At 72.6% G+C, this 105,814-nt stretch carries 91 protein-coding genes and 1 pseudogene; 66 read left to right on the forward strand and 26 right to left on the reverse strand.

Translation table 11 applies throughout. The annotated features are described in order from the left end of the window. Positions 1–580: 580 nt before the first annotated feature. From ACFUK0_RS06760 to ACFUK0_RS06805, 10 genes are all read left to right on the forward strand, one after another. On the forward strand, positions 581–1,855 hold the full coding sequence (locus ACFUK0_RS06760; protein ID WP_380246987.1) for a condensation domain-containing protein: 1,275 nt from the start codon (positions 581–583) through the stop codon (positions 1,853–1,855). Positions 1,856–1,936: 81 nt separating this feature from the next. Continuing rightward, entirely contained in the window at positions 1,937–4,408 is a 2,472-nt protein-coding gene (locus ACFUK0_RS06765) for an ATP-grasp domain-containing protein (RefSeq protein WP_380246988.1), read from the forward strand. After that, positions 4,405–5,700, forward strand: a complete 1,296-nt coding sequence (locus ACFUK0_RS06770; protein ID WP_380246989.1) for an MFS transporter — start codon at positions 4,405–4,407, stop codon at positions 5,698–5,700. Before ACFUK0_RS06765 ends, ACFUK0_RS06770 begins: the two co-directional genes overlap by 4 nt. A gap of 138 nt (positions 5,701–5,838) precedes the next feature. Then, a complete protein-coding gene (locus tag ACFUK0_RS06775; RefSeq protein WP_380246990.1) occupies positions 5,839–6,174 on the forward strand; it encodes a hypothetical protein in 336 nt (111 codons plus the stop codon). A gap of 3 nt (positions 6,175–6,177) precedes the next feature. Beyond that, positions 6,178–6,876, forward strand: a complete 699-nt coding sequence (locus ACFUK0_RS06780; RefSeq protein ID WP_380246991.1) for an SDR family NAD(P)-dependent oxidoreductase — start codon at positions 6,178–6,180, stop codon at positions 6,874–6,876. After that, the gene (locus ACFUK0_RS06785) at positions 6,877–8,241 is read left to right on the forward strand and encodes an AMP-binding protein (protein WP_380246992.1); all 1,365 of its coding nucleotides are present in this window, start codon (positions 6,877–6,879) and stop codon (positions 8,239–8,241) included. It begins immediately after the preceding gene. Further along, entirely contained in the window at positions 8,238–8,876 is a 639-nt protein-coding gene (locus ACFUK0_RS06790; RefSeq protein WP_380246993.1) for a hypothetical protein, read from the forward strand. The genes ACFUK0_RS06785 and ACFUK0_RS06790 overlap by 4 nt, the downstream gene beginning before the upstream one ends. 11 nt (positions 8,877–8,887) lie before the next feature. Then, on the forward strand, positions 8,888–10,603 hold the full coding sequence (cmlS, locus tag ACFUK0_RS06795) for a chloramphenicol-biosynthetic FADH2-dependent halogenase CmlS (protein WP_380246994.1): 1,716 nt from the start codon (positions 8,888–8,890) through the stop codon (positions 10,601–10,603). A gap of 2 nt (positions 10,604–10,605) precedes the next feature. Then, positions 10,606–11,148 carry an RBBP9/YdeN family alpha/beta hydrolase gene (locus ACFUK0_RS06800; RefSeq protein WP_380246995.1) on the forward strand — a complete coding sequence of 181 codons (543 nt, stop codon included), beginning with the start codon at positions 10,606–10,608 and terminating at the stop codon, positions 11,146–11,148. A gap of 263 nt (positions 11,149–11,411) precedes the next feature. After that, the gene (locus ACFUK0_RS06805; RefSeq protein WP_380246996.1) at positions 11,412–12,689 is read left to right on the forward strand and encodes a cation:proton antiporter; all 1,278 of its coding nucleotides are present in this window, start codon (positions 11,412–11,414) and stop codon (positions 12,687–12,689) included. 99 nt (positions 12,690–12,788) lie between these two features. Here ACFUK0_RS06805 and ACFUK0_RS06810 read toward each other — a convergent pair whose 3' ends face one another. Further along, positions 12,789–14,123, reverse strand: coding sequence for an MFS transporter (locus tag ACFUK0_RS06810; protein WP_380246997.1), 1,335 nt, complete (start codon positions 14,121–14,123; stop codon positions 12,789–12,791). Between the two features lie 72 nt (positions 14,124–14,195). Between ACFUK0_RS06810 and ACFUK0_RS06815 the strand changes: the two genes are divergently transcribed. Together ACFUK0_RS06815 and ACFUK0_RS06820 are read left to right on the forward strand one after the other, a co-directional pair. Next, on the forward strand, positions 14,196–15,185 hold the full coding sequence (locus ACFUK0_RS06815; RefSeq protein WP_380246998.1) for a helix-turn-helix domain-containing protein: 990 nt from the start codon (positions 14,196–14,198) through the stop codon (positions 15,183–15,185). A gap of 306 nt (positions 15,186–15,491) precedes the next feature. Next, positions 15,492–16,688, forward strand: a complete 1,197-nt coding sequence (locus tag ACFUK0_RS06820; RefSeq protein WP_380246999.1) for a CopD family protein — start codon at positions 15,492–15,494, stop codon at positions 16,686–16,688. A gap of 277 nt (positions 16,689–16,965) precedes the next feature. Here the strand turns inward: ACFUK0_RS06820 and ACFUK0_RS06825 are convergent, their stop codons facing one another. The 3 genes from ACFUK0_RS06825 to ACFUK0_RS06835 all read right to left on the reverse strand — a co-directional run bounded on the left by ACFUK0_RS06825 (position 16,966) and on the right by ACFUK0_RS06835 (position 20,077). After that, complete coding sequence (locus tag ACFUK0_RS06825; protein ID WP_380247000.1) at positions 16,966–17,691, reverse strand: HAD family hydrolase; 726 nt, start codon at positions 17,689–17,691, stop codon at positions 16,966–16,968. A gap of 106 nt (positions 17,692–17,797) precedes the next feature. Beyond that, positions 17,798–18,745: an aldo/keto reductase gene (locus tag ACFUK0_RS06830; protein ID WP_380247001.1), complete on the reverse strand. Its 948-nt coding sequence runs from the start codon at positions 18,743–18,745 to the stop codon at positions 17,798–17,800. Positions 18,746–18,748: 3 nt separating this feature from the next. Next, positions 18,749–20,077: an ATP-grasp domain-containing protein gene (locus ACFUK0_RS06835; protein ID WP_380247002.1), complete on the reverse strand. Its 1,329-nt coding sequence runs from the start codon at positions 20,075–20,077 to the stop codon at positions 18,749–18,751. Between the two features lie 483 nt (positions 20,078–20,560). Here ACFUK0_RS06835 and ACFUK0_RS06840 point away from each other — a divergent pair, with 483 nt between their 5' ends. Continuing rightward, on the forward strand, positions 20,561–21,436 hold the full coding sequence (locus ACFUK0_RS06840; RefSeq protein WP_380247003.1) for a 2-hydroxyacid dehydrogenase: 876 nt from the start codon (positions 20,561–20,563) through the stop codon (positions 21,434–21,436). 50 nt (positions 21,437–21,486) lie between these two features. Here ACFUK0_RS06840 and ACFUK0_RS06845 read toward each other — a convergent pair whose 3' ends face one another. From ACFUK0_RS06845 to ACFUK0_RS06860, 4 genes are all read right to left on the reverse strand, one after another. Beyond that, positions 21,487–22,050: a hypothetical protein gene (locus ACFUK0_RS06845; RefSeq protein WP_380247004.1), complete on the reverse strand. Its 564-nt coding sequence runs from the start codon at positions 22,048–22,050 to the stop codon at positions 21,487–21,489. Positions 22,051–22,125: 75 nt separating this feature from the next. Further along, positions 22,126–23,406 (reverse strand): MFS transporter, encoded by a 1,281-nt coding sequence (locus tag ACFUK0_RS06850; RefSeq protein WP_380247005.1) that lies wholly within the window; start codon positions 23,404–23,406, stop codon positions 22,126–22,128. 106 nt (positions 23,407–23,512) lie between these two features. Beyond that, entirely contained in the window at positions 23,513–24,046 is a 534-nt protein-coding gene (cpt, locus tag ACFUK0_RS06855) for a chloramphenicol phosphotransferase CPT (RefSeq protein ID WP_380247006.1), read from the reverse strand. An 82-nt stretch (positions 24,047–24,128) separates the two neighbouring features. After that, on the reverse strand, positions 24,129–27,257 hold the full coding sequence (locus tag ACFUK0_RS06860) for an amino acid adenylation domain-containing protein (RefSeq protein WP_380247007.1): 3,129 nt from the start codon (positions 27,255–27,257) through the stop codon (positions 24,129–24,131). Positions 27,258–28,177: 920 nt separating this feature from the next. Here ACFUK0_RS06860 and ACFUK0_RS06865 point away from each other — a divergent pair. The 19 genes from ACFUK0_RS06865 to ACFUK0_RS06955 all read left to right on the forward strand — a co-directional run bounded on the left by ACFUK0_RS06865 (position 28,178) and on the right by ACFUK0_RS06955 (position 53,855). Next, positions 28,178–29,209, forward strand: coding sequence for a TauD/TfdA family dioxygenase (locus ACFUK0_RS06865; protein WP_380247008.1), 1,032 nt, complete (start codon positions 28,178–28,180; stop codon positions 29,207–29,209). Then, the gene (locus ACFUK0_RS06870) at positions 29,206–30,423 is read left to right on the forward strand and encodes an argininosuccinate synthase domain-containing protein (RefSeq protein WP_380247009.1); all 1,218 of its coding nucleotides are present in this window, start codon (positions 29,206–29,208) and stop codon (positions 30,421–30,423) included. The genes ACFUK0_RS06865 and ACFUK0_RS06870 overlap by 4 nt, the downstream gene beginning before the upstream one ends. Beyond that, positions 30,420–31,115, forward strand: a complete 696-nt coding sequence (locus ACFUK0_RS06875) for a cyclase family protein (protein WP_380247010.1) — start codon at positions 30,420–30,422, stop codon at positions 31,113–31,115. The genes ACFUK0_RS06870 and ACFUK0_RS06875 overlap by 4 nt, the downstream gene beginning before the upstream one ends. A 48-nt stretch (positions 31,116–31,163) precedes the next feature. Beyond that, on the forward strand, positions 31,164–32,189 hold the full coding sequence (gntD, locus tag ACFUK0_RS06880) for a guanitoxin biosynthesis L-enduracididine beta-hydroxylase GntD (protein ID WP_380247011.1): 1,026 nt from the start codon (positions 31,164–31,166) through the stop codon (positions 32,187–32,189). Between the two features lie 69 nt (positions 32,190–32,258). Next, a complete protein-coding gene (locus ACFUK0_RS06885) occupies positions 32,259–35,093 on the forward strand; it encodes an AMP-binding protein (RefSeq protein WP_380247012.1) in 2,835 nt (944 codons plus the stop codon). A 1-nt stretch (position 35,094) separates the two neighbouring features. After that, complete coding sequence (locus ACFUK0_RS06890) at positions 35,095–36,705, forward strand: MBL fold metallo-hydrolase (RefSeq protein WP_380247013.1); 1,611 nt, start codon at positions 35,095–35,097, stop codon at positions 36,703–36,705. Continuing rightward, the gene (locus ACFUK0_RS06895) at positions 36,702–38,039 is read left to right on the forward strand and encodes an acetyl-CoA carboxylase biotin carboxylase subunit family protein (protein WP_380247014.1); all 1,338 of its coding nucleotides are present in this window, start codon (positions 36,702–36,704) and stop codon (positions 38,037–38,039) included. The genes ACFUK0_RS06890 and ACFUK0_RS06895 overlap by 4 nt, the downstream gene beginning before the upstream one ends. 53 nt (positions 38,040–38,092) lie before the next feature. After that, positions 38,093–39,079 carry a cysteine synthase A gene (gene cysK, locus ACFUK0_RS06900; RefSeq protein ID WP_380247015.1) on the forward strand — a complete coding sequence of 329 codons (987 nt, stop codon included), beginning with the start codon at positions 38,093–38,095 and terminating at the stop codon, positions 39,077–39,079. Positions 39,080–39,093: 14 nt separating this feature from the next. Beyond that, entirely contained in the window at positions 39,094–40,212 is a 1,119-nt protein-coding gene (locus ACFUK0_RS06905; RefSeq protein WP_380247016.1) for a homoserine O-acetyltransferase, read from the forward strand. A 132-nt stretch (positions 40,213–40,344) separates the two neighbouring features. Further along, on the forward strand, positions 40,345–40,929 hold the full coding sequence (locus tag ACFUK0_RS06910; protein ID WP_380247017.1) for a TerD family protein: 585 nt from the start codon (positions 40,345–40,347) through the stop codon (positions 40,927–40,929). A 275-nt stretch (positions 40,930–41,204) separates the two neighbouring features. Further along, positions 41,205–43,745, forward strand: a complete 2,541-nt coding sequence (locus ACFUK0_RS06915; RefSeq protein ID WP_380247018.1) for a hypothetical protein — start codon at positions 41,205–41,207, stop codon at positions 43,743–43,745. A 124-nt stretch (positions 43,746–43,869) separates the two neighbouring features. Beyond that, positions 43,870–44,703, forward strand: a complete 834-nt coding sequence (locus tag ACFUK0_RS06920) for a S1 RNA-binding domain-containing protein (RefSeq protein WP_380247019.1) — start codon at positions 43,870–43,872, stop codon at positions 44,701–44,703. 428 nt (positions 44,704–45,131) lie between these two features. Next, positions 45,132–46,238, forward strand: a complete 1,107-nt coding sequence (locus ACFUK0_RS06925) for a hypothetical protein (RefSeq protein ID WP_380247020.1) — start codon at positions 45,132–45,134, stop codon at positions 46,236–46,238. A 164-nt stretch (positions 46,239–46,402) separates the two neighbouring features. Then, positions 46,403–47,146: an IclR family transcriptional regulator gene (locus tag ACFUK0_RS06930; RefSeq protein WP_380247021.1), complete on the forward strand. Its 744-nt coding sequence runs from the start codon at positions 46,403–46,405 to the stop codon at positions 47,144–47,146. A 162-nt stretch (positions 47,147–47,308) separates the two neighbouring features. Continuing rightward, a complete protein-coding gene (locus tag ACFUK0_RS06935) occupies positions 47,309–47,641 on the forward strand; it encodes a putative quinol monooxygenase (protein WP_380247022.1) in 333 nt (110 codons plus the stop codon). Positions 47,642–47,860: 219 nt separating this feature from the next. Next, positions 47,861–48,346 carry a hypothetical protein gene (locus ACFUK0_RS06940; protein ID WP_380247023.1) on the forward strand — a complete coding sequence of 162 codons (486 nt, stop codon included), beginning with the start codon at positions 47,861–47,863 and terminating at the stop codon, positions 48,344–48,346. 602 nt (positions 48,347–48,948) lie between these two features. Next, the gene (lanKC, locus tag ACFUK0_RS06945) at positions 48,949–51,621 is read left to right on the forward strand and encodes a class III lanthionine synthetase LanKC (RefSeq protein WP_380247024.1); all 2,673 of its coding nucleotides are present in this window, start codon (positions 48,949–48,951) and stop codon (positions 51,619–51,621) included. A gap of 105 nt (positions 51,622–51,726) precedes the next feature. Further along, positions 51,727–51,864 (forward strand): SapB/AmfS family lanthipeptide, encoded by a 138-nt coding sequence (locus ACFUK0_RS06950; RefSeq protein WP_176189324.1) that lies wholly within the window; start codon positions 51,727–51,729, stop codon positions 51,862–51,864. Between the two features lie 230 nt (positions 51,865–52,094). Further along, positions 52,095–53,855 carry an ABC transporter ATP-binding protein gene (locus ACFUK0_RS06955; RefSeq protein ID WP_380247025.1) on the forward strand — a complete coding sequence of 587 codons (1,761 nt, stop codon included), beginning with the start codon at positions 52,095–52,097 and terminating at the stop codon, positions 53,853–53,855. 6 nt (positions 53,856–53,861) lie between these two features. On the opposite strand, the gene ACFUK0_RS06960 is transcribed toward ACFUK0_RS06955, so the two are convergent. After that, complete coding sequence (locus tag ACFUK0_RS06960; RefSeq protein WP_380247026.1) at positions 53,862–54,431, reverse strand: TetR/AcrR family transcriptional regulator; 570 nt, start codon at positions 54,429–54,431, stop codon at positions 53,862–53,864. A 63-nt stretch (positions 54,432–54,494) separates the two neighbouring features. Between ACFUK0_RS06960 and ACFUK0_RS06965 the strand changes: the two genes are divergently transcribed. Next, entirely contained in the window at positions 54,495–55,694 is a 1,200-nt protein-coding gene (locus ACFUK0_RS06965) for an FAD-dependent monooxygenase (protein WP_380247027.1), read from the forward strand. Positions 55,695–55,835: 141 nt separating this feature from the next. Here ACFUK0_RS06965 and ACFUK0_RS06970 read toward each other — a convergent pair whose 3' ends face one another. Further along, positions 55,836–56,474 carry a TetR/AcrR family transcriptional regulator gene (locus ACFUK0_RS06970; protein ID WP_380247028.1) on the reverse strand — a complete coding sequence of 213 codons (639 nt, stop codon included), beginning with the start codon at positions 56,472–56,474 and terminating at the stop codon, positions 55,836–55,838. 393 nt (positions 56,475–56,867) lie between these two features. Between ACFUK0_RS06970 and ACFUK0_RS06975 the strand changes: the two genes are divergently transcribed. From ACFUK0_RS06975 to ACFUK0_RS06985, 3 genes are all read left to right on the forward strand, one after another. Then, positions 56,868–58,295: a lipase family protein gene (locus tag ACFUK0_RS06975; RefSeq protein WP_380247029.1), complete on the forward strand. Its 1,428-nt coding sequence runs from the start codon at positions 56,868–56,870 to the stop codon at positions 58,293–58,295. A 386-nt stretch (positions 58,296–58,681) separates the two neighbouring features. Beyond that, the gene (locus ACFUK0_RS06980; RefSeq protein WP_380247030.1) at positions 58,682–60,079 is read left to right on the forward strand and encodes a condensation domain-containing protein; all 1,398 of its coding nucleotides are present in this window, start codon (positions 58,682–58,684) and stop codon (positions 60,077–60,079) included. A 176-nt stretch (positions 60,080–60,255) separates the two neighbouring features. Beyond that, complete coding sequence (locus ACFUK0_RS06985; protein ID WP_380247031.1) at positions 60,256–61,593, forward strand: condensation domain-containing protein; 1,338 nt, start codon at positions 60,256–60,258, stop codon at positions 61,591–61,593. A gap of 9 nt (positions 61,594–61,602) precedes the next feature. On the opposite strand, the gene ACFUK0_RS06990 is transcribed toward ACFUK0_RS06985, so the two are convergent. From ACFUK0_RS06990 to ACFUK0_RS07020, 7 genes are all read right to left on the reverse strand, one after another. Beyond that, a complete protein-coding gene (locus tag ACFUK0_RS06990) occupies positions 61,603–62,913 on the reverse strand; it encodes a glycoside hydrolase family 27 protein (protein WP_380247032.1) in 1,311 nt (436 codons plus the stop codon). Positions 62,914–63,399: 486 nt separating this feature from the next. Then, the gene (locus ACFUK0_RS06995) at positions 63,400–64,392 is read right to left on the reverse strand and encodes an NAD-dependent epimerase/dehydratase family protein (RefSeq protein WP_380247033.1); all 993 of its coding nucleotides are present in this window, start codon (positions 64,390–64,392) and stop codon (positions 63,400–63,402) included. A 35-nt stretch (positions 64,393–64,427) separates the two neighbouring features. Continuing rightward, positions 64,428–65,390 (reverse strand): ATP-binding cassette domain-containing protein, encoded by a 963-nt coding sequence (locus ACFUK0_RS07000; protein ID WP_380247034.1) that lies wholly within the window; start codon positions 65,388–65,390, stop codon positions 64,428–64,430. 75 nt (positions 65,391–65,465) lie between these two features. Further along, positions 65,466–66,230 (reverse strand): ABC transporter permease, encoded by a 765-nt coding sequence (locus tag ACFUK0_RS07005; RefSeq protein ID WP_380247035.1) that lies wholly within the window; start codon positions 66,228–66,230, stop codon positions 65,466–65,468. Continuing rightward, positions 66,227–67,441 (reverse strand): glycosyltransferase, encoded by a 1,215-nt coding sequence (locus ACFUK0_RS07010; protein WP_380247036.1) that lies wholly within the window; start codon positions 67,439–67,441, stop codon positions 66,227–66,229. The genes ACFUK0_RS07005 and ACFUK0_RS07010 overlap by 4 nt, the downstream gene beginning before the upstream one ends. Further along, positions 67,441–67,779, reverse strand: coding sequence for a hypothetical protein (locus ACFUK0_RS07015; RefSeq protein WP_380247037.1), 339 nt, complete (start codon positions 67,777–67,779; stop codon positions 67,441–67,443). Before ACFUK0_RS07015 ends, ACFUK0_RS07010 begins: the two co-directional genes overlap by 1 nt. After that, positions 67,776–68,690 (reverse strand): methyltransferase domain-containing protein, encoded by a 915-nt coding sequence (locus ACFUK0_RS07020; RefSeq protein WP_380247038.1) that lies wholly within the window; start codon positions 68,688–68,690, stop codon positions 67,776–67,778. The genes ACFUK0_RS07015 and ACFUK0_RS07020 overlap by 4 nt, the downstream gene beginning before the upstream one ends. A 486-nt stretch (positions 68,691–69,176) precedes the next feature. On the opposite strand from ACFUK0_RS07020, the gene ACFUK0_RS07025 reads away from it, so the two are divergent. The 20 genes from ACFUK0_RS07025 to ACFUK0_RS07120 all read left to right on the forward strand — a co-directional run bounded on the left by ACFUK0_RS07025 (position 69,177) and on the right by ACFUK0_RS07120 (position 88,474). Further along, positions 69,177–70,631, forward strand: coding sequence for a class I adenylate-forming enzyme family protein (locus tag ACFUK0_RS07025; RefSeq protein WP_380247039.1), 1,455 nt, complete (start codon positions 69,177–69,179; stop codon positions 70,629–70,631). 103 nt (positions 70,632–70,734) lie between these two features. After that, positions 70,735–71,019, forward strand: a complete 285-nt coding sequence (locus ACFUK0_RS07030) for an acyl carrier protein (protein WP_380247040.1) — start codon at positions 70,735–70,737, stop codon at positions 71,017–71,019. Between the two features lie 2 nt (positions 71,020–71,021). Continuing rightward, positions 71,022–71,258, forward strand: coding sequence for a phosphopantetheine-binding protein (locus tag ACFUK0_RS07035; RefSeq protein ID WP_380247041.1), 237 nt, complete (start codon positions 71,022–71,024; stop codon positions 71,256–71,258). A 104-nt stretch (positions 71,259–71,362) separates the two neighbouring features. Next, positions 71,363–72,520 carry a beta-ketoacyl synthase N-terminal-like domain-containing protein gene (locus tag ACFUK0_RS07040; RefSeq protein WP_380247042.1) on the forward strand — a complete coding sequence of 386 codons (1,158 nt, stop codon included), beginning with the start codon at positions 71,363–71,365 and terminating at the stop codon, positions 72,518–72,520. Next, positions 72,517–73,164 carry a hypothetical protein gene (locus ACFUK0_RS07045; RefSeq protein ID WP_380247043.1) on the forward strand — a complete coding sequence of 216 codons (648 nt, stop codon included), beginning with the start codon at positions 72,517–72,519 and terminating at the stop codon, positions 73,162–73,164. The genes ACFUK0_RS07040 and ACFUK0_RS07045 overlap by 4 nt, the downstream gene beginning before the upstream one ends. Then, on the forward strand, positions 73,161–74,447 hold the full coding sequence (locus ACFUK0_RS07050; protein ID WP_380247044.1) for a beta-ketoacyl-[acyl-carrier-protein] synthase family protein: 1,287 nt from the start codon (positions 73,161–73,163) through the stop codon (positions 74,445–74,447). Before ACFUK0_RS07045 ends, ACFUK0_RS07050 begins: the two co-directional genes overlap by 4 nt. Before the next feature lie 36 nt (positions 74,448–74,483). Then, positions 74,484–75,593 carry a 4-hydroxyphenylpyruvate dioxygenase gene (gene hppD / locus ACFUK0_RS07055; protein ID WP_380247045.1) on the forward strand — a complete coding sequence of 370 codons (1,110 nt, stop codon included), beginning with the start codon at positions 74,484–74,486 and terminating at the stop codon, positions 75,591–75,593. Further along, on the forward strand, positions 75,590–76,528 hold the full coding sequence (locus ACFUK0_RS07060) for a phytanoyl-CoA dioxygenase family protein (RefSeq protein WP_380247046.1): 939 nt from the start codon (positions 75,590–75,592) through the stop codon (positions 76,526–76,528). The genes hppD and ACFUK0_RS07060 overlap by 4 nt, the downstream gene beginning before the upstream one ends. Further along, on the forward strand, positions 76,521–77,498 hold the full coding sequence (locus ACFUK0_RS07065) for a thiamine pyrophosphate-dependent dehydrogenase E1 component subunit alpha (RefSeq protein WP_380247047.1): 978 nt from the start codon (positions 76,521–76,523) through the stop codon (positions 77,496–77,498). Before ACFUK0_RS07060 ends, ACFUK0_RS07065 begins: the two co-directional genes overlap by 8 nt. Then, positions 77,498–78,469 (forward strand): alpha-ketoacid dehydrogenase subunit beta, encoded by a 972-nt coding sequence (locus ACFUK0_RS07070; protein ID WP_380247048.1) that lies wholly within the window; start codon positions 77,498–77,500, stop codon positions 78,467–78,469. The genes ACFUK0_RS07065 and ACFUK0_RS07070 overlap by 1 nt, the downstream gene beginning before the upstream one ends. 62 nt (positions 78,470–78,531) lie before the next feature. Continuing rightward, positions 78,532–80,163, forward strand: coding sequence for a class I adenylate-forming enzyme family protein (locus tag ACFUK0_RS07075; protein ID WP_380247049.1), 1,632 nt, complete (start codon positions 78,532–78,534; stop codon positions 80,161–80,163). After that, positions 80,160–81,680 carry a condensation domain-containing protein gene (locus ACFUK0_RS07080; RefSeq protein WP_380247050.1) on the forward strand — a complete coding sequence of 507 codons (1,521 nt, stop codon included), beginning with the start codon at positions 80,160–80,162 and terminating at the stop codon, positions 81,678–81,680. The genes ACFUK0_RS07075 and ACFUK0_RS07080 overlap by 4 nt, the downstream gene beginning before the upstream one ends. Then, complete coding sequence (locus ACFUK0_RS07085; RefSeq protein ID WP_380247051.1) at positions 81,677–82,606, forward strand: 3-oxoacyl-[acyl-carrier-protein] synthase III C-terminal domain-containing protein; 930 nt, start codon at positions 81,677–81,679, stop codon at positions 82,604–82,606. The genes ACFUK0_RS07080 and ACFUK0_RS07085 overlap by 4 nt, the downstream gene beginning before the upstream one ends. 40 nt (positions 82,607–82,646) lie before the next feature. Then, positions 82,647–82,943 carry a phosphopantetheine-binding protein gene (locus ACFUK0_RS07090; protein WP_380247054.1) on the forward strand — a complete coding sequence of 99 codons (297 nt, stop codon included), beginning with the start codon at positions 82,647–82,649 and terminating at the stop codon, positions 82,941–82,943. A gap of 2 nt (positions 82,944–82,945) precedes the next feature. Next, entirely contained in the window at positions 82,946–83,884 is a 939-nt protein-coding gene (locus tag ACFUK0_RS07095; RefSeq protein WP_380247055.1) for a hypothetical protein, read from the forward strand. An 8-nt stretch (positions 83,885–83,892) separates the two neighbouring features. Next, positions 83,893–85,041 carry an alpha-hydroxy acid oxidase gene (locus ACFUK0_RS07100; RefSeq protein ID WP_380247057.1) on the forward strand — a complete coding sequence of 383 codons (1,149 nt, stop codon included), beginning with the start codon at positions 83,893–83,895 and terminating at the stop codon, positions 85,039–85,041. 23 nt (positions 85,042–85,064) lie between these two features. Continuing rightward, complete coding sequence (locus ACFUK0_RS07105; RefSeq protein WP_380247061.1) at positions 85,065–86,402, forward strand: PLP-dependent aminotransferase family protein; 1,338 nt, start codon at positions 85,065–85,067, stop codon at positions 86,400–86,402. Beyond that, positions 86,399–87,145, forward strand: a complete 747-nt coding sequence (locus ACFUK0_RS07110) for a 4'-phosphopantetheinyl transferase family protein (RefSeq protein ID WP_380247062.1) — start codon at positions 86,399–86,401, stop codon at positions 87,143–87,145. The genes ACFUK0_RS07105 and ACFUK0_RS07110 overlap by 4 nt, the downstream gene beginning before the upstream one ends. 41 nt (positions 87,146–87,186) lie before the next feature. Beyond that, positions 87,187–88,167, forward strand: a complete 981-nt coding sequence (locus ACFUK0_RS07115; RefSeq protein ID WP_380247064.1) for an alpha/beta hydrolase — start codon at positions 87,187–87,189, stop codon at positions 88,165–88,167. 7 nt (positions 88,168–88,174) lie between these two features. Further along, positions 88,175–88,474 carry a hypothetical protein gene (locus ACFUK0_RS07120; protein WP_380247066.1) on the forward strand — a complete coding sequence of 100 codons (300 nt, stop codon included), beginning with the start codon at positions 88,175–88,177 and terminating at the stop codon, positions 88,472–88,474. Between the two features lie 48 nt (positions 88,475–88,522). On the opposite strand, the pseudogene ACFUK0_RS07125 reads toward ACFUK0_RS07120, so the two are convergent. Beyond that, positions 88,523–88,795: pseudogene (locus ACFUK0_RS07125) on the reverse strand (VOC family protein); the annotation flags it as partial. A gap of 140 nt (positions 88,796–88,935) precedes the next feature. Between ACFUK0_RS07125 and ACFUK0_RS07130 the strand changes: the two are divergent. Then, on the forward strand, positions 88,936–89,256 hold the full coding sequence (locus ACFUK0_RS07130; protein ID WP_380247068.1) for a hypothetical protein: 321 nt from the start codon (positions 88,936–88,938) through the stop codon (positions 89,254–89,256). 6 nt (positions 89,257–89,262) lie between these two features. Here the strand turns inward: ACFUK0_RS07130 and ACFUK0_RS07135 are convergent, their stop codons facing one another. Further along, entirely contained in the window at positions 89,263–89,787 is a 525-nt protein-coding gene (locus ACFUK0_RS07135; protein ID WP_380247070.1) for a hypothetical protein, read from the reverse strand. A 284-nt stretch (positions 89,788–90,071) separates the two neighbouring features. Between ACFUK0_RS07135 and ACFUK0_RS07140 the strand changes: the two genes are divergently transcribed. The 5 genes from ACFUK0_RS07140 to ACFUK0_RS07160 all read left to right on the forward strand — a co-directional run bounded on the left by ACFUK0_RS07140 (position 90,072) and on the right by ACFUK0_RS07160 (position 94,372). Beyond that, on the forward strand, positions 90,072–90,572 hold the full coding sequence (locus ACFUK0_RS07140; protein ID WP_380247072.1) for a VOC family protein: 501 nt from the start codon (positions 90,072–90,074) through the stop codon (positions 90,570–90,572). A 166-nt stretch (positions 90,573–90,738) separates the two neighbouring features. Then, the gene (locus tag ACFUK0_RS07145; protein WP_380247073.1) at positions 90,739–91,332 is read left to right on the forward strand and encodes a choice-of-anchor C family protein; all 594 of its coding nucleotides are present in this window, start codon (positions 90,739–90,741) and stop codon (positions 91,330–91,332) included. A gap of 50 nt (positions 91,333–91,382) precedes the next feature. Beyond that, complete coding sequence (gene bla, locus ACFUK0_RS07150; RefSeq protein ID WP_380247075.1) at positions 91,383–92,303, forward strand: class A beta-lactamase; 921 nt, start codon at positions 91,383–91,385, stop codon at positions 92,301–92,303. A 411-nt stretch (positions 92,304–92,714) separates the two neighbouring features. After that, complete coding sequence (pnuC, locus tag ACFUK0_RS07155; protein WP_380247077.1) at positions 92,715–93,293, forward strand: nicotinamide riboside transporter PnuC; 579 nt, start codon at positions 92,715–92,717, stop codon at positions 93,291–93,293. Further along, complete coding sequence (locus tag ACFUK0_RS07160) at positions 93,290–94,372, forward strand: AAA family ATPase (protein ID WP_380247079.1); 1,083 nt, start codon at positions 93,290–93,292, stop codon at positions 94,370–94,372. Before pnuC ends, ACFUK0_RS07160 begins: the two co-directional genes overlap by 4 nt. Before the next feature lie 37 nt (positions 94,373–94,409). Here the strand turns inward: ACFUK0_RS07160 and ACFUK0_RS07165 are convergent, their stop codons facing one another. Then, entirely contained in the window at positions 94,410–94,751 is a 342-nt protein-coding gene (locus ACFUK0_RS07165) for a DUF5713 family protein (RefSeq protein ID WP_380247081.1), read from the reverse strand. A 286-nt stretch (positions 94,752–95,037) separates the two neighbouring features. Next, on the reverse strand, positions 95,038–95,733 hold the full coding sequence (locus ACFUK0_RS07170) for an alpha/beta fold hydrolase (RefSeq protein ID WP_380247082.1): 696 nt from the start codon (positions 95,731–95,733) through the stop codon (positions 95,038–95,040). Between the two features lie 86 nt (positions 95,734–95,819). On the opposite strand from ACFUK0_RS07170, the gene ACFUK0_RS07175 reads away from it, so the two are divergent. Both ACFUK0_RS07175 and ACFUK0_RS07180 read left to right on the forward strand, forming a co-directional pair. Next, positions 95,820–96,395: a TetR/AcrR family transcriptional regulator gene (locus ACFUK0_RS07175; protein WP_380247084.1), complete on the forward strand. Its 576-nt coding sequence runs from the start codon at positions 95,820–95,822 to the stop codon at positions 96,393–96,395. A 78-nt stretch (positions 96,396–96,473) separates the two neighbouring features. Continuing rightward, positions 96,474–96,962 (forward strand): MarR family winged helix-turn-helix transcriptional regulator, encoded by a 489-nt coding sequence (locus ACFUK0_RS07180; protein WP_380247086.1) that lies wholly within the window; start codon positions 96,474–96,476, stop codon positions 96,960–96,962. Positions 96,963–97,097: 135 nt separating this feature from the next. On the opposite strand, the gene ACFUK0_RS07185 is transcribed toward ACFUK0_RS07180, so the two are convergent. The 5 genes from ACFUK0_RS07185 to ACFUK0_RS07205 form a co-directional block, all read right to left on the reverse strand. Next, positions 97,098–97,706: a TlpA family protein disulfide reductase gene (locus ACFUK0_RS07185; protein ID WP_380247088.1), complete on the reverse strand. Its 609-nt coding sequence runs from the start codon at positions 97,704–97,706 to the stop codon at positions 97,098–97,100. Positions 97,707–97,839: 133 nt separating this feature from the next. Next, positions 97,840–98,817, reverse strand: coding sequence for an anti-sigma factor RsbA family regulatory protein (locus ACFUK0_RS07190; protein ID WP_380247090.1), 978 nt, complete (start codon positions 98,815–98,817; stop codon positions 97,840–97,842). Then, positions 98,814–99,710, reverse strand: a complete 897-nt coding sequence (locus tag ACFUK0_RS07195; RefSeq protein WP_380247092.1) for an MEDS domain-containing protein — start codon at positions 99,708–99,710, stop codon at positions 98,814–98,816. Before ACFUK0_RS07195 ends, ACFUK0_RS07190 begins: the two co-directional genes overlap by 4 nt. A gap of 238 nt (positions 99,711–99,948) precedes the next feature. Beyond that, a complete protein-coding gene (locus ACFUK0_RS07200; RefSeq protein WP_380247094.1) occupies positions 99,949–102,300 on the reverse strand; it encodes a chitobiase/beta-hexosaminidase C-terminal domain-containing protein in 2,352 nt (783 codons plus the stop codon). Between the two features lie 967 nt (positions 102,301–103,267). After that, entirely contained in the window at positions 103,268–103,642 is a 375-nt protein-coding gene (locus ACFUK0_RS07205) for a hypothetical protein (protein WP_380247095.1), read from the reverse strand. A 182-nt stretch (positions 103,643–103,824) separates the two neighbouring features. Here ACFUK0_RS07205 and ACFUK0_RS07210 point away from each other — a divergent pair, with 182 nt between their 5' ends. Next, on the forward strand, positions 103,825–104,355 hold the full coding sequence (locus ACFUK0_RS07210) for a GNAT family N-acetyltransferase (protein WP_380247097.1): 531 nt from the start codon (positions 103,825–103,827) through the stop codon (positions 104,353–104,355). A gap of 534 nt (positions 104,356–104,889) precedes the next feature. Further along, on the forward strand, positions 104,890–105,672 hold the full coding sequence (locus ACFUK0_RS07215) for a glucosamine-6-phosphate deaminase (RefSeq protein WP_380247099.1): 783 nt from the start codon (positions 104,890–104,892) through the stop codon (positions 105,670–105,672). Positions 105,673–105,814: the final 142 nt, after the last annotated feature.

The raw sequence follows: 105,814 nt of genomic DNA on the forward strand, positions 1-105,814 counted from the left end.
GGGCGCCGGCCTTTCCGGCTGCCGAGCGGATTCCCCGCCGGCTCGCGCCGACCCTCCGGACGATCCGTCAGGGCGGCAAGCACCCGGCCGGACGTGCTGACTGTCGCCCCCTCAGCTCCCATCGCCCCACCGGCGCGTTTCCGTCAGGTTTCGTGCGCGGCACGGTCTTGACGACAAGTCAGTCGGCCGTGCTCACGGCGCGTGCACGCCCGGTGACCGGTCTGTCCGTAATTCTAGGGAATAGCCCCTGTCTGGGCGTCACAACTTGAAGTCGGACGATCGCCCGAACTGTCTTTTTCCCGGGCGAATCACCCATCTCAGCAACTGAGAAGCGTATCGGCTTCCGACGGGTGCATGCGCTAGCCTTTCAGCAGCTCAATGGGCTTTGGTCATGCCAATCCACGTCGGTTCATCGGTGCCTGCCAGTCCGCCTGAAGGGATCAACGGACGACATCCGCTTCAGTGGATTCCCCCCCTCGCTTGAGGTGTAATTCCCCTTCCGAAGGATTTCGGGTGTGCGCTCTGCCGCACCCATGCGCTCTTCGGAATATCAAAAATTATTTCTGTGAGGTTTCGGATCGTGCAGAAGTCGGTAGTTAACCGGGCGCCGTTCACCTTCGGCCAGTTGTCCCTGTGGCGGTCGATCGCAGGGCTGCCGCCCGAGGTCTGCAATCTGCCGCAGATCTGGATTCTGCCGGCGACGGCCACGACCGCTTCGGTGGAAAGCGCTCTGGAAGCCATCGAGGAGCGGCACGAATCACTTCGCACTCGTTACGAACCGGACGGTGAGCACGGTCTGACCCAGGCGGTGTGGGAGACCGCCGCGGTGTCCCTCGACGCGGTCGAAGCGGGCGACGAGCCGGGCGACGCCGCCGCGGCCGCGGCCGAGAGACTGGCCGCCGACGCCTTCGACCTCACGGTGGACCGGCCGTGGCGCGCACGTCTCGTCACCTCCCACGGGGTCCCCTCCCGGCTGGTGATCTGCTTCCACCACATCGCCGTCGACGCCTGGGCCATCAACCAGCTGAACGAGGAGCTGCTGGCCCTCCTGGCAGGCGGCGACCTGGCCGATACGGCCCCGAACAGCCGGGAGCTCGCCGCCGAGCAGTGGTCCGCAGCCAGGCAGAACCGCCGGAAGTCGGCGCGGAAGTACTGGCAGCAGATCTTCGAGGCGGCTCCCCCCATGTACAGGGAGAGCGACCCGGAGGCGATCTCCAGCCGGTGGGCGAGGCTCGGCTCCGAGGCGGCCGCGGAGGCCGCCGGCGAGATCGCGACCCGCCTCAACGTATCCGTGCCCACGGTGGTGCTGGCGGCCTTCGCCCTGGCGCTGGGCCGGCGCGCCGGGCGTGACGAGCTGTTGATCGCGATCTACACCAACAATCGCAGCGACCCCCGCTGGGAAACCCTGGTGGCCGCCCAGAACCAGATCATTCCCCTGCTCGTGAAGCTCGTTCCGGGGGAGTCTTTCGACGAGCTCGTGAGCCGCCTCCACTGGGAGACGCTGAGGTCCTACCGGCACGGTTCCTACAATGTCGACGACATGCTCGAACTGGGCAGGGAGTACGGCTACACCGGATCCGTGAACGGCTGCTTCGACGGATCGGTGAGCGGGTTCTTCCGCTATTTCTTCAACTACCTGGGCCAGTACCAGCAGGAGCAGACGTCTCCCGAGAAGGAGATCGAGACCGGTACGGCCGGACGCAATATCGGGGCGCCGCTCTACCTCCAGGTCCAGGACGGGAAGGCACTCACCTGCACGTTGCGCGAGAATTCCGCCTCCCGCGGATTCGACGAGGTGACCGGGCTGCTCGTCCTGCTCCAGGAAATCATTCTCGCCGCTGTGGAAAAGGATTAGACCGCAGTCTGCCCCCTTCTTATTTCCGGGCCGCTCCGTCCGGCTCGTTCATTCGTAGTCCCATAGTCCCTGGGAGGGGCAGTGCCAGACCACTTCACGGTCATTCACCGGTGGAGCGACAGATACGCGGACTACGGCTCCTACGTGGACCACGACACCCATCAGGTCAGCTACATCACCACCCGACGGGCAGTCGGCTCGCTCCCCGAGGGCGCCGCGGCGGTCAGGATCGTCAGCAGCACCGAGGACGGCAAGGAGGTGCGGGCCGCCGTCGCGGCACTCACCGAGGAGCTGGGAAAGCCCGCCCGCATCATCGCCCTGCATGAGGTCGACCTGGACACGGCTGCGGAGCTGCGGGAGGAACTCGGCCTTCCCGGTGAGCAGTTGGAGGCGCTGGCCCCCTTCCGCGACAAGCTCGTGATGGCCCGCCGACTGGCTGCGGCGGGTATTCCGATCCCGGCCACGGAGCCCGCCCCCGACCACGCGGCCGTGCGTTCCTTCGCCGCGGCCCACGGCTGGCCGGTCCTGGTGAAGCCGGTGCGCGGCACCGCGAGCGCGGGAGTGGCGCGGATCGATTCGGGTGCGGACCTCGACGCCTACGAGTTCCAGCCGGACGTGCCGATGCTGGTCCAGCCGTATCTGCCGCACGACATTCTGCACGTCGACGGTGTGGCCACGGACGACGGTCTCGGAGTCTGGCGGGCCTCGCGTTATCTGAACACCTGCCTCGAATTCACCGAAGGAGCCGCACTCGGCTCCGTCGAGTTGGACGATCCGCAACTGCTCGGCCCGATCGGCGCGTTCACGGCCCGGGTGGCCAAGGCCCTGTCGGCCGGTCCGTGGGTGTTCCACCTCGAGCTGTTCCTCTCGGGGCCCCCCGGGGCACCCGAGTTGCAGGTCCTGGAGGTGGGCGCGCGCCCGGGAGGCGCCGAAGTCCCCTTCCTGTGGAAGGAGGTGCACGGCGTCGACCTGATGGCGAGCGCGTTCGCGCTGCAGACCGGTGCCCCGCTGCCCGAGTCCGCACGCGTCACCGCCGGCCCGGAGCCGGTGGAGCGCGGTGGCTGGCTGCTCGTACCGACACCGGCGGTCCGGCCCTGCCGGGTGGTGGCGTCCGGCTCGCAACTGGGCCGGGACGGCGGCCCCTACGCCGAGCGCATACCCGTGGTCGGCCAGACCCTGGCCGCCGTTCCCGGCTACGAGCACTCCGGTGCCCGGTTCCGGTTCCGCGGCGCCGGCACGGCCGAGGTCGAGGCGGCGATCCTCCGCACGGTCGAGGAGTTCGACTTCCGTTGCACGACCGTCGATCCGTCGGCCCCCGAGCGGGTCGTCATCGTCGGCAGCGGTGGCCGGGCGTACCGCGAGTACGCCTTCGCCGCCGCGGCGGCCCGCTCCGGCGTCGCCCTGGTCACGCCCACCGAGCCCACCTGGCAGGCCCGCTACCTGGCCGGACACCGAAGCGTGCCGGACACGACGGTGGACGCGCTGACCCGGGCGGTCACCGAGGCACTCGGCGAAACCCCCGGCGCGGCCGGTGTGTTCACCTGGGACGAGACCCTTCTGGAGGCGACGGCCGAGGTCGCGCAGCGTCTCGCCCTGTCCCACATGTCGCCGGAGGCCGTGCGCAACTGCCGCGACAAGCTGTCCACCCGTCAGCTGCTGCAGAACGCGGGCCTGCCCGGCGTGAGGTTCGCTCATGTACGGGGACAGGAAGAGGCTCTGGGCGCGGCGGAGGCCATCGGATATCCGGTGGTGGTGAAGCCGCGTTCGCTGGCCGGAAGCGTGGGCGTGGTAATCGCCCAGGACGCCGGGGAATTGCGCGCGCTCTACCACCACGCGTCCGGTGCGGCCTATCCCGGGCTCGACCCGCTCGACGGTCTGGTGCTGGAGGAATTCCTCGACGGGCCGGAGATCAGCATCGACTCCGTCGTGCAGGACGGCCACGTACAACTTGTGAACGTGGCCCGGAAGCGGCTCGGCTTCGATCCGTTCTTCGAGGAGATCGGCCACCTCGTCTCGCCCTGGCGCCAGGAGCCGTGGACGGAGGACCTCACCGAACTGGTCGTCGAGGCGCACCGGGAGCTGGGTGTCCGGACCGGAGTCACCCATGCCGAGGTGCGGCTGACGCCGGCCGGCCCGCGACTCGTGGAGCTGAACGGCCGTCTCGGCGGCGACTTCATCCCGCACCTGGGCCACCTGGCGACCGGTATCGACCTGACGGCCGCCGCGGTGGACCTCGCGCTGGGCAAGGCGCCGGACCTCCGCGCCGTCCGGGACGTCTGCGCCGAGGTGCGGTTCCTGTACCCCGCCGAGGACAGCGTGGTCCGCTCGCTGGACGTGTCCGCGGCCGAGGCCGTCCCCGGCGTGGCGGAGGTCGTCCGACTGGCGGAGCCCGGTACGACGCTGCTGCTCCCGCCGCGCGGCGTGGTGCCGCGCCTCGCCGCCGTCATCGTCACCGGTGAGACGCCCGAGGCCTGCCGCGACATCCTGGACCGGGCGTCGTCGCTGGTGCGGGCGGAGACCGAGCCGGCCGCCACCGGCGGGGGCGAGTCATGAGCGCCCGGGAGAACGTGCTGCAACGGCTGCTGAACAGCTACGCGCTGCCGTCCCGGGGCGGACGGATCATCGCTGCCGCCGTCGTGGTCTACGCCACCGGCAGTGGTCTCTACCTGGCCGGCGGTACGGTCTACTTCGTCCGGGGCATCGGCCTGAGCGTGGCCCAGGTCGGCACCGGTCTGACCATCGCGGGCCTGGTCGGATTCCTCACCACGGTGCCCGTGAGCATGCTGGCCACCCGCTTCGGGCCGCTGCGGCTGCTGCGGATGGTCCAGGTCTGGCGGGCGGGCTGGTTCGCCGCGCTCGCCTTCGCCGACAACGTCTACACCTTCACGCTCTTCGCGTCGCTCTTCGCGATGTCGCAGGGCCCGGTGTTCCCGATGGTGCAGCTGGTGGTCAACGCCGTCGTGGGCGAGCGGGACCGGACCAGGGCCCTGGCCGTCGTCAGCTCGGTCTCCAACGTGGGCATGTCGGTGGGCGCACTGGCCGCCGCACCGTTCCTCACCATCGGCAGCGGCTGGCTGTTCAAGGCGATCCCGCTGCTCGGCGGGCTGTGCTGCCTCGCGTCGGCCGGAGTGTTCGGCCTGCTGAAGGTGGGGAAGACGGCTCCGGAGGAGCGGCCGGCCCGCTGGCACAGCGGGTTGCTGTCGGTCTGCCGCGACCGCCGCTACGTCGGGCTGACGCTCGCCAACGGCGTGCTGTTCCTGCACACCGTCCTGCTCGGCATCGGCGTGCCGCTGTGGCTCGTCCAGTCCACGGACGCCCCGGCGGGCCTGGTCAGCGCACTGATCACGGTGAACACCGTGCTGGCGATCGTGCTGCAGGTGCACTTCGCGAAGAGCGTCGCCACCTCACGGGACGCCACCCGGGCGATGCGCAACGCCGGGTTCGCCCTGGCGGCGTTCAGCCTGCTGCTGATCGCCTCGATGTACTCGCGCGACTGGCTCACGATCGGCATTCTGGTGGCGGCCACCGTCCTGCTGACCTGTGGTGAGATGCTGCAGGCGGTCGGCGGCTGGGAGCTCTCGTACCGCCACGCGCCCGAGGCCCAGCGCACCGAGTACCTCTCGGTGTTCAGCCTCGGCGGCGCGGCCGTGGGCATCGTCGGTCCCGCGCTGCTCGCCCTGATGCTGAGCTGGGAGACCGTCGGACTGCTCGGCCTCTGCGCCCTGTTCCTGGTCACCTCGGTGGCGGTCACGGTGATCGGCGCCCGGCTGGCGAAGGCCGAGCAGGCGCAGACCGCGCAGGCGGCGGAGCCCGCGGACTCCGTGGGCGCCGGCCTGCTTCCGTAGCACCGCCCCGTCACCGGCCCCTGGCCCGCGGCCGGGTGCCCGGCCCGCCGGCCGACCGCTGCCGCACCGACCGCTGCCGCACCTGGCGGTGGCCGTCGGAGCAATCGTTCGTAACCCCCCCCATCGGAAGGTTCTGTCATGCAGGCTCAACTGCTCGCGCTGATAGCGAATGTCGTCGAGGAACTCAATGAACGCAGGAGCGAGAAGATCCCGACCGGGAACCTGCTCGAAGTCGGCCTGTACGGCGACGCCGGCGTGTTCGACTCGATGCACCTGGTCAACTTCCTGGTGCTGGTCGAGGAGTCCCTGGAGGACGAGTTCGACGTGGAGATCTCGTTGACCTCGGAGAAGGCCGTGTCCAGACGAGTGAGCCCCTTCGCCAGCGTCGGCCGGCTGATCGAGTTCATCGAGGAGGAGATCGGGCTCGCCAGGGGCACCGAGCAGAGCGCGGACGGCGAACTGGTACGGCACTGATCGATGATCATCCTTATTACGGGCACCCGGACGGGCATCGGCAAGGCGCTGGCCACGCACTTCCTGGACGGCGGCCACCAGGTGGTGGGGTGCAGCAGGAGGCGGCCGACCATCGACCACCCGAACTACCGCCACCACGAAGTGGACCTCACCGATTCCAAGGGGATCAAGTCCATGTGCCGCGCGATAAGGGCCGAGTACGGCCACCTCGACGCGGTGGTGAACAACGCCGGCATCTCGAACATGAACCACTTCATGATGACGCCCGAAGAGGTCGCCCGCCGGATCTTCGACGTCAACTTCTTCGCGGTGCTGAACTGCTGCCGGGAGACCGTCAAGCTGTTGCAGAAGAGCAAGGAACCCGCCCCGGCCATTCTGAACGTCTCGACGGTCGCCGTGCCGTGGGCGCTGGAGGGCCAGCTGATCTACTCCGCCAGCAAGAGCGCCGTGGACCAGCTCACCCGGGTCATGAGCAAGGAACTCGCCGATTTCAACGTGCGGGTCAACGGAATCGGTCTTCCGCCGGTGCACACCGTCCTCACCCGGACGGTTGCCAAGGAGAAGATCGACGAAGTGATCGCGCGGCAGACGATCAGGCGCATGTGCACGATGGAAGACATTGTCGGCCCCGTCGAATTCCTGGTGTCCCGGCAGTCCGGGTTCGTCACAGGAGAGACGCTATTTCTTGGAGGTGTTAACTGAATGAGAACCGAACTTCTCGACAGGCTCGACGAGCTGGACATCCGGACGGCCGTCGTCGACGGTGACGTGCCGTACACCTACCGTGACCTCGCGGACCAGATCCGGCGGCTCGGCCAGGACCTGGAGTCGCACGGGGTGAGGCCCCATGACGTCGTCGTCCTGAACGGGGACTTCTCGTTCCTGTCGATCGCGGCGCTGTTCGCGCTGTACCTCAACCGGAACACCGTCATCCCCGTCGTCACCCTCACCGAGGCGACGCTGGGCACGATCACGGAGTCCTGCTCCCCCCAGCACATCGTCAGGGTGACCGAGGACGTCAACATCGAAGCCGTCGCCGGGGCGGCGTCGGCGTCCGCCGGCTCCTACGACCGCCTGGTGGAGGCCGGGGCGTCCGGACTCGTCCTGCTCAGCAGCGGCAGCACCGGAGTCCCCAAGGCGATCCTGCACAACCTCGACGCCCTGGTGGAGGAGAAGCTCGGGAAGCGGGTGAGGCCGGGGGCGAAGGCCCCCAACATCCTGATGTTCCTGCTCTTCGACCACATCGGCGGCCTCAACTCGCTGCTGGGCGCGATGCGCCTCGGTGGCACCGCGATCGTGCCCCGGCGCCGGACGCCGGACGAGATCTGCGCGCTGATCGAGAAGCACGGGATCCGGCTGCTGCCCACCAGCCCCACCTTCCTGAACCTCATCCTGATCGGCAACTACCACGAGGAACACGACCTCGGCAGCCTGCGCCTGATCACCTACGGCACCGAACCGATGCCGGAGGAGCTGCTGAAGCGCGTCAACGCGGCCTTCCCCCGGGTGCGGCTGCTGCAGACCTTCGGCACCAGTGAGACGGGGATCTCGACCACCACGAGCGAGTCGTCGAGGAGCACCTTCTTCAAGATCGCCGACGACAACGTCCAGTACCGGATCGTCGACGGGGAGCTGCAGCTGAAGAGCAGCACCCAGTTCCTCGGCTACCTCAACTACCCGAGCGACTCCCTCACCGAGGACGCCTGGTTCAGGACCGGCGATCTGGTCGAGGAGAACGCGGACGGCTTCATCAAGATCAAGGGCCGCTCCAAGGAGATCATCAACGTCGGCGGGGAGAAGGTGCTGCCGCTGGAGCTGGAGTCGATCCTGCTCTCCAGCCCGCTCGTCGACGACTGCATGGTCTACGGCAAGCCGAACTCGATCACGGGCCAGTCGGTCTGCGTGGACATCATGCCGCGCGGTGAGGTGACCCGGGCCGAGCTGCGCAAGCACGTCGTCGAGTTCCTGACCGGGAAGGTCGACCAGTTCAAGATCCCCTCGAAGGTCAACCTGGTCGACGCGGTCACCGTGTCGGAGCGGTTCAAGAAGAAGCGGATCCTGCCGTGACGGGCCTCGTCGTGATCGGGGCCGGGAAGTTCGCCGTCGAGGTGACCCGCTACATCGGCGACCTCACGGCCGCCGGGCTGGACGGCTACCGCATCGAGCGCTACCTGAGCGTCGAGGGGGAGGAGACCCACGCGCCGGCCGACCTCTGCACGGCGCTGGAGGAATTCGAGCCGCCGGCCGGGACCCGGGTGGTGCTGGCCCTTTCGGACACGGCGCGGCGGCGCGCGGTGATCGACGGATTCATCGAGAAGCACGGCCTGTCCGCCGTGAACATCGTCCACCCGGCCTCCCGGATCGATGCGGAGCAGATCGACGGGGTCGGGAACATCATCGGGCCGAACTGCTATTTCGGTGCCAACGTGAAAATCGGCAGTTTCAACGTGGTGAACTACTACTGCACCGTCGGTCACCACTCGCGCATCGGCTCGAACAATTTCATCGCGCCGAACTTCAACTGCGGGAACAGTGTCGAGATCGGGGACGACAATTTCTTCGGCCTGAGCTGCACGATCGCTCCCGAGGTGGCCACCGGGAGCGACAGCAGATTCCAGGCGGGGATCACCCTGTTCGAGGACACGGCAAGCGGGCATTCGTACCTGGCGCCGAACCGAATCAAGTCGATCAAGTCATTCTAAGGAAAGCAACAATGAAGCGATCAAAGGTTGCCATCATCGGTGCCGGCCCCGCGGGCTGCGTGGCCGCTCTGACCCTGAACAAGCTCGGTCACGAGGTGGAGATCTTCGAGAAGGGCCAGTTCCCCCGGTACCGCGTCGGCGAGTCGTTCCTGCCCGGCACGCTGTCGATCCTCAACCGGCTCGGCCTCCAGGACAAGATCGACGCCGCGGACTTCGTGAAGAAGCCCTCCGCGACCTTCCTCTGGGGCCAGGACCAGGCACCGTGGACCTTCTCCTTCGCGACCCCCAAGACGGCGCCCTGGGTCTTCGGCCACGCCATCCAGGTCAAGCGCGAGGAGTTCGACAAGCTGCTGCTCGACGAGGTCCGCGAGCGCGGGGTCACCGTCCACGAGGGTGCCGCGGTGACCAACGTCGACATCTCCGCCGCCGACCGGGTGTCGCTGACGGTGCGCCAGGACGACATCTCCCGGGTGATCGAGAGCGACTTCGTCATCGACGCCGGCGGCGCCGGCAGCCCGCTCGCCCGGCAGCTCAAGGCCCGCCGCTACGACGAGTTCTACAAGAACTTCGCCGTGTGGTCGTACTTCAAGCGCAAGGAGCCGTTCGAGGGCGACCTGAAGGGCACCACCTACTCGATCACCTTCGAGGACGGCTGGGTCTGGATGATCCCGCTGAAGGGCGACATCTACAGCGTCGGGCTGGTCGTCGACCGCTCCAAGTCCAGTGAGGTCAAGGAGCTCGGCCCGGAGGAGTTCTACCGCCAGACGCTGGCGAAGGCCACCCGGGCCACCGAGATCCTCGGTGAGGCCGAGATCATCGACGAGGTCCGCATCGTCCACGACTGGTCGTACGACTCCGACCACTTCTCGGCCGACCGCTACTTCCTGTGCGGCGACTCCGCCTGCTTCACCGACCCGCTGTTCTCCCAGGGCGTGCACCTCGCCACCCAGTCGGGCGTGTCCGCCGCTTCGGCGATCGACCGGATCACGCAGAACGAGGACGAGTTCGAAGCGGTCCACCAGTGGTACAACCGCAGCTACCGCGAGACCTACGAGCAGTACCACGAGTTCCTCGCGTCGTTCTACACCTTCGCGTCCTTCACCGAGCCGGAGTCCGAGTTCTGGCTGAAGCGCAGGATCAGCGAGTCGGACGACGCCCGGCTGAGCCGCAAGCAGTGGTTCGACAAGCTGGTCCAGGACGACCCGGAGAACCCGACCGCCTCCGTGGCCGACTTCCGGGACCGCGCCTCGACGATGATCGCCATCGGCCGGCACCAGCGGAAGGACCTGAGCGACGAGTTCTCCGAGGAGGAGCTCAACATCGCGCGGGTGCGCTGGATCAGCGACCTCACCAAGCAGCTGAACCGCATCACGCGGCTGGAGTGGACGGGTGAGGAGGTCCTGCTCAAGCCCTACTACAAGGTCGAGCCGCTGAGCTTCCGGCTGGAGCAGAAGCAGGTGCTGACCAACGAGAACGGCCTTGACATGATCAAGTTCCCGGTGGAGGAGGAGCACCGCGAGATCTTCCAGATCGTCACCAAGGAGCAGGTCGGCTACAAGACCCTGATCAAGCAGCTCAACGACTCCGGCAAGCAGGAGGTGAGCTCGCAGATCGTCATCCGCCTGATGGAGGCGGGCCTGCTGACCGGCTACGACAAGAACGACAACCGTGTCGTCGTCCAGGACCGCCTGCGCTTCGACGGCGTCGGCACCGAGTACGAGGTCTGAGCATGGACTCCACTGCAACGCTGGTGTTCGTCGCCGGCATCGAGAACTCCGGGCCTACGCACTGGCAGGCCATCTGGCACGACCGGGTGCCGAACGGCGTCTGGGTGGAGCACGAGTCCTGGGACAACCCCGTTCGTGACCTGTGGGTGAAGGACCTCGACGACGCCCTCAGGGCGATCGACGGCCCCAAGATCATCGTGGCCCACAGCCTGGGCTGCACGGTGGTGGCCGAATGGGCGTCGGAGCACCAGGACGACACCGTCGTCGGTGCCTTCCTGGCCGCGCTGCCGGACGTCCACGGCGACAACTTCCCCACCCAGGCGCTGGGTTTCGGCTCTCCCCGGCTCGCCCCGCTGCCGTTCCGGACGGTCGTGCTGGCCAGCGAGGACGACCCCTACGGCTCCCTGGAGTCCGCCACGGCCGGGGCCGGGCACCTCGGTGCACGCCTGGTGAACGTCGGCCCGAAGGGGCACATCAACGCGGACTCGGGGCTGGGGGACTGGCCCGAGGGCTGGGCCGTCCTCGATGACGAGTTCACGGGCTGACCACCCGTCCCAGGAGCCCCCGGCACGGGTGGCTCCCGCGAGTCACGACGGTTGAGGTGGCCTCCCCCGGGCAGTGCCCGGGGGAGGCCACCTGCTCGTGCGGGTGCCCCTCGCCCCGCTTCCGCCCGCCCGCCCGTTCGCCCGTCCGCCCGCTCGCCTGTTCGCCGCCCCGTCCGTCGAGCCGAGTTCGCCGGTCACCGTCCCCGCCGACATGCCGGCAGCACCGCGCCGCACTCATGACTCCGACCACAGAGGAGAACGCTGTGCCCCACGCTGAGTGGATCACCGTCACGGCGATCGGAGGCATCGCCCTGACCTTCGTCATCGGGACCGCCTTCACCGTACTGTTCCGCCGCATCGGGCAGCCCGCCGTGATCGGTGAGATCACCGCCGGCATCTGCCTGGGACCGAGCGTGCTCGGGCTGCTCCCCGGCGACCTGCCCGCCCGGATCTTCCCGGTCGAGGTACGCCCGCACCTGGGTGTCGTCGCCCAGGTCGGCCTGCTGTTCTTCATGTTCATCATCGGCTGCGAGTTCGAGAGCAAGGTCCTCAGGGGCCGCTTCGGCTCGACCGGGACGATCTGGGTCAGCTCGCTCGCGGTACCCATGCTGCTCGGCCTCGGACTCGCCTGGATGATCTACGGCTCGCACGACGTGGTCAACGGCCACACCGTGCCGTTCGCCGAGTTCGCCCTCTACCTCAGCGTCGCGATGTCGATCACGGCCTTCCCGGTGCTCGCCCGGATCATCGCCGAGCAGAACCTGCAGTCCACCCGCGCGGGCATGCTGGCCCTCGGCCTCGCGGCGGCCGACGACCTGCTCGCCTGGTGCATGCTGGCCGTCGTCGTCGCCATGACGACCGCCACCGGCGCGTTCGGGTTCCTCACCGTGATGGCCTGGTCGGCGGTGTACCTCGTCGTGATGCTGTGGCTGGTGCGGCCCGCGCTCGCCGCGGCCGCCCGGCGGCTGCGGCCCGAGCACGGCCCGTACGCCGCGGTGCTCGTCGCCGCCGGGGTGTTCGCGTCGGCGTTCGCCACCTCGCACATCGGCATCCACGCCATCTTCGGTGCCTTCATGTTCGGCATGGTGATGCCCCGTCAGCGTGAGGGACTGCTGCACCAGATGGCGCTCGTCCCGATCGAGACGGTGGGCAAGGTGCTGATGCCGATCTTCTTCGTCGTCACCGGCCTGTCGGTCGACCTGACCTCGCTGACCGCGGGCGGCGTCGTGCAGACGGTGGCGATCATCCTGGTGGCCTGTGTCGGCAAGCTCGGCGGCGTCGCCGTGTCGGCCCGCCTGACCGGGATGGGCTGGAAGGACGCCACCGTGCTCGGTGTGCTGATGAACACCCGCGGACTCACCGAACTGGTGCTGCTGAACGTCGGGTTGAGCATGGGGCTGCTCACCGTGCAGCTGTTCTCGGCGATGGTGCTGATGGCCCTGGTGACCACCGGCATCGCGGCGCCCATCCTCAACGCCCTGCTGCGGGACCGCTCCGGGGCGCCCAGCGCCCCGTCGAAGGGCGTGCTCAACCCCGTCTGAACCGAGGGGCCGTCCGACCGGGCGGCGCGGGCGTCCAGGATCCGTCCTCCGCAGGCGGACTCCTGGACGCCCGCAGCGGGTTGCGGCGACCACGGGTGCCTACGGCCTGCCGCCGTCGGTGGGAGCGGCACGGCGCAGCGTGCGGATCGCCGGGATCGCGGACAGCGCCAGGCAGCCGGCCAGGCAGGCGCCCGCCGACACCAGCAGCAGCCGCCCGGGGGACACCAGTGCGACGGCCGGGCCCGCCAGTATCTGGCCGAGCGCGATGCCGGAGACCGAGCCGCCCAGCTCGTACGCGGAGACCCGGTTGAGTACCGCGGGCGGGGTGTGCGTCTGCACGCTGGTCGCCCACATCACCGACCAGAACGCCAGGGCGCCGCCGCCGAGGACGTGGCCCGCCAGCAGGACCGGCAGGCCGGTGTCCAGTGCCACGCAGAGCGGCAGCACGGTGTACAGCGCCATCGCCACCGTGCCGGCGGCCAGCGGCCGGGCCGGGCGCAGCCGCAGTGCCAGCAGGCCGCCGAGCACCGTTCCGGCGCCGAGGAAGGAGACCGCCAGGCCGTAGGCGTCCGGGCCCAGCCGTGCGCCGACCAGTGCGGAGCTGAGGGGTACCAGCGGGCCGAAGACCAGCACGCCGTAGCCCATCCAGATCAGGATCACGGCCCACATCCAGGTGCGCGCGCGGAACTCCTGCCAGCCCTGGCGCAGGTCGCGGCGGAGGGAACTGCCGTTGCGGGCGGGGGCGTCGGCACCGGCCGGGGTGTCCCCGGTCGTGGCGGTCGGGGCGAACCGGACGAGCGCCAGGCAGAGGGCACTGAGCAGGAAGGTGCCGGCGTCGATGGCGTACACCGTCCCGGCGCTGGTCAGTGCGATCAACAGGCCGGCGAGGGCCGGGCCGAGCAGCTGGGCGAGTGCGTCGGCGACCTTGAGCGTGGCGTTGGCCCGCTGCGGCTCGCGGGCGACCAGCGGGACCATCCCGTTCGCGCCCGGCAGGAACATCGCGACGGCCGCACCGGCCAGCGCCGCCATGGTCACCAGCAGCCAGAACGGCGGCGGTCCGGCGAAGAACGCGGCCGCCAGCACACCCTGGGTGAGCACCCGGACGAGGTCGGCGCCGACCATCATCCGGCGCGCGCCGAACCGGTCGGCGAACACTCCGCCGAACAGCACCAGGAGGACGAACGTCCCGGTCCAGACGCCGAGGACGTAGCCGACCCCGGAGATCCCGTACAGCGCGCCGACGGCGAGCGCGGCGGCCACCGGCATCATCGCGTCGCCGAACAGCGAGACCGTGCGGGCGGTGAAGAAGAGCGTGAAGCGCCGGTCCCACAACGGGGGGCGGCCGGCGGGCCGGCCGGTCGGTGCAGCGGCGGGCCGGTCGCCGGGCGGATCGCCGATCGGTGAGGACTTTTCCCGAGAATGCGTAGTGGTCACAGCACGTCATTGTGGTCTGGACCAATCGGCCCTCCCAGTGTCCCGAACGACATGATGGGGTACTTTCCCGCCATGACGCTTCGTCCGCTGCCGAAGCCCCCGGTCCCGCACCGGGTGGTGGCCCTGCTCCAGGTTCCCCAGCCGACCTTCCCGCTGGCCTGCGCGGCCGAGGTGTTCGGTGACCACAGCCCGGCGGTCCCCGCCCGCTACGCGTTCGAGGTCTGCACCGAGCACCCCGGCCCGGTGCGCACCGAGGCCGGCTACGACCTGCTGGTCACCGCGGGCCTGGACACGCTGGAGCGCGCGGACACCGTGCTCGTCCCCGGCTGGCAGCAGTCGCCCGGCGCCGAGGTCCCCCCGGCGGTGGTCGAGGCCGTCCGCCGGGCGCACGGGCGCGGCGCACGGATCGTCAGCATCTGCTCGGGCGCCTTCGTGCTCGCCGCCGCCGGGCTGCTGGACGGCCGGCGGGCCGCCACCCACTGGGCCCGGACCGCCGAGCTGGCAGCCCGGTTCCCGCAGGCCCGGGTGGACCCGGGGGTGCTCTACGTGGACCACGGCGACGTCGCGACCAGCGCCGGATCGGCGGCCGGCGTGGACCTCTGCCTGCACCTGGTGCGCGCCGACCACGGCGCCGCGTACGCGATGCGGATCGCCCGGCAGATGGTGATGCCGCCGCACCGCGAGGGCTGCCAGCTGCAGTACGCCGAACTGCCCACCTCGGGGCCGGTCGCCGACACGCTGGCCCCGCTGCTGGAGTGGCTGGCCGGACGGCTGGACCAGCCGGTCAGCGTCGCCGAGATGGCGGCCCGCTCCCAGGTCTCGACCCGCACGCTGACCCGTCGCTTCACCGAGCAGCTGGGCATCAGCCCCGGACGCTGGCTGCTGGACCGGAGGATCGCCGCCACCCGGGCGCTGCTGGAGGAGACCGACCTGCCGGTGGAGACCATCGCGCACCGGGTCGGCCTCTCCTCGGCCGTCAACCTGCGCCGGCGCTTCCACGAGGCCCTGCGCACCACGCCCGCCGCCTACCGGCGCACCTTCCGCGCCGCCGGGAGCGGGTGACCCGTCCGACTCCGGCCCGGCCGTCCGCCACCTCTCCGGGCCCGGGAGCAGCACCGCTGCGGACCAGGAGATGCGGTCTGACCTCGCACGTTGCGTTCGTGGCCCCGGGCATACGAACGAGCGCCGCCCCCGTTGGCCGCCGCTGCCGCAGGGTGGGCGGGTGCCGCAGACGCCACCGGGCCGCCCGTCGCACGGATAGTTGCAGCATCAATTAGGTATGGCTAACCTAAGCGCCCGTCCCCCACTCTCTGTGCCTGAGGAAGTCCACCCGTGCCCTCGCCTTCGATACCCCCTGCCCTGACGTCCTTGGCGGCGGCAGCACCCTCCACGCCGCTCGGGCCCTTCGTCGACAGCGCCGTCACCTGGACCACCTGGGTCACCCTCATGGGCCTGGTCGGCCTGATCGCCCTCGCGCTGGTGTCCGCCGGCCCGGCCGCCGTGCGCACCGCGCCGAGCGCGCTTCCCGTGGTGACCACCCGGCTCGCCGTGGCCGCCGCGGTCCTCGGACTCCTCGCGGTGCCGGCCGTGCTCACCGACCTCGCGCACGGCGCCTCGGACAGTGACGGCTACGACTACTCGGCGGCGTGGGCGTCCCTCTTCGACGGCAGCAACGCCGGCCGGCTGTCCGGCCTGGAGGTCACCCTCCCGCTGGTCGCCGCCGTTCTGCTCGCCCCGTTGGCGGTCCGCTCCGTCGCGGCGGGCCGGGCGCGCAAGTGGCTGCTCGGCGCCGGCCTGGCCGCAAGCTCCGTCGCGCTCGGTGCGACCAAGTTCCCCACCAAGGCGCCCGCGAACTGGGGCCGCACCAGCTTCGACACCCTGATGTGGATGCTGCACCTGCTCGGCGGCGGCGTCTGGTTCGGCGGCCTGGCAGGCCTGTTGCTGCTCGCGGCCCCCGGCGCCGTCCCCGGGGCCGAACGGCGCGCGTTCTGGTCGGCGGCCATCCGCCGCTTCTCCCTCGCCGCCATGAGCTGCGTCGCGGCCATCACCCTGTCCGGCCTGTTCCTGTACTGGGAGCACGTCGACGGACCGACGCAGCTGTTCACCACCATGTACGGGCGCGTGCTCGGCGTGAAGATCCTGATCTTCGGCGGCCTGCTGCTGCTCGGCACGTTCAACCAGTTCTGGCTGCACCCCCGGATCGACGCGCTGCGCGACGAGGGTGACCAGCGTCCGCTGGTCACCGTGCTGCTGCGCCGGTTCCCGCTCGTGGTCGCCGTCGAGGTCGTGCTCGCGCTCGCGCTGCTCTTCGTGGCCCCGTTCCTGCACGGCTCCGCCCGCAACCAGGCCTTCCAGGCGCAGGCCGCCGAGCAGTCCGCCACCCCGATCCCGGCGAAGAAGCTGCCGAAGCTCGCCGCCAAGCAGGCCGAGGCCTCCACCTGGATCTGGGGTACGGCCGAGACGGTCGCCGTGGTCGTCCTGATGGGCGCCGGCTACCGGCTCTCCGGCCGGCTCGCCCGCCGCCGCCCGGCCGCCGTCACGACGGCGGCGCCCCTGCCGGCCTGAGCCCACGACGCCGGCCCCGGAGAGTGCTCTCCGGGGCCGGCCGGCCGACGGCCACCAGGGGTGGTGGTGTCAGGACTGGGGCCGACGGCCGTGGTTGGCCGCGTGCTTACGACGTGCCTTCTTCTTACGGCGTCGCTTGGAAGACATGACCGCTCCTTCGTCCGGGTGCTCGCTCCGCTCGGTACCAGGGCCCTCTCGCCATGGTCCACCTCCGGGGCGGGAAGCGAAAACCGGGACGCGGGACGGTCGCTTTCCGCAGCCGGCCGGGGTCGCACCGTCATGTGTCGGCCGGGGCGGTGGTGACCGCAGGTGCCCGGACGGGCCCCGGGGGATGCCCGCCCCGTTCGGTCCGCCCGGCCGCCCGCCCCCGCAGCATGACCGGGAACGCTTCGGCGACGCACCGCACCGTCGCGTCCGGAACCGGGCCCCCCGTCGCCGTCGCCGCACCGCCGGACACCCAGATCGTCGACATGCCCACGGCTGCGGCACCCGCGACGTCGTACTCCAGCGAGTCGCCGATCATCCACCCGCCGTCGAGCCGGGAGCCGGCCCGGTGCGCGACGAGCCGGAAGATCTCCGGGGCCGGCTTGCGGACCGCCTCGTCGTCGGCGAAGCACAGGACGTCGAAGAGGTCGTGCAGGCCGTCGCGCAGCTTCGGCCGTTGCTGGATCTCCGTGCCGTTGGTCAGCAGCGCCGTCCGCCACCCCTGCTCGCGCAGCGACCGCAGGTTCTCCAGTACGCCGTCGAACACCCGGACCAGGAGCGGCATCCCCTCCGCGAAGACCTCCCGGAGCTCGTCCGCCGACTCCGGGAACCCGAAGTGGTCGACGATGGCGCGGAACGACTCCTCGGGCGGTACCGGCCGGGTCTGCTCCGCCCGCAGGAACTCCAGCCCGTCCGGTCCCAGGCCCCGCCGCTGCGCCAGTTCGACGAACCAGCGGTCGATGGCACCGGTGCTGTCCACCAGGGTGTCGTCGAGATCGAAGATGGCGAACTTCCGCACGGGCGACCACGCATTCTCGCGGCGGCGACGGCGTCCGCGGGGGACGGTGCCGCCAGGGGACGACGGGGACAGGGCAGGGATCACGGGGACGGGGAGGGGCCGACGGTCACTCACGGGCGCCCAGTGGCGGGGGGAGGGCGTCGAGCTCGCCGAGTTCCGCCGCGGACAGGGTGAGTGCGGCGGCCGCGACGTTCTGTTCCAGGTAGCGCGCGGTCTTGGTGCCCGGGATGGGCACCACGTGCTCGCCCTGGGCCAGCAGCCAGGCCAGCGCGACCTGGGCCGAGGTGGCGCCGTGGCGTTCGCCGATCGAGCGGACGGTGCCGACCAGCCGCGCGTTCGCGGCCAGGGACTCCGTGGTGAAGCGCGGCATGTCGGCGCGGAAGTCGTCCTCGCCGAGATCGGACGGCGAGGAGTAGCGCCCGCTCAACAGGCCGCTGCCGAGCGGGGAGTGGCACAGGAAGGCGATCCCGTGCTCCCGGCAGAACGGGACCACGTCCCCCTGGAACTCCCGCGTGAAGAGGGAGAACTCCGACTGCACGGCGGTCACCGGGTGGATCCGCCCGGCCCGGCGCAGCTCGTCGAGCGACATCTCGGACAGCCCGATGCCGCGCGCCTTCCCCTCGGCCACCAGCTCCGCCAGCGCGCCCCAGCTCTCCTCGACCGGCACCTGCGGGTCGACGCGGTGGAGGAAGTAGAGGTCCACGTGGTCGGTGCGCAGGCGCCGCAGGCTGGCCTCCAGCGCGGAACGGAGGTACTCGGGCCGGCCGTTCAGGGTGAACTCCCGGCCGTCGTAACGGACTCCGCCCTTGGTCGACAGCACGGCCCGGTCCCGTCGCCCGGCCAGGGCGCGGCCGACCAGTTCCTCGTTGCTGAACGGTCCGTACACGTCCGCCGTGTCGATGAGGTTCGACCCGAGATCGAGCGCCCGGTGCAGCACGGCCAGGGACGAACCGTCGTCCCGGTGCCGGGGATCGTAGGCGAAGGACATGCCCATCGTGCCCAGGCCGATCCGGCCGACGACCGGCCCCCCGTGACCCAGCACCGTGGTACGCACGAATCAGTCCCCTTCCGGGAAGTCGGTCGGTCGGTGTCGCCCGGGCAGCGCACGGGCGCGTAGTTCGACCAGTCGTTCGGGTTTCTCGAGATCGGTCAGGACCTGCTCCCGGTCCTCGCCCGCGGCGATCACGTGGCCGTAGCGGGTCAGGAACTCGGCGGGCGGGCGGGCGAGCCGGTCGCCGGGCGCGGCGGTGACGCCCGTCCCGTGGACGGTCGGGCCGAAGCGGTCCTCGTGCACGACGACCTCGACGGTCTCGCAGTCCTCCTCGGGCAGCAGGAACCGGATGCCGGCCGCCCCGCGGAACCTCGGAGCCGTCGCGGGTGCCCGGCCGGCCGCGACGTCCGCGGCGGCGAGGGCGGGGTCGACGCCGGTGGCCAGCAGGCCGAGGTAGGGGATGAGGTCCCCGCCCAGCCGGGCGTTCACCTCCACCAGGCGCGGCCCGTCGGGCGTGAGCCGGAACTCGGAGTGGGTCGCGCCGTGGACGAAGCCCAGGGTGCGGTGGATCTGCCGGAGCTGGCCCAGGAGTTCCTCGTCGGCGAGCAGCGGGTCGTTCGCGTCCACGTCGTGCCCGGTCTCCTCGAAGTACGGTTCGAGGCCGAGCCGTTTGCGGGCCAGGACGGTCGGCGTGACCTCCCCGTCGCGGATGACCGCGTCGATGCTGATCTCCGGTCCGGTCAGGAACTCCTCGACCAGCACGTTCGCCGGGTGGCGCGGCAGGTTCGGGAACTCCGCGCCGTCCGCGGCGGAGAAGGCCTCGGTGACGTCCTCGGGGCGGTCGGCGCGCACCACGCCGAAACTGCCCGCCAGGGCGCGCGCCTTGACGACGACCGGGTAGCCGATCCGCTCGGCCGCGGCGCGGGCCTGCTCGGCGGTGCTGACGGGGAACGAGGCCGGCTGGGGCACCCCGGCGGCGGTGAGCGCGGCGCGGGTGGCCGCCTTGTCGCGGCACGCCTCGATGGTCTCCGGCGGGCTGCCGGGCAGGCCGAGGCGCTCGGCGAGCCGCGCGCAGAGGACGACCTGCGTCTCGTCGTAGGTGAAGACGCCCGCGACCGGCAGGGAGCCGACGACGTGCAGTGCCGCCCGGTGCACCGCCGTCGCGTCCCGGGTGTCGACCCTGGTGGCGCCCGCACAGTACGCGAGCTGCCAGGTCGCCTCGGACGCGTCGAGCAGCCACAGCCGGTAGCGCTGCGCGAGGGCGGCCAGGATGTACTCGCGATAGGGCCGGTACCCGCTGCCGACGAGGAGGAGGACCGGCGCGTCCTCCGGCGCGGCGGCGGTGCGGAGTACCCGGTCGTGGACTGCCTGCTCGTGGACTGCCTGCTCGCTCATGGGGTTCCTTAGCCGTTCACCTGAGGCCGCGCACGCGGGGCCGAGAGAAATTCGTCCACGATGTGGAAAGGCGGGGGGAGTGGTACGAAGGCGCGGAACTTCCGAATGGAGAAGGCTTCTCGGAAATCCCGCAAGAGCCCGGCAGGATGCCAACCGATCGTCATTCTCACCGGCTCGCCGGGAGATGTCAACGGAATCCGGGCCGAGCGCCCGACGGGTGCTGTCAGGTGTGCCGACATGTCCGTTCTAAACTCCAACTACCCTGTCTGTAAGCCGTGTTGGCCGAAAGTGTCAGGCAATGGTGCAGTGCGGCTCGGGGCGATAATGTGCCGCCATGGAACTTCACGCGGAGAACTACCGGCGGATCCGGACGATCCCTGTCGTCCGCGACATCGAGCAGTGCCGGCCCAGCGGCACTGCGGTACGGAAGGAATCGGACTCGTGATCACGGTTTGGCTGCCCGAGAAGGAATCGGAATCACTCATGGGCGGACTCCCGGAGGGATTCCGCGCCGATGTGTGGACCGGCGGCCCCGACTTCCCGGAGTCGGCGGACACGGTGGAGGTCATCGTCCCGCCTTTCGACGTCGCCGACGAGGAACTGGCCCGGCTCGCCGGACTGCCCCGGCTGAAGCTGGTGCAGCTGGAGTCCGTGGGCGTGGGGTGGATCAGTCCCTTCGTGCCGGAGGGGGTCACCCTGTGCAACGCACGGGGTGCGTACGACGGGGCAGTCGCCGAGTGGGTGGTCGGTGTCGTGCTGGCCCACCTGCGGCAACTGCCGAGGTTCGAGCAGGCCAGGCGCGAAGGACGGTGGGACTACGCCCGGACCGACACCCTGGAGGGCAAGTCCGTGCTGATCGTCGGGCACGGTTCGATCGGCTCGGCGCTGGCCCGGATGCTGGCCGGGTTCGACGTGCAGGTCGTCGGGGTGGCCCGCCGCGCCCGGCCGGGCGTGCACGGCGTCGACGAGCTGCCCGAACTGCTCCCCGAGGCGGACATCGTGGTGCTGCTGCTGCCGCTGACCCCCGCCACCTCCGGCCTGGTGGACGCCGCGTTCCTGGGCCGGATGCGCGACGGCGCCCTGCTCGTGAACGCCGGCCGCGGCGGCCTCGTGGACACCGGGGCACTGATCGAGGAGCTGCGCGACGGCCGCCTGTACGCGGCGCTCGACGTGACCGAGCCGGAGCCGCTGCCCGCCGGCCACCCGCTCTGGTCCGCCCCCGGACTGCTGCTGACACCGCATGTCGCGGGGTCGAACGGCACGCCCGCCGTCCGGGCCATGGCTCTCGCCAGGGCCCAGCTGGAGCGCTACGCGACCGGCGCGGACCTGGCCAACGTGATCGGCGCGGAGGGCTACTGACGGGCCGTGGGTGCCCGCTGCCCGGGCCGGGGCACCGGGCACCCACGGAGTCAGAGCCAGCCCGAGCGGACCAGCGCCTGCAGCTGCCCCTCGGCGGGAGCCGGCGGGTCCCCCTCCGGCGGGTTGCCGAGCTCACCCGCCCGGACCCGGTCGAGCAGCCTGCGGGTCGCGTCCACGATCTCGGGTGCGGCCCGGCGGAGTTCCGCCGCGTCGAGCGGACCGGCGGTGCCGGGGGCGACACCGCCCGCGCTCAGCAGTCCGTCCAGATCGGCCAGCCGGTCGCCGAGCCACCCCAGCGGGTCGGCGGAGAGCTCGCGGACGAACACCCGCTCACCCGGGTCCCAGCCGGTGAACACCGGGTGGTGGTGCGTGCGGTCGAAGCTGCCCGGCTTCCCGTCGACCGACTCCAGGAAGTCGGCACGCCAGAACGGCCGGTCCACCGCGACCGGGTAGGCCGCGTAGACGGAGTCCACCAGCGTGCCCTGTTCGACCGCCCGCAGCTCCAGGCGGACCCCGTGCTCGGGGCTCTCCTGCCCCTTGATCGGTTCGGGGTCGACGAAGTACAGATCCCCCACCACGACGCCCACCCTGTCGAAGGCAAACACGTACAGCATCCGCATTCCTCTCGCGTCATCATCCGACCCCGCGGGGCGAGCCGCCCGGCAGGGTCCCGCGTACCTGTGTCCGGCCTAGGCCGGTGAGCGCTCCGGGCCGTCCCGGGCCGCGGTCGCCGCGGGTGCCCTGCGCAGGCCGAACCACAGCAGGACCGCCACCGCCGAGGTCAGCAACGCCGGGGAGAAGCGCAGCAGGTGGTCGGGCAGCGAGACCGACCAGCCCAGCAGGAGGGACGACAACGCCGCCCCGCCCAGGATGAAGGCGCGCATCACCGCGTTGACCCGCCCCGCGAGTTCCTCCGGGATCGCGCGGAAGCGGTACTCGTTGGTGGTGACGTTCATCCCGCCCTCGCCCGCCATCAGGACGAAGAACCCGAGGACCACCACGGCCGGCCACGGGGCCAGCAGCACCGCGCAGGAGGCCGCGCAGACGGTGAACCAGAGGCCGATGCGGCGTTCCCGGGGCGCGGCGGTCCAGATCCGGCCGCCCAGCCACGCACCGAGCGCGCTGCCCCCGGCCCCCGCCGCGAGCACCGTGCCCGCCCAGCCGCTGGACCAGCCCCAGGTGCGGCTCGCGAGGACCAGGACGACGGTCGGCACCGCGCCCGCACCGAGGTTGTAGACCGAGAGCACCAGGGTGAGCCGCGGGACGCCGCGGATCCGCCGGAAGCTGCGCAGGCCCTCGCGCTGCTGGTGCAGGAAGCCGCGTTCGAGGGACGGTTTCGCGCCGCGCGGCAGGGCCAGCGCGACCAGCGCGGTGACCAGGAAGGTCGCCGCGTCGATCCACAGCGCCCAGTAGCCGCCGACGGCCGCCAGCACCCCGCCGGCGATCGCCGGTCCGGCGCAGCGGGCCAGCTGCGTGGTCGCCCCGTACCTGCTGTACGCCTCGGTCATCCGGTCGGCCGGCGCGAGGGCCGGCAGCAGGCCGAAGTCGCTGGTCAGGTTGGACGCCACGGTGGCGCACCCGGCCACGAGCAGGACCACCAGGACGAGCCCGACCTGGTGCGCCATCAGCAGCAGTGGCGTCAGCGCGACCAGCGCGCCCTGCACGAGCTCCGCGACGATGAAGACCCGGCGCCGCTCGTAGCCGTCGATCAGCGTGCCCACCAGCGGCGACGCGACGAAGGGCAGGTACTGCACGCCGAGGCTCAGGGTGGCCAGGACGGGTGAGCCCGTGCCGGCCAGGATCGTCCACGGCATCGCGAGCTGCAGGAAGGTGTCGCCGAGTTCGGACACCGACGCGGCGGAGGTCAGCAGCCAGAACCTGCGCCAGGACGTCTCCCGCGCGGGCGGCGGGTCCGGCGCCGCCGCCGTGCCCCGGGCCGCCCCGGCCTTCTCGGGCCCCGTGGTGCTCATTCGCTCTCTCCGTTCGTCACCGCCCGGCGCGGTCGCGCATCGGGGGTTCGTGCGGGCCCCGCCGCGTGGGTGGGTGCGCCCGCCCACGGACGCACCCACCGGCAGGTCAGCGCACGTGCTCGGCGATCGCGCGGGCGCAGTGCAGGGACTCGCTGTGGGTGGTGTCGACCTCGACGTCGTAGACGACGCCCTTGTGCACGGTCTCGGCCTGCCCGGCCGCCATCCCGGGCACCCGGTCGCCCCGGGCCGTCTCGCGGGCCGCGGCGGTCTCCGGATCGCAGTGCACCCCCACCCAGAGCACCTCCAGGCCGTCGAGGTGGGCGCGCAGGCGCTCCTGGTCGGTCCGGCCGCCCAGGAAGACGTCGTCGATGATGATCCGGGCGCCCGCCCGGGCCATCGCGGCCACGCCCGTGGTCCAGGCGGTCTCGATCTCGCGCCAGCCCTCGCCGAGGATGACCTCGCCCTGCTGCCCGAACGCGACGCCGGAGCCCGAGTCGGTCAACGACGGGGGCAGCCGGTCGATCAGGTCGTCCACGCCGAGGTTGATCCAGGGCAGCGGCAGGATCACCTTGAGGCAGCGGGAGATCCCGGACTTCCCGGAGCTGGATCCACCGTTCAACACAATCACTTGAGTACTCACGTGACGAACTCGCCTTTCAGGGTTGTGCGTTTCATCGTCGGACGGGCCGGCCCGCTCGGCGGCGCCGGGCGGCGGCCATGGGTCACAGTGCCAGGCTCTGCCCGGGGGCGTCCGTCAACTCACCCAGGATCGCCAGGTATTCGGTGAGAAGCCGGTCCGCGGTCGGCTGTTCCAGGACATCGGTGCTGTACGGGAGCACCACCAGCAGTTCGTCCGCGACCTCGTTGACCTCGATCGTCAGGTCGGCCTTGGCGGTTCCGTTGTCCACCAGCCATGGCACGGCCCTGGTCCCGGTGAGCCGGGCGTGCGGGCGCAGCGGCCCTTGGTAGGCCAGCACCACCTGGACCAGGGGCTGGCCGGAGGCACCGGCCCTGGCGCCGAGGGCCCGCACCACGTCGTTGAACGCGACGTGCTGGTGCTCCAGCGCCTCCTGGACCTGGCCGTCGAGGGCCGCCAGCAGCCGCAGCGGGACGAGGTCGCCGTCGAGGGTCACCCGGACGGCCACGGTGTTGGTGAAGAAGCCGACGACCTCCTCGGACCCCTGGTTCGGACGCCCGGAGATGGGCGACCCGATGAGCACGTCACGCTGCCCGGTGTGCCGGGACACCAGGGCGGCCAGCGCGAGCAGGCAGACGGCGTACGGTGTGCTGCCCGAACGGCCGGCCAACTCCTCCACGGCCCGGCGCAGTTCCGGGCCGGTGCGCCGGCTCGGCCGGGCGCCGAGGTAGCTGAACGCGGGTGGCCGGGGCAGGTCGGCGGGTAGCCGGAGTTCGGTCGGCGCGCCGGTGAGCAGCTCGCGCCAGTGGCGCAGCCCCGCGGTGAGCGCGGGGTGCCCGGCGGTGGCGCGCTGCCAGAGCGCGTGGTCGCGCGGCCGCAGCGCCGTGTCCGGCAGCGGGGGAGGGGCGCCGCCCTCCCGGCGGGCGGCGTAGCAGCGGGCCAGGTCCTGGTCCAGCACGTCCTGGGAGAGGCCGTCGGCCACGGTGTGGTGGGTGACGAGCACCAGCACCCGTTCGTCGGGCGCCGTGCTGTACAGGACGGCCCTGAGCAGGGGAGCCCGGTCCAGGTCGAAGGGCTCGGCCCCCCGGGCCGCGGCGCGCCGGGCCGCCTCCGCGAGCGGGTCGGCCGACCCGGTGAGGTCCTCCTCGACGAGTTCGACGCGGACCTGCGGCGCGATGTCGACCCGCAGGTCGGCGCCGTCCAGGTGCAGGCTGCTGCGGAAGGCCTCGTGACGGTCGGTCAGGTCCTGGACGGCCTGCCGGAGGGCGGGCAGGTCGAGCGGGCCGCTCAGATGGAGGGCCGACGTCTCGTTGTAGGCGACGGAGGCGGCCGGTCTCAACCGGGCCTGCGTCCACACCCGCCGCTGGTGCAGCGAGGCGGGGTGGGAGGGCCCGGCGTCCGTCCGGGTGAGCGGGGGGAGCGCCGGCCGCGGCGAAGCGTCGGCGGACAGCAGGGCGGCGGTGCCGGCCAGCGTGCGCGTACCCAGCACCTCGCGCACGGTCAGGGCGACGCCGAGCTGCTCACGGATCCGGTGCTGCACGCGGATCGCCTGCAGCGAGGTGCCGCCCAGGGCGCGGAACCCGTCGTCCCGGCCCACCGGGGCGACGGACAGCACGTCCTCCCAGATCCGGGCGAGTTCCGTCTCGGCCCCGGCTGCCGGCGCCGTGAACCCGGCGCGGGCCCCGGCCCCCGGCAGGGGGCGGGTGCGCAGCGCGGCCAGGTCCACCTTGCCGTGCTGGTTGAGCGGGAGGCTGTCCAGCCGGACGACGAACGACGGGACCATGAGCGGCGGCAGCTCCCGGGCGAGCCGCGCGGGGAGTTCCTCCTCGATCCCCGGAGGGCCGACCACGAAGGCGACGAGCCGGGCGTCCGGTCCGTCCCCCTGGACGACCACCGCGCACGACCGCAGGCCGGGGTGGGCGGCCAGCACCGCCTCGACCTCGCCGCGTTCCACCCGGTGCCCGCGGACGTTCAACTGGCCGTCCACCCGGCCGAGGAAGTCCAGGTTGCCGTCGGGCAGCAGCCGCACCCGGTCACCGGTGCGGTAGAGCCGGGCGCCGGGGCGGTCGCTGAACGGATCGGGCGGGAACTGCCGCTCCGTCAGTTCCGGCAGCCCCCAGTAGCCGCGGGCCAGTCCGCGGCCGCCGACGTAGAGTTCGCCGGGTTGTCCCTCCGGTACCGGCCGCATCCGCTCGTCGAGGACGTGCAGCTCCCGGCCCGGCAGCGCCCGGCCGATCGGGGGTGCCTCGCCGGGGCGCCGCTCGTCCGAGGCGCTGGCCGCGACGGTCACCTCGGTGGGGCCGTAGAGGTTGACCAGCCGCCGGCCGCTGCCCCAGCGTTCGGCCGCCTGCGGCTGGCAGCGTTCGCCGATGTAGGCCAGGGTGTGCAGGTCGGGCAGGGGCGGTTCCTCCGCCAGTTCGGCGAGCAGGGCCGGTGGCAGCATCGCCCCGGTGACCCGCGCCTCGTGCAGGAACTTCACCAGGTCGGGCCCGGCGGTCTCGACCGTGGCGGGCGGGACGACGACGGTGCCGCCCGCGGCGAGTACCGCGTAGATGTCGAGCGCCTGGGTCTCCCAGGTCAGCGGGTAGAACTGCAGGAAGCGGGTGCCGGGGCCGAGCCGCAGGTAGGGGGCGATCATTCCCATGAACCAGGAGACGGACCCGTGTTCCGCCATGACGCCCTTCGGGCGGCCGGTGGTGCCCGAGGTGTAGGTGAGGAAGGCGAGGCGCCCCGGGTCGCCGGGGGGTAAGTCCGCGGCATCGTTGGGTAACTCGGTCTCGGCGCCGACGGGTTCGGGTCCGCGCGGGTCGTGCGGTACGGGCAGGCGGGCCAGGTCCTCGGCGGTCAGCAGCGGCGGGCCGCCCGAGGGCACGGCGGAGCGCGTCGCCCGGCTGGCCACCGCGAGCCGGGGGCGGACGTCGTCGAGGATCCAGCGCAGCCGGGCCTCGGGGTGCGCCGGATCCAGGGCCACGTAACTGCCGCCGGCCTTCAGGATGCCCAGCAGGACCACCACCATGGCGACGGAGCGCTCCAGGCACACCGCGACGACGGCGCCCGGTTCCACGCCCTGGGCGCGCAGCCGCCGCGCCGCGGCGTCGGACCGGTGCTCCAGCTCGGCGAAGTCGAGGTGGTCGGTGCCGTCCTCGACGGCGGGGAGGCCGGGATTCGCCCTGGCCCGTTCGGTTATCAGGCCGTGAATGGTTCGGCGGCTCATTTGCGAGATTCCACGGTTGGTTCTTTCCTCTGCAATGTGCGCGGACTGCACCACGGATCGCGAGACATCGGGCGCATCGGAAGAAATGACGAAAGGACGCATGACCGGCCCGTAACGGCGGAATCAGTCGGAACCGGACACGGCCGGCAGGAGGCGAAGGACCACGGTGGTGAATAGTCCACGGCGCTGCGGCAGGTGCACGCACGGTGTGGGCGGCCGAAGGCCTGCGCCACGCACCTTCACGCGCCGGCGGGGGTCACACCGACACGGGACAGGGAATAACCGGACAGGATCGGGCGGCAACGGACAGTCCGGGTGAATTCGTTCCGGCCTTCACAGAACATCCTCCGTTCGATGCCATTGATAGCCCTGTCCACTGCCTACCGGACGGAGTGTAGATTGGGCCCGTGCGGGTGGCAAGCATTGGCCGGTGGCATGGTCGCCCGGCCTGGCCGGGTGAGGAAGTCCCTTGCGCCGTCGCTGGATTGTCTGCTTTGATGTTGAACATCGGGAGCAGGCCCTTGACGCTTGGGAGTCATTGTGCACGGCAGTTGTCGAGCTTGACTCGGATTGTGCCGTTCGCACTCGCGCTGTCGCGCACCCCGGTATCCCAGTAACGCCGCCGCCTCGTCGGGCCGGCGGTCGGTTCCGGCCATCCTGAGCTGCGGAAACCCGTTCACGTCGTCCCGGGGAGAGAGCCGTCCGGATTCGGTGCACGCCGCCGGATTCCCGTCGGCCGCCGCCCGCCGGCCCGGCCGTCCCGAATTCGGACGGCCGCCCCTCGGACGCAGTTGTGGAGCCAAAGGAGGAGCCTGGTGAATCAGGTACGAGAACTGCCGTTACCTCAGGACACATTACCGTTACCTCAGGACACATTAGGGGAAGGCGACCCGGGCGGGGGTATCGGGTCCCTCCGCGCCGTGACGGTCACCCTGACGGACGCGGAAAGGGCCGCGGCCCACGAGGAATTCGCCGCGAGCGCCCGGGCGGTGAAGTCCCGGGAACTGGACGACGAGGAGCTGCTCACCGCAGCCGAACTCGCCGGGAACATCCTGCCGAACCGGGTGTTGCAGGCCCTGCGCCAGTTCCGCCGGCACGGGAACGAGGCGGGGGTCGTTCTCCTGCGGAACATGCCGACCGACATCGCCATTCCGGGCACTCCGGTCGACGGCTTCCTGCCGCACTGGGACGGGCTCCCGGTGGTGACCTTCGCCCAGCTCGCGGTCGCCTCGGTCGTGGGCGATGTCATCGCCTACGCCGACGAGAAGGCGGGGCGGATCGTGCAGGACGTCGTCCCGGTCGAGGGCGCCGAGGGGCGGCAGGAGAATTCGGGAACGGTGTATCTCGAACTCCACACCGAGGACGGATTCCACCCGTACAAACCGGACTTCATCACGCTGGTGTGCCTGCGCCCCGACATCGAGGGCCGGGCCCGCACCGTCGTCGGGGCAGCGGCCCAGGCCCTCCCGCTGCTCTCGGAGCGGACCACGGCGCTGCTGCGCGAACCGCTCTTCCGCCTCCGGGTGAGCAGCTCGTTCGGGGACGGCAGCACCGAACTCCGGACCGACCCGCTGCCGGTGCTGTCGGGTGCGGCCACCGCCCCGGAACTGCTCGCCGACTTCCACGCCATGGAGCCCCTGAACGACGAGGCCCGGACGGCACTGGACGCGCTGAAGTCGGCGTTCCTCGCCACGCTGCGGGGCGCCGTCCTGGACGTCGGCGACATCCTGGTCGTCGACAACCGCGCCGCCATCCACGGACGTTCGCCGTTCGCCGCCCGCTTCGACGGGACGGACCGGTGGCTCAGACGCTGTTTCGCCGTCCTGGACATCCGCCGCTCGCGGGCCGCCCGCGCCCCGGGCTCGCGGGTCTGCGCACCGCTGGCGACCATCGGGCTCTCCGCCGCTCCGGCCGGCTTCACCCCCACGACCCGAATCGAGGACCAGCCGTGACCCGGTTCATCACCAGTCTGGAGGAGCTCGCCGAGCACCCGCCGCGCCATCTGATCCTGCTCTACTCCGGTGGGGTGGACGGCACCTACCTGCTGCAGAAGCTGCAGGAACTGGGCACCACCGTGACGGCGTTGAACGTCCGGATCGGGGACCGGGAGCCCTCGGCCGCGGCCGCCGCGCAGGCCCGCCTGTTCGGTGCGCGGTTCGTCGAGGTGGACGTGACGGACCGGTTCTTCGCCGAGTTCGCCCCCGCGGCCGTGCACGCGGACGCCCTGTACCAGGACCAGTTCCCGGTCGGGTCCACGCTCACCCGGCCGCTGATGGCGCAGACCGCGGTGCGGGTGGCCCGCGAGCACGGCGGTGACGTGATCGGCCACACCGCCACCTACATGCAGAACAGCGCGATCCGGCTCAGCGGGTCCGTCGCCGCGCTCGACCCGGGGATCGGCGTCGCCGCGCCGTTCCTGGGGTCCGACCTGCCGAGGGAGGTGAAGCTCGCCGCCCTGCGGGGCGTCGGCATCTCGTTCCCCGAGGGCATCCACAGCATCGACGCCAATCCCTGGGCCCGCGTCATCGAGTGCGGGTCACTGGAGAGTCCGGAGAACCTCCTGGACGAGAGCGTGTTCCGCTGGACCCGCAGCGTGGACGAGGCGCCCGACGAGCCGGTGGAGATCGTCCTCACCTTCGAGGCCGGCCTGCCGGTCGCCCTCGACGGCGAGCCCGTCGCCTTCGGCGACCTGGTGGACCGGTTGAACACGCTCGCCGGGGAGCACGGGGTCGGCCGGTCCTCGGGCCTGGAGGACACACCGTTCGGCGTGAAGAACCACGAGGTCCGCGAGGCCCCCGCCGCCACCGTCGTCATCAAGGCGCACCAGGTCCTGGCCAACGCGGTGTACACGGCCCCGGAGCACGCCGTGCGCGCCGGCATCGCCCGGGAGTGGACCGGCACGGTGGTCCAGGGCGGGTGGTTCAGCCTGCTCGGGGAGAGCCTGGCGAAGTGCCTGGCCGACCTGGACCGGCCGCTCGGCGGAACGGTGCGGCTGCGGCTGCACAAGGGGACGGTCACCGTGCTCAGCGTCTCCGCGCCGAACGGGCTCTACTACACGCGGCTCGGCAAGGGCTTCCACGAGTCGATGCACGCGTACTCCTACACACCGTGGTTGACACTGACCACCCTGCCCAGCCGACTGCGGCGGTTCGGAGACCCGGAATGAGCGACGGCAAGAGGGACTTGGTCGACCTTTCGCACGTGGTGCGGGAGGGCATGACCACCTACCCCGGGCTGCCCGGGCCGGTGATCGAGGACCACCTGTCGCGGGCGGACTCCCGCGGGAGGTACGCCCCGGGGACGGAGTTCCAGATCGGGCGCATCACCCTGGTGGCGAACACCGGGACGTACGTCGACGTCCCGTTCCACCGTTTCGACGGCGGGGCCGACCTCTCCGAGGTGCCGCTGGCGCGGTTCGTCGACCTGGAGGGCCTGGGGCTCTCCGTCCCCGCCGGGAGCCCGAGGGGCATCGGCCCGGAGGCCTTCGAGGGGTTCGAGGTCACCGACCGCGCCGTGCTCGTGCACACCGGATGGGACCGGCACTGGGGCAGCCCGTCGTACGGCGGGGCCGACCACCCGTTCCTGACCGCGGAGGCCGTCGACTGGCTGGTGGCGCGCCGCCCCGCGGTGGTGGGCATCGACTCGGTCAACATCGACGACCTCGCCGACCTGACGCGGCCCGCGCACACCGGCCTGCTCGCCGCCGGCATCCCCGTGGTCGAGCACCTGAGCGGGCTCGGCCAGGTGACCGGCCGCCGGTTCAGGTTCCACGCCGCCCCGCTCGCCGTCGCCGGCATGGGCACCTTCTCGGTGCGGGCGTACGCACTCGTCGACGCCCCCGTCGACGGACAGGGCTGAGGTGCCGACCGCGAGCGCAGGAATTCCCCTTCTACGGAGGTCGTGGACATGGAGAAGTACCACCTGGACGCCCAGGCCAACAACGAGATCGACGACCTCGTACGGGAGTTGACCCGCGAGGTGGCGAGCGTCCACGACGCGGACTTCCACCGGAAGGCCGCCGTGGCCGCGCACGAGCTTCCCCGGGAGCTCCGGGAGACGCTCGTCGAGTTCCGGCTGACCGAGCCGTCGGGGGCCTTCCTGCTGTCCGGCATCCGGGTCGGCGACGACCTGGGCCCCACCCCCGCGCACTGGTACCCGCCGGAGGGGGAGGTGTCGGCCGCGCTCCGGGAGGAGGTCGTCTTCGCCCTGTGCGCGCAGCTCCTCGGCGACCCCTTCGGCTACGCGACCCTGCACGGCGGGCTGCTGATGCACAACATCGTGCCCATCAAGGGCCACGAGAAGGAGCAGATCTCCTCCGGGTCGGCGGAACTGCTGGAGTGGCACACCGAGGAGGCCTTCCACGCCCACCGCGCGGACTACACCGCGCTGATGTGCCTGCGCAATCCCCACGAAGGCCCCACCACGTACGCCGAGATCGCCGATCTCCGGATCGACGAGGCGGACCGGGAGATCCTCCGGCAGCCGCTGTTCGCCACCCGGCCGAGCGGCTCGCACTCCGCCGAGCGCAACGCCCATGACGGCAACCCGCCGGGCGGGCAGCACGACCGCGCGCGGAAGGCCTTCGACGGCATCGAGCAGATCCACCGCGAACCGGTGGTCCAGAGCGTGCTGTCCGGTGACGAGGCCGAGCCCTACCTGTGCCTGGACCCCGACTGCATGACGCCCCTCAACGAGGAGGCCGCCGGAGCCCTGGAACGGCTGTGCGGCGAGGTCAACCGCACGATCCGGGACGTCCCCCTGGCGCCCGGCGACATCCTGTTCCTCGACAACAGCAAGGCGATCCACGGCCGGAAGGCCTTCCGGGCCGACTTCGACGGCGGCGACCGCTGGCTCAAGCGCATGAACATCACCCGTGACCTGCGCCGCTCGCGCTCCCGCCGGCTCTCGGCCAACGGTCGGATCATCTACTAGCCCCGGTCCGGCGCCGGCCCACTGACACCTCCGGTGCACACGTTCGGCAAGTCGAAAGAGGGTTTCTTCGTGAAAGTGCCTGCCTTCGTCACCCAACTCCTCGGGCGGCGCGGCGACCTGGTGGCGCTGGAGTCGGGAACGCAGAGCTGGTCGTATGCGGAACTCGACGAGGCCACCCGGGAGCGCGCGGCGCAACTGCGCCGGATCTGCCCGGACGGCGGCCGGGTCGTCCTGGTGGGGGAGCACACCGCCGAGGCCGTGATCTGGGCGCTGGCGGTGCTCCGCTCGGGGCTCGTCCACACCCCGCTCAACCCCAACCTGCCGGTGGAGCGCCTCCGGGAGGCGATCCGCGTCGCGGCCCCCCGCCTCGTCCTCTGCTGCACTGCGGACTCGCTCGGAGCACTCCGGGCGGCCGGCCGGGAGGACGGCCTCGCGGTCCGCGTGCTGGGCGCCGAGGAGATCGCGTCCGCTGCCGCGGCGGCTGGCGGCGCCACCGGCGGCACGCCCTCCTCGGAGGTGGCGTACTCGATCTTCACCTCGGGCTCCACCGGCCTGCCCAAGCTCGTGAACGTGGGCCATGCCGGTGTCGAGAACCTGTGCCGGGACCAGAGCCGCCTGTTCGGGGTGAAGCCCGGCAGCCGGGTGCTCCAGTTCTCCTCCCTGTCCTTCGACGCCTCCATCGCCGAGATCCTGGTGGCCCTGTACGCGGGCGCGCGACTGGTGGTGCCGCCCCGTGAGAACGGCTCCTGGCTCAGCGCGGTCGGCCGGTACCTGCGGGACCACGGCTGCGACGTCATCACGCTGCCGCCGTCCGTCTACGCCCGGCTGGACGACGAGGCGCGCAAGGCGATCGGCACGGTCGTCTTCGCCGGGGAGGCGCTGTACGAGGGGGAGTTCCGCGCCGCATCCCGCTACAGCCGGGTGCTGAACGCCTACGGCCCCACCGAGGGCACCGTGTGCTTCAGCGTCGCGGAACTCTCCCGCTTCTCCGCCTCGGTCGGCCGCCCGATCGAGGGCTGGACGGCCCGGGTGTACGACACCGACACCGCACCGGGCGGCTACGCGGCCTCGGGGCGGGGCGAACTCGTCCTCGTCGGTCCGGGGGTGGCACTCGGCTACGAGGGGTCGTCCGCAGCGTCCCCCGACGGCGCGGGCCCGTTCACCACCGTCGACGGTGCACCGGCCTACCACACCGGTGACGAGGTCGAACTCCGGGACGGCGAGGTGTTCTACCTGGGCAGACTCGACGAACAGGTCAAGCGGCTCGGCCACCGGATCGGCCTGGGCGAACTGGCCGGCCGGATCGCCGGGCTGCTGGACACCTCGGCCGTGCTCCTGGAGGACGGCACCTCGCTGGTACTCGCGCACACCGCCACCGCCGAGCACGAGGGCGGACCGAAGGCGTACCTGCGCCGGCAGCTGCCGCCCTGGGAGGTGCCGGACGTCCTGTTCGCCCTCCCCGAACTGCCGCTCACGGACAACGGCAAGACGGACCGGGCGGCCGTGCTGGCCCTCGTACGGCAGGCGGCGGAGCGCGCGTCGGCCGGTGCCGACGGGCCGACCCCGGGCGCGGGAGCGGACCCCGACGACCTGGCCGTCGTCCACGCCGTCGTGGCCGGCGTCCTGGGCACCGCGATCGAGCCCGCCACCTCGGTCTTCGACGCGGGCGGGGACTCGCTCGCGCTCGTGCGGATCCAGGTCGAGCTGAGCAGGATCTACGGCAAGGACACCGTCCAGGCCGTCTTCGACCTGCTCAACTACGACTTCAGCGTCGCCGACTTCATCACCGGCCTGCGCGGCCGGTCCGGGGCCGCCGGCGGCACGGGGCCGGCCGCGCCGCCGGCGCACGACCCCGTCCCGGGCGTGTTCGCCGCCGTCGCCGCGGAGCTGGCCGGACTCCCGGCGGAGCTCGACGCCCTGCGCCCGGCCCCCGCGGGCGACGGCGAGCAGCCCCGGGGCGTCACCCTCACCGGTGCGGGCGGCTTCATCGGCGGCCACGTCCTGGACCGCCTCCTGGGCGCGGGGCGCCACCTCACCGTCCTCACCACCAGCGACCCGGCGGAGCTGGTGTCCCGGCACCGTGCCCGCTTCGGGCGCGCCGCCGCCGACTACGCCGACGTCGAGTTCCTCGGCTACGGGGACGCCGACCTGCTCGCCCGGGACGCCGCCGGCGGGGCCGGCCGGCGCTGGGGCCCGGTGGTGCACTGCGGCTTCGAGGTCAACCACCTGCTGCCGCTGGAGCGTCAGCTGAACGGGAGCATCGCCTCCACCCGCACCCTGCTGCGCGCGGCCGCCGCGCTGGACTCGCCACGGTTCGTGTTCCTGTCCGCCGCCTCCGTCGGCGCCCGGTTCCTGCCGTTCACCGAGGACGCGCTGGCCGCCGTCGGGGACCCGTACTCGCAGGCGAAGTTCGTCGCCGAGGGGTATCTCGGGGCGCTCGGGGGCGAACGCTGCACGGTCGACCTGGTACGCGCCGGCCTGGTCTACGGGCACACCGGCGGCGACCACGCCTTCCTGGAACGGGACGTGTTCGCCCAGCTGCTGCGACTGTCGCTGCGCCACGGCGTGCTTCCCCGGCTGGAGGGCCTGGTGCCGGTCTGCCACGTCGCCGACGTGGTGACGGCGCTGCTGACGGCGGCCGGCTCGCAGGGCGCGGCCGAGACCTCCGTGCTGGTGCAGCGCACCTACGGCGTCGAGGAGCTGCGCGCCGAGCTGGGCCTCGCGCCGGACCGGGTGGTCGGCCCGCAGGAGTGGCTGGCGACCGTCACGGAGGCGGGCGGCGCGGACCTGCCCCTGCTGGCGGCGCTCCGCCAGTGGCTCGGCCCGGCGGGCTGGAGCGAAGAGGTCCGCAGCACGGACCGGCCGATCGTCCGGGAACTCCGGCAGAACCACCTTGGGAGCTGACATGGCCTTACCGCCGCTGGTGTCCTTGAAGCGCAACGTCATCGCGGAGCCCGCCGTGGCCGGGTGGTACGCCTGGTCCTACCTGCTGCCCCCGTTCACCCTCGCGAAGTACCTCAAGGGCCACTACCGGAACATCGTCGAGTCCTACCTGGAGGAGCCCGAGGCCCATCGCACGGCGCTCGAACAGGCCCGCTTCCAGGGCGGCCCCTTCGTGCACGGTCGCGAGGGCTCCTACGAGCGGATCCGCGACTGGTACGAGTCGGTCTCCGGGCAGTACGCCCGGCTCTACGAACTCGCGGACGCCATCGACGAGTTGGAGCAGAAGATCCTGCCGGGTCTGGACGGCGCCTCGATGGAGCCGGTGTACCGCGAGCTGCCCGAGCCGCTCGCAGGGCGGGTGGAGCTGTTCTACAACCGGGACAACCGCACCCCCGACTACCGTTTCATCGAGCCGCTGTTCTACGCGTCCCCGTACTTCGATCCGGGGCTGCAGCAGGTCCGGTTCTCCACCATCGAGCAGGACGCCAGGGAGTTCGCCCTCACGACACCGGTCCTGGAGTACACCCCCGAGCAGGTGCTGGTGACCGTTCCGCTGGCCTCGCCGCTGCTCGACCGGGTGTTCGCCGGCGGGCTCAGCCCCCAGGAACTGGACGGGCTCACCGCGGACCTCGGCCTCGCCGGGGAGCGCGCGGAGACCTTCAAGGGCTTCTTCGAGGAGACGCCGGAACCGGCGGCCGCCGCCCCGCAGGACGCGCCGGACACCGTCGAGTACGTCGGCCACGCCTGCGTGTTCGTGCGCCACCGCGGCACCACCTTCCTGGTCGACCCGGTGGTCAGCTACAGCGGGTACTCGCACGAGAGCGACGGGCGGTTCACCCTCGACGACCTGCCCGAGCGGATCGACCACGTGCTGATCACCCACAATCACCAGGACCACATGCTCCTGGAGACACTGCTCAGGATCCGGCACCGGGTGGGCCGGGTCGTCGTCGCGAAGTCCGCCGGCGCCAGCCTCGTCGACCCGGGCCTCACCCGGATCCTCGGCGCGCTCGGGTTCCGGGACGTCGTGGAACTCGACGACCTGGACACCCTGGAGACCCCCGGCGGCACCATCACCGCCCTGCCCTTCCTCGGCGAGCACGGCGACATCCGGATCCGCACCAAGTGCGGCTGGCTGCTCGACCTGGACGGCACCCGCATCCTGTTCGCCGCGGACTCCACCAACATCTCCCCCCAGCTGTACGCGCAGGTCACCGCGACCGTGGGCCAGGTGGACACGGTGTTCATCGGGATGGAGAGCGTGGGGGCCCCGGTCAGCTGGCTCTACGGGCCGCTCTTCCCGGAGCGGCTGGAGCGCAGGCTCGACGCGGGCCGCCGCCTCAAGGGCAGCAACTTCGAGCAGGCGGCGGCGATCGTCGACACGCTCCGGGCCCGCACGGTCTACGTGTACGCGATGGGGCAGGAACCCTGGCTGGGCGCGGTGATGTGCGTCGAGTACGACGAGAAGCACCCGGCCATGATCGACAGCGACAGGCTGGTGGCCTACGTGCGGGAGCGCGGAGGCACGTCCAAGCGGCTGTTCCTCCAGGAGTCGATCGCGGTCCGCCCGTGAGCCCCGGCCCCGGTCCGGCCGCCCCGGCGCGCACCGGGCAGCACATCGTCCACGTCGGCTTCCACGCCTCCGACGCGCACGCGGTCGACTTCGACGCCGACCTCGTGACCGCCGTCATGCCGCGTGCGAGCGCCGCCCGGCTGCCCGGGGAACTCGCCGCCCGTTTCGCCCGGATCGCGCTGCTCGACCTCCCGGACACCGACGACCTGGACACCTACGACCACGCCTTCGAGCGCATCCGCGAGCTCGTCGACGCGCTGGCCGCCGAATTCGGACCGCCGGCCGCGGTCGTCGGGATGTACGAGCACACCACGCTGCCGGCCGCGCGGCTGCGCGAGCACCTCGGGATCCGCGGTACGACCGTGCGCACGGCGCTGCTGTGCCGGGACAAGGTGCCGATGAAGGAGGCGGTGGCCGCCGCCGGCGTGCCCGTACCGCGCTTCCTGCCCGTCGGCCCCCGGACGGGGCAGGCCGAACTGGCGGACTTCGCGGCCCGGACCGAGGGCCGGATCGTGCTCAAACCGCGCAGCCAGGCCGCCAGCAGGGGCGTGCGCGTCCTCGACGACGCCGCCGCCCTGCTGGAGCTCGCAGCCGCGGGCGCGCTGGAGGCGGGCTACCAGGCCGAGGAGTTCGTCGCGGGCTCCATCCACCACATCGACGCCGTCGTCCGGGACGGCGCCATGCGCTGGTTCTGCGCCTCGCGCTACCTCGACAGCTGCTTCGACTTCCAGTACGGGGACGCACCGCTGGCCGCCGTCACCGCGGACGACCCGGCCCTGGTGTCTCGCATCCGCGCCTTCACCGCGTCGGTGCTGGAGCCCCTGGGGCTGCGGGACAGCGTGATCCACCTCGAACTGTTCCACACCCCCGACGACGAGCTGGTCTTCCTGGAGATCGGCAACCGCTTCGGCGGCGCCGGCGTCCCCTGGCACCAGCGCACCGCCTTCGGCGTCGACCTGGTCCGGGAGGCGGTGCTCGCCTGCCTGGGCAGGCCCTCGGAGCTGCGTACCCCCACCACCATGCTCGACCACCCGGACTCCTCCGGCTGGCTGTACGTACCGCTGGCCGTGAAGGAGCCCCAGGTGGTCACCCGGGTCACCGGGCTCGGTGAACTCCCCGGTTCGATCCTGGACAGCAGCACCCCCGCCGTCGGCGACGTACTGCGGGCCGGCGAGGACGTCTGGCCCAACGCCGGCCGGTTCCTGGTCGGCGGCCGGAGCTCGGCCGAGGTCGAGCAGGCCATGACGCAGATCATCGCCACCTACGCCGTCACCACCGCTCCCGTGGCCGCCGCCCCACTCCCGGCGACCGCACCCGCCACCCGACCGAACTGACGGGCCCGCCGTTCGACCCGCGCCCGTGTCCGCCTACGAAGGGCAACTCCGTCATGCCGCTCCTTGACAGCATCCTCGACACCATCGGCCGCACACCCATCGTCAGGCTGAACCGCATCGCGCCCGAACACGTCACGATCTACGCGAAGGTCGAGTCCTTCAACCCCAGCGGCTCCGTGAAGGACCGCCTCGCGATCTCGGTCGTCCTCGACGCCGAGGCGCGGGGAGAGCTCAAACCCGGTGACACGATCGTGGAGTGCACCTCGGGCAACGTCGGCGTCGCGCTGGCGATGGTCGCGGCGGCCCGTGGCTACCGGTTCGTGGCGGTCATGGGCGACGACTTCTCGGTGGAGCGGCGCAAGCTCATCCGGGCGTACGGCGGCAAGGTCATCCTCTTCCCCGCCGTCGCCGAGGGCAGCGCCGGCGGCCGGGCCAGGGCGGACGAACTGGCCGAGAAGTACGGCTGGTTCCGCTCCCACCAGTTCGACAACCCCGCCAACCCGGCCTACCACCGGGAGACCACGGCCTCCGAGATCCTCGGCGACTTCGCCGGGAAGCGGCTGGACTACTTCGTCTCGGGGTTCGGCACCAGCGGGACCCTCACGGGCGTCGGCCAGATGCTCAAGCGCGCCCGGCCCCAGGTCCGCGTCGTGGCCTTCGAGCCGGACCGGGCCGCCGTGCTGGCCGGCCAGGAGTGGAAGCACCACCAGATCCAGGGGCTGGCCCCCAACTTCGTGCCCGGCGTGCTCGACCGGAGCGTGATCGACGAACTGCTCACCGTGGACGAGGTGGTGGCCCGCGACACGGCACGCCGGCTCGCGGCCGAGGAGGGGATCTTCACCGGGATCTCGGCCGGAGCCACCATGGCGACGGCCCTGCGCGTCGCGGAGACCGCCCCCGAGGGCTCGGTCCTGCTCGCCATGCTGCCGGACACCGGCGAACGCTACCTGTCCACCTTCCTGTTCGACGGAATGAACGAGGGGTCGGACGACGAATGGCTCGCCTCGCTGGACGAGGGCCACGGCGACGCCCGAACCTGAGGGGGAGCAGGCGCATGAGCGAATTCATCCCCCCCGCCACGCGCTTCGTCGACCTGCCCGACGGATTCCCGCTGAAGCGGGGCGGCGCACTGCACGGCGCCCGGATCGGCTACGAGGCCTACGGGCCGCTGGACGCCGCACACGACGTGATCCTGATCCTGACCGGCCTCTCGGCCGACGCACACCCCGCCTCGCACCCGGGCGACCCGCGCCCGGGGTGGTGGGAGGCGATGCTGGGGCCGGGCAGGCCCGTCGACACGGACCGGTGGTCCGTGATCTGCGTCAACTCGTTGGGGAGCTGCAAGGGATCCACCGGGCCGGCCTCCGTCGACCCGGGCACCGGTGAGCCCTACCGGCTGGAGTTCCCCGACCTGACCGTCGAGGACATCGCGGACGCCGCCGCGTACACGGTGCGCGCCCTGGGCGTCGAGCGCCTGGCCTGCGTGCTGGGCGCCTCCATGGGAGGGATGAGCTCGCTCGCCCTGCTCGCCCGCCACCCCGGGATCGCGCGGACCCACATCAACATCTCCGGGGCGGTGCACTCACTCCCGTTCTCCATCGCCATCCGCTCGTTGCAGCGCGAGGCGATCCGGCACGATCCGCACTGGAACCGGGGCCGGTACCACGGGGACCGGTTCCCGCTGCGCGGCATGCTCACCGCGCGCAAACTGGGCCTGGCCACCTACCGGTCGGCCCAGGAGTGGGACGACCGCTTCGGCCGGGCCCGGCTGACCGCCGGCCGCCGCCCGGGGACGGAACCGTTCGGCATGGAGTTCGAGGTGGAGAGCTACCTGGAGTTCCACGCCCGCCGCTTCGTGCACGAATTCGACCCCAACAGCTACCTCTACCTCAGCCACTCCATCGACCAGTTCGACCTCGGCGAGTCCTGTGGCAGCACCCCGGACGCCGTCCTGTCCGCGGTGCAGCTCGACAGCGCGCTGGTGATGGGAGTGGAGACGGACATCCTGTTCCCCCTGAAACAGCAGCGGCAGATCGCCGAGGGGCTGCGCGCCGGTGGCACCGACGTGCACTTCACCGCCCTGGAGTCGGCGCAGGGCCACGACGCGTTCCTCGTCGACACCGACCGTTTCGGCCCGCCCATCGCCAAGTTCCTCTCAGCGGGATGCGACTAGCCGGCGTGTCCGGGCCCGGCCGGCGCGTCCGGCCGGGCCGCCGTCGGCGGGAACACGCTGCCCTGGTGGCCGGAAAGCACCGGACACCAGGCAGACTCGTGTGGAGCAGTTCCGTTCCTGAGAGGACCACGCATGATCACGTTGACGAAGGAAGACGGCCCGGCGGACCTGGACGGGGTGACCCACCTCTCCATCGGCGCGTCCTGGGACCCGACGGCCGGGAGCAGCGGCGGGCTGATGGGCAAGCTCCGGCAGAAGACCGGCACCGACCTCGACCTGATCGCCATCGCGATGCAGGGCTCGGAGCCGGTGCGGCTGGCCGGCCTCGACTCGCTGGACCCGCTGGGCAACGGCTCGCTGGTGCACAGCGGTGACAACCAGACCGGGCACGGGGACGGCGACGACGAGACGGTCACCGTCGAGTTCTCCCGGGTGCCCGCCAACATCACGGCCATCGTGTTCGTCGCGGCCGCGTACAAGAAGCGCAGCGCGTTCCAGAACGCGCGGAACATCAGCTTCAAGGTGTACGACGCGACGGGCGGGAGCGTCCAGCAGGTCGCCGACATCTGGCCGAGCCTGCTCACCAACGACAACGGCTGCGCCGTGGCGAAGGCGGTCCGGGTCGGCGCGGGCTGGAAGCTCCAGGTGATCAACGAGACCGGGAAGATCAAGCAGGGCGACGAGCGGGACCTGATGCGCTTCGCCGTCAGCAAGTAGCGCTCGCGGAGCAGGGCTCCCCAGGAGAGCGGTGCCGAGCCCGGTCCGGCGGGGTGACTGTCCGGCAGTCACCCCGCCGAGCGGCGCTGCCGGGCCTCGGGGGCGGCCGCGGACGGGCGCGGAGCAACTTCAAATGACGTTGGTTTTGTCAGATTCGAGCACTGGTCGACTAATAGGCAAAACGGACTGACCGCTTCTTCCCGCGCTCCCTACCGTGGTGAGCGGCGCAGGCTGACCTTCTGTCAGCCTGCCTGTCGCCTTGAGGTGGAGAACCAGTGCTGAAAAGCCTCCGTCCGCCCGTTCCGACCCGCCTGCTGCGCGCCGTCACGGCCGCCGCCCTGACCGCCACCCTCCTCTCGGGCCTGGGAGATCTGGCCCCCGGAGCCGCCGCCGCCCCCGCGGACACCACGACCGCCCCGAGCGGGACGTCCACGCTGGCGAAGAGCGCCCAGAACGTCACCCACCCCGGCGCGAGCCCGGCGGACCACGGGGACACCGTCAACTGGGTCGTCCGGTACGACAACGCCGCCACCGGTGGCGCCGCCGCGCCGGCGGTGCTCACCGACCCGGTCACCGGCGCCGGAAGCGCCCAGAGCTACCTGCCCGGATCGCTGCACGCCCCACCCGGCTGGACCCCGTCCTGGTCGACCGACGGGACGTCCTTCGGCGCCGTCGACCCGGGCGCGGCGACCAAGGCCGTCCGGGCCGAGAACCCGGTCGCGCGGCCCGGCGGCACCGGTCTCTCCGCGCCGCTGCTCGCACCCGTCCGCCCCACCGCGCAGTCCACCGGCGGTGACGGGTTCACCCCGGTCCTGTACCGGACGGCCTCCGGCGAGGTCGAGTCGTGGAACATCTACCACCACGCGGGGACGACCGCCCGCCAGGTCGTCTGCAGCAGCCTCTCGGCCGGGCAGCCCTGTACCGGCGGCCCCTGGCCCCGCCCGCTGAACACCACCCCCGGCCCGCTCGGCGCGGGCAACACCGGTGACATCGGCAGCCCGCTCACCCCCCAGTACGTGCTGGATCCCGGACGGCCGGGCGTGGTCTACTACCCCGCCGTCACCGCCGGCTCCGTCGGCGTCGGATGCCTCGACCTCGGGGCCCGCGCCAACTGCGGGTACTTCGCCCTGGCGAGCACCGCGGCCGCGCCCAGCACCGCCAACAACCTGGCCGGTCTCGTCGCCGTCGGCGGCAACCTCTACGGGGTGGCCAACACCGGGCAGGTGCTCTGCCTCGCCATCACCACCCGCACCCCCTGCGCCGGGCAGCCGTACGCCCCGGTCGTCACCCCCAACCACGACCTGCCCAACACGCCCGGCGCCCTCTACCTCGGCGCCCTGACCACCATCGGGGACAAGGTCTTCGCGTCCTCCTCCCCGCAGAACGGCTCCACCACCGCCGGCCCGCCGACCCTCGGCTGCTTCGACACCGCGACCCTGGCCGCCTGCACCGGCTGGAGCACCCCGCTCCCGGCCGGTCCCAACGCCGGCTACTACACCTACAACGCCTACACCTCGTACGACACCGCCGGACACCCCGACGGCGTCTGTACCACCACCGTCGGCGGGTCCACCCTGCTGACCACCTGCTATCGCCCGGACGGCTCGGCGCTCCCGGCCCCCGCCACCCTGGCGACGCTGGCCGGCGGCGTGCTGACCTTCAACCCGGAGACGGTCACCGACGGTGGCGGGACCCGCAGCTACTTCCCGGTCTGGGGCGGCGGAGTGCCCGGCGCGACCGTCTGCCACGACTGGACGCACGCCGCGCCGTGCGCCGGATTCCCCACCCCCGCCCTCCACCCCGGGGTCAACGGCGGCAACACCCGCGACTACGGCTACAGCTACGACGCCACCACCCGCTGCCTGATCGGCCTCGGCGACGCCGGCGTCCTGTTCTCCCTCGACCCGGCGAGCGGCGCCACGCCGTGCGTGCACAGCGGCGCCGCCGTCACCCTCAAGCCCGCCGACTTCTACTGCGACGGCGCGCCCGGTCACGTGCAGGGCTACACCCAGGCGCGACTGACCGACATCGACCTCGCCAACGTCGACCTCGCGGCCTCCCGGGTCATCGTCACCGACCCCGACGGCAGCACCGTCGCCACGCCCGCGCTCAGCCCGGCCGGGACGGTGGACCTGTCGGCCGTCTCCGTCACGGCACACCCCGCCATCACCGTCACCGCCCAGCTGGTGCTCAACGGCGCCGGTGACTTCACCCCGGACAACCACCCCACCCTGGTGGTCGAGTACCGGGGCGACGCACCGCAGCTGTGCTTCCGGACCACCGTCACCACCGACTGCGCGACCGCCCAGATCTCCAACACCGCCACCGGCACGGACGCGACCGGCGCCCTCACCTCCAACACCGTCACCGTCCCCGTCGCACCCGGCGCCGGCTGCCGGCCCCAGGTGACCGTCAACAAGGAGATCTGCGCCTCCGACAACCCGCACAACTGCGGCCCCGGCGGCCCCGGCCCCTGGGCCAAGACCAGCCCGGTCGGGCTGCTGCGCCTGCTCGGCACCGCGTACTGGCGGATCACCGTCAGCAACGCCGGCCCGGTGGACGCGGCGGCGGTGAGCGTCAACGACGCCGTCACCCCGTCCTGCCGCAGCGCCGCCGGCACCTTCACGCTGGCGTCCGGGAGCAGCCGCCAGGTCTACTGCAACTCCTTCCTGCTGGCCCTGCCCATGAAGAACACCGCGTCGGCGAGCTTCGTCGCCGCGAACTCCCCGGCCGGCACCGCACCGACCACGAGCACGCCGTCCTCCGCGGTGGCCTGCTCCCTGCTGTGCATCCTGGCGGCGCCCGGCCGGGACTGACCCCTCGGCGCCCCTGACGCGGCCGGACCCGGGAACACCCCGGGCCCGGCCGTCCTGCTGCTGCGGCCCCGCACCGCACGGCCGCAGCCCGGCAGGCACGCGTTCCCATGAGAGGCTGGACGCCATGGGTGGGGCGACGAACGACCGGGCCGCACGGGACTTCCTGGCGACACTTCGCGTCGGTGACCTGTGCAGCGGAACCGCGGCGGAGGTCGACGGAGTCCGAGGAGTGGCGGTGACCCTGGACGGGTTCCCCGCGCGCCCGCTGGGCGCGGTCGGCCCCCTGGACCTGTCCCGGCGCCGGTATCCGGCCGAGGCCGTTCAGGCCGGCCGACGGATCACCGCGCAGGTGACCGCCGTTGATCTGAACGAGGGTCGGGTGCAACTGTCGATGGCGGCTGCCGAGAACCCGGAGCTCTGGGCGTTTCTCGAACCCCTGTGGCGCGGCGCGATCCTTTCCGGCAGGGTCGCGGCGATCGAGCGCTTCGGCGTGTTCGTGGCGCTGGACGAGGGCCCCGCTCACCCGGTCTTCCCCGGCGTCGGGTTCATCACCTACCCCGAGCTCTCGTGGCGGCGTTTCGAGGCGGCAACGGACGTCGTCCGGGTCGGACGGCGTGTCACCTGCGAGTTCCTCCAGTTCGACACGTGGAACGGCGAGGCCAGGCTGTCCCTGCGAGCGATGCAGCCCGATCCCTTCCAGGCCTTCGCGGACGGCGTCCAGGCCGGGCAGATCCTGCACGGGCAGGTCACCACGTTGGCGCCCTTCGGCGCCTTCGTCCAGGTCGCCGACGGGGTGGAGGGGTTGGTCCGCCTTCGGGAGCTCGCCGCGCACCCCGTGCGGTCACCGGCGGAAGCCGTCCGGGCGGGCGATGCGGTCTCGGTCGCCGTCATCGACGTTGACCGACAGCGACGCAGGCTGCTCCTCTCCCGGCGACTGGCCCTGCCCGAATCCGGTTGAGGCCCGGTGGCGGCCCCGCACCGCACGGTTCCGGCCAGCGGGGTGGCCGCCGTCGGCTGTGGCCGGACGGGCGGGGGGCCAGTGGTGGGGTGTGCGGCCACTGCCCGGGGGGACGGCGTGGCCGGGCGGTGGGGGAGGAGCGGCGGGCGGGAAGTGGTGGGGTGGGTGGGACGAGCCCGTGAACGGCCGACAACGGGTCTCCGGTTCATGCCGGGGGTCTGGGCCACGAGGTGGCGCACTCCTACGATGTGAGGCGCGGTCGGGCCTGACCCCCGACAGTGCCGGCCGACGCCGGACCGCACCGGACGCTCCGCGCGAACCGGTCCGTCCCGTCGGCCGCGGGCCGCCCGGGCACCGGGCGCGGGCCCGCAGCGCAGGCTGTACAGCACAGGCCGCACACCCGTCCTCACCACCCAGGGGGTACGCCCATGCACGCCCGCACCGTCGCACCGCAGATCAGACCCGTCCGCGCCGTTCTGCTCGTCCTGACCATGCTGGCCGCCCTGGTGGCCGTGGCACTGCCGGCCGCGGGCACCGCCCGTGCCGCCGTGCCGGACCGCTGGGGCTTCGCGTTCCTCGACAACCCGACCCCGCCGTCCGGGTACGTCCCCGATCTCACCCGGCAGTGGGGCAGTTGGCCGTCGCCGGCCGCCAATCCGGTGAAGGTCGACCAGCTCGCGCTCGGCTCGTACCTCGTGCACTTCCCGCTGATCGCCGGCCCCGGCGGCATCGCCCACGCCACCGCCGTGGGCCGGACGGGCAACTGGTGCCAGATCAAGGGCTGGTCCACGGCGGGCACCGGGCAGGACGTCGCGGTGAACTGCTACAAGCCCGGGGGCGCGCCCGACAACACCCTGTTCACCGTGCTCTACACCACGAGCAGCGGCACGCCCTCGCCCGCCGGGGGCAGCTACGGCTACACGTACTCGGCCGTCTCCGGGGCGGTGCTCGCCCAGTACAACTCCGCCGGCGCGGTCAACACGGTGAGCCACGGCTCGACCGGCATCTGGAAGGCCTGGCTGCCCGGCCTGGGGCTGTCCACCGCCGCCGGGAACATCGAGGTGACGGCGGTCGACGCCGTCCAGGGTGCGCGCTGCAAGGTGGCCGACTGGGTGCCCGGCGCGACCGGCCAGACCGTCGTGGTCGCCTGCTTCGACGCGGCCAACGCCCCGTACGACACGCAGTGGACGCTGAGCTACTCACTGAAGCGGGCCGTGCACGGGCCGGCCTTCCCGCCGAAGTCGTTCGGCTACCTGTGGTTCAACGGCGGGGTCCCGGCGGGGACCAACTACAACTCCAGCGGCGCGACCAACACGCTCGCCGTGTCGGTCCCGTCGACCATCACGCTGCCCGGCGTGGCCGTCCCCTCGGACACCGCGCACGCCACGGCGTACGGAACCGGCCCGAACTGGTGCGGCCTGGCGCTGCCCTGGGCCCGCAGCGCGGGGACGGTGAAGCTCTACACGATCTGCTTCAACGCCGCCGGTTCGCCGGTCTCGTCCCCCTTCCTGACCGCCTACACCTCGGCGTTCTGACCCCGCGTGGGCCGGGTACGGGGTACCCCGTACCCGGCCCACGCCCGGACGACGGCCTGCCCCGGCAACCCGTCGTCCGGGTCGGGCCGGGGACGGGGCGCCGACGCGGGCGCGGCGGCGCGTACGGTGGCCGTACCGTTCGCCCGCCCGGAAGGACTCCCCGCATGCCCGCCGCCGCACCCGGCCCGCAGTCGGTCGACCGCGCGCTGGAGATCCTGGACGCCGTCGCCGACGCCGCGCGCCCGGTCAGCGCGAAGGCGCTCGCCCGGCAGCTGGGCTGCTCGCTGTCCACCGTCTACCACCTGCTCGGCCCGCTGACCGCCCGAGGCCACCTGCTGCGCACCGCCGGCGGCTACACGCTCGGTCCACGGGTGCCCGCGCTGTACCGGGCCTTCCAGCGGCACCTGGAGATCGGTCCCGGCACCGGCGAGCTGCTGCGGCGGGTGCAGCGGGCCGCCGGCGTCCCGGCGTACCTCACCGCGCACCGGGACGGCGTCATCACGGTGGTCGACTCGGCCGGCCCGGCCGGGGCCCCGGAGCACCCCTTCGTGCCCGGCCCCGAGCTGCGGGCGCACGCGACCGCGCACGGCAAGGTCCTGCTGGCCCCACTGTCCCGGGCGGCCCGCCGCCGCTACCTGGCGGCACACGGGATGGCCCGGCTGACGGACCGGACGATCACCGGTGCGGACCGCTTCGAGGCGGAGCTCGACCGGGTCCGCGACGCGGGCGTGGCCGTGTCGGTGGGCGAGGCCGATCCCGCGTACACCTGTCTCGCCGTGCCGCTGCCGGCGCCCCACCCGGACGGCGTCACCCATGCCCTCTCGGTGTCGCTGCCGACGAGCGGGTTCCGCAGGCGGCAGGCGGTCCTGCGCGAAGTGGTGACCCGGGCGGCGACGGGCCGGCTCTGATTACCCCGGGCCACGGGGACGGCGGGAGCGCCGTTTTCCGACGCTGACGGAATCCGGCACGCGCGGGTGTGCGGCGGGCCGCCCCTGCCCGCACGATGAGGGGGCGGGGCAGCCTCCCGGCCCCCCGCCCGCCGCACTCCCCGCTCACGAAGGCAAAACCCCATGATCTTCATCGCCGTCAGGTTCACCGCCCACCCCGGCCGGGGCGACGACTGGCTCGCGCTGGTCGACGACTTCACCCGCGCCACCCGCCAGGAGCCGGGCAACCTGTTCTTCGAGTGGTCCCGCAGCGTCGACGACCCCGACCGGTTCGTCCTGCTGGAGGCCTTCGTGGACGCGGAGGCGGGTGCGGCCCACGTACGGACCGAGCACTTCAGGGCCGCCATGGAGACGATGGCCGGCGCGGTCGCCGTCACCCCGGAGATCATCAACGTGGACGTGCCGGGCCAGGGCTGGAACGAGATGGCCGAACTCGCCCCGCGCCACCGGGCCTGATCCGGCGCCGCTCCGCCCGCTGCCCGGGCCGCCTGCGGGGATATCCGGTCGGCGGCGGCACCTCGGGGCACTAGCATGGCGGCCGGCCCGGCGGCGCCCTGCTGCCGCCCCTGCAGACGGGACCAGATCTTCAGCCGTAGCTCCGGACACCGCATCGAGCCCGGCCAGGTGTACCGGGAGGCCCGGACCCGGGACGGCGCCCTGCCCAGGGTGATTCAGGTGCAGGACCACCTGCCGGACGGCCGGCTGGTCGTGATCGATGCCCGAACGGGGCGATGGCGCCGCCCGGTTTCCCCCGCCGTCCTGCACCCGTACGCCCGTACCCGGGCCGGCGTCCTGCGGCACGCCGGCTGGGTCTTCACGAGCCCGGGCGATCACCTCGCCGAGTACCTGGACCACGCGCTGCCCGGCCCGGGCCGGGTCTCCCACGGTTGGACCGGAGTGCGCGAACACAGCGTCAGTACCTCGGCCGTCTGCGGCGGTACCGTCACGCTCTGGGACCCCGAGGACATCGCGCCCGCCATCACCGCCCTCGCCGTCATCGACTGGCACGGCGACGACATCACCGGCTCCGACGGCCGTCCCGAACTGCGGGTCCGCCACCGGGGCGCCGCGTTGTGCCCGGAAGCCGTACTGGACGGGGCCGCCTGCCTGTGGTGCACCCAGCCGCGCGGACATTCCGGTGAGCACTTCAGGTGGTCCTGAGGTACGGGTGGGCGGATCCGGGATCCCCCGATCGCGTATACCGGCATTCTCTTCCGATGGTCAGATTGTCGGAGTCATTCACAGGGGAACGTTTGAGCGAGTACAGATGATCTGTTCACGTATATCTGGTGATTGTCTGCCTGTATGGCTGTAAATATGAGTCGCCCCGCGCGTGGTGCTGTGGGTGAAACCCCTGTCGCCCGCCCTCCGCAGAGGCTGTGCCGCCCGTCCGCCGGATGAGTATATGACCAGTTCAGAGGGCTCTTCGGGCGGAGGGGTGAGGTGACGTCGGCCACCGTGGGGGCCACTCGCCGGCCCGCGGTGGTGGACGGGGCGCACGCGTTCGCATCGGGCTCACTTTGCGCCCCGGCGGCTGCGCCGGGAGCTGATATTCATTCGAAAATACAGCGTTGCGCCGTTGTCAAACAACTCTGCCTTTCCTGATACTTCGACTAGTCGCATCGTATTCAGGGTGTTCACCTGCTCGGCTGTCCGCCCTGTCCGCATGAATGCGCCCCCGACTCCTGCCGTTCCGGACGCCGTCGGCAGATCCCTGTTCCGTTCTGCCCCGTCGTGCACGCTCCGCCCCGAGGAGGATCCCCGTGGACAACCGGTACGAGGCCTACGCCTACGCCGATCCGCTCTTCTACGACTCGCCCCGGCGCTGGGGCGCCGCCGACGAGTTCGCGGCCGTCAGCCGGCCGCTGCCCTCCGGGTGGGAGCACGGCGACCTGGAGATCTGGGCCGTCGTACGCCCCCAGGACGTACAGCTGCCCTCGCAGGGCTGGAAGATCCACGTCTCCTCGTGCGCGGAGGATGCCGAGGAGGTGCTCGCGGAGGTCTGGGACTACTGCCTCCGGGAACGGATCACCTTCAAGTTCCTGCGCGGACTGCCCATCCTCCAGGTGCAGAACTCCAAGTACGCCCCGCGCGGTGCGAGCGGGAAGTTCTGCACGCTCTACCCGGTGGACGACGCCGAGCTGGAGCGATGTCTCGGCGGGCTCGGCAGCCGACTGGCCGGCCGCCGCGGACCGTACATCCTGAGCGACCTGCGATGGGGTGAGGGGCCGCTGTACCTGCGGTACGGGGGATTCGCCGAACGCCACTGCCGCAACGAGGCCGGTGAACGGGTGCTCGCCCTGGAGGAACCGGGCGGCCGACTGGTGCCCGACGTCCGCGGCGCCGGGTTCTCGGTACCGGACTGGGCTCCGGTGCCCGCCTTCCTCGCACCGGTGCTGGCCGCCAGAGCGCAGCAGCAGGACACCGGTCTGCCGTACACCGTGGAGCGCGTGCTGCACTTCTCCAACGCCGGCGGCGTCTACCTGGCGCGCGACCAGGCCGACGGGCGGCAGGTGGTGCTCAAGGAGGCCCGGCCGTACGCGGGCCTCGACCAGCGCGGGACCGACGCCGTCGCCCGGCTGCAGCAGGAGCACGACATGCTCGCCCTGCTGGCCGGCCTGCCCGGCGTACCCGTCGTGCACGGACTGCTGACCGTCTGGGAACACCGCTTCCTGGTGCAGGAGTTCGTCGAGGGGGAGTCCCTCAGCCAGTGGCTGACCGCGCACTACCCGCTGATCCACCCGGACGCCGACGACGCGTCCGTCGCCGAGTACACCCGTGAGGCGCTCGGCATCGTGCAGCGGATCGAGGTCGCACTCGACGCGATCCACGCCCGCGGCGTCGTCTTCGGCGATCTCCACCCCCGCAACCTGATCATCCGGCCGGACGGCGAGATCTGCTTCATCGACTTCGAACTGGCCAGCACAGCAGCGGACTTCGTCCGCCCCGCGCTCGGCGCCGCCGGCTTCACCGCCCCACCGGGCCACACCGGAGCCCAGGTGGACCGGTACGGTCTGGCCGCAATCCGGCTCTGGCTGTTCCTCCCGCTGGCCCAGTTGCCGGCACTCGACGCGGGCAAGGCCGTCGAACTCGCCGAGGCCGTCGAGCGGCGCTTCCCGGTGCCGTCCGGCTACACCGACGAGATCCGCCGCCTGCTGGCCCCCTCGCGGTCGGACGGCAGGACTCCCCGCCCCGAGCTGGGGCAGCGCCGCAGCGAGGCCAACGCGCTGCTCACCGCGTCGCAGGCCGACTGGCCGGTCATCAGGGACTCGCTCGCCGCGGGGATCAGGGCGATGGCCACCCCCGGCCGGCCGGACCGGCTCTTCCCCGGCGACGTCGCCCAGTTCACCCACGGCGGCCTGGGCCTCGCACACGGCGCGGCCGGGGTGCTGTACGCCCTCCACGCCACCGGCGCCGCGATCGACCCCGAGCACGTCCAGTGGCTGGTGCACGCCGCGCGGACCCGCCCCACCGCACCGGGCCTCTACTTCGGCGGGCACGGCGTGGCCTACACGCTCGACCTGCTCGGGGAACGCGAGGCGGCCCTGGACCTGCTGCGGCGGCTGAGCGCGGCACCGGCCGGCGAGCCGGGGCCGGGCCTTGCGGCGGGAAGCGCAGGTGTCGCCCTGACCCTGCTGCACTTCGCCACTGCCACCTCGAATGCCAAGGCCACCTCTCATGCCGATGCCGCCGACCGCTGCCTGCTGGACGAGGCAGTGGCCCTCGGACGGGCGGCGGCCGAGGAGGCCGAGAAGGCCGGCCCGGACGACGGCCGCCGGAAGGCAGGCCTGCTGGCGGGAGCCTCCGGCGCCGCCCTCGCGCTGATCCGGCTCTACGAGCACACCGGTGAGGACGCGCTGCTGGCGCAGGCCGAGAGCCTGGTGGAACGGGACCTCGACCGCTGCGTCACGGTGACGGACGGGACCCTCCAGGTGGTGGACGGGCGCCGCGTCCTGCCGTACGTCGAGACCGGCAGTGCCGGCATCGGGCTGGTCCTCGACGCCCTGCTCGCGCACCGCCCCGACAGTCCGTCAGCCGTCCACGCGCAGGCGATCCGCCGGGCGGCCGAGCCGGAGTTCATCATCCAGCCCGGTCTGTTCAACGGACGTGCGGGGCTGCTCGGCTACCTGGCCCTCAGCGGCCGGGGCGCGTGCGGCGCGGACGACGCCGGGGCGCACCGGGCCGTCGTGGACCGGGAGCGGGCCGTGCTGGACCGGCAGCGGGCGCTGCTGGCACTGCACCAGATCTCCTACCAGGGGCATCTCGCCTTCCCCGGGGACCAGTTGCTGCGGCTCTCGGCGGATCTGGCCACCGGCTCCGCCGGGGTGCTGCTGGCCCTGGGCACGGCACTGGCCGGCACCCCGTTCCTCCCCTTCCTCCCCTGGACGGGCGGCCCGGTCGTTGCACGGCCGGCCGCCGCCCTCACCTCCGGCTGACGCGGCCCGGAAACGGCCCGTCACGCCCCGGGCGCACCGGCGCCCCCACCGACTCCCGGCCGCCGGCCGGGCGATCAACACCGTCAGTAGTGAAGGAGAACAGTCATGGCGATCCTCGACCTCCAGACCATGGAGCTGCCCGAGACCGAGGCGGCCCCGATCGACGACACCCTCGCCAGCACGAGCTCGCTGAGCGTGCTCAACTGCGGCACCAGCACGGTCAGCACGCTCCTCTGCCTCTGACCGGCACCACCGTCCGGTAGGGGCGGACCGTAGTACCCAGTAGTACCCAGCAGGACAGCAGTATCCAGCGGGAGCCGCCCGGGCCGTCACCGGCCCGGCCGGTCGCCCGGGCCGGAGCAGCACCCAGTTGCTCCGGCCCGGCCCGCGTACACGTGGACGATCCACCACTCGCGTCCGCCGGCCCGGTCGGCGCGAACCGGCGACACCACCGCAGCACCGGGAGGTTCCCCGTGGCCGACCAGCCCCTCCGCACCGCCCGCCGCACTCCGGGCCCCCTCCGGCTCCGCCGTGAACTCACCGCCGAGCCGGGCCGGCTCGTCTGCGCCCTCCTGCTCGCGCTGGTCGCCACCGTCGCGGCCCTCGCCCTCCCGTTGCTCGTCCGCGAGATCGTCACCGACTTCTCCGCGCACCGGCCGCTCGGCCCGGACCTGCTGCTGATGTGCGCGGCGGCCGTGGGAGGCGCCCTCACCCAGGCCCTCTCCGGCTTCCTGCTGGCCCGGGTCGGCGAGCGGATGACCTACCGCCTGCGGATCCGCATCATGGAGCACGCCCTGCGGCTACCGCTCGCCACCGTCCGGACGCAGGGCACCGGCGACCTCGCCGCCCGGATCACCTCGGACGCCCTGCTGCTGCGGCAGGTCATCGACGTGGCCACCCAACTGCCGCTGGCGGCACTGACCGTGTCGGCGACCCTGGCCGTGATGGTCTGGATCGACTGGACGCTCACGGTGGTGACCGTCGTCTCGCTCACCGTGCTGGCAGCCCTGGTGTTGCTGGTGCTGCGCCGGATGAGAGCCAACGTGTCCGGCCAGCAGGCCGCCGTCGGGCTGATCGCCCAGCGTTTCACGGCCAACCTCGAAGCCCTCACCACGATCAAGGCCTACCGGGCGGAGCCGGTGGCGGCCCGCGCCCTCGCGGCGGACGCCGAGCAGCTCCGGGCCGTCTCCCTGGAGGGCGCCCGCCTCGCCGTCCTGATTCCCGCGGTGCTGACGCTCGGCAACCAGTTCGCGATGATCGCCGTGATTCTCACCGGCGGCGCCCGGATCGCCACCGGCGAGCTCGCGACGGCCGACTTCGCGGCGTTCCTGCTCTACCTGCTGCAGACCGTCCCCTCGATCAACACCCTGGCCGGCGGGTTCGGCCGGCTGCAGGCGGGCCTGGCCGCCCGGGACCGCTGCAACGACCTGCTGCTGCTCCCGCCGGAGGCCGACCCGCACGAGGCCGGCGGGGAGGCCCCGCTGCCGCTGCCCGACGTACCGTCCGTGGTCTTCCGGTCGGTGTCCTACACCCATGCCGGAGCGGGCGGCGCCGCGCTGAACGGCATCTCCTTCGCCGCGGCGCGCACCGGGCTGACCGCGGTGGTGGGCCCGTCGGGAGCCGGCAAGAGCACCACCCTCTCGCTGATCGACCGGTTCATCCGGCCGTCCTCCGGCTCGATCACCGTCCTCGGGCACGACACCCGGCACTGGCCGCTGGACGCCCTGCGGGCCCGGATCGCCTATGTGGACCAGGCGTTCACCCTGGTGGAGGCCACCGCCCGGGACAACCTCCAGCTCGGTCGCACCGGCAGTGCCGACGACGCCGAACTGGCGGCCGCGCTGGCCGCCGTCGGGCTCACCGAGGACATCGCGCGTCTCCCACTGGGCCTCGACACACTGCTCGGCAGGGAGTCGGACCTGTCCGGCGGCCAGCGCCAGCGCATGGCGCTCGCGCGAGCGCTGCTGTCCGACGCCGAGATCGTCCTCCTCGACGAACCCACCAGCCAGCTGGACGGCCTCAACGAGCAGCGGTTCCGCGCCATCGTGGAGGAGCTCGCGGCGACCCGCGCGGTGATCGTGGTCGCGCACCGGCTCTCCACCGTCCAGAACGCCCATCACGTCATCATGATGAGCGAGGGTACCGTCCTCGACGCGGGCGACCATCCCACGCTGTTGGAGCGCTGCACGCCCTACCGGGAGCTGGTCGCGAGCCAGGAGGTGCCGGGTCGTTGACGCGGCCTACCGACCGGGCGGGCGCAGCCCGTCCATGAGCACGGTGAGGTAGTTCGCGGCCAGTTCCGGTGAGTTCGCCCGCGACTTGGCGATCGCGAACGTGCACTCGCCGATCAGCGTCATGGTGGCGACCGGATCGAGGTCGGCGCGGATCACGCCGGCCTCGCGGGCCCGGGTGACCATGTCCTGGAGGGCGCTCCTGAGGGCGGCCTCCTGCGCCTCGGTGGCGGGCAGCTTCAGCGCTTCGATCTGCGCGTTCATCGTGTGGTGGGCGGCCTGGAAGACGAGCAGTTCGCCGAGGAAGGCCCGCAGGGCCTCCTCGGGGCCGGCGCCGGCGAGCAGGTCGTGCGCCCGCCGGACGAGCGGGGCGAGCAGGCCGGACGCGGCGGCGTCGACGAGCGCGTCCTTGCCGCCGAAGGAGCGGACCACGGTGGCCGGGCTCACTCCCGCCCGCCTGGCGATGACCTCGACGGTGATGACGGCGTCGGGGTCGGCGAGCAGCGCCCGGGTGGCGTCCAGCGTCCGCTGCCGGTTGCGGGCCGCGTCCGCACGAGGCGGTGGAGCGGGTGTTGACATGGCGAGCGGCCTCTCTCTACGGTCTAAGTGAAATGAGTATTTCACTTATGCCGGGGAGAAGCCATGCCGACGGACAACCGGATCCTGATCTCGGGGTCGAGCATCGCCGGCCTCACCCTCGCCCACTGGCTGGCGCGGTACGGTTTCCGGCCCACCGTGGTCGAGCGCGCACCCGCGCTGCGCAGCGGCGGCAACGGCGTCGACCTGCGGGGCCGGGCGATCGAGGTGGCCGAACGGATGGGCATCATGGAACACGTCCGGGCAGCGGCGACGGACGTCCTGGGAATCAGGTTCGTGGACGCCGGGGACCGCGACGTGGTGCGCGTCGGCACCCGAGTCGACGACAGCGTGGAGATCATGCGCGGTGACCTGGTCGCGTTGCTGCGCGCGGCGGCCGGGGACGGCGTCGAGTACGTCCTCGGCGACTCGGTCACGGCCCTGCGCCAGGACGAGGACGGCGTCGACGTGACCTTCGAGCACGGCCCCGACCGCCGGTTCGGCCTGGTGATCGGCGCCGACGGGATGCACTCCAACGTCCGACGCCTCGCCTTCGGCCCCGAATCGCGGTTCCTGCGGTTCAAGGGCCACTACTTCGCCTTCGCCGACGCCGACCCCGCGCTCGGCGAGAACCGCTGGGTGACGATGTACAACCTGCCCGGCCGGATGGCCGGGATCTACCGCTCCGGCAACCACGACCGAGCGAAGGCGTACTTCATCTTCCGCAGCGAGGAGCGGGTCGCCTTCGACCACCGCGACGTCGGACAGCAGAAGCGGCTGATCAGCGACGCCTTCGCGGCCGACTCGTCGTGGCGGACCGCCGACCTGCTGGCCACGGCGCTCGCCGACCCCGACTTCTACTTCGACGCGCTCAGCCAGGTGCGGATGGAATCGTGGTCGACGGGCCGGGTGGCGCTCGTGGGTGACGCCGCCCACTGCGCCTCGCCGGCGTCCGGCGCGGGCGCCGAACTCGCCCTGGTCGGCGCCTACCGGCTGGCCGTCGAACTCGCCGCCGCCGACGGCGACCACGCACTCGCCTTCGGCCGCTACCGGCAGGGCCACCGCGCGCTGGTCGAGCAGAAGCAGCGGATCGGCTTCAACATCGGCCTGATGGTGCCGAGGAGCCGCTCCGCCCGCTGGCTGCGCAACGCCCTGTTCCGGCTCCCGCTGATGCGGATCGCGGCGGCCGCGGAGCGTCTCGCCGACCGGGGCGGCGCCCGCGAACCCCTGCCCGGCCACCCGGACGCCCCCGCGCAGGCGGCCTGACGACCGGGTACGGGGCCGGCGCGAGGGGGTGACGGACGGTGTGACGGACGCCGCCGCCGGGTGAGCGGTGCGCGTACGGCCCGATGGGGCTGCGCACAGCACGGGCGCGGTCGACGCCGCTCGGGCGGCCGCCCGGCGCGGTCAGTAGGGCAGGCCCTCCGCCGCCGCGAGCAGGGCGGCGAGCAGGCAGGTGGCGATCTCGTTGTGCGAGGCCTGCGGATCGTCGCCGAAGCGCAGGGCGAAGTCCTCGGCCGCCGCGCGCAGGGCGCCGTTGATGGTGGCCGCGTGCACCTTGACCCGCAGGTCGTCGGGGTCGCTGCCGGTGCGCCGGGCGAGGAGTTCGCCGAGGACGGGCAGGGCGTCGTCGTGGGCCTGGAGCCAGACGGTGCGCAGCGCGGGCTCGGTGAGGGTCATCCGGATCAGGTCCAGGACGGCGGGGTCGGTCGGTGGCATCTCCCCGGGCCGGCAGGAGTCGGTGAAGAAGTCCAGCAGGCTCGTCTGCGGTGGCCAGTGCCGCAGTTGCTCGATCGCCGATTCGAGGCCCGCCGAGAGCAGGGGCAGCACGCAGCTCTCCTTGGTGGGGAAGTGGCGCCACAGCGTGCGGGTCGAGACGCCGACGGCCCGGGCGATCTGCTCGCCGGTGGTGCCGGTGACGCCCTGTGCGGTGAACAGCCGGACGGCCTCGCGGGCGATCTCCAGCCGGAGGGTCGCCCTGCGCCGCTGTGTGAGCGACGGCCGGGGGGCCGCTGCCGCTGTCGGCGCCTGCTCTGCGGATGCCACCTTGAGCACCGTTGCCCCACCGCCCTCTGCGTCCCGGTCACCGCAGCATAGCGAGCCGATTTGAATTGACGCTTGTAGACATCTTGTCACTGAGTGACATGTCCCCCTAGTCTCCCGATGTGACCAGCGAGTAACTACCGGGTCCCGAGGCGGACTTCGGCAGTTCCGGCCGGTGACGACCAGGCAGCGGAGCCACCGCCACGAGCACCGGAACCTGCGCCTGCCGCACCGGCACCGGCAGCAGGCCCTCGCCCCCACGGCCGCCCGGTCGGGGCCCGAAGCCGTCATGTCGTCATGTCGTCATGCCATCGACCCCGCACACCCTGCGCGCGCTGTGCATCCCGCGCGCCCCGCACGTCCCGCACCTTCCGACGAAACAGAGGAGTGGACACCATGGAACGACGCCGCAGCACCCACCGGATCCTTCCGGCATCCGCACAGGAGCCCGGCGCGGGCCGGATCGTGCCTCCCGCGCGGCGCAGATCCCTTGCGCCGACCCGGAGCCGGCTCCTCGGCGCCACGCTCGCGGCCGTCAGCTGCGCAGCGGTGCAGGCGTTCCCGGCCACCGCCGCCGACGGCGCGGGCGAGGTGGTCTCCCGGGGCGTGACCATTCCCGCCTTCTACACCCCGCCGGCCGAGCTGCCCGCCGCCAACGGCACGGTGATCCGTCAGGAGCCGCTGCCGCTCGGGCTGAGCCTGCCCGGTCTGGACGGCCGCCCGATGCCGGGCACGGCCACCAGGCTGATGTACAGGTCCACCGACTCGGCCGGGCAGCCCGTCGCGGTGACCGGCGCCTACATCGAACCCTCGGCGGCCTGGAAGGGCAGTGGCCCGCGTCCGCTGGTGGCGCTGGCCTCCGGCACCATGGGCCAGGGCGACCAGTGCGCGCCCTCGTTCGCCCTGCAGAACCCGCTCACGCTGACCGGTGACACCGTGTCGGTCGGCTACGAGGACCTGGCGATCTACCGCCTGCTGTCCACGGGGGCGGCGGTCGTCGTCACCGACTACGTCGGGCTCGGTACGACCGACCGCCTCCACACCTACGTGAACCGCCTCGACCAGGGGCACGCGCTGCTGGACGCGGCCCGCGCGGCGCGCGCGCTTCCCGGCGCCTCCGTCACCGCCGAATCGCGGGTCGGCCTGTACGGCTACAGCCAGGGCGGCGGCGCCAGCGCCTCGGCGGCCGAGCTGCAGCCCTCGTACGCACCCGACGTCAAGGTCGCCGGCACCTACGTCGGCGCACCGCCCGCCGACCTCGCCTCCGTGCTGAAGGGCATCGACGGCAGTGCCCTGGCCGGCGCCCTGGCCTGGTCGATCAACGGCTTCGCCCAGGCCGACCCCGATCTGCGCCGCATCGTCGAGACGAACATCAACGCCACCGGCAGGGCCGCACTGAACGACGCGTCGACCATGTGCGTGGGCGACGCGATCTTCGGCTACGGCTTCACCAGGAGCAGCAAGTGGACCACCAGCGGCAGGTCCATCGGCGAGGTCATCGCGGCCGACCCCGCGGCCCGGGCCGCGCTGGACCGGCAGCGCATCGGCACGCTCAAGCCCGCCGGCCCGGTGCGCCTGGCGACCGGCATCCAGGACGACATCGTCCCCCACGCGCAGGCCCGCCAACTGGCCGTGGACTGGTGCCGCAAGGGTGGCAACGTCACCTACGACGCCATCGCCCTGCCGAACCTGGGCGACAAGCTCCTCACCAACCACCTCGTGCCGCTCATCACCGACCAGGGCGACGCCGTCTCCTGGCTGACCGACCGCCTCGCCGGCAGGTCGGCCCTCTCCAACTGCTGGACGATGCCGCTCCAGCTCTGATCCGTCGCCGCACTGCGCCGCACCGTGCAGCACCGCGCAGCCCCGCCCGTTCCGTCCGTTCCGCCGTGGGCCGCAGCCCACGGCGGAACGCGCCCTTCAGCGGCACGGTGCGGGAGCCGCGTGCCTTCCTCGTGCGGATCACCACGCGCCAGGCACTGAGCCGGCTTCGTACGCCCAGCCGCCGCAGGGCTCTGCGCCGTGCGCAATCCCGAGAAGCGGCCGCACATGTGCAAGCCGGGGCCCGGCCCGCCGTCACCGTGCGCCGGTCCGGCTCGTTAGTCATGAGTCCCTCGCGACCGCGAGGGACGACGAACAAGCGGATGAGGTTCCTGGCCGCCCGGCGGCCGGGCGCGCTGAACCACAACCGAACAGGAAGGGCCGTCCCCGTGCTGCAGGTACCCGTCGAAGAACTGGAGATCGAACCCGGATACGCCGTCGAATGGACGCTGTCCTTCGCCGGGGCGATCCGGCCGGACGATGCGGCGGGGACGCAGCCGGCCGGGTCGTACAACCAGGAGGACCACTTCGGTGTCGCCCGGACCCTGCGGCAGGCGGACTTCCCCTACAGCTCCTACATCGGTGGATCGTTCGAGATCCCGGGTGCACTCGACCGCGAGGCCCTGGAGGCCGCGCTGCTGCACTTCGTGCGGCGCCATGAGGTGCTGCGCTGCGTGTTCCGGGAGTCGGACGGCGCGCTGGCCCTCGACGTGGTGGGGCCTCAGGACGTCAAGCTCGAAGCGGCCGACGTCGGGCAGCTGGGCACCCGGGAGGAGGCCCGCTCCTACGTGCAGGGCTTCCTGCGGGGGACGAGTACGCTCCGCGGCCCGTGGCTCGTGATGGGTGCCGTGATCAGGGACGACTCCACGACCGTGTACTTCGCCTGTGACCACCTGGTGACCGACGGGGTGTCGACGCCGGTGGCCGTCAGCGACATCGCCACCGCCTACCAGGCGATCAGGGACGGCCGCCGGGTGATGCTCCCCGAGGCGGCCGGCTACCTCGGCCACGCCGGGAGGGAGCGCCGTCGCGGCAGGTCGATGGACGCCGACGACGCCCGGCTCGACCACTGGAAGGCGTTCACCGCCCGCAACAACGGCCTGTTCCCGCCCTTCCCGCTGGACCTGGGCATGCACCCGGGCGGCCGGTACGGGGCCGTCAACGAAACGGACACCCTGCTTGCCGCGGGCCCGGCCGCCGCGATGGAGGCGCACTGCCGGGCGGCGGGCGGCCGGCTGTCCACCGGCGTCCTGGCGGCGGTCGCGGTGAGCCTGCACCGGGAGGGCGGACCGGAGGTCTACCGGGCGCTGCTGCCCGTCAGCACGCGGGACCGGGGCCCCGAGGCCCACAGCATGGGATGGTTCGTCAACACCCTCCCGGTGGAGTTCTCGGTGGCGCAGGGGAGGGGCTTCGCCGAGGTCATCGGGGCCGCCCAGGGCGCGCTGGCCGACATGCGCAGGTCCGCCGACGCGCCGTTCGTGCGGGCCTACGAGCTGCTGACGGCCCAGCAGTCCGGCCCCCGGGTGTGGCCGCTGGCCGTCAACTTCTTCTCCTACCTGGACTTCAGGAGGACGCCGGGGGCTCAGCACCACGTCGCGTGGAAGGCCCGCAAGTACGTCTGGGCGTCGCACAGCAACGGGATCTTCTTCTGGTTCCACCGCAACGACACCGGAGTGCACCTGAACACCATCCACGTCGACACCCCGCAGGCCCGGCGCACCAAGGCCGGCTTCGTACGGACCCTCACCCGGACGATGGACCACATCGCGGGCCACGGAACATTCTGACCGCCCCCGCCGCCGGTCCCGGCCCCCAATCCCGGCCGCCACCTGTCGCCCTGCCCGCGCGCCCTGCGCGCCGGGGCGAGCCACGAACACGAAAGCGAAGTCGATCGGTGCTCCAACTCCCCAGCTCAGAGATGATCGTGGCGCCAGGGCACGCAGTGGAGTGGAGACTGCAGTTCGTGACCGCCGGTGGAGCCTCGGGGGCGGGCGACCGCGGGCACCGGCAGGGCCGGCCGCTGTCGTACAACCAGGAGTTCCACTACCGCGCGGCCCGGCCGTCCGCACCGGCGAGCCCGGCCGTGAGCGACTGCTTCGCCGTGGCCTTCGAGATCCCGGGCGTGCTCGACCGCGAGGCCCTGGAGGCCGCGCTGCTGCACTTCGTGCGGCGGCACGAGGTGCTGCGCTGCGTGTTCCGGGAGTCGGCCGGCACACCGGCCCTCGACGTCCTCGCCCCCCGGGACGTCAAGCTCGAACCGGTCGAGGTGGGCCTGATCGGCACCCGGGAGGAGGCCCGCGCCTACGTACGGGGCTTCCTGCGGCAGACCGACACCCGCCGTGGCCCCTGGACCGTGATGGGAGCCATGATCAGGGACGACTCCACGACCGTCTACGTCGCCTTCGACCACATCGTCACGGACGGCATGTCGATGATGATCGCCGTCAACGACATCGCCACCGCCTACGCGGCGATCGCGGACGGGCGCAGGATCCCCCTCCCCGAGCCGGCCGGCTACCTCGACCACGCGGACCGGGAACGCCACAGCAGCCGGACGCTGACCGCCGACGACGGCCGGCTCGACCACTGGCGGGAGTTCACCGCCCGCAACGGCGGCTTCTTCCCGCCGTTCCCACTCGCCCTGGGGACCAGGCCCGGCATCGCCTACCGGGCCGTGAACGAGACACACACGCTGCTGCCGCCGGACCGGGCGGACGCCATGGAGGCGCGCTGCCGGGAGGCGGGCGCCAGGCTCTCCACCGGCCTGCTGGCCGCGGTCGCGGTCAGCCAGCGGCGGGAGGGCGGCCCGGACGTCTACCGCGGCCTGCTGCCCATCAGCACCCGCGGCCGGGGCTTCCACCCGCCCGGCATGGGGTGGTTCATCAACATCCTCCCGATCGAGTTCTCCGTCGCCGCCGAGCACGACTTCGACGGCGTGATGGCCGGAGCGCAGGCCGCCTCCACCAGGATGGCCAGGAGCATCCACGTGCCCTTCACCGTCGCGCTGCGGCTGCTGGCCCCCCGGTACCACTCGGCGCCCTGGCCCTGCGCCGTCAACTTCTTCTCGTACATGGACTTCAGGGAGGCCCCCGGCGCGGGGAACCACGCCGCGTGGAGGGCCGGCTGCTACACCTCGGTGCCGTTCACGAACGGCGTGCTCCTCTGGCTGCACAGGACCGACGCGGGGCTCCACGTGAACTGCGCGTTCGCCGACACGCCGCAGGCCCGGCGCACCACGGCGGGGCTGGTGCGGACGCTGGCCCGGACGATGGACAACATCGCGACCCGCGGTCAGTTCTGACCGACCGGGCTACCGGTCGTCCGGGCCGCCCGGGGTGACGCGGTACATGGCGGTCTCGTGGGCGGCCAGACCGGCGGCGAGGGTGCCGGTCGTGCTGCCGGCGGCCCCGGTCCACAGGTTCCTGACGGTGTAGGAGGGCGCCTCGGCGATGCCGAGTCCGGCGGCGGTGGTGGACACGGTGGCCGCGGTGTCGCCGGTGTTGGTGAGGGTCACCGACCGGTCTCCGCCCGCGAGTTCGCGGACGGTCACCAGTTCGGTGTCCGAGTCCACGGCGATCCGGGCGGGCCGCCCGAGACCGTCCTGGTCGACACCGATCACGGCCTGGTTGGTGAGGATGTCCCTGACGGCGGGGGTCATCGCCGGGAGCCGGTTGCCCGCGATCAGGGGTGCGGCCATCTGGGCCCACAGGCTGAAGTGCGAGCGGTACTCGGTCTCGTTCATCCCGGGCACGCCGACTTCGAGCATGTCGGGGTCGTTCCAGTGCCCCGGGCCGGCCTGGTGTCCCAGGCGGCCGTTGAGGTGGACGATGTCCATGACGCTCATGCCGTACGAGTTGTCCGCCTTGTGCTCGTCCCAGGCGGAGGTGATGTCCTCGGTGGTCCGCCACAGGTGGGCGACGGCGGACCAGTCGTAGGTCGCTCCGGTCTTGTCCGCGTGGTAGCTGTTGGGATTGATGCTGTACACGATGTCGCGGTGGGTGTTGCGCAGTGCGTCGCGCATCCGGGTGAAGGCGGCGATCTGCTCGTCGAGGGTACCGGCCTCGGAGCACCAGTCGTACTTGAGGTGGTCGACGCCCCAGGCGGCGAACGTGTCCGCGTCCTGCTGCTCGTGCCCCTGGCTACCGGTCGCCCCGGGGTAGTCGTGGCCGCGCTGTGCGCAGGTCCGGTCCGTGGGCGTCTGGTAGATGCCGAACTTCAGTCCCCTGGCGTGGATGTACTCGCCGAGGGCCTTCATCCCGGAAGGAAAGCGCTCCGGATCCCCGTGCAGGTCGCCCCGGGCGTCGCGCCGGGGGTCGAACCAGCAGTCGTCGACGATGACGGAGTCGTAGCCCGCGTCCTTCATGCCGGAGGCGACGAGGGAGTCCGCCGCCTCGCGGACGAGCTGTTCGTCGATGGAGCAGCCGAAGGAGTTCCAGGTGTTCCAGCCCATCGGCGGGGTGGCCGCCACAGCGTTGCCGAGGGCGGCGGCCGGCCGGCCGCCGACCGCCGTGAGCGGACCGGCGGCCAGCACCAGCGCGGCGGCCAGCAGCGTGAGGGTCCGGCAGCGGGGTGCGGGGCCGGAGGGGCGTGCAGGGCGGGAGGGGTGTGCGGGGCCGGACACGGTGCCTCCTCGGGAACGCTGAGGCGGTGGCCGGGTTCCTCCGAGCCCGTCGACCTGCTGACGCGCCGCCCTGGGCCAGGGTAAGGGGCGCCCCGTGCCGGGCGGTGACCACACGCGTGTCCGCGCTCCGTGTCACCCGGGGGGCGCACTCGGACGTACTCCGGCCATGGCCCGGACCCCGCCTCGATGCCGTGGCGGCCTGGCCGCTCCTCACCCCGGCCGGAGACCTGCTGGCATGTTCGCGCCGGAAAAAGAGCAGGTCACAGTTCTTTTCACCGCGCGCCGACGGGTCTAGCATTCCGGGCACGGCAGCCCCACCACCCCCAACAGGCGGGCTGCTGAGCAGGTCGGCCGCGTCTGGGGCGCGGCCGATGCCTCCCACGGTCGGAACCCCGGGGCACCCCCCCGCCCCCGGGGTTCCGACCGCGCCGTGCGGCGCGGATCAGCCCCCGGGCACGGCTCCCCGGGCAGGGCGCGGCCGGGCGGTCAGCGACCGCTGGGGGCGAGGCGGGAGAACCAGTCGATCGTCATCGCCAGACCCTTGTCGAAGTCGACGACCGGCTGCCAGCCGAGTGCCGACCTGGCCAGGCTGATGTCCGGCCGGCGCAGGGTGGGGTCGTCGCCGGGCCGCTCGACGAACTCGACCGGCGAGGCCGAGCCGCACAGCTCGCGGATGTGCTCCGCCAGCGCCAGGACGCTGAGCTCGACCGGGTTGCCGATGTTGATCGGCCCCTGGTGCCCGCTGGCGGCCGCGGCCAGGATTCCGCTCACGGTGTCGTCGACGTAGCAGATCGACCGCGTCTGCTCGCCGTCGCCGGCCACCGTGAGCGGCTGCCCGGCCAGTGCCTGGGTGATGAAGGTCGGCACCGCCCGCCCGTCGGTGGGCCGCATCCGCGGACCGTAGGTGTTGAACAGCCGGACGATCACCGTGTCCACGCCCAGGGCGGTGCGGTAGGCCGTGGTCAGCGCCTCCGCGTAGCGCTTGGCCTCGTCGTACTGGCTGCGCGGGCCGACCGGGTTGACGTTGCCCCAGTAGGACTCGATCTGGGGGTGCACCAGCGGGTCGCCGTAGACCTCCGAGGTGGAGGCCAGGAGGAAGCGGGCGCCCTTCCTGCGCGCCAGCTCCAGAGCGTTGAAGGTGCCGTGGGCACCGGCCCGGAGCGTCTCGATCGGGTGTCTCGCGTAGTCGTGCGGCGAGGCCGGCGAGGCGAGGTGGAGCACCAGGTCGACCGGCCCCTCCACGTCGAACTCCTCGGAGACGTCGCTGCGGTCCAGCACGAACTCCGGGTCGTCGGTCCGGGCGGACAGGTTGTCGACCGAGCCGGTCAGCAGGTTGTCGATGCAGACGACCGAGGTGCCCTCGGCCCGCAGCCGGTCGCACAGGTGCGAGCCGACGAAGCCCGCGCCCCCGGTGACCACCGCCCGGCCCACGCTCCGCCCCTGCTCCGGACCGCCGTCGTCGAATCCGCTCGGGTCCATCAGGTTCTCCTCTTTCGTGACACCGCGCGTCATGGTCAGGACTCCCGCAGCGAGCGGCCGGTCTTGGTGAGGAACACGTCGTCCAGGGTCGGACGGTGCAGCTCGATGGTGGCCAGCTCGATCCCGGCGTCGGCCAGGGCCCGCATGATCTGCGGCATCGCCGTCTCGCCGACGTCCACCGACAGGCGCAGCAGGCCGCCCTCGCGGACCTCGGCCGAGCGCACGCAGTCCTGCTGGGCGAGCACGCCGGACGCCTTCTCCGCGACCTCGGCGTCGGCCACGCCGACGGTGACCACCTCGCCCGCGATCGAGCGCTTGAGCGCGGCCGGGGTGTCCTCGGCGACGATGCCGCCGCCGTCGATGATGGCGATCCGGTCGCAGAGCGCGTCGGCCTCGTCCAGGTAGTGCGTGGTCAGGAAGACGGTCATGCCCTCGCTGCGCAGCCGGCGGATCTCGTCCCACATGTGCGACCGGCTCTGCGGGTCGAGGCCCGAGGTGGGCTCGTCGAGGAAGAGCACCTTGGGCCGGTGGATCACGCCGAGGGCGATGTCCACCCGGCGGCGCTGGCCGCCGGAGTAGGTGCGGCAGTTGCGGTCGGCGTACTCGGTGAGGTCGAAGGCGTCGAGGGCGGCGACCGCCCGGCTCTGCGCCTCGGCCTTGCCGATGCCGTGCATCCGGGCCTGCATCACCAGCTCCTCACGGGCCGTCACATCGTCCCAGGTGCCGCCGCCCTGGGCGATGTAGCCGATGCTCCGGCGGACCTGGGCCTGCTGGGTGAGCAGGTCGGCGCCGGCGATGACGGCGGTGCCGCCGTCCGGCCGGAGCAGGGTGGCGAGCATCCGCAGCGTGGTCGTCTTGCCCGCGCCGTTGGGGCCGAGGAACCCGAAGATCTCACCCTCGGCCACGGTGAGGTCCAGGCCCGCCACCGCGTCCACGGTGGAGGTTTTCCGGCGGCGCCCGGTCTGGAAGGACTTCCGCAGTCCGGTGGTCTCGATCATCGGGATGTCCTTGTCACGTGGCGGGGGTCGGTGCGTGGATCGGTGCGGGCGTCGGCGCGGGGGCGCGTACCGGCGTCAACGGACGGAACGGGCGAACAGGCGGGCCGACCAGGTGAGCGCCAGCAGCGCCACGGCGGCCATCAGCAGGATGCTCTGCCAGACCGCGGGGTCGCCGGGGTGGCCGGCGAACAGCTCCCGCATGCCGACGACGGCCCAGCTGAACGGGTTCCAGTCGGAGGCCCGGCGCAGCCAGAGCGGTGCCAGCGCGAGCGGCAGCAGGGTGCCGGACAGCAGCATCAGCGGCTGCGCCAGGTTGTTGACCAGCTGGCCGAGCACGTCGGGGCTGCTCACCTTGAGTGCGATGCCGTAGGAGATCGAGGCGCTGCTCAGGGTGATCAGCGCCAGCAGCACGTAGGCGATCAGCAGGTCCTGGATGCGGACGAACAGCCCGAGCGGCAGCGACAGCAGGATGATGATGCCCGCCTGGATCACCAGCGTGACCACGTCCCGCAGGGCCCGGCCGAGCAGCAGGGCCACCCTGCTGATCGGGGTGACCCGGGCGCGCTCGATGACGCCCGAGCCCAGCTCGGCGAGCAGGCCGAAGCCGACGTAGAGGCCACCGCCGAGCGCCAGGGCGACCAGCATGCCGGGCACGTAGATCCGGTAGGCGTCGGTCATCGAGCCCGCGCCCATGGAGGCGAGCGCCGGCTTGAGCAGCGGTGCGAACAGGGCCAGGTACACGACCGGCTGGGACACGCCCAGGACGATCGCGAGCGGGGACCTCACCATCAGCAGCATGTGCCGCTGGAACACCAGCCAGGTGTCGCGGAGCGTCTTCACGTCTGTGCGCTTCCCATTCTTTCGGTGGTCCGGGCGGTCCGGGGTGTGGGGGAGGCCCCGGCGGGCCCGGTGAGCAGGGTCTCCAGGTGGCCGGCCGCGGCCGGTGCGCCCCCGGCGGCGGCGAAGGACTCGCCCACCCGGCGTGCGGCGGCGCGGTAGGACGGGTCGTCGAGGACGGCGAGCAGGTCCTCGCGCAGCGGCTCCGGCCGCACGCTCGCGAACCGGACCCGCCGGCCGGCGCCGGCCGCCGCCACCTGGGCGGCGTTGATGGGCTGGTCCCCCTTGATCGGGGCGACCACCAGCGGAACTCCGTGGGCCAGCGCCTCGCAGACGGTGTTCAGCCCGCCGTGGCTGACCACCGCGTCCAGCCGGGGCATCAGTTCCAGCACCGGCACCCGGGGGCGGACCAGGATGTGCGCGGGCGGGTCGGGGACGGTGCCGTCCGGCGCCGCCACGATCGCCTGGACGCGGTCGCCGAGCGGACGCAGCGCCTCGACCACCCGGGCGTGGAACTCCTGGGCGAGGTCGAGCGACAGGGTGCCCACGGTGACCAGCACCTGACGCCGGGCGGGGTCGAGCCAGTCCCAGGGGAAGGCGGTGTCCGGGGCCCTCGGCGCCAGCGCGGGGCCGACCAGGACGGCGTTGTCGGGCCACTCCAGCGGGCCGGTCAGCGCCTCGCCGGTGAAGCCGACCAGCAGGTGCGGTGAGAAGCGCAGGTCGTGCGGCGGCTCGCCGGGCAGTCCGGCGGCCGTCCACATGGCGGCCATCCGCTGCTGGATCCACGCCTCCACCTTGGGCAGGGCGCGGTAGGGGCGGGTGAGTTCCATGGTGGTCGGCGCCATCGAGGCCCAGGGCAGTCCGGCCCGGTGCGCGGCGAGCGCTCCGGCGACCGCGTGCTGGTCCACGGCCAGGACGTCGGGACGGAAGGCCTCCACCGCGCGTTCGATGCCGGGCAGCGTGCTCTTCGCGTGCGGGACGATGTAGCCGTCCCAGCGCGACTTGGCGGCCGCCATGCCCCGGTCGGCCTGGCCGCGGTGGGCCCGCAGCGGGATCGGGGCGATCGCGGCGTCGGGCCCGAGCAGCGGTCGCAGGAACGACTCGGAGCCGGCCCACAGCACCTCGTGCCCGCGAGCGACCAGGTCCCGGGCGACGGCGGCCAGCGGGTTCACGTGGCCGGTCAGCGGCAGCGAGACGAAGAGGTAGCGTCCCATCAGATGCCTGCCGTGGTGGCACTGGTGAGGCCGTCGGCGCGATCGGCGCGGTCGGTGCGCCGGGCGGCCACATGGGCGGCCACGTCCCCGACGGTCAGCCCGATGATCTGGTCGATGTCGAGCCCGGCCACGTGCTCGACCAGGTCGACCCCGTCGCCGTACTGGTGTCGCAGTGCCGCGTTCCATTCGGCCAACTCATGCTCTTCCACGAGCAGTTCGCCGTCGACGCGGGTGTCCGGGCCGATGGCGTCCAGCCAGGCCCGGTCCTCGCCGACGACGCCCTGCAGGAGTTCGGCGATCCGGCGGACCAGCCCTTCCCCGGCCGTGCTCGCGCTCATGGCACCAGGCCGGGCGGCGGTGCCTGCGAGGAGTCCTGCTCCGGCTTGGTGGCCCGCAGTGCGCCGTAGGTGATGACGCCGGTGTCGAAGCCCTTCTTCATCAGCGGTCCGGCGTGGAAGAAGCCGAGCACGTCGACGCCGCGCTCGCGGGCGAGGTCACGCATGACCGTCCGGCCCCGCTCGAACTGCTGGATCTGCGCGAAGCCCGGGTCCCAGGAGTTGGCGACGGAGCTGCTCCAGTCCACGGTGGCGACGTCGGCGAAGCCGGCCGCGGCGGCCAGTCGCTCGTGCTCCTCCAGGGACGAGAAGTCGGGCATCACCTGGTGCACCAGGATCTGCCGGACGAGTTCCTGCTCGTCCTCGTCCAGTTCGCCGTCGCGGACGGACCAGGTGGCGACGGCGAGCGTGCCGCCCGGGGCGAGCATCCGCATCGACTCGGCGAAGAAGGTCTCCCGGTCGGCGATGTGCATCAGGCTCTCCACCGCCCAGACCACGCCGAAGGACCCGTCCGGGTACCCGGTGCTGAGCGCGTCGAGCTGGTGGAAGCGGGCCCGCTCGGCGACGCCCGCGGCCTGTGCCTTCTCGTTGGCACGCGCGGCCTGCAGGGCGCTGAGGGTGACTCCCTCGACGGTGCAGCCCAGCGGGCCGGCTAGGTACATGGCCGGTCCGCCGATGCCGCAGCCCACGTCGAGCACCCGTGAACCGGCGGGCACGCCGGCATAGTCGACCAGTTCACGGACCAGCCGGTCGGTGGCGGCGTGCCGGTCCGCTCCATTCAGGCCGGGAATCTCACCCGGATCCCAGAATCCGTGATGGACGTGCTCACCCCAGAGGTCCTCGTAGAGGTCGAGGGTGATGTCGTAGTAGCGCTCAACGGCCGTGTTGAGGCCGGAGTCGATCGCTGGTTCCACTTGTGCCGATCCTCGAAAAGTTGGCATGAATGCGGCATGAATGCGCACAACAAGGCGGCTGAACAAGGCGGCCGGCAAGAATTTGCGGAAATCGAACCCGCAAGACCGGATTGGTCTGATCCACTGCGGAGCGCACCTACGGGACACACAGCCCGTAGGTGTACGAAAGAGCAGGATGCCTTTGCAGCCACATTGCAAGAGATGAACCGCCTGAAGGGGCGGCAGGTGTTGCTGACAGGTAGTTGGAGTGTGGCAAAAACCCGCCGGATCACGGCAGTTGGCCAACCGGCGGCCACACTAGTGGGGGAGCGTTCTCCCGTCAATGCATCAAACAAACCTGTCTTGTCATCACAACTTGAAGCCAGCCCGCAGCTAAATGCCATGAAAGCTACAGGACTTGACATCAGGCAATGCAGAGTTGAAAGTTCGGCGTGGGAATTCTGTCAGCCCCTTTGGTCATGTACCTGAAAGAGGTTCCGGTTCATCATGAAGGCCGCTGCCACAACTCCGCCGACGGACTTAGGAACGCCCCCGCTCGATCCGTCCTGGGTCGACGAGGTCCTCCTTCGGGGTGCCGGCGCCGAGCCGTGCCTCTTCCTGGACGAACCGGTCAGCAGGGACGAACTGCGCCGGCTCGTCGGGGCCAGGCAGGCCACGCTGTCCGCGGCCGGCCTGCGCCGGGGCGGCTCGGTCGCGCTGTGCCTGGCCCCCTCGCTCGCGCTGGTCGCCAACCTGTTGGCGGCCTGGCGGATCGGGGCCCAGGCCGCACTGCTGGACCACCGGCTCACCCCCTTCGAGACCGACCGGGCACTCGCCCGGCTGGAACCGCAGGTGGTGGTCTCCGCCGCGCAGCCGGTCGGCAGCGGCCCGGCCCGCGGCTTCTACGAGCAGCAGGACGTCGTCACCGCCCGCCCCGGCCGCCCGGCCCGTAGCTCGCACGCCGTCGTGCAGCTCAGCTCGGGTTCGACCGGCCCATCGAAGATCATCGGCCGGACCGCGGCCGACCTGGTCGCCGAACTCGACCGGTACGCCCGGATCGACGGGGTGCCCCGGGCCGGCGAGCGGATCGTCTCGCTGGCCTCCATGGTGCACGTGCTCGGACTCGTCGGCGGCCTGCTGCACAGCCTGCACGCCGGGGTGCGGCTCGCGATCCCACGCAGGCCGACGGCGGACGGCATCCTCGCCACCGTCGCGGCCGGCCCCGAGCCGACCACCCTGCTCGGCGTGCCGTTCCACATCGAACTGCTCAGCTGGGTGACCGAACCACCCCGGCTGCCCCAGCTCACCGGCATGACCACGGGCGGCGAGCTGGTCCGGGCCCAGGTCCACGACGCCTTCGTGGACCGCTACGGCATCCGCCTCGGCAGCATGTACGGAATGACCGAGGTCGGCGTCATCGCCACGGACCTGTTCGGTGCCCACCGCCCCGAACTGACCCCGGCGCCCGGCATCACCCTGCGGTCGGTCGACGGCGAACTGCTGATCGCCCGGGAGCAGTCCCCCTACCTCGACCACGACCCGTCCGACGCCACGGCGGCGACCCGTTGGGCCGACGGCTGGCTGCGCACCAAGGACGGCGGCGCGGTCGACCCCGACACCGGGCGGGTCCGGGTGCTGGGCCGGCTGGACTCGCAGGTGTCGATCGGCGGCCTGAAGGTCGATCTGACCGAGGTCGAGCACACCCTCGCCGCCCTGCCGGAGGTGGCCGCCGCGGTCGTCGTCTTCGGCACCTCGATCGAGGCCTACGTCGTGCCGCGCGACACCGGCGCCACCTCGGCGCGGATCGAGGCGCAGCTCACCGAACGGCTGGCGGCCTACAAGCGGCCCCGCCTGATCCACCTCGTCGACCGGCTGCCGCGCACCGCCACCGGGAAGCTGGTCCGCGACCGGACCGCCCTGAGCGGCGCCGGCCGGCCGCCGCAGACCCCCACCGCCCAGTAGCAGTCCCACCGGCCGGCAGCAGAACCACCGGCACAGTCCCACCCGAAGAGTCCGACCCGAACCGTCCGACCCGAACAGTCCAACCGAAAAGGAAGTACCAGCGATGTCCACTGAGGCGATGTCCACCGAGGAGATCCGCGCGTTCGTGCTCTCCTCGCTGAGCGCGATGAACTACGACATCTCCGACGTCGACGACGACACGCTGCTCGGTCCGGCCGGCGCCGACCTGGAGTCGCTCTCGCTCGCCGAGTTGGGCGTCCGGGTCGAGGAGCGGTTCGGCGTCAGGTTCGACGACGACGAGGCCGAGCTGCTCGGCACCATGACGGTCGGCGAGTTCGGTGCGGCCGTGGCCGCCCGGATCCAGTCCGCACCCGCCGCGGGGCTCTGAGCGTGTCGGCCGCACTCGGACGGGACGAGGTCGTCGCGATGCTCGCCGGCTTCGGCGACCGCGCACCGGAGGAGGTGCCCGAGGGCATCGACTCGATGGAACTGGCCTGGCTGGTCCATCAGATCGAACAGCACTACGACCTGCACCTGGACGACGACACGATGGCCCGGATGACCACGGTGTCCGGCGTCGTCGACGTGCTCGGCGGCTTCGGCGGGCTCCGTCCCGACCGTGCCTGACCCGTACGGGCCGTGCCCCGGGCAGGAGCAGGAGCAGAGTCAGTGATCCAACCACACCGGCGGACGCGAAGGCGGACGCGGCAACAGGAACGAGGTGAACGAGGGTGACCGAGACCGTGTCGGCGGCCCGTCGCGGCCCCCGTCCCGTGGTCGTCACCGGGGCGGCCGTGCTCAGCGCCCTCGGCCGGGGCGTCCGGCCGCTGCTCTCCGCCGTACTCGACGGCGCACCGGCGTTCGCGCCGGTGCAGCGTTTCGACGTGTCCGGCCGACGGGTCGGCGTGGCCGCCGAGCACCCCGGAACCCCGGTGCTGGCGGACGAGTTGGACCGGATCGTGGGCGAGGCCTGCGACGAGGCCGGGCTCTCCGTCGCCCAACGGGCCGACTGCCCGCTGCTGCTGGCCGTGCACGGCGACCCGGTCCTCGCCCGGGTTCCCGTGCAGGACCGCCCCGCCCACGGCGCGGACGCGTTCGCGGCCACCGTCGCCCGGCGCGCCGGACTGTCCACCGCTCCCCGCGCCTACACCTCCGCCTGCGTGGCGTCGAGCACCGCCGTGGCCGACGCCGCCGCCGCCATCGCCCACGGGCAGGCCGACCGGATGGTGGTGGCGGCCGGATACCTGGTCGAGGCCGAGCAGTTCGCCGTCTTCGACGCCGGCCGGGCACTCGCCCGCGACGGGCGGATCCGCCCGTTCAGCGCCGGCCGCACCGGGCTGCTGCTCGGCGACGGCGTGGTCGCCGTGGTGGTCGAGGCCGCCTCGGCGGCCAGGGCCCGGCGGGCCCGGCCGCTCGCCCTGCTGGCAGGCTGGGGCCGCGCGGGCGACGCCTACCACGTCTGCAAACCACGGCCCGACGGTGCCGGACTGGCCCGGGCGATCACCGACGCCCTGCACCGGGGCGGGGTGGGGCCGGAGCGGGTCGGCTACGTGAACGCCCACGGCTCCGGCACTCCGATGAGTGACACCGCCGAGGCCGCCGCCCTGCACCGGGCGCTCGGTGACAGCGCCGCGGCCGTGCCGGTCAGCTCCACCAAGTCGGTGCACGGCCAGGCGCTGGAGGCCGGCGCCCTGCTCGAACTGGTCGTCACCATCGCGGCCCTGCGGGCCGGGAGGCTGCCGGTGAACGCGGGCTACCTGGGCCCGGACGAGACCTGCCCGCTGAACCTCGTCCTCGACCGGGCCGTGGAGACCGGCGCCGACCACGCGCTGAGCCTCACCACCGCCTTCGGCGGCGCGAACACCGCACTCCTGGTGGGTACGCCGTGAACCTGACCGCCACCGCGCCGAACGCCGCCGGGCCCGCATCCGGACCGGCGGGGGCGACTGCCGCCGCCCTGACCGCGGCCGCCTCGACGGCAGGCCTGCGGGTGCTGGCCTCGGCGCAGTGGCCGGAGACGGCCGAGGACGCAGCCCCGCCGGCCATCGCCGGGTTCGTGGTGTCCTCGTTCAGCCCGCTCGCCGCCGAGACGGCCCGGCGCTGCCTGCTGCGGCGGCCCGGCTCCCCGGCGCCCGCCCCCGGCCCGGCGGACGCCGCCGGACGGCCGGTCACCGCCGTGGTGGTGGTCAGCCCGCTCGGCGACCTCGCCGGTGCGGTGCACGTCGCCGAGACCGTCGACGCCGAGGGCCGGCTCGGGCCGCTGCTGTTCTTCCAGGCCGTCCCCAACGCCGTGGCCGGGCACCTGGCCGCGCAGTGGCAGCTGACCGGCCCGGTGGTGTGCGTCGGCGACACCGCCGCCGGGCTGGCCGTCACCGCCCTGCTGCTCGCCGACGGCGACGCCGAGGAGGCCCTGCTGATCCGCGTCGACCAGGCGCACACCCCCGGCGGCCCCGACCGCGCCGCCGCCCTGCTGCTCGGCCCCGGGCCGCAGCCCAGCCGAGAACCGCAGCACCACGAGGGAGAACAGCCGTGAGCGACGCGCCCCACAGGAACGCCCGGCGAGCGGACGTCGTCGTCAGCGGGATCGGCCTGGTGACCCCGGTGGGCTCCAGTGCCGACGAGGTGATGGCCGCGATGTGCGAGGGCCGCTCCGGACTCGCCCGGCCGGACGCTGACGGGCCGCTCGCCGCGTCACTGGAGGTGGCCGGCTTCGCGCCGCCCATCGACCCCGCGTCGGTGCTGCCCGCCCCCGACACTCGGCTGGTGGACCGCTACATCGTGATGGCGATGCGGGCCGCCGAGGACGCACTGGCCGACGCCGGCATCGAGGTGGGCCGCGACGTCGACCCCTACCGGATCGGCGTGATCCTCTCCGGCAACGGCGGGCTGGCCACCCTGGAGGCCCAGGTCATGGTCCGCGCCGAGCGCGGCCGGCTGGGCGTCAGCCCCTACCTGCTGCCCGGGATGCTGCCCAACATGAGCGCGGCCCGGGTCGCGATCCGGCACGGCATCCGCGGCTACAGCTCCTCCATCAGCACCGCCTGCGCGGCCGGCGCCCAGTCCGTCGGGGAGGGCCTGCGGCTGCTGCGCGCCGACGAGGCCGACGTGGTGGTGGTCGGCTGCAGCGAGGCGCCGCTGTTCCCCACCCTGGTCGACACCTTCGGCAACGCCCGTGCGCTGGCACGGGGTTGGAGCGACGACCCGACCGGAGCCAGCCGGCCCTTCGACCGCCGCCGCAACGGCCTGGTGATGGGCGAGGGCGCCGGGGTCCTGGTGCTGGAGCGCGCCGAGCACGCGGACGCGCGCGGCGCGGCCGGGTACGCCGACGTGCTCGGCTGGGGCGCGACCAACGACGCCCACCACCCGACCACCCCGCACCCGGGCGGCGAGGGCGCCGCGGCCTGCATGCGGCAGGCCCTGCGCAGCGCCGGGATCGAGCCGCAGGACATCGGCTACGTCAACGCGCACGGCACCAGCACCAAGCTGGGCGACCAGGCCGAGGCGCTCGCGCTCCGCACCGTCTTCGGCGGGCACGCCCCGCCGGTCAGCTCGACCAAGGCGGTCACCGGCCACATGCTCGGCGCCTCCGGGGTGGTCGAGTCGGCGGTCTCCGTCCTGGCGCTGCGGCGCGGACTGCTGCCCCCCACGCACAACCTGGACGACCCGGACCCGGCCTGCGAGCTCGACCACGTCCGCAAGGTCGCGCGCCCGGCGCCGGGGATCAGCCACGTCATGTCGAACTCGTTCGGGTTCGGCGGCCACAACATCAGCCTGGTCTACGGCCTGCCGAGCACTCGGCTGGCCAGACCCGTCTGACGGCACCGAGTGAACAGAGAAGGAACGGCTACTGCAATGGACTTCCTCGGCGTCGATCATGTCGAGTTCTACGTGGGTGACGCGCGCCAGGCGGCGTTCGTCCTCTGCTCCGGGTTCGGCTTCCGCCTCATCGGCCAGGGCGGTCCCGAGACCGGCCTGCCCGGCCAGCGCAGCCTGCTGCTCGGCCAGGGCGACTGCCGGGTGCTGCTCACCTCGGGCCTGACGCCGGACCACCCGGCGGCGCAGTACGTCGCCCGGCACGGCGACGGCGTGGCCGTGATCGCCCTCGGCACCCGGGACGCCGCCGCCGCGTACGCCGGTACGGTGTCCGGCGGCGCGACCGCCGTCCAGGAGCCCCGCACCTACGCCCGCGAGGGCGCCTCCGTGGTCACCGCCACCGTCTCCGGCTTCGGCGACGTGGTGCACCGGCTGGTCGAACGGCACGGCCCGGCGGGGGAGTTCCTGCCCGGCGCGATCGAGATGCTGGACGTGCCGCCGCCGGCCTCGCCGGACCTGCTGCTGAGCATCGACCACGCCGCCGTCTGCGTGCCGGACGGACAGCTCGACAGCACCACGCAGTACTACCGCAAGGCCTTCGGCTTCGAGGTGATCTTCGAGGAGTACATCGAGGTCGGCAAGCAGGGCATGTTCTCCCAGGTGGTGCAGAGCCCCGGCGGCGGCATCACGCTCACGCTGATCCAGCCGGACCTGAGCCGCTCCCCGGGCCAGATCGACAACTTCCTGGACTGGCACGACGGCCCCGGCGTCCAGCACCTGGCCCTGAACAGCCGCGACATCGTCACCACCGTCGACACGCTGGCGCGGCGCGGCGTCGGCTTCGCGCTCACCCCGGACGGCTACTACAGCTCGCTGGACGGCCGGCTGGGCCCGGTCGACCTCCCGGTGGAGGAGCTGCGCGGGCGCGGAATCCTGGTGGACCGCGACCACTGGGGCCAGATGTACCAGATCTTCGCCACCTCGATGCACGTCCGGCGCACCTTCTTCTGGGAGCTGATCGAGCGCCACGGCGCCCGCACCTTCGGCACCAGCAACATACCCGCCCTCTACGAGGCCAAGGAAAGGGAGCTCGCCACCGTGCAGCAGTCCGCCCAGACCCCCGAGACCACCGAGGCGGGGCACCGATGACCGCCGCCACCCGGACCTTGCGGTTCGAGCTCACCGACGAGGAACTGGCCCTGCTGCCCGGCGCCGACGAGGTCGCCTTCTACGCCGAGCACGGCTGGTACCTGACGAAGAAGCTGTTCACCGACGAGGAGGTGGACCTGCTGGCCGCCGCGAGCGAGGGCTACTACGCCGGCGAGCGCAGCCGCGCCCTGCCCGTCCGCCCGCCCAGGCTGGCGGCCTGGCAGCCCTCGGACGGGCCCGTCCAGCGCCACAACGACTACGTCCACTACGAGAGCGACCCGATCGCCCGGGTGCTGTGCAAGCCGCTGATCGGGGCGGTGGCCGCACTGCTGGCCGGGGCGGACGAGATCCGGGTGTTCCAGTCGACGCTGATCCTCAAGCCGGCCGTCGTCGGCGAACCCAGCAACATCGTGCCCTGGCACTTCGACAAGCACTACTGGTCCACCTCGACCTCCGAGCGGATGCTGACCGCGTTCGTGCCGTTCCACGACTGCGACGAGGAGATGGGCACGCTCACCGTGGTGGACGGCAGCCACCTGTGGCGCGAGACCGGCCGCCAGGACTCGATGACCAAGCACTTCGCCGACCGCGACAACGCCGACCTGGAGCGGGTGCTCGCCGAGAACGCCGCCTACAACGGCACCGGGATCCGCAAGATCCCGCTGGTCATCCCCAAGGGCCACATGAGCTTCCACCACTGCCGGACGTACCACGGCAGCGGCGCCAACCGCAGTGACCGCCCGCGCCGCGCGATCTCCTTCCACCTCCAGGACGGCGGGAACGAGTACCGCAGCTTCGCGCTCAGCGACGGCAGCACCGCCGCGTACAACCACGACGTGCTGGTCCGGCGGCTGCCGGACGGCCGCCCCGACTACGCGGACCCGGAGTTCTGCCCGGTGCTCTGGCGGGCCGAGGGCGCGGCCGGCCATGGCTGACGCACCGGCCGACCCGGCGGCCCTGTACCGGACGGTCGCGCTGATCCGCGGCTTCGAGCAGCGGGCGATCGAGCTGGTCAGGGCCGGAGTGGTGCTCGGCGGCATCCACCCGTACACCGGCCAGGAGGCGATCGCCGCAGGCACCTGCGCGGCGCTGCGCCCCGACGACGTGATCACCAGCACCCACCGCGGCCACGGCCACGTCCTGGCCAAGGGCGCCGACCCGGCCCGGATGATGGCCGAGCTGGCGGGCCGCACCAACGGGCTGAACCGGGGCCGCGGCGGCTCGATGCACGCGGCCGACTTCGGCGTCGGCGTGCTCGGGGCGAACGCCATCGTCGGCGCGGCCGTGCCGATCGCGGCGGGCGCCGCCTGGGCCCTGCGGCGGGCCGGCTCCGACCGGGTCGCGGTCACCTACTTCGGCGACGGCGCCGTCAGCCAGGGCGTCGTGCTGGAGAGCTTCAACCTGGCCGCACTGTGGCGGGTGCCGGTCGTCCTGGTCTGCGAGAACAACGGCTTCGCCACCTCGATGCGGACGGCTCAGACCGTGGCCGGCAGCATCACCGGCCGGGCCGCCGCCTTCGGCATCCCGGCCCGCACCGTGGACGGGACGGACCCGGAGGCCGTCCTCGAAGCCACCGCCGAGGCGGTCGGGCGGGCCAGGGCCGGCCAGGGTCCGACCCTGCTGGAGTGCACCACCTACCGCTTCGACGCCCACCACACCTGGGAGCACACCGCGCGTCCCCGCTACCGCACCGACGAGGAGGTCGCCGCCGGCCGGGCCCGCGACCCGCTGGAGATCCAGGGCGCGCGCATCCCCGCCGCCACCCGCACCGCGATCGACGCCGAGCTCGCCGAACTGCTCGACCAGGCCGTGGAGTTCGCCCGCACGGGCCCGCACCCCGACCCGGCCACCGCGCTGGACCACCTGTACGCCACCGGCCTGCGCGCCAGGGCGGGGGCGCTCTGATGCCGAACCTCTCCTACCTCAAGGCACTGAACCGCGCGATCGGCGACGAGATGGACCGCGACGGCGACGTCTGCGTGTTCGGCGAGGACGTCGGCGTGGCCGTCACCCACGCCACCGCCGGGCTGCTGAAGCGCTTCGGCCCGGAGCGCGTGCTGGACACCCCCATCTCCGAGCAGGCGTTCACCGGCTTCGCCACCGGCGCCGCGATGGCCGGGCTGCGGCCGCTGATCGAGTTCCAGATCCCGGCGCTGCTGTTCCTGGTCTTCGAGCAGATCGCCAACCAGGCGCACAAGTTCTCGCTGATGACCGGCGGCCAGACCCGGGTGCCGGTGACCTACCTGCTGCCGGGCTCCGGCTCCCGGGAGAGCTGGGCCGGCCAGCACTCCGACCACCCCTACAGCCTGTTCGCCCACGTCGGCGTGAAGACGGTGGTGCCGGCCACCCCGTCCGACGCCTACGGCCTGCTGGCGACGGCGATCCGGGACGACGACCCGGTGGTGGTCTTCGCCCCCTCCGGCGCGCTCAGCGTCCGCGAGAACGTGGACTTCGCGCAGCTCGCACCCGTACCGCTCGGGGTCGGCCGGATCCACCGCAGCGGCACCGACGTCACCGTGGTGGCGGTGGGCCACCTGGTCCACGACGCCCTCGCGGTGGCCGAGGAGCTGGCCGGCTCCGTCTCGGTCGAGGTCTTCGACCCGCGCTCGCTGTTCCCCTTCGACTGGGCCGGGCTGGCCGCGTCACTGGAGCGGACCGGGCGGCTGGTCGTCGTCGACGACTCCAACCGGAGCTGCGGCATCGGCGCGGAGATCGTCGCCACCGCCGCCGAGGAGATGCGGCTGATCGCGCCGCCCCGCCGGATCACCCGGCCGGAGGGCGCCGTGCTGCCCTTCGCCCGGGAACTCGACCTGGCCTGCCAGCCCACCAGGGCCCAGCTCAGGGCGGCGGTCGAGAAGGTGGCCGGCGCCGGATGAGCGGGAGACCCAGCGCCACACCCGGAACAGGCAGCCGCACGGAAACCCCCAAGGAGCGCAGAGTGACGGGCACCAACATCAGAGCGCGGCTGGCCGCCGACCCCGGCCTCGGCGCGGGCAACGTGCTGCCCAAGCTGTTCGAGCACGGGGCCGACCCGGACGGGCCGGGCGCCGCCTTCGACGTCCCCGTCGACGGCTACCCGGCGGGGCACGGGCTGACCCTGGGCCAACTCCGCGAGCGGGTGGCGGCCAGGGCGGCCTGGTGGCACGAGCAGGGCGTCGGCCCGCGCGACCCGGTCGCGGTCTACGTGTCCAGCTCGGCGGACTGCCTGCTGAACTTCCTGGCGCTGACCTGGCTGGGCGCGATCCCCGCGCTGATGAACCAGTACATCCCCGGCGACATCGCCGCCGAGTACATCCGGCGGCTGCGCGGCGTCGGACTGCTCACCGACCCGGAGCACCGGGCCCGGCTGGCCGGCGAGGACCTCGGCGTGCGCGTCCACGGCGACACCGCCGAGACCGGCACCGGGGACCCGGCGCTCGCCCCCGAGCACTACCGGCACCACGCCGACGACCCGATCGCCATCACCCACTCCTCGGGCACCACCCGGATGCCCGCCGCGGTCGTGCACTCCAACGACAGCCTGTTCGCGGCCACCCGGCTGTTCCGGCTGGCGTCACCGCGGGCGAGGGGCACGGCCCGGATCCTCAGCGCGCTGCCGGCCGCCCACGCCGCCGGCATCTCGGCGCTCAACCTGGCCCTGTGCAACCGCAGCGAGCTGTTGTTCCTGTCCACCCAGAACGACGGCGCGGCGGTGGTGGACGCGATCGAGAGCTGGCGGCCGACCGGCGTCCTCGGCTTCGCCGCCACCTGGGCCCAGATGGCCCGCCACGACCTGGGCAGCCGGGACCTGGAGTCGGTGTCCCTCTGGTTCAACACCGGCGACTGCGCGCACGAGCCGCACATCCGCCACCTGGTCGCGGCCGGCTCCCGGGAGACGGTCACCCGCGAGGGGGTGCGGCGCGTCCCCGGGTCCAGCTTCGTCGACGGCCTGGGCTCCACCGAGATGGGCCACTCCGCGTTCCACATCACCCACAGCACCGACACCGAGCGCTACGGGCGCTGCGTCGGGGTGCCGCACGGCTTCGCCGAGGTCGCGCTGCTGGACACCCGCACCGGCCGCGAGGTCGGGGTCGGCGAGGTCGGGCACTTCGGGCTGAAGGCGCCGTCGCTGGCCCCCGGTTACTGGAACGACTCGTCCGCCACCTACCGCAACCGCCTGAACGGCTACTACCTCACGGGCGACCTGATGTACCGCGACGAGGAGGGCTACTACTTCCACGTCGACCGGGCGGTCGACGCCGTCGACCTGGGCGGCGGCGAATGGCTCTACACGGCGATGAGCGAGGAGCGCATCCTCGCGAACTGCCCCGACGTGCAGGACTGCACGGTGGTGTCGCTGGAGGTCGACGGCCGGGTCGTCACCGACGTGCTGCTCGCCCTGCACGCCACCGCCGACCCGGACACCGACCGCACCCCGCCGGTGCGCGCCGCGCTGACCGAGGCCGCGGCGGCCACCCTGCGCAGGGTGGTGGCCATCTCCGAGGACGAGCTGATCCTCGGCCCGACCGGCAAAGTACGGAAGTTCCTGATGCGCCAGCGACACCTGGCAGAGACGGCGGCGGCCCGATGAGCGACCCGGAGAACCGGCAGGCACCGGGCCAGGAGACACCGGGCCAGGAGACACCGGTCCAGCAGGCACCCGTCGAGGAGACAGCTCTCCAGCAGGCACCCGTCCGGGAGCCCGACGAGCGGGTGGCCGTGGACTTCACCGGCGTCGGCTCGGGCGTCGACGAGATGTCCTGGGGCATGTGGGAGATCTGGCACGCGATGGTGGACCAGCGCAGCTCGCTGCCCATCGGCGGCCGGATGGCCCTGCCCGCAGGGACGACCGTCGCCGCCGTGGCCGAGGAACTGCGCTACCTGATGAGCCGGTTCCCCTCGATGCGGACCCTGCTCAGGTTCGACGCGGCGGGCTGGCCCACCCAGGAGCTCTTCGGCTCCGGCAGCACGACCCTGGAGGTCTACGACGCCGGGGACGCCGACCCCGACGAGGTCGCGAGCGCGGTCGAACAGCGTTACCGGTCGGTCGACTTCGCGTACGCCACCGAATGGCCGGTGCGGATGGCGGTGGTGGTGCGGGACGGCCTGGCCGTCCAGCTGGTCAGCATCATGAGCCACCTGGTCACCGATGCCGTCGGCGGAACGATCATGCTCCGCGAGGTGCAGGAGCGGTCGACCGCGCCGGTCACCGGCCTGCAGCCGCTGGAGCAGGCCGGCTGGCAGCGCTCGCCGGCCGGGCAGCGGCAGAACGACAAGGCCCTGCGCCACTGGGAGCGGGCCCTCAGGACGATCCCGGCCCGCCGGTTCCCGCCGTCGCCGGAGCAGGGCACCCCCCGGCACCGGGTCGGCCTGTTCGAGTCCCGGGCCCTGCGGCTGGCGGTGCCGCTGATCGTCGAGCGGACCGGCACCGACACCCAGATCGTCCTGCAGGCCCTGTACGCGATCGCGCTGCGGCGGATCAACGTCGCCGGCCCGGTGGTGGTCCGGCCCGTCGTCAACAACCGCTTCCGGTCCGACCTGAGCGACGTGGTGTGCATGGTCGCCCAGGCCGGCATCTCGGTGCTGGACATCGGGGACGGCACCGTCGACGAGGTGGTCGAGCTGACCCGGCGCGGCGCGCTGGCCACCTACAAGCACGCCTACTTCCACCCGGAGAAGCTGAACGAACTGATCGCCAGGGTCTCCGAGGAGCGGGGCGAGCGCGTCGACGTGCAGGTCTTCCTCAACGACCGCACGGCCAACCGGCCGCGGGAGGAGGGTATCGCGTCGGACCCCGAGGAGCTGGCCCGGCAGTTGCGGAAGGCGCGGGAGGACAGCGGGTTCCGCTGGATCCACGAGAGCGACGAGCAGGTCGACGCGTTCTACGTGGCCTTCGACGACCTCCCCGACGCGCTGTTGATGGAGATCCAGACGAACACCCGCTACTTCTCCTCCGACCACGCCGAGGCGCTCGCCCTGGGCGTGGAGGCGCTCGCGGTCGAGGCGGCCCTCGACCCGGGCACGCGCACCGGGCCGCTGGTCGGCGCCGCGCCTGCGGGGCAGGAGCCGGAGCGGGAGCCGGTTCAGGACGCGGAGCAGATCCGGTGACCGCGCTGCTGGCGGTGGCCGACCACCTGCCGCCCGGCCGGGTGCCGATCGAGGAGCTGGCCGGGGAGTTCGGCCTGACCTCGATGCAGGTCAAGATCTTCCGCCGCTACCACAAGCTCGGCGAGGTCGCCCGCGATCCGGACGGCAGCCTGCTCGACCTGCTGCGCGGAGCGGTCGCCGGCCTGGACGCCCTGCGCGGCCGGGAGCAGCACGTCCGCTACGTGCTGCACGCCCGCACCTTCCCGACCGTGGTGCCGTACCCGCACAACCCCGTCCGGGAGCTGTGCCGGGAGCTCGGCCTCGACCGGGCGACGGTCTTCGCGGTCGGCCACCACGCCTGCGCCTCGGGCCTGCTGGCCATCGACGTGGCGGGCCGGCTGCTCGCGGCCGACGACGACCCGGACGGCCTCGCCCTCGTCCTGGCGGGGGAGAAGGCGTTCACCCCCGAGGCCGGGATGGTCCCCGACACCTCGTTCTTCGGCGAGGGCGCCTCGGCCTGCCTGGTCGCCCCCTCCGGGGACCGCGACCGGGTGCTGTCCTACGCCGCCGACCTCCGGGGCGAGTTCGACAGCGACGCGGAGGAACAGGCCCTGGAGTTCCAGCGGATCTACTCCGACGCGCTGGCGGAGGCGATCCTCGCCGCCGTCGGCCGGGCCGGGCTGACCATGGACGCGATCGGGGTGATCCTGCCGCACAACGTCAACAACGTCGCCTGGCACCAGGTCTGCCGCACCCTCGGCTACCCCCGCGAGCGGGTCGTGCTCGACAACGTGGCGACGGCGGGCCACGTCTTCTGCGCGGACAACCTCGTCAACTACCGCACGGCGCGCGAGCGGGGGCTGCTGCGGCCGGGCGAGCCCTACGTGATGGCCGCCGCGGGCGCCGGACGCGGCGCCACCTTCTCGGCCATGGTCCTCCAGCACTGACACCCCCACCCACCCACGAACCACCACCGAAGGATCCACGATGACGGAGCGGGACACCGCCCTCCCAGCCATCGACCCGGCCCTGCGCGAGCAGATGGTCGAAGGCATCTGCGCCCTGCTCCCGCACGTGCTCAAGCGCGAGGTGACCGGGGCCACGGCCGACACCACGCTGATGGAGGCCCTCGGGATGAGCTCGACCAGCGGCCTCGAACTCATCCTGGAGCTGGAGGAACGCCTGGAGCTGGAGATCAGCGTCGAGGAGCTCGGCCGGGAAGACTTCGGCACGGTCGGCTCCCTGGCCGACTACGTCGCCGGGAACCTGCTCCCGGAAGCGTGACGATGCGCACCTTCGCACCGGCCGCCGCGACCGGCGCCGCCACCACCGCCGACGGGCCGTCGCCCGCCTGGGGGATCCGCCGCGCCGCGCGGCTGGCCTTCCCGACGCCGGCGGCGCTGGCCGGCGACCCCGTCCACGCCCAACGCCTGCGGCGCTACCTGGCCGACCTGCTGCGCCCGTACGGCCGCGAACTCGACCCGGACGCGCTGGGGCCCGACGCCGTGAGCTGTGACGGCCAGTCCTACGGGGAGATGGCCGAGACGCTGATCGACGCGATCGTGCCCGCGGGCGAGTCCGTCGACCTGCTGGTGCTCGCCCACTCGATCCCCGACATCACCCCGGGCCGCGCCACGACCACCTACCTGAGCCACGTCTGCCCCGGCACCCCGATGGCCTTCGCGGTCAGCGACCAGGGCGCGGCCGGCGCGTTCACCGCGCTGCGCCTGGTCGACGCCTACGCGCGCTCGGGCGGGCTCCGGCGGGCGCTGCTGCTGGTGGTCGAACAGGACTCGCTGCCCTACCACCCCGGAGTCCCCGTGCCCGAGGTCGCCGGGAGCCGCGGGGTGGCGCTGCTGTTCGGCGAACCGCTGCCGGGGGAGCGGGCGGCCAGGATCTCCCGGGTCGGTACGCACCTCCTGCCCACGGACTCCCCCGGTGAGGCGCGGGCCGCCGAACTCGCCCTGCTCGGCGGCGGCCCGGAGCCGGTGACCGCCGTACTGGGCGGTGTGCCGGTCGCCGGGGCCGCCCACGCGCTGCCCGCGGATCTGCGGTTCGCCGACGCCGGACAGCCCGGCACCGGCGTGTGGTGGGAGCTGGCAGGCGAGCTGGCCGGGCCGTCCACCGGGCCGCGCAGGCTGCTGCTGGCCGACCACGACGCCGGACTGCACCACCTCTCGCTGGCCACGGTCGACCTGGACGGCGCCGACGGGGTGTCCAGGTGACCGTGCCCGTGACCGCCGCGCCCGTGACTGCCGCGCCCGTGACCGCCGCGCCCCTTGCCTCCCCGGGCCCGCTGCGCATCGAGGACTACCAGGACCTCGCCCGGCGCCGGCTCGACGACCAGGTCTGGGACTTCATCGAGGGCGGCGCCGGCACCGAGCGCACTGTCGACGCCAACCGGCGTGCCTTCGCCCGGGTGACGCTGCGACCGAGGGTGCTGGTCGACGTCTCCGCCTGCGACACCGGGACGGAACTCCTCGGCGCCCCACTGGCCACCCCGGTTGGCATCGCGCCCACCGCCTACCACCGGCTGGCCCACCCCGACGGCGAGGTCGCCACCGCCCGGGGCGCCGGCGCGGCCGGGGCGCTCTACGTGGTCAGCGTCTTCGCCAGCCGCACCCTGGAGGACATCGCCGCCGAGGCCGCCGGGCCACTGTGGCTCCAGCTCTACTGGCTGCGCCGCCGCGACGTCCTGGCCGCGCTGGCCGACCGGGCCGCCGCAGCCGGCTACCGCGCGATCGTGCTGACCGTGGACGCACCACAGCTGGGGCGCCGCCACCGGGACGCCCGCAACGGCTTCGCGATCCCGTCCGGCATCGCCGCGGTCAATCTCGACCCGGCGCTGATGGCCTCGGCCCACCGCTCCGGCGCCGGCCGCTCCGCGCTGGCGGTGCACACGGCGGAGGCCGTCGACCCGTCGGTGACCTGGGCAGACCTGGCCTGGCTGCGCGCGCGCAGCGGGCTGCCGCTGGTCCTGAAGGGCATCCTCACCGCCGAGGACGCGCTGCTCGCCGTGGAGCACGGGGCCGACGCGATCGTGGTCTCGAACCACGGCGGCCGGCAGCTGGACGGTGCGCCCGCGAGCCTGGACGCGCTGGCGGAGGTGGTGGACGCGGTCGGCGCCGCCTGCCCGGTCCTGTTCGACGGCGGGGTCCGCAGTGGCGCCGACGCTTTCGCGGCGCTCGCCCTGGGGGCCGGGGCGGTCCTGCTCGGCCGTCCGGTCCTCTGGGGGCTGGCCGCCGCCGGCGCCGCCGGCGTGGCCGGCGTGCTCGACCTGGCGACCGAGGAGCTCGCCCACACCATGGCACTCACCGGCCGGCCCGCCCTGGCGGCCGTCGACCGGTCCGCAGTCGCGGTCACCCGAGGGACAGACCGATGAGGGACACGAGGGACGGCCGGACGATGACGACAGAACTGGCACGCGAGGATCTGCACGCGTCGGTGTCCGACCCGGCGTCGGCATCGATGAACTTCCTGAACGAGGTCTCGGCCCGCTTCCCCGACGCCGTCTCGCTGGCGGCCGGCCGCCCGCACGACGCCTTCCACAGCACCGACGACCTGGACCGATACCTCCGCAGCTACCTCGCCCACCTGGAGCAGCTCGGCCTCGACGCGGACGAGCGCCGCCGCCAGCTCATGCAGTACGGCCGGACCAACGGCTACCTCGGCACGCTGATCGCCCGGATGCTCCTCCTGGACGAGGGGATCGCGGTGCCCGAGCAGGCCGTGATGGTCACCACCGGCGCCCAGGAGGCCATGGTCATCGCGCTGCGCGGGCTGTGCGCGCGGTCCGGCGACGTGGTGCTCGCCGTCGAGCCCTGCTACGTCGGCTTCACCGGGGCGGCCAGGCTGCTCGGCATCGAGGTCGTGCCGGTGCCCGAGACGGCGGACGGCCTCGACCCGGAGGCCGTGCTCGCCGTCGCCCGCGCCGTCCGGGCCGGCGGCCGCCGTCCGCGCGCCCTCTACCTGGTGCCGAACTTCGCCAACCCGTCCGGGGTCTCGATGCCGGTACCGGCCCGGCGCCGGCTGCTGGAGGTGGCGGCGGAGGCCGACCTGCTCATCCTGGAGGACGACCCCTACGGGCTGTTCGGGCTGGACGACGAACCCCGGCCCGCGCTCAAGGCGCTGGACACCGACCAGCGGGTGGTCTACCTCGGCTCCTTCGCCAAGTCCTGCTTCCCCGGCGCCCGGATCGGGTTCCTGGTCGCCGACCAGAGCGTGATCGACGCCCAGGGCCGGCGCACGCTGCTCGCGGAGGAGCTGTCCACCGTGAAGAGCCTGCTCACGGTGAACACCTCGCCGGTGGCGCAGGCCGTGGTCGGCGGCTTCCTGGTCGAGTCCGGGTGCAGCCTCAGGACGGCGGTCAAGGAGAAGATCCAGTTCTACCGCGCCAACCTGCGCACCCTGCTGGCGGCCCTGGAGCACTCCTTCGCCGACGAGCCGAGGGTCCGCTGGAACGCGCCGGACGGCGGCTTCTTCGCGGTGGTCGACGTGCCGTTCACCGCCGACGAGAGCCTGCTGGAGATCTCCGGCCGCGACTACGGGGTGCTGTGGACCCCGATGGCCTTCTTCCACGCCGGCGACGGCGGCCGGCGCGCCCTCCGGCTGTCCTGCAGCGCCCTGGAGCCGGCGCAGATCGAGGAGGGCGTGCGCCGCCTCGCCCGGCTGGTCAGGGACCGGGCCGAGCCGCCGGACCCGGCCGGCCCGGTGAACCGTGCGGTCACGACGGTGCGCGGGTGACCGGCGCCGAGGACACCGTGCGGCTGTGGCTGGTGTCCGACCAGTGGTCCGGACCGGCCCTGGCGGGCCTGCTCGCCGTGCTGGACCGCGACGAACGGCTCCGCGCCGAGGCCTACCGCTCGGCCGAGGACCGGCGGCGTTTCGTCATCGCCCACGGCGCCGTCCGCCACATCGTCGCCCGGCGGCTCGGGGCCGCCCCGGCCGACATCCGCTGGCGGTACGGACCGCACGGCAAGCCGGAACTCGCCGGCCCGCACACCGGCGCCGAGGTCAACCTCTCGCACTGGGAGGCCGTCGCCATGGTGGCGCTCTCGCCGTCGCGCCGGGTCGGCGTGGACGTGCAGCGGGTGCTGCCGATGCCGCGGTTGAACGCCACCGCCATGGCGGAGCGCTACTTCCCGCCCGAGGAGGCCCGCTTCGTCCGGGAGACGGCGGATCCGTCGCGCCGGGCCGAACACTTCGCCCGCCTCTGGGCCCGCAAGGAGGCCCTGGTCAAGGCGCACGGCGGCCGGCTGACCCAGGGGCTGCGGATACCGCTGCTCGACAGCGGCACCGGGAGCGCCGCGAACCCCGACGACGCCTGGTCACGCGACTACCGCGTCGTCGACGTCCCCGCGCCGAGCGGCTACCGGGCGGCCGTCGCCCTGTCCGGAACCGAGGACTTCCGGGTGACCCTGCACCGGTGGGCCCGGCCCGACCGTGCCACCTCGCGGCTCCACGCGCAGCCCACCCGGTACACCTGACCGGGCCGACCATCCGACGTTCCGCCGATAGGAGCAACGCCATGCCCCTGGACCCACAGCTCCGGACCCTGCGCGAGCAGCGCGCCCGCAGCGGCGCGGCCCCCCTCTACACCCTGTCCGTCGAGCAGGCCCGGGCCGCCGACCTGGCCTCGATCCGGGCCGCCGGCGGCAGCCCCCGCCCCCTCTACGAGGTGGTGGACCGCCGACTGCCGGGGCCCGGCGGCGATCTTCCGGTCCGGATCTACCGGCCGAACGCGGTGCGGCCGCTGCCCGCGCTGCTCTACTACTTCGGCGGCGGATGGGCCCTCGGCAGCATCGACACCGCCGACGTCCTCTGCCGCGACCTGGCCGCCGAGACCGGCTGCCTGGTCGTCACCGTCGGCTACCGGCTCGCCCCCGAGCACCCCTTCCCGGCAGCGGTGCACGACTGCCACGCGGCGCTCCGCTGGGTCGCCGGCCACGCCGAGGAGCTGGGCGCCGACCCGGCCAGGCTCGCGGTCGGCGGCGACAGCGCCGGCGGCAACCTCGCGGCCGCGGTGACCCTGCTCGCCCGGGCCGACGGCGACCTCCCGCTGGCCGGGCAACTGCTGGTCTATCCCAACACCGACCAGCTGGCCGACGACGCGTCGATGCGCGACAACGCCGACCCGTGGCTGTTCAACCACCACTCCGTGGCCTGGTACGGCCGGCACTACCTGACCGCCCCCGAGGACGCCGGGCACCCGTTGGCCTCCCCGCTCCGGGCAGCCGACCTGAGCGGGCTGCCCCCGGCCCTGGTCCTCACCGCCGAGTACGACCCGCTGCGCGACCAGGGCGAGGCGTACGCGGCCCGGCTCGCCGCCGCCGGGGTGCCGGTGGAGCTCACCCGCTACCCCGGGATGGCCCACGGGTTCTTCGCCATGACCGGCGCCGTCGACGCCGCCCGCACCGCCAACCTCCAGGCGGCCCGGTTCCTCCGGGACCGCTTCGAGCACGGCGGCCTTCGGGAAGTGCCGACGGACGCGGGCGCCGTTGGCCGATGATGGCGGGGTGACGGAGAACCACGGACCCGGGCGGTTGAGCGACGACGCGGAGATGTCCGCCGTCGCCCTGGTACGGGTGCGCCTCGCCGCCGGGTCGCCGGCGGCGGCGGCCCGGCCGTGTGCGGACATCCTCGACCGGTTCGAGGAGCGGTTCGGGCCGCAGGGCCTGCGATCGCTGGCGGTCCACCTGGTCGAGATCACGGCCGGGCTCGCGGGCGGCCGGCTGGCCGCCCTGGAGCGCCTGGAGCAGATCGAGCGGGACGCCCTCCACCGTCAGCAGCAGCGCGGGGGACCGTCCGACCCGTGACGCCGGCGGTGCCGGCCCGGGTCGTCGGGGCCGCCGTCAGGACCGGGCCAGGACGCAGAACTCGTGGCCCTCCGGGTCGGCGAGCACCGTCCACGGCACCTGGCCCTGCCCCACCTGGGCGGGCGTGGCCCCGAGAGCCCGCAGGCGCGCGACCAACTCCGTCTGATGGGCCGCGGAGGTGGTGGCGAGATCCAGGTGCACACGGTTCTTCGTCGCCGTTCTGGGCTCCGGGACGGTGACGACGTCCACACAGACGCGGCCGGGTCCCGCCAGTCGAAGCCTTCGCGTCCGACGTCGGTCTCGCTGCGGCCCCCGCTGGAGACACTGCCGGCCGAGCGCGTCGCCGTTGCCCGGGGAGCCGGCAGCACCGGCCCACCATGAACCGTGATTCGTCCACCGGACTCGACCGACTCGGCCCCGCCTACACGGCTCGCCTCGCCCCGACCTCCTACGCTGGCCGAATGAGCAGCGACAGCACCAGCGCGGCCGCCGACCTCGCGGACGCCCTGGACGACTTCACCGACAAGGCCGCCGGCACCGGCGCGGAGCGCGACGTGTGGCTGACCGTCGGCGCCCCGCACGACAACGAGCAGCGCACCGTCCAACTGCCGGCCGACGTCGCAGACTGGATCGCCGAGCTGCTCCGGGCCGAGCAGCCGGACCCGGCCCGGGGCGCCGGATCCGCCACCCACGACCAGGATGACGGCGAGCGGCGCGACGACGGCCAGCGCGACGCAGGCCAGGGCGACGACGGTGCCGGTACCACGGTCTGGTGGGGCTGACCGGCCTCACTCCATCTCTTCGGCGTCACCGATGGCGACGCGAAGGTCGTGCATGTTCTCCAGGATCTCGGTCACCGACGTCTCGGCGCGCCCGAGGGCCTGGCGGACGCCCTGGTCGTCGTCCGCCTCGAAGCGGAGGTGGGCGTCCAGGGTGTCCGCCGCGGTCACCATGGCCATGGACGACGCGGTCAGGCCCGGGGGAGGGATCTCCTCGTCGAGGTCCATGAACTGGGTCGCGGTCCGCTGCAGCCGGTTGACCAGGACGTTGAAGGCCAGAGCGGGATCGCCGACCTGTCCGCTCCAGCCGAGGACGGCCTCGGCGATGTCCAGCTCCTGGTCGTCCCCGAGCCGGGTGGCGACGGTGATCTCCAGTTCCACCGTGGCCAGCAGGGCGCCGAGCAGTTGCCGGCGGACCCCCTCCTGCGGTCCCTCGGGCCACAGTTCCGGGTCGAGGACCGGTTCCGCTCCCAGCGCGACCAGGGCCGCGAAGAGCTGCTCGGCGCTCACCGGGTGCTCGCTGCAGATACTCACGCGCCCAGCCTCACCGAATCCCGGCACGAGTGCACGCCCGCCGGGCCCGGGGCCCCGCCGGCACGGCTACGGCCTGTGACGCCGCGCGGCGCCGGCCCCACGTCGGCCAGGTGGGGACTGCGGCCGTCGGGGCGGGGGCCGTCCCGCCGGAGTGCCACGTCCGGGTGAAGGGACCGCGGACGTCACACCGGTCGGGCCCGCCCCGACGGCGCGTCGCTGCGGTGCGTGCCCGGACCGGAAGATCTACCGTCGTCCGGGAGAGACCCGAGTAGCTGGAGGAAGCCGTGCCGGAGCAGAAGATCACCACCTGCCTGTGGTTCGACGACCAGGCCGAGGAGGCGGCGCGGTTCTACACCTCGCTGTTCCCGGACTCCCGGATCGGGGACGTCCAGCGCTACGGCGAGGCGGGCCCCGGGGAGGCGGGCTCGGTGATGACCGTGACGTTCCAACTCGGCGGCCAGCCCTACGTCGCGCTCAACGGCGGCCCGCTGTTCACGTTCACCGAGGCGATCTCGCTCCAGGTCGGCTGCGAGGACCAGGCGGAGGTCGACCGGCTGTGGGCCGCCCTCACCGAGGGCGGACAGGAGAGCGCCTGCGGCTGGCTGAAGGACCGGTACGGGTTGTCCTGGCAGATCACCCCCCGGCGGCTGATCGAGCTGATCAGCGACCCGGACCCGGTCAGATCCCAGCGGGTGATGCGGGCGATGCTGCAGATGGGGAAGATCGACATCCAGGCGCTGGAGTCCGCCTACGCGGACGGCGGCGAGGCCGACGCGGCCCCGTAGGGCCGCCGCGGGCCCCGTACGGTGCTCATTCGCCCGGCCGTGACCGGAATATGAGTGAGATTGTATGTCTTTCTTTCGGGGGCTTTCTCCGCGCCTTGACCCTCCCTATCTTATTCGTGGGCACACTATTTCAGTGTGATTCCAGTAGTTCGGGAGGGAACAGCTCATGTTTGCCATGCGCGCCTGCGTCATCGCCGCCACCTCTGTCCTGCTCGCCAGTGCCGGCGCCACAGCCTCGGCGCAGACCGTCAGCCGGTTCGACGACGGCAGCTTCGAGAACCCGAGGGCGGCGGCCAACAGCTTCTCCACCGTGTCCGCCGGGCAGAGCATCGGGCCGTGGCGGGTCACCGCGGCGAACGTCGACCTGATCGGCGCCGGTTTCTGGCAGGCGGCGGAGGGAGACCAGTCCGTCGACCTCAACGGCGGCAACGCCGGCGCGGTGGCCCAGACCTTCACCACCGTCCCCGGCGCGACCTACACCGTCACCTACGCCCTGGCCGGCAATCCCGCAGGCGCCCCGGCCCTCAAGACCGGCACCGCCCTCATCGACGGGCAGAACTTCCAGGACTTCTCCTTCAACATCACCGGCAAGACGTTGAGGGACATGGGTTACGTCTACCGGCAGTTCACCTTCCAGGCCACCGGCTCGGCCACCGTCGTCTCCTTCGCCAGCACGACCCCGAACAGCGCGTACGGGCCCGTCGTGGACGACGTCCGGATCGAGCGCTGCGCCCCCTGCCCGCCCTGCGGCAACGCCTGACGGACACGACGTCGTGGAGACCCCCGGGGGGGAGACCGAGCCGTCGCGCGGTGCTCGCCCCGGGGGTCGGGACGGTGATCGCCGCCGCCGTGTCCACGGGAGGGCCGGCCCGCCCGGTGCGCAGTGCGCCCGCGCGTGAGGACGCGGTTGCCGAGGCGCCGGCCCGTCTGGAGCCGGCTCGTCTTGAGCTGGCCCGCCTTGAGCAGGAGCACGGCGCCCGACTGGGGGTGTTCGCGCGGAACGTCGTCACGGGCGGCAGCGTGACGTACCGCGCCGATGAGCTCTTCCCGATCTGCTCGGTGCACAAGACGATCACCGCTGCCGCCGTCCTGAGAGACCTCGACCGGGAGGGCGAGTTCCTCGCCAGGCGCATTCGGTACACCGCGCAGGACGTCGCGGGAGCGGGCCACGCCCCGATCACGGGCACGCCCGAGCACCTCGCGAGCGGCATGACCGTCGCCGAGCTGTGCGCCGCCGCCATCGGCCACAGCGACAACGCCGCCGACAACCTGCTGCTCCGGGAGCTCGGCGGTCCCACGGCGATCACCCGCTTCTGCCGGTCCGTCGGGGACGACGTGACGCGGCTCGACCGGTGGGAACCCGAGCTGAACTCCGCCGAACCGGGGCGGGTGACGGACACCACCAGCCCGGCCGCGATCGGGCGGACCAATCTGGAGCTGGTGCTCGGCGACGCGCTCACTCCGTACGGCCGGCATCGGTTGACGGAGTGGCTGCTCGCCAACACCACCGGCGCGGCCCGCCTCCGCGCCGGGCTCCCCGAGGGCTGGGCCCTCGCGGACAAGACCGGCACCGGCGACCACGGCACCACCAACGATGTCGGCATCGCCTGGACCTCGAACGGGACGCCCGTCGTGCTGGCCGTCCTGTCCACCAAGCCGGACGCCGACGCTCCGGCGGACGAACCACTGGTCGCCAGGACTGCCGCTCTGCTGGCGGCGGCCCTCATCTGATACCAAACAGCTGCAAAGAGGATCGATCCCCGGGCGCTCAGGTGCAGGCCGTGTCTCCGCGGCGGAATTCTGCGGGACTGATCTGCCGGGAATACCAACAAGGGCCGAGCAGCTGATGGCGCACCTGTCATGACAGGTCGGACGGTATCTGCGTAGGACGAACCGCACAGATCGCCAGGATTGTTCGGGGATTTCCGGAAAGCCAAGAAGCCGAACCCGCTCGGGCGGATCTACTGTACGGGGCTCCCGACAGGTGCCAGGACGAGCAGTACACCTCGGGCCGCCGCCGGGCGGCAGCGGGCAAAGGGCGGCAGGCGCGCCGAGGTCACTGCGGAGCCGGCGCTGTCAAGGACTTGCACAGATCCGCCCTTCCACTTATCGTCACTCGGACATTAAGTGGGAGGATCAGACATGTCCTGGACCGAGATACTCGGGTTCGTCACCGGCGCCGCCTGCGTCTGGCTCACCGTGCGGGCGAAAGTCTGGAACTTCCCGGTCGGGATGGCTAACAACGTCTTCTTCCTGGTGCTCTTCGCGGGCACCGGGCTGTACGCGGACGCCGGGCTCCAGGTGGTCTTCCTGGCACTCGCCGCGCACGGCTGGTGGCAGTGGCTGCGCGGTGGCGAGCAGCGGCTCGGCCCGGAGATCCGGCGGGCCTCCGGGCGGGAGCTGATCGTCCTGCTGCTCCTGCTGGTACCGGCCACCGCGCTGCTGACCGCACTGCTCGCCCGGACGCACGGCAGCGCGCCGTTCTGGGACGCGCTGACCACCGCGCTCTCGCTGGCGGCCCAGTGGCTGCTGAACGCCAAGCGGGTGGAGACCTGGTACTTCTGGATCGCCGCCGACCTGGTCTACATCCCGTTGTACGCCGCCAAGGGGCTCTACCTGACCGCCGTGGTCTACGGACTCTTCCTCGCCATGTGCGTGGCCGGGCTGCGCGGCTGGCGGCGTGAAATCGGTGCGGTCGCCCCCCTGGCGGTGGCGGCGTGAGGTTCCGGCACGGGCTGGTGATCGGCAAGTTCTACCCGCCGCATGCCGGTCACCACTTCCTGATCAGGGCCGCGGCGGACGCCTGCGAGGAGCTGACCGTGGTGGTGATGGCAGCCGACGTGGAGTCGATCCCGCTGGCCGCCCGGGTCGGCTGGATCGAGGCGGCGCACCCCGGAGTCCGGGTGGCCGGGGTGGTGGACAACCTGCCGGTGGACTACGACAGCGCGGAGATCTGGGCCGGCCACGTCGCGTTGATGCGCTCCGCGCTGACCGCTCCGGTGGACGCCGTCTTCAGCTCCGAGCCGTACGGAGCCGAACTGGCCCGCCGGTTCGACGCCGCGCCGGTGGTGCTGGACGTCGGCCGGGAGACCTTCGCGGTCTCCGGGACGGCGGTCCGGGCCGACCCGGTCCGGTACTGGGCGGATCTGGAGCCGCCGGTCCGGGGCTGGCTGAGCCGCCGGGTGGTGGTGCTCGGCGCCGAGTCGACCGGGACCACCACGCTCTCCCGCGAACTGGCCGCCGCACTGCGCGATCGCGGCGGGCCGCACGCCCGGACGGGTTGGGTGCCCGAGTACGGGCGGGAGCTGACGGTGGCGAAGCTCGCCGTGGCCCGGGCGACGGCCGACCCGGACGGACCGGTGCCGACCGTCTTCGACGTCGAGTGGGACGACGCGGACTTCGCCATGGTCTGCCGCCGCCAGACCGAGGCAGAGGAGCGGGCGGCCCGGGACGGCGGCCCGGTGCTGGTGTGCGACACCGATGCGCTGGCCACCACGGTCTGGCACCAGCGCTACCTCGGCGCCGCCTCCGCGGAGGTCCTGGCCCTGGCCGCCGGGCTGCCGCCGCGCGCCCTCTACCTGCTCACCTCGGACCAGGGCGTCCCCTTCCACGACGACGGACTGCGCGACGGCGAGCACCTGCGGGGCTGGATGACCGGCCGCTTCCGCGAGCTGCTGAGCTCGGGGCGAACCCCGTGGCTGGAACTGACCGGCAGCCGGCAGCAGCGACTGGCCGGCGCGCTGGCGGCGGTGGACTCCCTGCTCGCCGGGGGCTGGGCCCTGAACGACCCGCTCGGCTGAGCCGCTTGGCGCCGGCCCCGCCGGAGGAAGTGCGACATCACCAGTCGCGCTCGGCGATCAGCTCCTCCACGTCTGCGCCGGGGAACCCGTAGGCGGCGGCGACGAAGGCGAAGTCCTCGGCGATCTCCTCGCGCGCGACCGTCTCGATCTCGCTGTCCGCAGCTTCGAACGCCTCCTGCAGGGCGTTGAACTCCTCGGTGGCGACGGCGCTGAGCGCGTAGAGGGACGCCAGGTCGGAGGGCTGCTCGGCCTCGATCCGCTCGCACAGCCGCAGCAGGATGTCCCGGCCGCGGTCGACGACAGCGTCGGGGTAGTACGCGTCGGCGTAGAGCGCGCGCAGGAAGCGACGTCGGGCGACCTGGTCGTTGGTGACAGGCACGGAGGGCCTCCTCGGATCTTCGGGCGGTGCGGGATTCCCTGATCCTGCACCCACCCACTGACAACCGGTGAGGGCCGAGCCGCCCGAGGGGCGGCGCGTCGGTCACGGAACTCGCCTTGCGGGCGATGGCCGTGGTCCCGAACGGCACCGGAGCCACCGGCTGCTGATGCCCCCGAAGGAGAGTGCGAGGCCTGAGCCGCAGCCCGGGCGTTTCCCGTGGTGGGGACTCCTCGTGGGCCCCGGCCGCAGCCCGTACGGGTCAGGCCCGGCGCGTCGGCGGCTGCCGTCACAGGTCCAGCAGCAGGTCCCGGACTGCGGCGGGCCGGGAGAGGAACGGGTGGTGGCCGGCGTCGAGCTCGACCACGCTGCCGGCCCGGCGGGCGAACTCGCGCTGCAGGCGCGGCGGGGTGCCCCCGTCCTGGGCGCAGACGAGGTACGTCGAGGGCACCTGCTGCCATGCGGCCGCCCCGACCGGCTGTCCGGTCACCCGCAGGCTCTGCCGGGCGAGATGCTCCGCCGCCTGCGCCCGGACCTCGGGGTCGCAGTCCTGCAGGAACGTGTCCACCAGCAGCTCGGGGCGGACCCCGAAGGTGCCGGCGTCAGGATCGACGTCCAGGAACGGGGCGGGGCCGCCGTCCCCGAACTCCGACAGGCTCTGCCCGACCTCGGGCAGGTAGCTGGAGACCAGTACCAGGTGGCGTACCGCCCCGACACCGGCGGCGGCCTCCGCAGTGACGATGCCGCCGTAGCTGTGGGCGACCACGACGGTCGGCTCCGCACTGTCCAGCAGCACCTGCCGCACCGCCGCGACGTCCTCGGCGAGCCCCGGACCGCCGGCGCCGGCGGGCAGGTCCGTCTCCCCGCAGCTCGGCAGCGCGGGTGCCACGCTCAGCACCCCTCGCTCCTTGAGCAGTCCGGCGGTGCGGTGCCACCACCACGACCCGTCCCGCACGCACGCCCCGTGCACGAACACGACTCTCATGGCTGCCCTCCACGTCTGCCTCGACGGCCTCGACCGCCTTTCGGTCAACGGTAGACGTAGCCGTCGTTACGGGAAAAGATGGCGACATGGGCAGACGACCGCAGCCGGACATCAAGAACAGGCTGCTCGACGCCTGCGCCGATCACGCCCTCGCGCACGGCCTCCCCGACCGGCTCGAACCGCTGGCCACCGCCACCGGCACCTCGGCCCGCATGCTGATCTATCACTTCGGCACCCGCGACGCCCTGCTGCGGGCCGTCCTCGGGCACGCGCGCCAACGCCAGCTCGACGCGTTCGGCGACCTCCTGAAGGCGCGATCCGACGAGCCCTACACCGCCACCCTGGACCGCGCCTGGACCTCGATCACCGGTGTGGACGGGCGGCCGTACCTGCAGATGTTCGGCCAGCTGCGGGAGAGCACGGTGCAGCAGTTGTGGCCCGGCTTCCGGCGCACCGCCACGACCGACTGGCTCGGGCCACTGGAGGACGGCCTGCGCAGCATCGGCCGGCCGGAGCTGGCGACGCTCGTCCTCGCCGTCATCCGGGGTCTCCTGATGGACCTCGACGCGACCGGCGACACCGCCCGCACCGACCGGGCCTTCCGCGACTTCCTTGCCGCGGTCGAGCCCCGCCCCCGACATGCGGCGGCGTCGGGTAGCTAGCGCCGCGTCGCCCGCGCCGGCCACGGGAGCAGATCGTCCTGCTGCGGAACCATCTGGTTCCTGTCGTACTCTGGCGGCATGAGCACTCCTCCTCCCGCCCGTGCGGTCCGCGATCTCACCGGCATGCTGGTGCACGCCGCGCACGTGATGAACACCCGTCTGTCGGCCGCCCTGGCGGAGGTGGACAGTTCGCCGCGGGCGCACTGCGTCCTGCTCCACGCGATGGAGGGGGAGCAGACGCAGGCGCGGCTGGCGGAGATCGCCGGCCTGGACAAGACCACGATGGTCGTGACCGTCGACGAACTGGAGCGGGAGGGCCTGGCGGAGCGGCACCCGTCCAGTACGGACCGGCGCGCCCGGATCATCCAGGTGACCCCGGCGGGGGCCGAGAAGGTGCGGCGGGGGGCGGAGATCGTTGACCGCGTGCACGCCGAGGTGCTGGACTTCCTGCCCGAGGGCGAACGGCAGGCCTTCGTCGGCGCGCTGACCCGGCTGACCGAGGGCGAGCTGGCCAGGGCGGCCGAGTCGGACAAGCCCGTGCGACGGCGCCGCACCACGCAGAAGTAGCCGCCCTCCACCCGCAGAACGTCCAGCGCTACGGCGCCGCCCGCACCGGACCGGCCGTGCTCCCCGCCGCCCGCACCGTCCCACTGCTTGCCCGCCACCGGCGGCTTCGGGCACCGCCCGGGCCGCCCGGGGCAATCACTTCGGCTGCTCGGCCAGGACCGGCGCGAGCATCGCTTCGAGCTTGTCGCTGCCCAGCGCCTTCATCGAGCGGGCCGCGAGCCTGCCCTCGCGGTCGATCACGATGGTGGTCGGGATGAACTTCGGGTTGAGGCTGCCCTTGGGGAACTTGAGGATCTGGGTGCCGTCCGGGTCGTACAGGCTGGGGAAGGTGACACCCTTCTCCTGCTCGAACCGGATCGCGTTCCTGGCGTCGTTGTCCCGGGTGTTGATGCCGAGGAACTGGACGCCCTGGTCCCTGTACCTGTCCCAGATCCGCTGCACCTCCGTCGCTTCGGCCCGGCACGCCCCGCACCAGGAGCCCCACAGGTTGAGCACCACGACCTTGCCCCGGTAGTCCGAGAGCGAGACCTTGGCGCCCTCCAGGGTGGTGCCGGAGATGTCCGGCGCGTCCTGGCGGTGGCCGGCCGCGGCGACGTCCGGCGCGCCGCCCTTGCCGATGATGAAGCCGGTCTGCGCGTCCGTGCTGCCTGATGATCCGGACGACGAGCAACCGGTGAGGACGAGCGCGGCAGCGGCGGTGACGGCTGCGACGAGACGGAGGCGGGGGCGCAGGGTGCCAGACATGTGAAAAGTTTCGCATGGCGGCCCGGGCAGGTTCCGAGGGGTCAGGACACCTGCACCGAAAGCCTGTTGACCTGCCATCGAGCTGTGCCTGCCGGTCCGGTCACCTTCGGGCCGGACCGGTGGAGCGGTCCGCTCAACTCAGGTTCAGGTGCAGTCGTACGCTGGTTCCGCCCTCGTGGGTGTGGATCTCCACCAGGTCGCACAGCTGGCGCACCGTCCACAGGCTGTGTCCGCGTTCCTGTGCCGGGTCCGGCGGGAGGTAGCCCGCGTACCAGTCGGCGGCGGCCGGGCCGGGGTCGGTGATGTCGCACACGAGGCGATGGCCCGTGCGGCTCAGGGTCACCTGCCCGCTGCCGCCTCCGTGCTGGACGGCGTTGGTGGCGACCTCGTTGACGGCGAACACCAGCCGCTGCGTCCCGGCGGGGGACAGGCCCAGTGCGCTCGCGGCCCGGGCCACGAAGGCCCGCGCCGGGCCCAGGTCGGCCCCGAACCGCATCGTGCTCCGCGTACCCCCCGCCGGGCCGCCGTCGAGTCGCCGCTGCCATGCTCCGTCCGGCGCGGTGGGGGCGAGGTAGTGGTCACTGGCCTGTGCGGCCGGGCCGGTCAGCAGGTGCGGGTGGGTGCGCCGGGCGTCGGCGACCACGGCCTCGGGCAGAGCCCGTGTGTCGTAGGGGCACACGATCCACGCCGGACAGCTCGCGAAGGCGATGTTGATCGCCGCCTCGTAGCGGGTCCACTCCGCGGTCTCCGTCTCGTCGCGGCCGTGCCACACCGGCTCGCCGATCACCCGCACCTGCCGGTGCCGGCCCTTCGCCGTGTGCCGGCCGACGTAGCGGTAGTAGTCGCCGAGGGTGCGGCCCGGAGCCCGGTACCAGTCGTCGGCCGCGACGAACTCCACCTGCGCGGCCGCATCCCCCAGGGCCTGACGCAGCAGGTCGGTATTGGCCGGGGTGGTGACCGCCAGAACGGCGTCGCCGTCGTGCAGGCCGTCCAGGCAGAACGGAGCGGTCGCGGCCAGGAACTCCTCGTCGCTGCCGTAGACCAGACCCTGGTGGGTCAGACCCGCGCCGGGGCTCTCCCGGTGTGCAAGGGGTGTGCGGACGTCGCTCATGCCTCGGCCCCCCGGGCGCTGACGATCAGGGACGGCTCGTGGTCCCAGCCGACCAGGCTGATCACCTGGCACAGCAGCGGTGCCAGGTCCACCACGTGCAGCCGCCGGCCTGCGGGCAGGCTGCTCGCGGCGTGGGCCAGTGCCCGCACCCCGGCCAGGTCGATGAACTCCAGCTTGCCCATGTCCACCCACACGTCCCCCGTCCACCGGAGCGCGGTCTTCTCCAGCGCGGAGGCCAGCGCCGCGGTGGTGCGGTAGTCCACCGTGCCCACCACGTGCAGGGCCGGCTGCCCGGCGCGGAATCCGGGCACCAGCCGCAGCAGGGCGTCGCTGTACAGCTCGCCGAGTTCCACCACGCCCGTGTGGCAGCGCTCGGCGGTGCTCAGCGCGGCGGAGTCGAAGCGGCGGGCGTCGTACTGGCAGATCGCCGAGGCCGGCTGCCCGGCGAACACCGCGTTCACCTTCGTCTCGTACTCCGGCAACTGCCCGGAGCCGGGCACCTCCCGCAGCGCCCAGTCCATCTCGCCACTGACCCGCAGGCCGGTGAAACCGGCCGTCAGGGAGCTGCGGACCTCCTGCCGCAGGGCGGTGACCATGGCGTCGGCGTCGAACGAACCGGCTGCCAGGTAACCGTCGGCCGCGGTGGTCACCTGAAGCTGTCCGCGCGCCAGTGCCGGTCCGGGGTCGACCCCGGCCGCGCCCAGCCAGTCCAGGATCTGCGGGGGAGCGCAGCGGTCGGCGAAGTACAGCACCCGCTCGCCGCGTTCCAGACCGTCCGACAGGTACGTGGTGACGACCCGGCGCTGCTCGGCGTTGTCGGAGAACGCCAGGCACAGGTGGTCACCGTGGCCCACGCCCTGGACCTGGCGCATCCTGCCTGCCTGCGTGATCACCTGAACCCCAACACCCTCACCGACCGGCGTCACCGGCCGAATGAAACAGATCTTCGACCACTCTAGCCCGGACCGATCCCCCGGATGGCGGGCGAGGTGGGCGGGCCCGGCCGGGCGGCGGTCACCGGCCGGCGGCGCCCGCCCCGAGACGGTGCCGCCCCCGCGCGGAAGGGCGCGGGAGCGGCACGACGGCCTGCGGTGCGGGCCGGGTGGTCAGGTCAGGTCAGGTCAGGTCGGCTCACGGGTACGACACCACGTTGACCGGGCTGGTCCCGGTGGGCGTGACCGCCCCCGTGTCGTTGATGACGTGGGTGATGGTGCCCTGGTAGTTCAGCGAGACGGTGAGCAGCGAGTGGAAGCGGACCCCGCTGTTGTTGGGCACCTCGAAGGCGTGGTAGTTGGCCACCGCGGGATTGACGTTGAAGTAGCAGTAGCTGCCCACGCCCCACGCCTCGTGGCTGGTGACGTTGGCACCGACCTTGTAGGCGGCGTAGCCGTTGACCGAGGCGGAACTCTTCCAGGCCGCCTGGTTGGGCACGTCGTAGGGGTTCTCGTTCTGGAAGAAGATGGTGCGGCCGCCCTGGCCGTTCCAGATCACCTCGTACTTCTGGTAGTGCTCGACGAACAGGCCGGTGGCGAGGACGTTGTTGCCGTTGACGACCAGGCCGGTGTCGGCGGTGTTGGTCGTCCAGCCGATGGTCCCGGCGTTGCCGTGGTCGGCGCGCCAGGCCCAGATGTGGTCGATGACGGTGTTGCTGCTGTTCACCACGAGGCTGTTGGTGGCCTTGCCGGCGAGCTGGCCGCCGATCCGGAAGAACACGTCCTGGACGGTGGTCGGGTTGGCGGCGTGGCTCGCGGCGGAGCCGGACGGGCCGACGGTCAGCAGCGCCTGGGAGTTGACGGTGCCGGCGTCGAAGAGCAGACCCTTGATCCGGACCCCGTCGACATCGGCGACCTGCACGGCGTTGACGCCGTTGTCGGGGACGAAGGTCGGGTAGCCGATGCCGAGGACGACCGTGTTCGCCCGGGTGACGTTGAGCGTCTGGTTGAGGTGGTAGACACCCGGGGTGACGAACAGGTTGCAGCCCTGGGCGAGCGCGTTGTTGATGCTGGCGGCGGTGTCACCGGCCTTGACCACGTAGAACTGGCTCATCGACAGGGAGCTGCCGGGGGTGCTGCCGCTCGCCCAGCTCGGGCCCGACGCGTTGGTGCGCAGGCTCGGCAGGAAGACCCGGTAGCGGTTGGAGCCGTCGACGTACAGGTACGGGACGTCACGGGAGACCGGCGTGGTGGCGAGCACCGTCTCGGGCGGTGCGGGGAAGGTGTTCGCCGGGGCGCCCTGCACGCCGGAGAAGACCATGTTCCACACGCCGCCGTCCCAGCTGCCGAGGCCGCTGTCCCGGGTGTACCACTGCTGCTGGGAGATCGACGCCATCTGACCGGTGACCCGGCTGTCGGCGACGTAGCCGCCACTGGCCCAGCCGTAGCTCGCCGGGTACAGGGCGAGGTTCCCGTGCACGTCGATCCGCCGGAACGGGGCGGCCTGCGCCACGGCCCAGCGGTTCGTGCCACCGCCGGGGTTGATGGTGAGGTTCTCGGCGCTGCGCCAGAAGTTCTGGGTGGCGTTGCCCGCGTCCGAGGCGTTGAACGCGTCGACGGTGATGTTGCCGTTGATGGTCACCTGGCCGGGCTCCTGGCCCAGGCCCGCCACCGAGGTGTAGAAACCGACGTTGTCATTGACGTTGTACGTGCCCGGCTTGAACAGGTCGGCCACCCGGTTGGAGCTGAACTGCGCCGACTGGGTGTCCTTCATCTGCTCGAAGTGGGCGTCCAGCTGAGCCTGGATGCTGGCGGCGGACATGCTGGGGTCGTAGATGTGGACATTGGGCCCGAAGTCGGGCGTCTCCGACTGCACCGGGCAGCTCGTCTGGGTGCCACCGATGGTGTAGACCGCCGTGGCCACCGGGGAGTCGGCGAGGCCGGACGCCTGGGCGAAGGCCTTGACGGTGCTGCTCGCGGTGACGCTGATCGGCCCGGTGTACACCGGGGAGCTGCCGGTCGGCGTGGAGCCGTCACGGGTGTAGCGGATGGTCGCCCCGGCGGTGGCGTCGGAGATCGTCACCGTCTGGGCCGTGGCGTACTGCCCGCCGGCCGGGCTGAAGCCCGGCTGCGCCGCCTGCCCGCCGGTGCTCCCGCCCTGGGTGTAGCTGAAGTGCGGCGTGTCGTACTGCGGGCCGCTCTTCTCGTAGGTGAACCAGTAGTCCAGGACGTTGCCGGTGACGAGGCCGCTGACGGTCTGCGTCCAGGTGCCGGATGCGTTGGCCATCCGGACGTTCTGCTGGTTGGCCGCGTTGACCAGGTAGTGCACGTCGACGTAGAGCGCCGGCGTGGTCGGGGTGAAGGAGATCAGCGCCTGGGTGCCGCTGGTGGCGCTCACGCTCTGGGTGTAGTCGGGCGACGCGGCGGCGGCCGTACCGGCCAGCGGCGTCACACCGAGGACGCCGAGCAGTAACGCCAGGACGGCGAGCAGCAGCGGGACGGAGTGGGCGCCCTGCCGACGGGCGCGCGGGAGAGTTCTGTGATGCGTCATGCGGTGGTGGTCCTTCCTGGTCACGGCGGTGCGGGGTGTGCAGGGGCACGGGACGTCGCCGACCGGCCCCCGGCGGGGTTGGTCCGGTCGGAGTTCGGGACACGGGCGGGCGCCGCCTCACGGGCGCGGTCGCGAGGCGACGGCACCTGGTCGACGGGACCTGGTCGACGGGACCTGGTCGGTGGCTCGTGGTCGGTGGCTCGTGGTCGGTGGCTCGTGGTCGGTGGCACGTTCAAGGCGGCACCTGGACGGCGGCACGTTCACGGCGGGACGTTCGAGGCGGGACGGCGCCCCCGGACGACGGGGTGCCGTCGGCGTCAGGGGCCGCTCGCAGGTCGCCGGGTACGGCGGCCGCACGGCGTTTCGGTCCTGGCCCGGGGCGCGGTGAATGAAGGCATGGCCTTCCCCTTCGTGGCGTGCATCGCTGCGCCAGGCACTGGCGGGGAGCCGTGCGGACCGGGGTAGGGCAGGAGGCGGTCCGGACGGGCAGCTCCGCAGCGGCTCTGCGGGCCTGAACAGCGGTGTGGGGGCGAGCGGGGGGGTGGGGGTGCCGGTGGGCGCGGCGTGGGGTGCGCCGCGCGCCGTGAGAGCGCTCTCAGTTCCAGGACGGTACCAGGAGCCGATGGGACGGCCAAGGGGGAGCGCAAGAATGAGGCCGACCCTGGCATCTTTCAACTCCCGTGCAATGCAGGGAACCTGACCCTATGCACACGCACCGGGCCGCCCACGGGCTCCACCCGGGAATCAGGCCCCGCCCGGGCACGGCCGAAGGCTCCTCGCGTCCCCCCACTGCCGTGCCCTGGTGAGCCGCCGTGCCGCGAAGCCTGTGGGCCTCGCCGAAGAGAGCGCTTTCATTCATTCCGGGCGGACAGGCCGCCGGCGGGGCGTCAGCCGGCGGAGCGTCTATCGGCCGAGCGTCAATCGGTCCAGGACTCGGCCCGGCGCCGTTGCGCCGGCGCGCCCTCCGTCACAGCGGGGTGAGGATGTCCTCGTGCGCCCCGTCAAGGACGAAGCCGTTGTCGAAGCGGACCCGGACCGTCACCCGCGTTCCCTGCTCCCGGTGCGCGGCCCAGTGCGGTCCCAGCACGGCGATCTCCGCCTCCAGCCGCTTCCGGCTCGCCTCCGGCATGGTGTGCCCGTAGTCCTCGAACAGCGCCTTGAGCCGCTGGTACTCGCGGACTTCGCTGCTCTCGGGGAGTTCCCCGTCCACCCGCTCGACGGTGCCTTCGATCCCGGCTCCCAGGGAGAGGAACGCGACGACGGCCCCGGGCTCCCCGGCGACCGCCTCACCGATCGCCAGGTCCTCGGCCAGCCTGACGCGTCCGCCTTCCTCCAGGGCCATCCCCGTCCACTGCCTTCCGTCGGTCGTTGCCGCCGGCACAGCCGGCCTGCGGTCCCGGCCATTATCCCCGACCCGATCACGAAGGGCCCCGGCGGTCCGCCGGGATCGGCGGCGGCAACGACCAGGCAGTTCCTGGACCCCGGGCAGCGGCCCGCCCCGCCCGACCTGTCTAGGCTTCGGGTGTGAACGACACCATGCACGGCCTTCGTATCAGACCGGGAGTCCTGGCGGACGCACCGTTCGTGCTCGGCATGCTCGACTCCGCAGTGCTCTGGATGAACGGGCGCGGCAACACGGAGCAGTGGGGCACGACACCGTATTCGCAGAAGCCCGGCGGGGTGGCGCGGGTCGAGCGGTACCTGACCGAGAACACCCCGTACGTCGCGGAGCTGGACGGAGCCCCGGCCGGAGCGCTGGTGCTGGACTCCGGCCCCAGCCCGCAGCTGCCGATCCCGCCGGCCGGGGAGCCCGAGCGGTACGTCCGGCTGCTGGTCTCCGACCGGCGGCACGCCGGCCGGGGCATCGGGGCGGCGCTGCTGGCCCATGCCGCCGAGGAGACCGGGCGGGCCGGCGCGAAGCTGCTGCGGGTCGACTGCTGGGCGGGCGGCGGGGGCGAACTGGTCGCGTTCTACGAGCGCAACGGCTTCACTCCCACCGATCGCTTCCTCTCGGAGGACTGGCCGGGCCAGGTGCTGGCCCGCCGGGTCGGCTGACGGCGCGGCCGGCCTCGTGCTGTTCCGTCGGGACGGACGTCCGTACGTCCGTACGATCACCGTCCGTACGGCGGCACCGGCTCGGCCGGGTTCTCACGACGTTGCTCCGAAGCGGTGCGCCGGGTCTCGGCTGGGTATGTCCTCAGGAGGGATTCTTCGGCTGGGCCTGGTGGGGGTGCCATGGACGGTGAACGTCGCTCAGCCGGCGTGCGGTCGCCGGAGATCGTCGGCTTCGGGGCGTTGAACGTGGACTACATCGCGAGCGCCTCGCGGCTGTCCGCGTCGATGGCCGAGCAGGTGTCGGAGATCGGCGGGCGGCCGCGCGCCCGCCGCCCGCCGTACGGCGTGACAGGGGTCGGCGACGGCCGGGTCCACGGGCAGGTGTGCCTGCGCGCCGCGCGGTCCCGACCGGTGTCGGCGTCGGCCTCGGCCCACGCCCCTGGACGCGAAATGGACCCGGAATGGACGCGGGGGAGGGATTCACGACAGAATGGTCTAGACCTCTAAGTTGAGTCCAGAAATGGTGGAGCCAGTATGGAAATCGTGATCGTGCCCGACGCCGCCGCCGGAGGCAGCCTCATAGCCGCAGCGATCGCCGATCTGCTGACTGCCAAGCCCGATGCCCTGCTCGGTGTGGCCACCGGCTCCACCCCCACCCCGATCTACCGGGCGCTCGCCGCCCGGGTGGAGGCCGGGACCCTCGACGCCTCCCGTGCGCGGATCTGCCAGCTGGACGAGTACGTCGGCCTCCCGGCCGGCCACCCCGAGTCCTACCGCTCGGTGGTCCTGCGCGAGGTCGTCGGGCCGCTCGGCCTCTCCGAGGCGTCCTTCCTGGGTCCGGACGGCAATGCGGAGGACATCGCCGCCGCGGCCGTGGACTACGACCGCGCGCTCGCCGAGGCCGGCGGTGTGGACCTCCAGCTGCTCGGCATCGGCACCGACGGCCACATCGGCTTCAACGAGCCGTGCTCGTCGCTCGCGTCGCGGACCCGCATCAAGACCCTGACCCGGCAGACCCGCGAGGACAACGCACGGTTCTTCGACAGCCTCGACGAAGTCCCGCACCACGTGCTCACCCAGGGCATCGGCACCATCCTGGAGGCCCGCCACCTGGTGCTGCTCGCCACCGGCGAGGCCAAGGCCGAGGCCGTCGCCCTCGCCGTGGAGGGTCCGCTGTCCGCGGCGGTGCCCGCCTCGGCCCTGCAGCTGCACCCGCACGCCACCGTCGTGGTCGACGAGGCGGCGGCCTCGCGGCTCAAGCTCGCGGACTACTTCCGGGACACGTACGCCGCGAAGCCGACCTGGCAGGGCCTCTAGAAGTCCGGGGAAGTCCTCGGTGGGCCCCGGGCCGGCGCCCCGGGGGGGGGGGGGGGGGCCGCCGCCCCCCGGTGTTTAACCGGCCCGGCGGGGGGGGGGGGGGCCCGGGGGGGAACCGCAAACAAACCCCCCGGCCCCGCAG

The sequence above is a fragment of the Kitasatospora sp. NPDC057223 genome, assembly GCF_042669755.1.
Lineage (GTDB): Bacteria > Actinomycetota > Actinomycetes > Streptomycetales > Streptomycetaceae > Kitasatospora.

Bases quoted from the DNA above. Each gene is read 5' to 3' on its own strand.
- ACFUK0_RS06770 (WP_380246989.1), top strand. From the start codon at position 4,405: ATGAGCGCCCGGGAGAACGTGCTGCAACGGCTGCTGAACAGCTACGCG.
- ACFUK0_RS06775 (WP_380246990.1), top strand. From the start codon at position 5,839: ATGCAGGCTCAACTGCTCGCGCTGATAGCGAATGTCGTCGAGGAACTC.
- ACFUK0_RS06780 (WP_380246991.1), top strand. From the start codon at position 6,178: ATGATCATCCTTATTACGGGCACCCGGACGGGCATCGGCAAGGCGCTG.
- ACFUK0_RS06785 (WP_380246992.1), top strand. From the start codon at position 6,877: ATGAGAACCGAACTTCTCGACAGGCTCGACGAGCTGGACATCCGGACG.
- cmlS (WP_380246994.1), top strand. From the start codon at position 8,888: ATGAAGCGATCAAAGGTTGCCATCATCGGTGCCGGCCCCGCGGGCTGC.
- ACFUK0_RS06800 (WP_380246995.1), top strand. From the start codon at position 10,606: ATGGACTCCACTGCAACGCTGGTGTTCGTCGCCGGCATCGAGAACTCC.
- ACFUK0_RS06815 (WP_380246998.1), top strand. From the start codon at position 14,196: ATGACGCTTCGTCCGCTGCCGAAGCCCCCGGTCCCGCACCGGGTGGTG.
- ACFUK0_RS06835 (WP_380247002.1), bottom strand. From the start codon at position 20,077: ATGAGCGAGCAGGCAGTCCACGAGCAGGCAGTCCACGACCGGGTACTC.
- ACFUK0_RS06840 (WP_380247003.1), top strand. From the start codon at position 20,561: ATGGGCGGACTCCCGGAGGGATTCCGCGCCGATGTGTGGACCGGCGGC.
- ACFUK0_RS06845 (WP_380247004.1), bottom strand. From the start codon at position 22,050: ATGCTGTACGTGTTTGCCTTCGACAGGGTGGGCGTCGTGGTGGGGGAT.
- ACFUK0_RS06850 (WP_380247005.1), bottom strand. From the start codon at position 23,406: ATGAGCACCACGGGGCCCGAGAAGGCCGGGGCGGCCCGGGGCACGGCG.
- ACFUK0_RS06860 (WP_380247007.1), bottom strand. From the start codon at position 27,257: ATGAGCCGCCGAACCATTCACGGCCTGATAACCGAACGGGCCAGGGCG.
- ACFUK0_RS06875 (WP_380247010.1), top strand. From the start codon at position 30,420: ATGAGCGACGGCAAGAGGGACTTGGTCGACCTTTCGCACGTGGTGCGG.
- gntD (WP_380247011.1), top strand. From the start codon at position 31,164: ATGGAGAAGTACCACCTGGACGCCCAGGCCAACAACGAGATCGACGAC.
- ACFUK0_RS06890 (WP_380247013.1), top strand. From the start codon at position 35,095: ATGGCCTTACCGCCGCTGGTGTCCTTGAAGCGCAACGTCATCGCGGAG.
- cysK (WP_380247015.1), top strand. From the start codon at position 38,093: ATGCCGCTCCTTGACAGCATCCTCGACACCATCGGCCGCACACCCATC.
- ACFUK0_RS06905 (WP_380247016.1), top strand. From the start codon at position 39,094: ATGAGCGAATTCATCCCCCCCGCCACGCGCTTCGTCGACCTGCCCGAC.
- ACFUK0_RS06910 (WP_380247017.1), top strand. From the start codon at position 40,345: ATGATCACGTTGACGAAGGAAGACGGCCCGGCGGACCTGGACGGGGTG.
- ACFUK0_RS06920 (WP_380247019.1), top strand. From the start codon at position 43,870: ATGGGTGGGGCGACGAACGACCGGGCCGCACGGGACTTCCTGGCGACA.
- ACFUK0_RS06925 (WP_380247020.1), top strand. From the start codon at position 45,132: ATGCACGCCCGCACCGTCGCACCGCAGATCAGACCCGTCCGCGCCGTT.
- ACFUK0_RS06930 (WP_380247021.1), top strand. From the start codon at position 46,403: ATGCCCGCCGCCGCACCCGGCCCGCAGTCGGTCGACCGCGCGCTGGAG.
- ACFUK0_RS06935 (WP_380247022.1), top strand. From the start codon at position 47,309: ATGATCTTCATCGCCGTCAGGTTCACCGCCCACCCCGGCCGGGGCGAC.
- ACFUK0_RS06950 (WP_176189324.1), top strand. From the start codon at position 51,727: ATGGCGATCCTCGACCTCCAGACCATGGAGCTGCCCGAGACCGAGGCG.
- ACFUK0_RS06960 (WP_380247026.1), bottom strand. From the start codon at position 54,431: ATGTCAACACCCGCTCCACCGCCTCGTGCGGACGCGGCCCGCAACCGG.
- ACFUK0_RS06965 (WP_380247027.1), top strand. From the start codon at position 54,495: ATGCCGACGGACAACCGGATCCTGATCTCGGGGTCGAGCATCGCCGGC.
- ACFUK0_RS06975 (WP_380247029.1), top strand. From the start codon at position 56,868: ATGGAACGACGCCGCAGCACCCACCGGATCCTTCCGGCATCCGCACAG.
- ACFUK0_RS06995 (WP_380247033.1), bottom strand. From the start codon at position 64,392: ATGGACCCGAGCGGATTCGACGACGGCGGTCCGGAGCAGGGGCGGAGC.
- ACFUK0_RS07000 (WP_380247034.1), bottom strand. From the start codon at position 65,390: ATGATCGAGACCACCGGACTGCGGAAGTCCTTCCAGACCGGGCGCCGC.
- ACFUK0_RS07010 (WP_380247036.1), bottom strand. From the start codon at position 67,441: ATGGGACGCTACCTCTTCGTCTCGCTGCCGCTGACCGGCCACGTGAAC.
- ACFUK0_RS07015 (WP_380247037.1), bottom strand. From the start codon at position 67,779: ATGAGCGCGAGCACGGCCGGGGAAGGGCTGGTCCGCCGGATCGCCGAA.
- ACFUK0_RS07025 (WP_380247039.1), top strand. From the start codon at position 69,177: ATGAAGGCCGCTGCCACAACTCCGCCGACGGACTTAGGAACGCCCCCG.
- ACFUK0_RS07030 (WP_380247040.1), top strand. From the start codon at position 70,735: ATGTCCACTGAGGCGATGTCCACCGAGGAGATCCGCGCGTTCGTGCTC.
- hppD (WP_380247045.1), top strand. From the start codon at position 74,484: ATGGACTTCCTCGGCGTCGATCATGTCGAGTTCTACGTGGGTGACGCG.
- ACFUK0_RS07060 (WP_380247046.1), top strand. From the start codon at position 75,590: ATGACCGCCGCCACCCGGACCTTGCGGTTCGAGCTCACCGACGAGGAA.
- ACFUK0_RS07065 (WP_380247047.1), top strand. From the start codon at position 76,521: ATGGCTGACGCACCGGCCGACCCGGCGGCCCTGTACCGGACGGTCGCG.
- ACFUK0_RS07070 (WP_380247048.1), top strand. From the start codon at position 77,498: ATGCCGAACCTCTCCTACCTCAAGGCACTGAACCGCGCGATCGGCGAC.
- ACFUK0_RS07080 (WP_380247050.1), top strand. From the start codon at position 80,160: ATGAGCGACCCGGAGAACCGGCAGGCACCGGGCCAGGAGACACCGGGC.
- ACFUK0_RS07090 (WP_380247054.1), top strand. From the start codon at position 82,647: ATGACGGAGCGGGACACCGCCCTCCCAGCCATCGACCCGGCCCTGCGC.
- ACFUK0_RS07095 (WP_380247055.1), top strand. From the start codon at position 82,946: ATGCGCACCTTCGCACCGGCCGCCGCGACCGGCGCCGCCACCACCGCC.
- ACFUK0_RS07105 (WP_380247061.1), top strand. From the start codon at position 85,065: ATGACGACAGAACTGGCACGCGAGGATCTGCACGCGTCGGTGTCCGAC.
- ACFUK0_RS07115 (WP_380247064.1), top strand. From the start codon at position 87,187: ATGCCCCTGGACCCACAGCTCCGGACCCTGCGCGAGCAGCGCGCCCGC.
- ACFUK0_RS07130 (WP_380247068.1), top strand. From the start codon at position 88,936: ATGAGCAGCGACAGCACCAGCGCGGCCGCCGACCTCGCGGACGCCCTG.
- ACFUK0_RS07145 (WP_380247073.1), top strand. From the start codon at position 90,739: ATGTTTGCCATGCGCGCCTGCGTCATCGCCGCCACCTCTGTCCTGCTC.
- pnuC (WP_380247077.1), top strand. From the start codon at position 92,715: ATGTCCTGGACCGAGATACTCGGGTTCGTCACCGGCGCCGCCTGCGTC.
- ACFUK0_RS07170 (WP_380247082.1), bottom strand. From the start codon at position 95,733: ATGAGAGTCGTGTTCGTGCACGGGGCGTGCGTGCGGGACGGGTCGTGG.
- ACFUK0_RS07175 (WP_380247084.1), top strand. From the start codon at position 95,820: ATGGGCAGACGACCGCAGCCGGACATCAAGAACAGGCTGCTCGACGCC.
- ACFUK0_RS07180 (WP_380247086.1), top strand. From the start codon at position 96,474: ATGAGCACTCCTCCTCCCGCCCGTGCGGTCCGCGATCTCACCGGCATG.
- ACFUK0_RS07185 (WP_380247088.1), bottom strand. From the start codon at position 97,706: ATGTCTGGCACCCTGCGCCCCCGCCTCCGTCTCGTCGCAGCCGTCACC.
- ACFUK0_RS07190 (WP_380247090.1), bottom strand. From the start codon at position 98,817: ATGAGCGACGTCCGCACACCCCTTGCACACCGGGAGAGCCCCGGCGCG.
- ACFUK0_RS07200 (WP_380247094.1), bottom strand. From the start codon at position 102,300: ATGACGCATCACAGAACTCTCCCGCGCGCCCGTCGGCAGGGCGCCCAC.
- ACFUK0_RS07205 (WP_380247095.1), bottom strand. From the start codon at position 103,642: ATGGCCCTGGAGGAAGGCGGACGCGTCAGGCTGGCCGAGGACCTGGCG.
- ACFUK0_RS07215 (WP_380247099.1), top strand. From the start codon at position 104,890: ATGGAAATCGTGATCGTGCCCGACGCCGCCGCCGGAGGCAGCCTCATA.